This window comes from Xanthomonas euroxanthea, from assembly GCF_900476395.1.
GTDB lineage: Bacteria > Pseudomonadota > Gammaproteobacteria > Xanthomonadales > Xanthomonadaceae > Xanthomonas > Xanthomonas euroxanthea.
In genome coordinates this window covers 1148029-1260764 of record NZ_UIHB01000001.1, presented here as the reverse complement: position 1 = coordinate 1260764, position 112736 = coordinate 1148029, and the positions used below count along the sequence as shown (strand labels likewise).

The window sequence follows — 112736 nt, the reverse complement described above, 5'->3', positions numbered from 1 at the left end:
GCGTTGCCGGTTTCGATGACGATGCGCGGCGTGTTTCCCAACTCGGGCGCGAGTGCCTGCGCAAGGTTGGCGATGGAACGCTCGGAATTGAGGTATTCGAAGCCCGGCGCCAGCGCCAGACGCAGTACGCCGTCGCGATGGCCGAGGAAGGCGGCATTGGCAGCGAGCTGTCGCGAGGGACCGTTCAGGCCACTGCGGGTAACCAGCTCCAGCCACTGCTCGGCGTCGGCGATGCGGCCGTCGTCGAGCAGGACCGACGGCTCGGTTGCCGGCGCCGGCACGGAGGGCGCAGCTGCCGGTGGCATCTGCAGCACCGGCGCTGCAGATGCAGGAGCCACGGCGGCGGCAGGAACTGCCACGGCAGCGTCGGGCGCGACCGCAGCGGGCAATGCCGTATCGGCTGGCACGGGTGGCGCCATTGCCGCTTCCGGCGCGGGCGCACGCGGCGCTGCGGGGACGGGGGCAGCGTTGGCGCGCACCGGCGCATCGTCCATCGCCCAAGGCGGCGTGTCGTCGCTGCGCGCCGAGGCCGCTGACGCAGATGCATCCGAAGACGCCGCCGGTGCAGGAAGCACGACAACCGGTGCAGGCGCTGCAGCAACCACGGCGGCTGCGGGCGATGGCGTTGCCGGGCGAACCGCTTCTGCCGCGACGGGGGCGGGAGTGACGTCACCCGGCTCGACCTGCCTGGTCACCGCAGCGGACGCAACCGCCGCAGATGGGGCCTGCGTTGCGGCAACCTGCCCACCAGCCGGCACCGGACGTACACCGCCACCGGCATTCGTACCGCGCCCGTCGTCAGCGCCGCCAGCCGGCACCGCGGAAGCGGGACGGAAGGCCAGCATGCGCAGCACCGCCATCTCGAACCCGGCGCGCGGACTCGGCGCCAGATACAGATCGCGGCGGCCGTTGAGCGCCATCTGGTACCACAGCTGCACCACTTCCGGACGCAGCTGCGCGGCATAGGCGGTCGGGTCGATGCCATCGCCGACAAAGGCCACCGACGGCACCAACTGTTGCACCTGGATGCGGTGCAAGGCCTCGGCCAACGCCTCCAGCACGCCGCTCCAGTCGGGCGAGAACTCGGCCAGCGCCGCAACCACCTGCATCAGGCGCGCGCCATCGCCATCGGCCAGCGACTGCAGCATCGCCCCGACCTGGGTGCGATCGACCGTGCCGAGCATGGTGCGCACCACCTCCTCGCGCAGTGCGCCGCCGGCATAGGCGATGGCCTGGTCGAGCAGCGACAGGCCATCGCGCAGCGAGCCGTCGGCGGCCTTGGACAGCTGCACGATCGCCGACGGATCCGACTCGATCTGCTCGGCGGCCAGGATCCGCGTCATCTGGCCCTGGATCTGGTCCTCGTCCAGCCGCTTGAGGTTGAACTGCAGGCAGCGCGACAGCACGGTCACCGGCAGCTTCTGCGGATCGGTGGTGGCCAGCAGGAACTTCACGTGCTCCGGCGGCTCTTCCAGCGTCTTCAGCAGCGCATTGAACGCCGCCTTGGAGAGCATGTGCACTTCGTCGATCAGATAGACCTTGAACTTGCCGCGCGAGGGCATGTACTGCGCGTTCTCGATCACCTCGCGCACATCGTCCACGCCGGTGTTGGACGCGGCGTCGATTTCCAGCAGGTCGATATAGCGGCCGGCGTCGATATCCAGGCAGGCCGGGCACTGGCCGCACGGATCGGCACTGGTGCCGGTCTCGCAGTTCAACGATTTGGCGAAAATGCGCGCAATCGTGGTCTTGCCCACGCCGCGGGTGCCGGTGAACAAGAACGCGTGATGCACCCGCCCACTGTCGAGCGCGTTACTGAGCGCGCGGACCACGTGTTCCTGGCCTACGAGTTCGGCAAAACGCTTCGGGCGCCACTTGCGGGCGAGAACGAGATAAGACATCGGGCAACCAGCTTCCTCTGAACCGATATTGTGCCACGGCGCGTCAAGTGGGTCGTTCAGCGGCCGTCGTGCCCGCCGCCTCCCGGACCGGCGGACCTCCGCAGCAGGGTCGGTGACCGGCCAGACAGCCGCGCTGGCAGCGTCGTGCCGGCCCGGCGGATCACTTACCTTGTTAATGGCGCCCGCGGCGGCTAGAATCCCGCTCCTGCCGACGACCCGGTCGCACGGCAGGTACGGAGAGGTGTCCGAGTGGTTGAAGGAGCACGCCTGGAAAGTGTGTAAGCGTCTAAACCGCGCTTCGGGGGTTCGAATCCCCCTCTCTCCGCCAGTTTCATGATCCTGCAACGCGGTTGCATGGATCCAGGGCCGCGCCAGTGGCCCACGTCTTATGGTGGCCCCGTCGGTCCCTCGCGACGCTAGATCGAAAATCCCGCCAGGGCCGGAAGGCAGCAACGGTATCGATTGATGCGGGCGCCGAGGTCAACCGGCGGGGACACCACCCTAACTCCCTGGGTCCCCGCAGCGCTTGAGTTGCGAGCGTCTACTGCGCCTGCGATTCCGGATGCAGCCAGCCCGCGTCGCCTTCAAGATAATGCTCGTGCTTCCAGATCGGCACGCGCGCCTTGACCTCGTCGATGATGAAGCGGCAGGCATCGAATGCGGCGCCGCGATGCGCCGCGCTGACCCCGACCCACACCGCCATGTCGCCGATGCGCAGCTCGCCCACGCGGTGCACGCAGTAGGCGTTGACGATGGCAAACCGGTGCATCGCCTCGTCGAGCACGCGCTGGCCTTCGGCCTGGGCAAGTGCGGCATAGGCTTCGTAGCGCAGCCCGGCCACGCTGCGGCCTTCATTGTGATTGCGTACCCAGCCTTCGAAACTGGTGAACGCGCCGGCGTGCGGGTGCTCCAGCGCGGCGCGCAAGCTGTCGACCGGCAATGGCACATCGGACAGCGCGAAGAGGGCGGTTGCCTGCTCGCTCATGCTCAACCTCCCGACACTGGCGGAATAAATACGATTTCACTGCCATCGCGCACGCCATCCTCCCAGCGCGCGAATGCGCCATCCACCGCCACGCGCAGCTGCGCCGGCGTCCAGCGCAGGCCGTGACGCGTCTCGAGTTCGGCATACAGCGCGCGCAGGTCCTGCGCTGCCGATTGCACCTGCTCGCTGGCAATGCCCGCCGCCTCACGCAGGCTGGCGAAATACAGCACCGTCACCGTGGCGCTCATTGTCTTGCTCCGATATCGCGCTTGCCGCCGCGTTTGGACACCAACTTGGTCGGGCCGATGCTCATGCTGTGCGACAACGCCTTGCACATGTCATAGACCGTCAAGGCTGCCACGCTGGCACCGGTGAGCGCTTCCATTTCCACGCCGGTGCGATGCACGCAACGCACCGTGCAATGGATGTCCAGCACCTGCTCGCCCTCCCAGTCGATCTCGAAGCGGCACGCGTCGATCGGCAATGGATGGCAGAACGGAATCAACTCGTGGGTGCGCTTGACCGCCATGGTGCCGGCGATCACCGCCGTTTCGACGATGCCGCCCTTGGCGCTGCGCAAGCCATTGGCGCGCAGCTGCGCGGCGACAGCGGCCGGAAAACGCACCCGGCTCTGGGCGGTGGCGCTGCGCGCGGTGACCGCCTTGTCCGAGACATCCACCATCGTGGGCAGTCCGGAAGCGTCCAGGTGGGTCAGGCGTGCGGAACGGGAGTTTGCGGGCATGGGAAACGACACGATGACAGGCGCTCAGGATGCGGCATTCTCGGTGAACGCGGCGCCTCGATGGAACCGCATTCCCTACCCGCCGATCAAAAACATTTCGACCGGCTTGCCGCGCCGTGGGGTCGATGCACGCACTTCGCTGTAGCGATCGCCACGCACGCTCCAGCGCGCGCGCAGATGCTCGGACAGTCCATGCTCGCCCTCGGCCAAGGCCGGCTTGAGGTCATGTCCCTGGCTGGCGAACAGGCAGGTATACAACTGCCCGTCGGCCGACACGCGTGCACGCTGGCAATCGCCGCAGAACGGCACGCTGACCGAACTGACAAAACCCACCTCGCCCGCGCCATCGGCAAATGCATGCCGCTGCGCCACTTCGCCGGTGTAATTGGCATCCAGCGGCACCAGCGGCCAGCGCGCGTGGATACGCGCGTGCAGTTGCGCGGAGGTCACCACCGCATCGGCCGTCCAGCCATTGCAGCTGCCCACATCCATGAACTCGATGAAGCGCAGCACATGGCCGCTGCCACGGAAGTGCTCCACCAGGGGCAGCACCTGATCTTCGTTGACGCCGCGCTGCACCACGCAGTTGATCTTCAGGCGCTGGAAGCCGGCCTGCTCGGCGGCGGCGATGCCGGCCAGCACCTGCGCAATCTCGCCGCGGTTGCCACTCATGCGTCTGAACAGCTCCGGCTCCAGGGCGTCCATGCTCACGGTGATGCGGCGCAACCCGGCCTGGCGCAGCGCCACCGCCTGCCGCGCGAGCAAGGTGCCATTGGTGGTGAGCGCCAGATCCTCGATGCCCTCGATGGTGGTCAGGCGCGCAATCAGGCTGGGCAGATCGCGGCGCAACAGCGGCTCGCCGCCGGTCAGGCGCACCTTTGTGACCCCGACCGCGACGAAGGCACGCACCAGCGTTTCCAGCTGGTCGAAACTCAGGCGCTGCTGCGCATCGAAGCCGTAATCGTCGGGCACGCGATCGGCCGGCATGCAGTAGCCGCAACGGAAGTTGCAGGCCTCGATGACCGACAGGCGCAGATCGCGCAGTGGCCTGCCGTAGCGGTCCTGCATCGGCGCGGCGGTCAGGTTCGGCAACAGCAAGGCCGCCATCAGGGCACCATGGCGGCAGTCGGCTCCGCCAGCGGCAGATGTTGGCCGGGCACGGCCACGCGATGGCCGCGTGCGCGCAGCACGTCGCCGTCGGCGTCGCTGGCGTAGTGGTACAGCAGCATGCGGCTCAACAGGTCCTGCGGGTATTCCCGCTCCAAATCGTCCACCCCAGTATGCGACGGGTTGCCGTGAACGCCGCAGTCATGCGCGATGAGCTCGCTGTCATCGGCGTAGCGGGCCAGGATCTCCGGGATCGGCCGGGTGTCGCCGCTCCAGACCAGGGCCCCTTTCAGTCGCAGCCCGTAGGCGGTCTCCGGCCAATGGTGGCGCGCCGGGAACACCTCCAGCCGCACCCCGTCGTGCCAGAACGCCTCGCCGACCGGTACCAGCTGGAACGCGTCCCAGAAGTTCGCACCGCCCTCGGCCAGCACGTTCGGGTAGTCGGCGATCCGCCGCTGCAGCAACGGCACCACCGGCGCCGGCACGTACAGGCGTGTGCGCCCGCGGCGTCCGGAGAAATAGCTGTCCACGAACAGCCGTTCCAGCCCGCCCACGTGGTCCAGATGCACGTGGGTGATGAACACCGCCTGCGGCAGCTGACCGTAATGGGCCTGATAAGCGGTGAGCCCTTCGCTGCCGCAGTCGATGGTCAGCCACGGCGCGCCGGCGCGCTCGATGGTGGCCATCGGCGAACCAAGCGCGACCGCCGACGCATTGCCGACCCCCTGCACACGCAACGCCCAGTTCATCAGTAGCCCCGGCCCCAGGCCAGTTCGTAAGCGCGATGCAGGCGCTCGTAATCCTTGTCGACCTCTTCGCGGCTGCGGTTGCCGCGCAACTTCAGCAGCGAGCGGTGCAGGCGCTTGAGATTGCGTTCGCGCCAGCGCGTGGCCGGAATCCGCAACACACCACGGTCGAAATCGATCAGCCAGCCATGCCCGCCGGCATCGAACAGGATGTTGTGCGCGTTGAGGTCGGCATGATCCAGGCCGGCGCGATGAAAGCGCGCAATCAGCCGCCCGGTCTCTTCCCATGGCGCACCGCGCCCGGCCACCTGCGCGTGATCGGCAAGCGAACGCACGTTCTCCAGGCGTTCCATCAACAAGGCAGCGCGATAGCTCAGCCCTTCGCGCAGGTAGCAGGCCGCCAACGGACGCGGCACCGGCAACTTGCGCTGGACCAGTTCGCGCATCAGCCGGAACTCGGCAAAGCTGCGCGTGCGTCCCGCTCCCTTCCACAGATAGTGATCGCGACTCACGCGCGCGGCCATGCCGCCGCGCAGGTACTGCCGCAACACGCTACGACCGAACGGCGCATCCACGAACCAGGCCCCACCCCGCCCGCCTTCGTCGACCGGCCGTGCCCTGTCACCCCAGCGTTGCGGCGAAAACAGCCCGGCATCGGCTTGCCGCAGCCGTTCGCGGTCGAACAGAATGGCGCCATAGCCGCGGCCTTCGCGGTACGGCGTCAGCGCTTCAGTGGCGTCGAAAGCAACCATCCATCGAGTCTAACAACACCATGGCTTCTACGCCCGCTTCGTTATGCCTGCTGCGCCTGTCCGCCCTGGGTGACGTCACCCATGTGGTGCCGCTGGTGCGCACCTTGCAGGCGGGATTTCCGGCAAGCCAGCTGCATTGGATCATCGACAAGGCCGGGTTGAAATTGCTCGACGGCCTGCCCGGCGTGCAGTTCCACGCCTACGACAAGCGCACCGGCGTGGCCGGCATGCGCGCGCTACGCCAGTCGCTGGCGCCATTGGGCCGCTTCGATGCGCTGCTGCAGATGCAGGTGGCCTTCCGCGCCAACGTGCTGTCGGCCTTCGTGCCGGCGCAACGACGGATCGGCTATGACCGCAGCCGTTCCAAGGACCTGCACGGCCTGTTCGTCAACGAGCGCATCGCCGACCGCCCCGGCATCCACGTGCTCGACGCCATCGGCAGCTTCGCCCAGCCGCTCGGCCTGACCCAGCGCCAGGTGCGCTGGGATCTGCCGGTTCCCGACGAGGCCCATCACTGGGCACGCGCACAATGGGACGACGACGGCCGCCCGGTACTGATGATTTCGCCGTGCTCCAGCCACGCACGCCGCAACTGGTATCCCGACCGCCATGCCGCGCTGGCCGACCATGCAGCAGCCCAGGGCTGGCGGGTCGTGCTGTGCGGTGGCCGCAGTGAGCTGGAACGCAGCACCGCCGATGCCATCGTCGCGGCCACGCGCGCGCCGGTGCTGGACCTGGTCGGCAAGGACACGCTCAAGCAACTCCCCGCCCTGCTCGCCCGCGCCGATCTGGTAGTCACCCCCGATTCCGGGCCGATGCACATCGCAAACGCGATGGGCACCAAGGTGCTGGGCCTGCATGCGGCCAGCAATCCACTGCGCAGCGGCCCGTATTCGGACGTGCGCTATTGCGTGGACCGGTACGACGCGGCCGCCCGCAAGTACCTGGGCAAGCCGGCCGACCAGCTGAAATGGGGCACCAAGATCGAGTTCGACGAGGTGATGGCACTGATCACCGTGGACGATGCGATCGCCGCATTCGAGCGTTATCGTGGTGATCATCCGCGCTGAAGACCGGCGGCGGATCGTCGCCGGAACGGGGAGTCAATCGCTGCCGGACGGTCCGCGCTGCGGCCCGTTTGCCCGGAACAGCCGGGAAACAACGGCGAAGTCCCGACCCGGCACGCGCGGCAACCAATCATTGCGGTACCCGATGACGTACACCCTGGCGACACGCCAGGGCGCGCGGCTCACGGACCGGCCGCCGTCATGCCTCCGGTCACGCAGGCCTGCGATCAGCGGCCATCAGGCACCGGTGGCGCGATAGTCCTGGTACGACTTCTCTTCCACGTACGACGAACCCAGCGCCAGGTTGATCTCTTTCTTGATGCGCGCGCGCTCGTCGTTTTCGATATAGACGCTGCGCGCCAGCTGCACGAAGCCGTCGTCGAAGCTCTGCGCCTGCTCCTTGAGCCGGATGTCGTCCTCGATCACCCATAGCCGCTCGTTGACGGCCTTGAGCGCGGCGCGCAGACGCACGATGTCGTGGCCGGCGGCCGGATGCGCCATCCAGCTGGTCTCCAGCGCGGACAGCTCGCTGCGCACATTGGCCAGCTTGGCGGGGTCGCGCATGCGCTCGGACTTGATCTGCAGGATCGCGATCTTGTCGAGCAGCTCGCCAAAGGACACGGGTACCAGGATCTCGGACATGACAGGCCTCCAACGGATATCGGGCGATTGTAGCCAGCGCAGCAGCGCGCGGCGGCGACACATAAACAAAAGCCCCCTTGCGGGGGCTGATGCGAATCTGGCGGAGAGGGGGGGATTCGAACCCCCGAGGCGCTATAAACGCCTGCCTGATTTCGAGTCAGGTACATTCAACCGCTCTGCCACCTCTCCAGATGGTCCCCAGTGTCCCGGGGCCGTGCATCATACGGGCACGGGCGCCCGGCCACAAGCGGCCCGGGCCGGCATCGCCGGCACGATCGAGGCTCCGGGCGTGAACCCGCCCTGCGGCATCGGCGATCGGCGTGTTGCTGCTGGCCGGCCGCCCCGCGATGATGGTCACGCACCTCCTCTCTTTGGCGACCCGCCCCCATGCTCGAATTCGGACACCTTACCCATGTCGGCCTGCGCCGTGACCTCAATGAGGACACGTACTACGGCGACAGCGAATTGGGGCTGTGGCTGGTAGCCGACGGCATGGGCGGGCACGCCTGCGGCGAAGTGGCCAGCGCGCTGGCGCGCGAAACCATCGTGCGCGAGGTGCGCGCCGGCACCCCGCTGGCGCAGGCGGTACGCATCGCCGACGAAGAGATCATCAAGACCTCGCGCCGCTGCAACGACACCTTGCCGATGGGCACCACGGTCGTCGCTGCGCGCGTACTCGGCCAGCGCTTCGAAGTGGCCTGGGTCGGCGACAGCCGTGCGTACCTGTGGCGCGACGGGCGGCTGGCGCAACTGAGCCAGGACCATAGCTATGTGCAGGAACTCATCGCCCAGGGCACCCTGACCAGCGAGCAGGCGCGTGCGCATCCGCATCGCAACGTGGTGACCCAGGCCTTGGGCGTCACCGATCCGGTCCACCTCAATGTCGCCACCATGCAGGGCGAACTCAAATCCGGCATGCAGCTGCTGCTGTGCAGCGACGGCCTCACCGAAGAAGTCGACGACGCCGCGATCGCCGCAACCCTGTCGCAGGCCGATTGCAGCGCCCAGGAGTGTGTCGAGTGCCTGGTCGCCGCCGCGCTCGATGGCGGCGGCTCGGACAACATCACCGCGATATTGGTGCGCAGCTACTGAAAACGGCCAACGAAGCGTAGCGAGCGCTGGCAGGCGGTTAGCACGGGAGTTTCGTCGGCCGCACCTTGTGGGATGCAGACAAATGCCTGGTCGGTCGAGGGCTCGACGTCCTCACCGCCTGCGGGCCACGCCGTGAATCTAATCCTAAAAACTCCCCGGCGGCATCCATGCCGCCAAGGGTCCCGGAACCGCCGGGAGCACTACACCAGAGCATGAGTGGGCTGCCTGGTCGAATACCCTGCACACCGACCATCTCGACCGGTCCTTGCCCGCCCACCGTCGCGGGACCTTACGCGGCATGATGCCGCGTAAGAGCCTCCATGGATGGATTCACGGCGTGTCCCGCGATGGTGGGCGGGCAAGGGCCCCTCGGCAAAGCCGCAGATCACCGGCCTGCAGCGAAGAGCAACATCATCCCGCTCCGCACTAGACCAGAGAGACATCAGCTTCGTTGGCAGAGCCAGGCACGGGCATCGAACCCGCGCGGCAGCCATTCCGGGCGCGTACTTCGCGGCCTCGCCGGGCACCAACTGCGCACTGCACTCCCACCACATCGCCCGCCGCGCGACAGCTGGACACCAGTTGCCGAAAGCCGCACTACCCGGCAGCAGCCACCTCTTCGACCGGCGCATCCCACAACGCTCGCCCGGCCTTCTTGCGCAGATACGCCAGGCGCGCCTCGTGCGCCTGCGACTCGGAGGCGGTCACCACCACCCGTGCGCGCGGCAACAGCAGCGCCGGATCGAAGGTGATCATGCCCTCGCCATGCTCGCTGCGCTGGCCGGTATCGGCGCTGGCAAAGCCGATTTCTTCCTGGCCCGAGGTCAGCGCGATATACACATCGGCCAGGATCTGCGCATCGAGCAAGGCGCCATGCAACTGGCGATGCGAGTTGTCCACGCCCAGGCGCTTGCACAAGGCATCCAGCGAATTGCGCTGCCCCGGATAGCGCTCGCGCGCCATCATCAAGGTATCCACCACGGTGGTGCGATCGACGATACGGCCGTAGTTGTCGCCCAGCAGCGACAGCTCGTTGTCCAGAAATCCCAGATCGAACGCGGCGTTGTGGATGATCAGCTCCGCGCCGTCGATGTAGGCCAGGAACTCCTCGACCACATCGGCAAACAGCGGCTTGTCGGCCAGGAACTCCAGGGTCAACCCGGTCACTTCCTGCGCACCGGGTTCGAAGTCGCAATCGGGCTTCAGGTAGCGATGGAAGTTGTTGCCGCTCGGGCGCCGCTCCAGCAGCTCCACCGCACCGATTTCGACGACGCGGTTGCCCTTACGCCATTCCAGGCCGGTGGTTTCGGTATCGAGAATGATCTGACGCATGAATCCTCTTGCTTACTCGGTTGCGCTGCCACCGCGCTGGGCGATGGCCTGATTGCGGGCGAGCACGTCGACGCGCTCGTTGTCCGGGTCGCCATTGTGGCCTTTCACCCAACGCCAATCGATGCGGTGACGTTGCGTGGCCGCATGCAGCCGCTCCCACAGTTCACGGTTCTTGACCGGGTCGCCGCCGGCCGTCTTCCAGCCGCGGCGCACCCAGCCGGCCATCCACTCGGTAATGCCCTGGCGCACGTATTGCGAGTCGGTATGCAGCACGATCTGGCACGGCTCGGTGAGCGTTTCCAGCGCCATGATCGCCGCCATCAATTCCATGCGGTTGTTGGTGGAGGTGGCTTCGCCGCCGGACAGTTCCTTCTCGCGGCCGTTGTAACGCAACAAGGCCGCCCAACCGCCCGGCCCGGGATTGCCGAGGCAGGAGCCGTCGGTATGCACTTCAATGGATTTCATCAGGTTCTGGTGTTTGGAAAGTGGTCGGTAGTCAGATCGTGGCCACGGGCTGCGGCCAGCGCGAGGGCATCGCGATCGGGGTCGGCCCGATCGACGCTGCGGCACGCTTTTCCACTTCGAGCAGATACACCGCGCGCCAGGGTGCGCCATCGATGTCGGCCGCGCCACGCCCGGTGCGCCAGATCGGTCCCAGATAGCGCTCGGTCTGCACGCATTGCAAGCCCGCACGCTGCGCCAGCAACCGCCAGCGATCCGGCCGCAACGCCACCGGACCACGCCGCGCCCAGCGAAAGCGGTACGGGCTCAGCGGATTGAGCGCGAACAGCCATAGCCGCCCGCCCGGCATCAGCAACCGCTCGCATTCGGCCAGGAAGTCCGCCGCGCCGCCCACCACCGCATGCTGCACCACGATGGCCTGCAGGCTTTCGGTCGGCAACGGAAACGGCATGGCGCAACATGCGTCGCCGACAAAGCGGCCAGCGCTGCGAGACAGCCGCAGCCCGCGTCCCTGCAGGACCTCGCGCGGCGGCAACTCGGTAGTCGGCGTCAGCCACAGCCAGGGCTGCGACGGGCGCGTCTGCAGCGCTGCAAGCGCCAATCGGCGCTCCAGCTGGAGCAGGCTGCGCCCTGCACCTGTTTCAAACCAGGATGAGACGCCAGCTTGACGGGAGAATGGCGTGACAGGCATGGTCCCAATTCTATGCGACTGACCGCCCTGCCCGCATTCGACGACAACTACATCTGGGCGCTGGTCGCCACCGATGGCCGCGCGGTCATCGTCGATCCCGGCCAGGCCGAGCCGGTGTTCGCCGCCGCAGAGCGCGAAGGCTTCCGTCCCAGCGCGGTCCTGTTGACCCACCATCATGCCGACCATATCGGCGGCGTGGCAGCGCTGCAGCAGCGTTGGCCGGACCTTGCGCTGTACGGCCCGGCCGACGAACGCATTCCCGCAGACGCCCACCGCGTGGGCCAGGGCGAGCGCTTGAGCCTGCTTGGCACCCATTTCGATGTGCTGGACGTGCCGGGCCATACCCGCAGCCACATCGCCTTCGTCACCGACCGCCATCTGTTCAGCGGTGATACCCTGTTCAGCCTAGGCTGTGGGCGGATGTTCGAAGGTACCGCTCCTCAGATGTTCGACGCGTTACAGCGCCTGGCCTCCCTGCCCGGCGAAACGCTTGTGTGTTGCGGCCACGAATACACGTTGGCCAACGCGACCTTTGCGCTGCACGTCGATCCCACCAACGCTGCCTTGCAGCGCCGTCAACAGGAAGCCCAGGCCATGCGTCAAGCAGCCCGTCCTACCCTGCCGATTTCGCTCAAGAGTGAACTGGCCACCAATCCTTTCCTACGCACCAGCAGTCCTGAAATCCGTGCCGCAGTAGCATCGCGTGCAGCCGGCGCACTTTCCTCTGAAGTTGACGTTTTCGCCGAACTTCGGCGCTGGAAAGACGAATTTCGCGCATGAGGCGCCTGCTTCTGGCAGTGCTGGCCGCATCGGCGGTCATAGCACCTGCAGCCGCATCGTCCAACGACGCAAGCCGCCTCACCACCGCACAGAGCTCGATCACCCAGACCGTCGCACCCGAGGTGCGCAATGGCAGGGAGATCTTTTCCTCGTTTCTGGACGGCCGCGCCGACCCTGGCTGCGACAGCGCGCATAGCGATACGCGCTGGGAACAACACTTCTCGCGTGCACCGGCCCGTCTGGCCGACGACGCGCAGGACGTGTTGCCGCTGTTCGGCTACGTGGTCGATGAACTGCGCGAAGCAGACATGCCGACCGAATTTGCGCTGATTCCATTCGTCGAAAGCGGTTATCGCCCGGGAGCGCGCAACGGCAGCGGCCCCGCCGGCCTCTGGCAGTTCATCGCCACCACTGCCCGCAACCACCATGTCCCGGTCGGCGCGCAGTACGACGGTCGCCTCTCGGCAGTGGATTCCACCACGGCGGCGGTGCGCTATCTCAAGACGCTGTATGGCATGTTCGGTGGCGATTGGCGCCTGGCCCTGATGGCCTACAACGCCGGCGAGTATCGCGTGCTGCAGGCCATGCGCAGTGCCGGCATGAACGCGCAGAATGCCCGCCCGTCCGAGTTGCCCGGCATGTCCAAGGTCACCTACGAGTATGTGGAAAAGCTGCACGCACTCGCCTGTGTGCTCGACCATGCACAGCAGCAAGGCAATCTGCTGAGCTCGCTCGACCGTCCGGTGCCGGTACTCACCGAACACGCGTTGCCGGCCGGCACCAGCCTCAACGCCTTTGCGGGACAACGTGCCATCGAGCCGCAACTGCTGGCCCGCCTGAATCCGGCGCTGGCCAGCGCGCGCGCCGCACCGCGCGGCGTGCACGTGCTCGCCCCGATCGCACCCGCACAGCCGGGCGCGACAGGCACTGTGGTCGCATCCGCCGAAACGGACAGCCTTGCGGACCACAGCGCTGACGCTCCCACGGTCGTTGCCACCGCAGCGACGAAGGCATCCAGGCCGCAAGCGCGCACCACGCATACGGTGCGCAATGGCGAATCCGCCTGGGCCATCGCGCGTCGCTACGGCGTCACCGTCACCACCCTGCTCACCAGCAATGGCCTGGACAAGCGCGCCGTGCTGAAGCCCGGCATGGTGTTGTCGTTCGACGACGCACGCTGACGCGGCCGGCCTGCCTCCCGCGCCGCTGACGGCTACCGCCCCAGCGATGCCCGCTTGATTCGACATTGCGCACGCGGAAGACCCATGCCGCGCTGCCCGGACGGAGGCCGGATGCGAACCGAGCCTCTGACACTTGCCCGTCGCTTGCATGGCTGCAGCGACGCCTGGCGGATAGAAAACCCGGACGGGATCGAGAGCGGGCATGCTCGCGGTCGACCGCTCCGTCATCGCCGCAAGCCCAGATAGCCGTTGATTGCGCGCCTGCAGTGCCAGTTACCAACCCCACGCAGGTAGTCTTCCGCCACGGCGCCAACTGCGCAAACCGACCCCCGGCACTTCCTGGTCTGGCAGATCAGCACACTGAATCACGCACGTCGTCGCGGCTGCCACCCGCAGCCAGCGCGCACGTCTGGCAGACATGCAGCCAACCGGTAACGCTGCGCAGAACCTGCGCTCGGTTGCAGCCATGCGCCCGCCACCCCGCTCCATGCGCCCCCGGGCTCGCAGTCACGCCGGCAGCCGGATGACGCAGCACCCCGCATGGAAAGCGGGCGGCGGCACGCGGCACCGGCCAAAGAAAAAGCCCGGTCACCCGGGCTCTTTCTCCTCCAGTCCAAGAGCAGCTGTTACAGCTGCGCCTCTTCGATCTGAATCTTGTAGCGCTTGCGCATTTCCTTGACGTAGGCCTGCGCCGCGTTGTTGCCGTCGATCTGGCTCAGCTGCTCGCGCAGCATGGTCTGCTGCTCGGCCGGCATCTGCTTCAGATCGCCCGGAGTCGCCTTGCTGATGACGAAGACCGCAAAGCGCCCGCCATCCAGTTCCACCTTGCCCACCGACGGCTTGCCTTCGCTCGGACGCGGCGCGCTGAAGATTGCGCGGTTTGCCGCCGGCGTCGGAATCGGCGCAGTGCGCGGCAAGCCCGGGATCGGCTGCACCTGCAACTTTTCGCTCGCGGCCAGCGCCTGCAGGGTCTCGCCTTTCTGCACCCGTGCCAGCAAGGCATCGGCAGCCGCCGCGGCCGCCTTTTCGGTGCGGTCCGCATGGACCGCCGCGATCACCTTGTCGCGCACCTTGTCCAGCGGCAAGGCCGCCTCGGCGGTGTGGTTGGTCACGCGCAACACCACGCTGTGGTTCGGCGCGATGGTGATCGGATCACTCACCGTGCCGTCCTGTACCAGTGTCTCGGAAAATGCCGCGCGCAGCACCGCCGGGTTGGCCGCGATACCACTGGCATCGGCGCGCGAGAACGGGCCCAGCGTCTGCACCGGCAGACCGACCTGCTTGGCTGCAGGCTCCAGCGCGGTGGGATTCTTGTAGACCTGATCCACCAGCTTGCCGCTCACATCCGCAAACGCCTTGTCGGCATCGGCCTTGAGCTGCTCGGCGGCGAGCTGGTCGCGCACCTGCTCGAACGACTTGCCCTGGCCGCCCTTGACCTCGCGCAGCTGGATCACGTGGTAGCCGAACTCGCTCTTGATCGGGCCGACCACCTCGCCAGCCTTCATCGCGAACAAGGCATCTTCGAACGGCTTGACCATCGTGCCCTTCTCGACCCATCCCAGGTCGCCACCGGCACCCTTGGAACCGGGGTCCTGCGAATTGGCCTTGGCCAACGCGGCGAAATCGGCACCCGGCTGCTTGGCTTGTGCGGCCAACTTGGCCGCCTTGTCCTCAGCGGCCTTCTGCGCGGCGGGATCGCTACCGGCGCTGATCAGGATGTGCGATGCCAGACGCTGATCCGGCTCCACAAAGCGTGCCTTCTCTTCGTCGTAGCGCTTGCGCAGCGTCGCCTCGTCGGCGGCGGTTGCCGGCGGCAACTTGGCGGCATCGAGCTCGACATACTCGATCGTCACCGTCTCCGGCTGACGGAAATCCTGGGTATGCCCGTCGTACCACTGCTTGATCTGCGCATCGCTGACCGGGGCGGTATCGGCGGCCGGCGGCGGCAGCATCGCCAGTTGCACGTCACGCGTTTCGCCCATGAGCCTGAGCAGGCGCTCGAACTCGGCCTTGGTCGCAAAGCCCGACTCGGCAATCGCCTGCGGAATCACCGACTGCTGCAAGCTGTCGCGCACCAGTGCGTCGAACTGCGCCGGCGTGCGCGGCGGCGTGCCTTGCGCAAGGGCCGCGCGGTACTGGTCGGGGCTGAACTTGCCATCGACCTGGAACGCCTGAATGCCGGCGATGTAATCGCGTACCGTCGCATCGCCGATCACGATGCCGGCATCTTCGGCGCCCAGACGCACGACTTGCTCGTCGACCAGCTGGTCGAGCACCTGCAACTTGTTCTCGCGGGATTCGAACGTGCGCGGATCGAATTTCTCGCCCTGGCGCTGCCGCTCCTGCATGCGCGTCTGCTCGAAGCGTGCGCGGAAATCCTGCGTACTGATTTCATGGTGCTGCCACAGCAGCGACACCGGCCACCAGGACGGTGCCGATTTCCACCATGTCGGTGGTGCCTGTACCTTGGCCACGTTATTGGCGCCAATGCCGCCGAGGTAGCTGTTGTCGATGACGAACAGGAACGGAATCATCAGCAACCCCAGGATGGCGGTAGCGATCCAGCCTGACGTCTTGTCGCGAAGTTTCTGCAGCATTGGCAAATCACGGCCTGTGGGCGAGCCGCGCAGTGTAACGCGCCTGACGCCGGGCACCCAGCCCAACCCCGCACTGCACCGGGTTCGGCATGGCTTTCGATGCGTAATGACCGCCATGGCCGCAAAAAAAAGCCCCCGGCATGACGCCGGGGGCCTTGTATAACTGGCGGAGCGGACGGGACTCGAACCCGCGACCTCCGGCGTGACAGGCCAGCATTCTAACCAGCTGAACTACCGCTCCGCTTTAAACTTGGACTTCTGCTTCTTCACCGCAACCGCATTGCGAATGCGGTGAAGAAGACGAAGCCCCCAATCGCTCAGGGGCTTCGGTATAACTGGCGGAGCGGACGGGACTCGAACCCGCGACCTCCGGCGTGACAGGCCAGCATTCTAACCAGCTGAACTACCGCTCCGCGCTTGAAACAATTGCCTGGTGCTTAATGGTGGGTGCTGAGGGTTTCGAACCCCCGACCCTCTCCGTGTAAGGGAGACGCTCTACCGCTGAGCTAAGCACCCTAGCGAGTCGATTAGTTTACTGCATCCTTCAGGGCTTTGCCAGCCTTGAACGCAGGATTCTTCGAAGCAGCGATCTTGATGCTGTCGCCGGTCTTCGGATTGCGGCCGGTACGCTCAGCGCGCGCGCGGACCTGGAAGGTGCCAAAGCCAACGAGGGTGACGGCATCGCCCTTCTTCAGCGCCTTGGTGATTTCGCTCACAACCGCGTCAACAGCACGGCCGGCCTCAGCCTTGGAGATGTCAGCGGCAGCGGCAACGCCATCGATCAATTCGGTTTTATTCATTCTTGAAACTCCCTTTGCGGCAGATGCCGCGGAATCGACAATCGGCGCTCTTGCCGTTAGCGAAGAACCCGACACAAGTGGTATCGCGTGACGCATCACAATTTGCCGCGCCCACGAGTCGTGCATTTATACCAGCGCCCCCAACCGCACGCAAGCCAAAACCCAATAACGACGCGGGTTTTGGCTTGTTTCGCCTGGGTTTAGACAAGCGGTTTTAGTGCTTGACGCGGGCACCCGGAGTAGTGCGTGACTTGCCGCGAACCGCAACCCGCGAGGCGGTCTTGCGGACCTTTTCCTTGCTCGCCTTCTTCGGTGCCAACGGACGCTCCAATGCAAGGTCCAGCACTTCGTCGATCCACTTGACCGGCACGATCTCCAGGTCACGCGTGACGTTGGCCGGGATGTCGGCAAGATCCTTGCGGTTCTCGTCGGGGATCAGCACGGTGCGGATGCCGCCGCGCAACGCGGCCAGCAACTTTTCCTTCAAGCCACCGATGGCCGACACGCGACCGCGCAAGGTGATCTCGCCGGTCATCGCCACATCGGCGCGGATCGGCACCTTGGTCAACACCGACACCAGCGAGGTCACCATCGCGATACCGGCGCTCGGGCCGTCCTTCGGTGTCGCGCCATCGGGCACGTGCACGTGCACGTCCTGCTTCTGCAGGAAATCCACATCGATGCCCAGGCGCTCGGCGCGCGAACGCACCACCGACAGCGCAGCCGATGCCGATTCCTTCATGACGTTGCCAAGCTGACCGGTCAGGATCAGGTTGCCCTTGCCCGGCACCAGTGTGGACTCGACCTGCAGCAGTTCACCGCCGACCTCGGTCCAGGCCAGGCCGGTCACCAGGCCGATTTCGTTCTCCTCTTCGGCACGGCCGAAATCGAAGCGACGCACACCCAGGTACTTGTCGAGGTTCTTCGCATTGACCGTGACCAGCGCCTTGGGCGCGCCCTTCTTGGCAGGCACCTTCTTGGCAACGAGCTGCGGACCGGCAAGGGCGATTTCCTTGACCACCTTGCGGCAGATCTTGGCCACTTCGCGCTCGAGGTTACGCACACCGGATTCGCGCGTGTAGTAACGCACGATGTCCTGGATCGCATCGCTGCCGATCTCGATCTCTTCCGGCTTCAGGCCGTTGGCCTTGATCTGCTTGGGCACCAGGTAGCGCATGGCAATGTTGAGCTTCTCATCCTCGGTGTAACCGGGGATGCGGATGACTTCCATGCGGTCCAGCAACGGCCCCGGAATATTGAGCGAGTTGGAGGTGGCGACGAACATCACCTCCGACAGGTCCAGGTCCACTTCCAGGTAGTGGTCGTTGAAGGAGTTGTTCTGTTCCGGATCAAGCACCTCCAGCAGCGCCGAGGACGGATCGCCACGGAAATCCATCGACATCTTGTCGATCTCGTCGAGCAGGAACAGCGGGTTCTTGCTGCCGACCTTGTTGAGGTTCTGCACCAGGCGGCCGGGCATCGAACCGACGTAGGTCCGGCGATGGCCACGGATCTCGGCCTCGTCGCGGATACCGCCCAAGCTCATGCGTACGAACTTGCGGTTGGTCGCCTTGGCGATCGACTGGCCCAGCGAGGTCTTGCCCACGCCCGGCGGCCCGACCAGGCACAGGATCGGCCCCTTCATCTGCTTCACGCGCGACTGCACCGCCAGGTACTCGAGAATGCGCTCCTTGACCTTGTCCAGGCCATAGTGGTCGGCATCCAGCGTGTCCTCGGCGACCTTCAGGTCCTTGCGGACCTTGGTGCGCTTCTTCCACGGCACACCCAGCAGCCAGTCCAGATAGTTGCGCACCACGGCCGCTTCCGCGGACATCGGCGACATCTGCTTGAGCTTGTTGAGCTCGGCCTTGGCCTTGGTCTCGACCGGCTTGGGCATGCCCGCCTCGGCGATCTTGCGCGCCAGTTCTTCCAGCTCGCCCGGCGCATCGTCCAGATCGCCCAGCTCCTTCTGGATCGCCTTCATCTGCTCGTTGAGGTAGTACTCGCGCTGGCTCTTTTCCATCTGCGACTTGACGCGGCCGCGAATGCGCTTTTCCAGCTGCTGCACATCGATCTCGCCGTCCACCAGCCCGATCAGCAACTCCAGCCGCTCGCCGATCTCGGTGATTTCCAGCAGGCGCTGCTTGTCGGCCAGGCGCACGCCGATGTGCGCGGCGATGGTGTCGGCCAGACGGCCCGGCTCGTCGATACCGGCCAGGGTCTGCAGCAACTCCGGCGGCAGCTTGCGATTGGTCTTGACGTACTGCTCGAACAGCGACATCAGCGAACGCGCAATGGCCTCCACTTCGCGCGGCTCACGCGCGTCGCTGGCTTCGATTTCGATGCCCTGACCCTGCAGCGCGCCATCCAGCTCGACGACCTTGTCGACAGTGACCCGCGACAGGCCTTCGACCAGCACCTTGATGGTGCCGTCGGGCAGCTTGAGCAACTGCAGCACCTGCGCGAGCGTGCCGACGGTATACAGGTCGCTGGCGGCCGGGTCGTCGGTTTCGGCCGACTTCTGCGCGACCAGCAGGATGCGCTTGTCCGCTTCCATGGCTTTTTCCAGCGCGCGCATCGACTTGTCACGGCCGACGAACAGCGGAATCACCATGTGCGGAAACACCACCACGTCGCGTAGCGGCAACACCGGCAGATCGAGAACTTCTGATTGGGACTGGGCCATGGGGCGCTCCGCAGGAATGGGGGTTTTGGGGCGTAAAAAAAGCCGATGGCCCCGTTATGGGGCCATCGGCGAGGTGTTGCAAGTAGCGTTCGGAAACCCTTTATCCGCGAGCGAGGCCGAGGCCCGGCGAAGCGGCCTCAGGGACTCAATCGCCGGACGCTGCCTTGGCCGGAGCCGGCTGCGCCTGGTAGATCAGGTACGGCTCGGATTTGTGCTCGATCACCGACTCGTCCACCACCACCTTGCTGACATTTTCCTGCGAGGGAAGCTCGTACATCGTGTCCAGCAGCACCGATTCGACGATGGTGCGCAGACCACGCGCGCCGGTCTTGCGCTTGAGCGCCTTCTTGGCGATCGCAGACAGGGCGTCCGGGCGGAACTCCAGTTCCACGCCTTCCATGTCGAACAACTTCTTGAACTGCTTGGTGATGGCGTTCTTCGGCTCGGTCAGGATCTTGATCAGCGCCGGCTCGTCCAGTTCCTCGAGCGTGGCGACCACCGGCAGGCGACCGACGAACTCGGGAATCAGGCCGAACTTGATCAGATCTTCCGGCTCGACCTCGGCCAGGATCTTGCCGACTTCCTGCTTGCGCTCGCTGCTCTTGACCTTGGCACCGAAGCCAATGCCGCCGGCATCGTTGGAACGCTGCTGAATCACCTTGTCCAGTCCGGCGAATGCACCGCCGCAGATGAACAGGATGTTCTTGGTGTCGACCTGCAGGAATTCCTGCTGCGGATGCTTGCGGCCGCCCTGCGGCGGTACCGAGGCCACCGTGCCTTCGATCAGCTTCAACAGCGCCTGCTGCACGCCTTCGCCAGACACGTCGCGGGTAATCGACGGGTTTTCGCTCTTGCGCGAGATCTTGTCGATTTCATCGATGTAGACAATGCCCTGCTGGGCCTTTTCGACATCGTAATCGCACTTCTGCAGCAGCTTCTGGATGATGTTTTCCACGTCCTCGCCGACATAGCCGGCTTCGGTCAGCGTGGTGGCATCGGCGATCGTGAACGGCACATTGAGCAGCCGCGCCAGCGTTTCGGCCAGCAGCGTCTTGCCCGAACCGGTCGGGCCGACCAGCAGGATGTTGGATTTCGCCAGCTCGACGTCATCGTTGCGGCTGCGGCTCTCGATACGCTTGTAGTGGTTGTACACCGCCACGGCGAGCGTGCGCTTGGCGCGCAACTGCCCGATCACGTATTGATCCAGCACCTCGAGGATCTCGCGCGGCTTGGGCAGGCTGGAACGTGCCGACTGCGCCTTCTCTTCGAGTTCCTCGCGGATGATGTCGTTGCACAGCTCCACGCACTCATCGCAGATGAATACGCTGGGACCGGCAATCAGCTTGCGGACTTCATGCTGACTCTTACCGCAGAACGAGCAGTAGAGAATCTTGTTGCTGTCGCCGGAACGACCTTGGCGGTCTTCGCTCATGCTTCTGTTACCCAGTTACCCCACCCGATGCACGGGGGTTCGATTTCGAGAATAGCACAGGGTCGGGAGGACATCCGCCCACCCCGACCCTGCCGGTTTTTCCTGCAATTTCAGCAATCTGGCGATCAAGACGGCTGGATCGACTCTTCCGGACGGCGTTCCAGCACCTGGTCGACCAGGCCATAGGCCTGCGCATCGACCGCGCTCTTGAAGTTGTCGCGCTCGGTGTCGCGCGCAATGGTCTCCAGGGACTGGCCGGTGTGCTTGGCCAGGATCTCGTTCAGGCGCGAACGCAAGGTCAGGATCTCGCGCGCGTGGATGTCGATATCGGTGGCCTGGCCCTGGAAGCCACCCAGCGGCTGGTGGATCATCACGCGCGAATTCGGCAGCGCATAGCGCTTGCCGGCCGCACCCGATGCCAGCAGCAGCGCGCCCATCGAGGCGGCCTGGCCGACGCAGATGGTGCTCACGTCCGGCTTGATGTACTGCATGGTGTCGTAGATCGCCATGCCGGCAGTGACCACGCCACCTGGCGAGTTGATGTAGATGCTGATGTCCTTTTCCGGGTTGTCGGCTTCCAGGAACAGCAACTGGGCCACGATCACGTTGGCCATGTGGTCGTCGATCGGACCGACCAGGAAGATCAGACGCTCCTTCAGCAGACGCGAGTAGATGTCATACGCACGCTCGCCGCGGCTGGTCTGTTCGACCACCATCGGCACCAGGTTCAGGGCTTTGGTCACAATGCTCATCAGTCTTCCTGTAGTGGCAGCGGCGTGCGCCGATGCCCGGGTTTGACATCCGCATCCCAGCCATCGGGATGCGGGTTGGTGTCACGCGGTCGCTTACCTTAGACCCGAATGGCGTCCTGGAACGACAGCGACTGCTCGGTGTGCTGGGCGCGCTCGGCGATCCAGTCGATCACCTGCTCTTCCATGACACGGCTCTGCAGTCCACTCATCAGTTGGGGGTCGTTGCGGTACATCTCAATGACCTGTTCCGGCTCTTCGTAGGTCGAGGCGATCAGACGCAGCGTTTCGCTGACGCGCTTGGATTCCAGGCGCAGCTCGTTGCGACGGGCCACCTCGCCCACCAGCAGACCGACCAGCACGCGCTTGGCCGCCGCATCCATGAACCCCTGATGGGCATCGGCGGGGATCTCTCCCGGGTTGCGGCCGCTGCGACGGACCTGCTCGACCTGCTGTGCCAGCATCGAACGGGCTTCGTTCTCGACCAGTCGCGGCGGCATCTCCACGTGCGCATAGGCGGCGATCAGCTGCTCGCCCACTTCGCGACGCAGGCGGTTCATCAGCGCGCCCTTGAGCTCGCGCTCCAGGTTGGTGCGGATGTCGGCGCGGAACTGCTCGGCATCGCCACTCTTCACGCCGAAGCTCTTGATGAACTCCTTGTCCACCACCGGCAGCACCGGCTCGGAGACCTCGACCGCCTTGACGTGCACCTGCACGGTCTTGCCGGCCAGCTGGGGCACGCGCCACTCGGCCGGGAAGTCGATGGTCAGGGTCTTGTCTTCGCCCTTGGCCAGACCTTCCAGGCCCTTTTCGATCTGGTCGAACATCACGCCCGAGCCCAGCACGCTGCTGCCGCTCTCCACGCCTTCGGCGGGCAGACGCTCGTCGCCGGCCTGCGACCAGGTCTCCAGCGCCACCAGATCACCGACCTGCGCGCCGCGCTCGACCGGGTTCCAGGTGCGGCGCTGCAGGCGCAGGTTCTCGATCATCTGGTCGATGTCGGCATCGGTCACCTCGGCGGTATGACGCACCACCGACAGCTTGGCCACGTCGATGTCGCCGAAATCCGGCACCACTTCGAAGGTGGCGACGAAGTCGAAATCGCTCTCGCCCTGGTCGATGCGCGGATTGCCGGCCAGGCGCAGCGAATGCTCGCGGACTGCCGAGTCGAAGGTCTCACGCAGCAGGCCTTCCATCGCCTCGGCACGCACCTGCTGACCGAAGCGCTGCTCGATGACCTTGGTGGGCACCTTGCCCGGGCGGAAACCCTTGATGCGCGTGGTGCGCGCGAGTTCGCGCAGGCGGCCACCGACATGCGTCTCCAGGCGCTCCTGCGGCAGGGTGAAGGTCAGGCGGCGTTCCAGATTGCCGGTGGATTCGATCGATGCTTGCATGTTGACTCCTGCCACCGACTGCACAAGCGTCGGCACGAGATGGAAGATGCGGGTTGACGGATGGCGAGAAAGCCGCCGAGCCTTGTAGTTTCGCCGATAATGGCGGCCGCTGCCAGCGGAATACGCGTCACCGCAACGCGCAAGGCAGAGGCGCCAGGCCTATGGCTGAAAGCGGCCGGACGACGCACGGCCGCACTGCATGGTGCGAAAGGGGGGACTCGAACCCCCACGCCTTGCGGCGTCAGAACCTAAATCTGGTGCGTCTACCAATTCCGCCACTTTCGCGATGCTGCAGTTGCCCGGCCATTGTTGCAGGGATGCCGGCAAAGAAAAAGCATCGCGGGCGTAATGATGCCGCCCATTGGCCGCGAATGGATGCCGTGTGCCGGTGCGGGCAAACTGACCCCAGCCGACGCCCTACCTGGCGCGCCGACGGTAAACGCATTCATCATGCGAGGCATCACTTGCGCGCGCCCTGGTTTGCTCCGCTAGCGCTGGGTAAAGCTGAGATTAGCTAAAATTCCGTTAACACCTGAGAGGCAGTCATCGCGATGAGAGATCGGTATCGGCAAATCGTGGCGCTGTCCCGCGATTGCATCAAGGAGATCGACCTCGACGGGCGGATTACCGCGATCAACGTCAATGGCCTGACCGAATTGGGTGCCAGCCACCAGGATCAGCTGATCGCGCGGCCATGGCGCGAGCTGTGGCCACCGGAGGCGGCCGAGCTGGTGGACGCGGCGATCGCCGGCTCCCGCGCCGGTTCGATCCAGGAATTCGAAGCTGCCAGCGTGAACTTCGCCGGCGTGCGCCAGATCTGGCAGGTCGTCACCAGCCCGCTGTTCGATGCGCTTGGCAAGGTCGAAGCGATCCTGGCCGTGAGCAAGAACATCTCCGACCGCCGAGCGCTGGAGATCGCCTTCCGCACGCTGGATTCGACCCTGGCGGCAGAGCGCGCGTTCTCCAACGGCGCGCTGCGGCTGGCGCGCGCGCGCGAACATTCGCTGTCGACCGAGCTGCACAGCCTGCGCGACCTGCAAGAGCGCATCGAAGGCGATCTGGACATCGCGCGCGCCGCGCAAGGCGCTGCCGAAAAGATTTCCGAGCAGGCGCAAAAAGGCGAAGCGGTGGGACAGCTGCTGGCCGGCGTCGTGCACGATTTGAACAACGTCCTGCAGGCGGCCACCTCGGCCATCGACCTGGTGGTACAGCGCGCCAGGATCGACGCGCACGACGCCAAGCTGTTGGGCGTGGCCGATGCGGCGCTTCAACATGGCTCGGTCATGGCCCAGCGTCTGGTCGGCTTTTCCCGGCAGTACCCGTATAGCCCGGAATCGGTGGATCTGGCCGCCCTGACCGAACAGCTCGGCCCCCTGCTCGAACAGGTGATCGGCGCAGACCTGCAACTGCAGCTGCGCACCGCCGAAGGCGGATGCTGCGCCATGGTCGATCGCCACACGGTGGAACGCGCCATCTTGAACCTGGTGATCAACTCCCGCGATGCCTGCCGACGGGGCGACGTCATCCGCGTGGAGACCGGCGACACCGTGGTCGCCGAGGAACAGGCCAACCTGGCCAGGCCGGCCGGGCACTACGTCACCATTGCCGTGGCCGACAACGGGCATGGCATGGATGCACACGTGCAGGCGCATTTGTTCGAAGCGTATTTCACCACCAAGGATTCCGACAAAGGCGCGGGCCTGGGGCTGGCGCAGGTGTACAGCGCGGTCTGCCAGGCGGGCGGCTTTGTCGAAGTGACCTCGGCGCCCGGCCAGGGCGCGTGTTTTACGCTGGCATTTCCGCGCATGCAGCAAAGCCAGCCGCCCGCGCCCGCTGCATTGCCGTAAGGCGACCACGGCTGCCGTTGCCCGCAGCTGCCTTGCGCATCGCAGCGCATCACCAGCAGGCGTATCGAAAGCGCCGTCCGACGCAACAGGGAACGTCTTCCTGCGCATCCTGGGGAGCGCTGGCGGCCTATCCCCCGGCCCGGGGAGAGCCTGTCAGGCGCGACCACATCAGCCAGACGATCGCGGCGCAGGCACTGCCTGCCGCCAGCCCACACTGCAGCAGCGTCAGCATCACCGCGCGATCGGACAGCCACGACCAGCCGCCGATGATCGCCAGCAGCAGCACCATCACCCCGGCCGAGAGCAGACCGCTCGAGGCACCGATGCCGATGTGGACCACGGGGTTGGGCCGGCGCCCGCGGTACAGCCAGGCGCATGTGCGCGCGCATAGCCATCCCGCGGCAGCACAGGCAATCACCGGCAGCACCAGCGCATACGACCAGGCGACGATCGTCAACACGGTCTGCAGATCGAGCCGGCTCCACCGCACCAGGCCCAGCAGCCCACCCAGCGGGGGACCGACGATCGCGAAGACGCCGATCTGGCCCAGGATGGAATGCCGCATTACTCCAGACACATCAGTCCTCATTCGCGTGCGTTCATCCGGGCGGGGACGGCCGTCGGTGGCGATTGCGCACCTGACGCAGGCAATCCATCGCACCGGGCCGGGAGGGTCACTGCGGTTGCGCGGCCACCGACTGAGACGGCGACAACGCTGCAGCCAATCCCTGCACCATCGCTTTTCGCAGCACAAAAAGAAAAGCACCTAGGCTGCTGCCTAAGTGCTTTTGTTTGGTGGGCCGTCAAGGATTCGAACCTTGGACCTATTGATTAAGAGTCAACTGCTCTACCAACTGAGCTAACGGCCCTGAAACTGGTCGCACATTGTATGCGCGTTTTTGCCTCGTTGCAACACCCGCGATGCATCGGGTCCAACTTTTCCTGCAATCAGTGGGGTGGCTGAGGGGACTCGAACCCCCGACATCTGGAATCACAATCCAGTACTCTAACCAGCTGAGCTACAGCCACCACTGAAACCTACTTCCTACCGCACCGCCGATGGCGCGCCCGACAGGACTCGAACCTGTAACCGCCGGCTTAGAAGGCCGGTGCTCTATCCGGTTGAGCTACGGGCGCCCGGACCGAACTTCGCATTCCCACGCCGTCAAGAGCTCGGAATGGTCGGGGTAGAGGGATTCGAACCCCCGACATCCTGCTCCCAAAGCAGGCGCGCTACCAGACTGCGCTATACCCCGGCGGGACCTTTCAATCCCGAAGGCTGGAAAGGTCGGCTATTTTGGGAATGATTGGCCTTGCTGTCAATCACTCTGTGTAAATTGGACGATCCGGTATCCTCACACTCATTGCTCGCCAAGTCGGCAGGCACCTACATTCATGGAGAATACGCATGCGTAGCGGCAATCCCGCCCTTCGGGAATCCACCTTCCTCGACCTGGGCTCCGGCGCGGTGGTCACGCGCGACGGTCAGGCGATGACCCTCAACGGCACCGTCAACAAGACCGGCCTGCTATTGCTGATGGCGGTACTCACTGCCGCCTTTGCCTGGTCGCAATCGATCGGCGCCGATGGCATGCCGCTACCGGCAGCACGCCTGTACATGATCGCCGGCGCGATCGGCGGACTGGTATTCGCACTGGCGACCAGCTTCAAGCCGACCTGGGCCCCGGTCACCGCGCCGCTGTATGCGCTGGTGGAAGGCTTCTTCCTGGGTTCGATCTCGGCGGTGTACGAGGCGCGTTTCAACGGCATCGTGTTCCAGGCGGTGTTGCTGACCTTCGGCACCATGTTCGCGCTGCTGTTCGCCTACCGCAGCGGCATGATCAAGGCCACCGAGAACTTCAAGCTGGGCGTGGTGGCGGCCACCGGCGGCATTGCACTGGTGTATCTGGCGACCATCGTGCTGGGCTTTTTCGGCGTGCGCATTCCCTTCATCCACGACTCTGGCCTGATCGGGATCGGCTTCAGCCTGTTCGTGGTCGTGGTGGCCGCGCTGAACCTGGTGCTGGACTTCGACTTCATCGAAAGCGGCGTCGAACACGGCGCGCCAAAGCACATGGAGTGGTACGGCGCGTTCGGCCTGATGGTCACGCTGGTGTGGCTGTACATCGAGTTCCTGCGCTTGCTGTCGAAGCTGCAGTCGCGTAACTGATTGGAGAATCGGGAATCGGGAGTGGCGAATCGCAACAGCGCCCCCTTCGCCTGATGGCGTGACACTGGCTTCAAGCAACCCGCTTCCAGCAAAAAAGAAAGGGCGCCGTCGGCGCCCTTTCTCTTGTGCGACCTACCGGCGCGCTCAGAGGCGGCTGGCGATGGCCTTGGCGAAGCCCATGGTGTTGCCGGTGCCGCCCAGGTCGGGGGTCAGCGCATCCTTGGCTTCCAGGGTGGCCACGATCGCTTCGCGCAGGCGCTCGGCGTTCTGCGGCTGACCGATGTGGTCCAGCATCTGCGCGGCACCCAGCAGCAATGCGCACGGGTTGGCCTTGCCCTGCCCTGCGATGTCCGGCGCCGAGCCGTGCACGGCTTCGAAGATCGCCGCGTCCACACCGATGTTGGCGCCCGGGGCCAGGCCCAGGCCGCCGACCAGGCCGGCACACAGGTCGGAGATGATGTCGCCAAACAGGTTGGTGGTCACGATGATGTCGAACTGTTCCGGACGCATCACCAGCTGCATGCAGGTGTTGTCGACGATCATTTCCTGGAACTCGATTTCCGGGTACTGCGCGGCCACGTCGCGTGCCACCTTCAGGAATAGGCCCGAGGTCGACTTGATGATGTTGGCCTTGTGCACCGCGGTGACCTTCTTGCGGCCGGTGGCGCGCGCCAGGTCGAAGGCGTAGCGCACGATGCGCTCGGAGCCCTTGCGGGTGACGCGGGCGCCGGAGAACGCGGTCTCGCCATCCTCGGACACGGTCTGGCCTTCGCTCAGGTAGGCGCCTTCGGTATTCTCGCGCACCGTGATCAGGTCCACGCCATCGGCGAAACGCGACTTGGTGTTGGGGAACGACTTGGCCGGACGCACGTTGGCATACAGGTCGAACTTGCGACGCATGGCCACGTTGATCGAGCTGAAGCCTTCGCCGACCGGCGTGGTCAGCGGGCTCTTCAGGGCCACCTTGTTCTTGGTGATCGAGGCCAGGGTGGACTCGGGCAGCAGATCGCCGTGCTTTTCCAGCGCGACCAGGCCAGCGTCGGCGTACTCGTAGGTCAGGCCAGCCTGCAGCGCGTCGAGCACGAACAGCGTGGCATCCATGATCTCCGGGCCAATACCGTCGCCGCGGATGACCGTGATTGTCTGCGTCATAACGTTGGGTTTCCGAACTTGAAGGGGGGAGCGCCAGCCGCAATACCCGGCAGAGCGGCGCAAGGAGGTTTCACAGGCAATTATGCCCGATGCCGGTGAAGGCGCCCAAACCGACCTTGGTCTAAGAGCGGCCCGGATGACTGCTGCAGAAACCCGGTGCAGTCAGTGGCATCAGACAACCGCAGTGCGCGCCCGCAGCCTCCAGGCGCACCAGGACCCAGCGTGTGGAGGCGCTCTGGACGCACTGCCCTAGCCTACGGCCGGCACCGGACAACCAGAGCGCACAAAGTCAGTGCCGCCGACTAGGGCAGCAGGCGCGCGCCCGCTTTTACGAATCCCGAATCACCACTCCCGACTCCCGCTCGACACATCAATCGTGCGCGTGCTGCGCCGGTGCCTGGGCGCCGCCCTCGAGCTGGTCGAGGAAATCCACCGCGCGACGCAGATGCGGGATGACGATGGAGCCGCCAACCACCAGGCCGACCGAGAAGGTCTCGAAGAACTCTTCGCGGGTCACGCCGGCTTCCTTGCACTGGGCGACGTGGTAGCTGATGCAGTCGTCGCAGCGCAGCACCATCGAGGCGACCAGACCGAGCAGCTCCTTGGTCTTCACGTTCAATGCGCCGGCCTGGTAGGTCTGGGTGTCCAGCGCAAAGAACCGGCGCACCACCTGGTTGGGCTCGGCCAGGATGCGCTGGTTCATGCGCTGGCGAAATTCGGTGAACTCGCGCAGACGGTCGTCGCTGCTGCCGTCATGCTCACTCATGCCTGGCCGCCTGCAGTGCCGGCCAGCAACGGTTCGAGCTTGCCGGCCCGGTGCATGGCCATCATGTCGTCGTAGCCGCCCACATGGACGTCGCCGACGAAGATCTGCGGCACGCTGGTGCGCTTGGCCAGCGCGACCATCTTGTTGCGCTCGGCCGGGTCCAGGTCGATGCGCACCTCGGTCCAGGTCCGGCCCTTGCTCTTGAGGAAGTTCTTGGCCGCCACGCAGTACGGGCAGATCGCAGAGGAATACAGGGTGATCTGCGGGCCGGCGGCCGCATCCTGCACATTGGGGTCTTGGCTCACGGGAAACTCCGCGGTTGGTCTGAGGTCTGACAATGGTACCGGGCGACTGGAATTTCCATGTCGTCACCGCAACACTGTGGATTAACCGATGATTCACGCCATCGCGCCGTGCTGCCCGCATGCTCCGCGCATTACCTGGGAGTTCCACTTGCGCCTGCTACCGCTCGCCACTGCCCTCACGCTGGCCGTTGCCATGGGCGTGGCACCCGCGCAGGAAAACCGCCTGCCCGACATCGGCTCGTCCGCCGGCGAGCTGCTGACCCCGGCGCGCCAGGCCGAGTACGGCAAGATGATGCTGGCCGAGCTGCGCAACTACGACTACGTGCTGGACGACCCGCTGATCACCGACTGGCTGCAGACCATGGGGACCCGGCTCGGCGCCAACAGCGACCAGCCGCAGCAGCCGTTTACGTTCTTCATGCTGCGCGACCGCCAGATCAACGCCTTCGCCACGCTGGGCGGCTATATCGCGGTCAATGCGGGGCTGGTGTTGACCGCCGAGCGCGAGGACGAAGTGGCCGCGGTGCTGTCGCACGAAATCGCCCACGTCACCCAGCAGCACGTGCTGCGTGGGGTGGAGCGGGCCCAGCGCGACCAGATCCCGATCCTGCTGGGCATGCTGGCAGCGGTGGTCGCCGCGCAACAGGCCGGCGGCAATTCCAAGGGCGATGCCACCATGGCCGGCATCACCAGCGCGATGGGCCTGATGCAGCAACGCCAGATCGACTACACCCGCTCCAACGAATCGGAGGCCGACCGGCTGGGTATCCGCACGCTGGTGCGCAGCGGCTACGACGTGGATGCAATGGCCGGCTTCTTCGAACGCATGTCGGTGGCAATGCGCGCCAACGAGGGCGGCTACAGCGCGCCCGACTTCCTGCAGACCCACCCGGTCACGGTCACGCGCATCAGCGAGGCCAAGGCGCGCGCCGAACAGATGAAGAAGAACACCGTGGTGCTGACCACCTCGGTACCGGGCGGAACGCGCCAGGAACGGGTGGACCCGGCCGACCCGTCGCTGTCCGAACCGCTGAGCCGCAACGGCAACGCAATCCTTCCCTATGCGCTGCGGCTGCCGGTGGATGCACTGAGCCGCGGCGACGACCAGCAGAACTTCGACTGGGCCAAGGAGCGCCTGCGCGTGCTCAGCGCGACCACGCCGGATGCGGCCATCCGCGAATACGAGACCCTGCGTCGCAGCAACAAGCACGGCCTGACCGATGCCCAGCGCTACGGCCTGGCGCTGGCGCGCCTGCGCAATAGCGGCGGCCGGCCAAGCGAGCCAGTGGCGGAACTGACCAGCCTGCTGGAGGCGCATCCGGATAATTTATGGCTGACGCTGGGCCTGAGCGAGGCGCAGGCGCGGGTGGGCCAGCGCGAGGTGGCCAATGCCCGCTTCGACGCGCTGCTCAAGCAACTGCCGAACAACCGCGCGGTGGCGCTGACCTACGCCGGCGCGCTCAACGAGCAGGCCAGCAAGGAGTCCGGCCAGCGCGCGCGTCAGGTGCTGGAGCCGCTGCTGCATCGCAGTAGCGAGGATGCCTTGTTGCAACAGACCTACGCACGCGCCTGCGAGCTGTCCGGCGACCATCTGCGCGCCAGCGAGGCCTATGCCGAATCTGCGTATCTGAACGGACGCCCGGAACAGGCGCTGATCCAGCTGGAAGCGCTGAAGAAGAAAGATCTCGACTATGTGACACGGGCTCGGGTGGATGCGCGCATCGCGGCGATCACCCCGAGCGTGCTGGAACTGCGCCGACAAGGGATTCGCGACCCGGATCTGTCGACCCGCTAGCGCTTGTGACGGTTGGCGCAATGGTCCATCCCGGCGTGTGCCTAGGCGTCCCGCACTGCGCCGGCCCCCGGTGCAGGCCGCTGTTGCCGAGGGCATGGTCACCGCGCATGTCACATTAGAGTCACAAAACCGTAGTCTACTGGCGATCACCAAAGCCAGACGGTAAGCCCCGCGTGCAAAAACGCATTCTGATCGTCGATGACGAACCCGCGATTCGCGACATGGTGGCGTTCGCGCTGCGCAAAGGCGAGTTTGAACCCATCCATGCCGGCGATGCCCGCGAGGCGCAGACCGCCATTGCCGACCGTGTGCCGGACCTGATCCTGCTGGACTGGATGCTGCCGGGCACCAGCGGGCTGGATCTGGCGCGGCGCTGGCGCAAGGAACAGCTGACCCGCGAGATTCCGATCATCATGCTGACCGCGCGCGGCGAAGAGAACGACCGCGTCGGCGGCTTGGAAGCCGGGGTCGACGATTACGTGGTCAAGCCGTTCTCGGCGCGCGAGTTGCTGGCGCGCATCCGTGCGGTGATGCGGCGCACCCGCGAGGACGACGAAGACGGCAGCGTGTCGGTGGGCCGCCTGCGCATCGACGGCGCCGCGCACCGGGTGTTTGCCGGCGACGCGCCGGTGCCGATCGGCCCGACCGAATACCGCCTGCTGCACTTTTTCATGACACATCCCGAGCGCGTGTACACGCGCACCCAGCTGCTGGATCATGTCTGGGGCGGCAGCGTGTACGTGGAAGAGCGCACCATCGACGTGCATATCCGCCGCCTGCGCAAGACGCTGGAACCGTTCGGCCTGGAAAACATGGTGCAGACCGTGCGTGGCTCGGGCTACCGTTTCTCTTCGGCAACCTAGTGGTTGCCGCACAGCCGGCCGGCCACGCAGGCCGGCCGGCTCGCACGCCCATCTGACGCCCGGTGGTAACGCCTTCCATGCCTCGACATATCCGTTCCGCCTGGCTCAAGACGCTCGGCACCCTCGCGCTGTTGCTGGGCGCTGCCGTGCTGGTCGGCGTGCTGATCGAGCATGTGTGGATGGCGCTGACGCTGACCGCCCTGGGCGTGCTGGCCTGGCATTACTGGCGGCTGCGCCAGGTGCTGCGTCGCCTGACCGCCCGGCAGCGCGCCGAACCCGCCGCAGGGATCGGGGCCTGGAACGAACTGGACCGCCTGCTCTATCGCAGCCAGGCCGAGATGCGCGGGCGCAAGCGTCGCCTGATCGAAATGCTGCGAACTTATCGCGCCGCCGCACAGGCGCTGCCGGATGCGGTGGTGGTGGTGGATCGCAACAGCCAGCGCGTGCAGTGGTTCAACCGGGCCGCAGGCGGACTGCTCGGCCTGCATCATCCGGGCGACATGGGCGTGTCGGTGGTGGAGCGGCTGCAGCCGTTGCCGCTGGCGCACTGGCTGGCGGCCGGCCGCAATGCCGAACCCATGCTCGACGCCGCCTCGCCGGTGGATCCGGACCTGCGCCTGAACCTGCGCCTGATTCCCTACTCCGACGATTACTGGCTGCTGGTGGCGCGCGATGTCAGCAAGCTGCTGCGGCTGGAGCAGGTACGCCGCGACTTCGTGGCCAACGTCTCGCACGAACTGCGTACGCCATTGACGGTGGTGCATGGCTACCTGGACATGCTCGACCCGGAAGACTTTCCCGATGCCGGCCCGATGCTGGCCGAGATGCGCAAGCAGTCGCAGCGCATGGCGCAGCTGGTCGAGGACCTGCTGACGCTGTCGCGGCTGGAATCGCAGGAAGAACTCGGCGAGGAGCACGTGGCGATGGCGCCGATGCTGTCGACCCTGCGTCGCGAGGCCGAAGCGCACAGCCAGGGTCGCCACACGGTGCATGTGCTGGACGAGGCCGGCGTGGACCTGCTCGGCTCCAACAAGGAACTGCATAGCGCCTTCTCCAACCTGGTCACCAATGCGGTGCGCTACACGCCCGGCGGTGGCACGGTGACGATCCGCTTCGTGCGCGAGGGCGATGGCGCAGCCCTGGCGGTACGCGACACCGGCTACGGCATTCCCGCCTCGCACCTGCCACGCATCACCGAGCGCTTCTATCGCGTGTCCAGCAGCCGCTCGCGCGAGAGTGGCGGCACCGGGCTGGGGCTGTCGATCGTCAAGCACATCCTGGGACTGCACCAGGCGCGCCTGGAAATCGAAAGCGAAGTCGGACGCGGCAGCGAATTCTCATGTCATTTTGTCGCTGCGCGCGTCGTACAGCGCGATCAGTCCCTGCCACTGTCACGTTCGGCGTGATATGTAGGGGGTGCGCGCCGCAACGCGGTGCGATGCCCGCGCGCCGGACGCGCTGCATTGCCTGCGCTGCGACCGGCGCGCTGTCACGCCGCACACCATCTCCGTCTTGATGACCGATTCCATGGGCCACGCCAAACACTTGCACGACATCACCCCTTCCGAAGACGTCGCCACCGATCCGCTGCGCGATCCGTCGCTGTACATCAACCGGGAACTGTCGCAGCTGGACTTCAACTTCCGGGTCCTGGCACAGGCGATGGACGACCAGGTGCCGTTGCTGGAACGGCTGCGCTTCCTGTGCATTTCCTGCACCAATCTGGATGAGTTCTTCGAAATCCGCGCGGCCACCGTGCGGCATGCGCAGGAATTCGGCCTGCCGCCGGCACCGGACGGGTTAAGCCCGACGGCCATCCTCAACGCGGTGCACGACCGCGCGGCCAAATTGGTCGAGCAGCAGTACCACGTGTGGAACGAGGTGCTGCGCCCGGCGATGGAGACGGCAGGCGTGGCGGTACTTGGGCGCTCGACCTGGAATTCGCGTCAGAAACGCTGGCTACGGGCCTATTTCCGCAACGAGATCATGCCGGTGCTGTCGCCGCTGGGCCTGGACCCGGCGCATCCGTTTCCCAAGATCCTCAACAAGACCTTGAACATCGTGGTGGTGCTGGAGGGCCAGGACGCATTCGGGCGCGCCGGTCATCTGGCCATCGTGCGTGCGCCGCGGTCGTTGCCGCGCATCATCCAGCTGCCGGCGAGCCTGTCGCCGGAGGGCGCGCAGAGCTTCGTGTTCCTGTCCTCGGTGCTGTCCGAGTTCGTCGACGAGCTGTTCCCGGGCATGCAGGTCAAGGGCTCGTATCAGTTCCGCGTCACCCGCAACTCCGAACTGGTGGTGGACGAGGAAGAAGTCGAGAACCTGGCGCTGGCCTTGCGCGACGAACTGGTCACGCGCGGCTACCGCCCGGCGGTGCGCCTGGAGATCGCGCACGACTGCCCGGCACCGATCATGCGCACCTTGCTGCAGAACTTCGGCCTGAACGAAAACGCGGTGTATCGCATTGTCGGGCCGGTCAATCTGAGCCGCGTCATCCAGGTCTACGACCTGGTGCAGCGCCCCGAACTGAAATATCCGTTGTTCAATCCGCGCACCTTGCGCGACACCGACGGCATCTTCCAGATCGTCAGCAAGGGCGATGTGCTGTTGCACCACCCCTTCGATGCGTTCACCGCGGTACTGGACGTGATCCGTCAGGCCGCGGTCGACCCGAACGTGCTGGCGATCAAGCAGACGCTGTACCGCACCGGCAAGGACTCGTTGATCGTCGATGCGCTGATCCTGGCCGCGCGCAACGGCAAGGACGTCACGGTGGTGGTGGAGCTGCGCGCGCGCTTCGACGAAGAGGCCAACCTGGGCCTGGCCGACAAGCTGCAGGAAGCCGGCGTGCAGGTGGTGTACGGCGTGGTCGGCTTCAAGACGCACGCCAAGATGCTGCTGATCGTGCGCCGCGAGGGACGCAAGCTCAAACGCTATGTGCACCTGGGCACCGGCAACTACCACAGCGGCACCGCACGCCTGTACACCGACATCAGCCTGATCACGGCGGATGTGGAAATCGGCAACGATGTGCACATGCTGTTCCAGCAATTGTCCGGGCTCGCGCCGCGCATGAAACTGGAGCAATTGCTGCAGTCGCCCTTTACCCTGCATGCCGGCGTGTTGAAGCGGATCGAGCGCGAAACGCGGCTGGCCCGTAACGGCCGCCCGGGCCGCATCATCGCCAAGATGAATGCCCTCAACGAGCCGCAGGTGGTGCGCGCGCTGTATACCGCCTCGCAGGCCGGTGTGCAGATCGACCTGATCGTGCGCGGCGCGTGCACGCTGCGGCCGGGCGTGCCCGGCGTCTCCGACAATATCCGCGTGCGCTCGATCGTGGGGCGCTTCCTGGAACATAGCCGCGTGTACTGGTTCGGCAACGATGGCGCGGCAGAGCTGTACTGCGCCAGCGCCGACTGGCTGGAACGCAACCTGCTGCGCCGCGTGGAGACCTGCTTCCCGATCCTGGATCCGGATCTGGCCAAGCGCGTCTACCGCGAAGTGCTGCAGAACTACCTGGACGACAACGTCAATGCCTGGGAACTGGATGCCGAAGGCGTCTATCACAAGCGCGTCCCCGGCCCTGGCGAGCCGGCACATTCGGCGCAGATGACCTTGCTCGAGCGGATCTGACGGGGCGCGGGCGCGGCCCCTCACGGGGCCAACGGCCCATCGGCTACCATGCGCCCATGCCAATGCCCTCCCCCACGATCCCGCCCCTGCGCGATGGCGATTTCCTTGCCGCCATCGACTTAGGGTCCAACAGCTTCCACATGGTCATTGCGCGCTACCTGATGGGTCAGCTGCGTGTGGTCGATCGCCTGCGCGAAACCGTGCGCATGGCCGACGGCCTGGATGGCAAAGGTGGCATCTCCAACGAAGCGCGCCAGCGCGCGCTCGAATGTCTGGCGCGTTTCGGCCAGCGCATCCGCGAAGTACCATCGTTGCGCGTGCGCGCGCTGGCCACCAACACGGTGCGCCAGCTGCGCTCGCCGCAGGCGTTTCTGATGCCGGCCGAAACCGCGCTCGGGCATGCGATCGAAGTGGTCAGCGGACGCGAGGAAGCGCGCCTGATCTATCTCGGCGTTGCGCATGCGCAACCGCCCAAGCCCGATCAACGCCGGCTGGTGATCGATATCGGCGGCGGCTCGACCGAGTTCATCATCGGCCGCGGGTTCCAGACCCTGGAACGCGAGTCCCTGCAGGCCGGCTGCATCGCCAGCACGCGGCGCTTCTTTCCCGGCGGCAAGCTGTCGAAGAAGAAATGGAAGGATGCGCTGACCGAGATCGGCGCCGAGTTCCAGCAGTTCGCCAATCAGTACAAGGCGCTGGGCTGGCACGAGGCGATCGGCTCGTCGGGCACGCACAAGGCCATCGGCGAGATCTGTGCGGCGATGAAGCTCACCAAGGGCGCGATCACTGCCGAGGCGCTGCCGGCGCTGCGCGACGAACTGCTCAAGGCCAAGCGCATCGAGGACATCCAGTTGCCCGGCCTGGCTGCCGAACGCCGGCCGATCATCGCCGGCGGCATTCTGGTGCTGGAAGCGGCGTTCCAGGCCCTGGGGCTGGAAAAGCTGATGGTCAGCAAGGCCGCGATGCGCGAAGGCATCCTCTACGACATGCTCGGCCGCGGCGGCGAAAACGACCCGCGCGACAGCTCGGTGGCCTCGCTGGTGCAGCGTTACGGCATCGACGAAGTGCAGGCGCAGCGCGTGGAGGCCACGGCCTGCCGCCTGTTCGACCAGGTCTGCGAATCCTGGCAGCTGGATGGCGACGACGCGCAGGTGTTGCGCCGCGCCGCCCGCCTGCACGAGCTGGGGCTGATCATCGCGCACAGCCAGTATCACGTGCACGGCAGCTACATCCTGGAGCACTCGGATATCGCCGGTTTCTCGCGGCAGGAGCAGCAGGTACTGGCATCGCTGGTGCGCACGCATCGGCGCAATGTGCCCAAGACCGCGTTCGATGCGCTGCCGGATCGGTTGCTGCTGCCAACCCGACGCAAGGCCGCACTGCTGCGGCTGGCGGTGCTGCTGCATCGCGCGCACGAATCCGACCCGATTCCGACCCTGGAACTCACCGCCGATGACACCCGCCTGTCATTGATCCTGTCGCAAAGCTGGATCGACTCGCGCCCGCTGCTGCGCGCCGATCTGATCGGCGAAGTCGAAAGCATGGCCGGGCTGGGGATTGCGTTCAAACCGTTTGTGACCTGAGGCCTGCGGCCTCAGGCGGGAATCGGGAATGGGGATTCGGGAATAGTCGACCACGGAGCTCTGAGAAGTTCTGACTGGTGGCGATTGCGCTAAACGAGTGCAGCACGCTGCCTTTGCGATTCCCCATTCCCCATTCCCCATTCCCGGCTCCACTGTCACCACCGCGACTTGTGGGCGCAACATCCATGCCATCGCCCTCCCGGAAGCTAGCGAAAACCGGAGAACGGGCATGCGCTACGCGATCGTTACCGAAACCTATCCCCCTGAAGTCAACGGTGTTGCGCTGACCGTGCACGGGCTGGAGAACGGCCTGCGCGCACGCGGACACCAGGTGGACGTGGTGCGTCCACGGCAGAGCGGCGATACGGATGCGGCCACGGCCCTGCTGGTGCGCGGTGCATCGCTGCCGCGCTATCCGGGACTGAAATTCGGGCTACCGGCAACACAACGCCTAGTGCGTCATTGGCAGATCACGCAACCGGATGCGGTCTATGTGGCCACGGAAGGCCCCTTGGGCTGGTCGGCGATGCGTGCGGCACGCCGACTGGGCATCCCGGTCGCCACCGGCTTCCACACGCGTTTCGACGAGTACCTGCCCGACTACGGTGCCGCCTGGCTGCAGGGCACCGCGTTGCGCTGGATGCGCCGCTTCCATAATCAGGCCGAGGCCACGCTGGTGCCCACGCGCGAGCTGCAGCAGTTCCTGCGCGACGGCGGCTTCGAGCGGGTGCAACTGCTGGCGCGCGCGGTGGACAGCCAGCAGTTCGATCCGGCCCGGCGCGATCCGGCCCTGCGTGCCGAATGGGGCATCGAAGGCGAAGGCTTCGCCGCGATCTACGTCGGACGCATCGCCAATGAAAAGAATCTGCCGTTGGCGATCCGCGCCTTCCGCAAGTTGCAGCAGATCCGCCCGAAGGCGCGCTTCGTCTGGGTCGGCGATGGCCCGGCACGCGAAAAGATCGCGCATGAAAATCCGGACTTCATCTTCTGCGGCGTCCAGCGCGGCGCGGCGTTGGCACGCCACTTCGCCAGCGGCGATCTGTTCCTGTTCCCCAGCCGCAGCGAGACCTTCGGCAACGTGACCCTGGAGGCAATGGCCAGCGGTGTGGCCACGGTCGCCTTCGACTACGGCGCCGCGCGCGAGTATCTGCGCAACGGCCACAGCGGTGCAGCTGTGGAGAACGACGAGGCGTTCATCCAGGCCGCCGTCGCACTCACCGAGGACGATGCGCTGCGCCGGCGCCTGGGGGCTGCGGCCGCACAGGCGATGAAGAAACTGCATCCGGACACGGTGGTGTCCGACTTCGAGGCCTTGCTGATGGGCATCACCGCGACACGGGGGCGTTATGTCGGCAACGCGGCTTGAGCTCCTGCGCGGTCACGAAGCGCGCTGGTGCCGGCGCGCCAATCACTGGTGCCGGCGCCACCCGGTGCGGCGTGCATTCGCCACCATCAGCCGGCTCGGCGATGGCGTGTTCTGGTACAGCCTGATGGGCTTGCTGGTGCTGGCCGACGGCATGGACGGCGTGCGTGCCTCTGCGCACATGGCAGCCACCGGCGTGCTCGCGCTGAGCTTGTACAAGTCGCTCAAACGCTGGACGCGTCGGCCGCGCCCGTATGCGGCCGACGTGCGCATCCGCGCCTGGGTGGCACCGCTGGACGAGTTCAGCTTTCCGTCCGGCCACACCTTGCACGCGGTGTCCTTCAGCATCGTGGCGGTGGCCTACTACCCGTGGCTGGCACCGGTGCTGGTGCCGTTTTCGGCCGGCGTGGCGCTGTCGCGCGTGGTGCTGGGCCTGCACTATCCCAGCGATGTGCTGGCTGCCACGGCGATCGGCGTGGTGCTGGCCAGTCTGTCGCTGTGGGGAGTGCCGGTGCTGCTCGGCTAAAGCGTGAGATCTGCCATCGCCGCGCTTGCCTGACCAAGCCGATGCCCCTCGTCGCCCAGCCGGCCGTTCACCTGGCACTCGCGCCGCGATGCAACGCTCCACCGATTCCCGATTCCCGATTCCCGATTCCCGATTCCCGATTCCCGTCCCGCGCTGCCGCCGTACAATGGCGCAATGACGACCCTGTTCATTTCCGACCTGCACCTGGATCCGGCCCGGCCGGCGATCACCGAGCTGTTTCTGGACTTCCTGCGCACGCAGGTGCCCGGCAGCGACGCGCTCTACATCCTCGGCGATCTGTTCGAAGCCTGGATCGGCGATGACACGCCATCGACCGCTGCCGATGCGGTGGCCGTGGCGCTGCATGCGGTGGCCGATAGCGGCGTGCCGGTGTTCTTCATGCCGGGCAATCGCGACTTCCTGGTGGGCGAGGCATACGCGCAACGCGCCGGCTTCCGCATCCTGCCCGATCCCACGGTGGTCGACTTGTACGGACACCCGACCCTGCTGATGCATGGCGACCTGCTGTGTACCGACGACACCGCATACCAGGCGTTCCGTGCACAGACGCGCGATCCGGTCTTCCAGGCGCAGTTCCTGGCGCAGCCGCTGGCCGCGCGGGTCGCCTTCGCGCAGCAGGCACGCGCTGCCAGCCAGGCGCGTCATGCAGAACTCAAGCAAGGCGACCAGTCGCGCTTCGAGACCGTCACCGATGTCACCCCGGCCGAGGTGGAAACCACCTTCGTGCGGTATGGCCTGGACCGTCTGATCCATGGCCATACCCATCGCCCTGCGATCCATACCCTGCAGGCCGGCGGCCAGACCTGCACCCGCATCGTGCTGGGCGACTGGTACGAACAAGGCTCGGTGCTGCATGTGGATGCCGACGGCGTTTCACTGGAGCAGCTGACACTTTGACGTAGCTGACCGCAGCTAGCGAGCAGCCGCAGCGGGCGCAGGCCACTCGCCCGGAAGCACGGTGCGGGCGAGATACGATGGGCATCGGCCGCTCCGTCTGCAGGTGCGCGCTGTGGTTTCGACATCTGGCCTGCGCACGCTCGACGTGCTGCTAGCCGCGCAGGAACCGCAGCTGGACGCGCTGCCGGTAAGCCCGATCGCGCCAGCTGCTGTTACGCAGCCGCACAGTCCATGCAGCATCCCAAGGCATCACTGCATGCTGCGCGCATGTTCGGCGTAGTCGACGAAGTCGGCGTTGACCACGTCGTACCAGAGCACCGTGCCATCGGCCTGCACGCGGAAACGATCGCGCACCGGGTTGGTCTGCGGGTCGCCGGGGCACTCGTTGCCATGCCGCTCGCGCACTGCGAAGTCGAACGCATCCGCTGCGGCCTCAGCGTCGTCTTCCTCGACGATGCTGATGCAGTTGTCCGGATAGAAATGGTCAGCCTGCAGCCGGGTCTCCAGCACATGCAGCGCACGGGCGCGGGCATCGTTGCCGGTCGGCGCGGCCTGCGCGGACACGGCCGGTGTGGGTGGCGCAGGGGCTGGGTCGGCAGGTTGCTGTTTGCAGCCGGCAACTGCCAGCGCGGCCAGGCACAGCGCCGCGTAACGCAGGGACTTGGACATGGGTGCTCCGCTCCGCAGGACACGCCGGCGACAACCGGCAGTGCCTCTAGTCTGCGCGATCACTGCGCCTGCGTGTAGCGGCAAAGGCCCGGCACCTGCGGTGCCGGGCCGACAGCGGAACGCGACGCGTGGTCCTCAGCGGAAGCCGGCGATGGTGGCCTTGGTATTGACCAGCACGCGCTGATTGTCGGCGGTGCTGGCATTGCCCATCGGCACGCCGTTGTAGCTGATGTTGGGGTTGGACCAGTAGTTCAGGCGCGGGCAGCCGCTGCTGCAGTCGTAGGCCATGATGGTGCGCCAGCTGTTGCCGTAGCGATAACCATGCCCGTAGGCGTACGGCGAGGTGCTCGGGTCGTTGGTGGCGTCATGACGGGCGCTCTGCAGATGGCCGATTTCATGCGCGAAGCTGTAATAGCCGGTGGCGCAATCCCAGTACACCGAGGCGAACGCGGTCGCGGCGGTAGAGCCGATCCCCGATGCCAGGCCGCAGTAGCTGCTGTTGTTCAACACGATCACGCCCACATCGGCGGTGTAGGTGTTGCGGCTGGTGTGGATGCTGTCCATGTAACCATCGTTGGTCACGCGGAAGCGCTGCAGGTCAGTGGTGAAATTGCCGGTTTCGCTGTAGTTGGTAGTCTCGTAACGCGCCAGTTGCAGGGTGATGCCGACATTGCTGTTGATGTAGCCCTGGTTGGCCTCGGCCACTGCCAGTTGCACCAGCGACTGCATGTTGCCGCCGTAGGCGGTCACCGCCTGATTGGTCGCCACCACTAGCACGCGGATGGTCGCCGGGCTGCCCGACGATGCGGCGGAAGCGGTGACGCGCCCGTCGCTGGGCATGTCGATCTTCGGCAACAGGCTGTATTCGGCCGGGTGCTCCTGCGGCAAGCGGCTTTCCTCCACCTGCACCAGGACGTGGCGGCCATCGGCGAGCGGGCGCAGCCGATACAGCTTGCCGGCGTAGCGGATGGTGCCGGTGACGGTATCGCCGCTGCGCACCAGGATGGCCGAGTTCAGCGGATCCACCCCCGACAGCGTGCGTGCGCGGGTCCCGGCGCGCGGGCCGAGGTTGCCGTACCACACGCTATCGCCGCCTTCCAGGGCATCGACCTTGGCCTGGGTGGCGGTGATGGTCTGGCCGTCCAACTGCAGTTCCAGCAGCTTTTCCGAGGCGGTGACCGCACCGGCGTCGAGCTGGACCACCTGCGCGTTGGCAGTGGACGGTGCGCTGAGCAGGCGCTGCAACGAAGGTTCGGCAGTGGCGGTGGCGGCCGCGCTGCGGCTCAACGCCGGGCCCGATTGATACAGCGGCTTGCCGGCAGCGGCGGCCGAACCGGCCAGGCACATGGCGATCAGACCCACCGTGGTGCACATCGACTTCGACTTCATCGTCTCTCTCTCCTTAGACATGGAAGTAACGGATGTGAAACACCGGGCCCCTGCCCCCGGGACGCCATTAAGGCGCGCCGTGCCGTCCGGATTGCAAGTTGTTACAAAAGAAAATTACGTTTTTGTGATGTCTACCGTTGAATGGATGCGATTCCGGCGGCTGCATGGAAGGACCCAGCGCACAGTCCGGCGGTCGAAGGCGCATTGCAGCGCACGTCGTCTGCGGCGTCCGGCGACATCGAGTTCGCGTGACTGTCGGGGCGACCGGTGGCGGTGCGCATCGATGCGGCACGTTGCGCGCGTTCCGCACGCAGTGCGCCCGGTGCTGCATGCACGACACGGCGGGCACGTTTCAGGCAGCGCGGCAACGGTACTGGCCGATTCGATCTGCCCGCCTACGGCGCTCGAGCAAGCGTGCAACTACGGCCCACGCCTCCCACCACCGGCTGCTCAGCCGGCCTGCTCCACCAGATCGGCCAGTTCGTCCTCGTCGAAGCCGGCAAGCAGCCGCGCCTGCAGATTGAACGGCCCGTGCAGGTAACCGCCGGCGTACTCGTGCAGCAGCGCCTTGAAGCGCGCGCGCGGCTCGATGCCGGCCTGCGCGCAATACCAGCGGTACCAGCGCGAGCCGGCCGCCACGTGCGCCACTTCCTCGCGCAGGATGGTGTCCAGCACCTCGGCAGTGGCGGTATCGCCGAGCGAACGCAGTTTGACGATCATCGCCGGCGTCACATCCAGCCCGCGCGCTTCCAGCACGCGCGGCACCAGCGCCATGCGCGCCAGGCCGTCGTGGGCGGTTTTCTCGCACATTTCCCACAGGCCGTTGTGCGCGGCGAAGTCGCCGTAGTCGTGGTGGTGTGCGTGCAACCGCGCGCGCAGCAGCATGAAGTGGCGCGATTCGTCATCGGCCACGCCAACCCAGTCGGCATAGAACGCCTCCGGCAGCCCACGGAAGCGATACACCGCATCCCAGGCCAGATCGATGGCGTTGAGCTCGATATGCGCGATGGCGTGGATAAAGGCGGCGCGCCCTTCCAGGCTGCCCAGCCCACGCCGCGGCACCTGCCGCGGATGCACCAGCACCGGCCTGGCAGGCCGGCCCGGCATGCGGATCGGCTGCGGTGGCGCCGCCTGCGGCGATGGCAGCGGCAAGCTGCCGGCGCGGAACGCGGCCGCATGCCGCTGCGTCAATGCGACCTTCTCCAGCGGATCGGCCGCCTGCAGGCAGGCATGTGCGGCTTGCAGAAGATCCATCGTGTCCATCACTCCGTCTTTGCGATAAACCGCAGGGCCGACAACACCGGCAGTTGGCGCTTCACGCTGCAGCGGCGATCGCCATCCCGACGCCGCCATCGCATGTTCGGTCTGCGCACATCCACAGCGGCCGGCGACACTGCCGCACCACCGCAGCGCACGCCATGTCGCGCCCGGCTGCAGCCAGCTGACGCGATCACCGCGCAGCCGGTCCGCATGGCACAGGGACGCCATGCCATGCCTGGGAGCGCCGGCCTGCAGCGCTAGCGCAGACCCTTACGCGCGGCGACGCTTCTTGGCATCGTCCGAGCGCAGCTGCTGGATGCGTTCGAAATAGCCCGGCTCGATGCCGGTGATGTATTCGCCGTTGAAGCACGAGGAATCGAACTGCTGGATGTCCGGGTTGCCTTCGCGCACCGCCACTTCCAGGTCTTCCAGATCCTGGTAGATCAGCCAGTCGCAGCCGAGGAATTCCTGGATTTCCAGCTCGCTGCGGCCATGCGCGATCAGCTCTTCGGCCGCCGGCATGTCGATGCCGTAGATATTGGGGTAACGCACCGGCGGCGCGGCCGAGGCCAGATACACCTTGCGTGCACCGGCGTCGCGCGCCATCTGCACGATCTGCCGGCTGGTGGTGCCGCGCACGATCGAATCGTCGACCAGCAGCACCACGCGGTTGCGGAATTCCAGGTGGATCGGATTGAGCTTGCGCCGCACCGATTTCTGCCGCTCGCCCTGCCCCGGCATGATGAAGGTCCGGCCCACGTAGCGATTCTTGACGAAGCCCTCGCGGTACTTCACCCCGAGCACGTTGGACATCTCCAGCGCCACATCGCGCGAGGTGTCCGGGATCGGAATGATGGTGTCGATATCGTGATCCGGGCGCAGGCGCAGGATCTTCTCGCCCAGCTTCAGGCCCATGCGCATGCGCGCCTTGTGCACCGAGATGTTGTCGATCATCGAATCCGGGCGCGCGAAGTACACATACTCGAAGATGCACGGCGCGTTGACGGTCGGCGCGGCGCAGACTTCCGAAAACAGCTCGCCGCGCGCGGTGATCACCATCGCCTCGCCGGGGCGCAGGTCGCGCACGCGCTGGTAGCCGAGGATGTCCAGGGCAGCCGATTCGGAGGAGACGATGTATTCGGTGCCTTCGGCGTGCTCGCGCTTGCCCAGCACCAGCGGACGGATGCCGTGCGGGTCGCGGAAGGCCACCAGTCCCAGGCCCAGCACCACGCTGACCACCGCATAGCCGCCCTTGCAGCGGCGGTGCACGCCGGCCACCGCGCGGATCGCCGCCTCGGGGGTGAGCATGCGCTGCGCGTCCAGCTCGTAGGCGAACACGTTCAGCAGCACTTCGCTGTCCGAATCGGTGTTGATGTTGCGGCGGTCGGCCTCGAACACCTGCTGGCGCAAGGCCTCGGTGTTGATCAGGTTGCCGTTGTGCGCCAGCGCGATGCCGTAGGGCGAGTTGACGTAGAACGGCTGCGCCTCGTCCATGCCTTCCGAGCCTGCGGTCGGATAGCGGCAATGCGCGATGCCGACACGGCCTTCCAGCACCGCCATCTTCTTTTCGTCGAAGACATCGCGCACCAGCCCGTTGGCCTTTTGCACGCGCAGGCGCGTGCCGTCTGCGGTGGCGATCCCCGCGGCGTCCTGCCCACGATGCTGCAGGACGGTCAGGCCGTCATACAGCTGCCCGGCGACGTTCTGGTTGCCGACAATACCGACGATGCCACACATGGTGCGCGTTCTCCGCTACGGCTTGCGCCGTTACTGTGAAGGGGGCCGTGCCTGGCCTTGGGACTCGACCCGAGCCGGGTCGCTTTCTCCGCCGCGAACCTGCGCCGGATCGATATTGGCCGGCATCGCCTGCGCCGGATTGCGTCCGTCGCTGGCAGCTTTGCCGGGTTGTCCAAGCGCACGCGTGATGGTGTCGCTCAGACCGGACCCGGACAGCGCCTTGCCCAGGTCCGCATTATCGCCTGCCGAGGGCAACTTCCCCAACTCCGTTGGCAGGTTGCCGAGTTCCATCGATGGCATGTCCATCGACGGCATCCGCCAGGCCGGCAGTTGCGCCCGCATCCAGCTCGCGCCCGGCGACAGCATCGGCATCAGCATCGACTGGCGCCAGGCCGGCTCGCGCGGCAGCGGCGTGAAGCTCATCAGCAGTACCAGCACGCTGGCCAGAAAGCCGCCGCGCACCAGGCCCAGGCCGAAGCCGAGCATGCGGTCCATCCCGCCCAGGCGCACCGCATCCACGCCGGCGCGGATCACCATGCCGATCACCGCCACGGTGATCAGCACGCCGACGAACACCATCGCGTAGCCGCCGAACGACTCGGTGGCCGACGGATGCTTGCCATCGGCAATCCAGCGCGCGGCCGGGCCGCCGAACTGGAACGTCGCCCAGCCGGCCAGCAACCACGACAGCGTGCCGACCACGATGGCGACAAACCCGCGCAGCAGGCCCAACAGCGCCGACACCAGGATGATGACGCCCAGCACCATGTCGATCATTGCCCACTTCTCCGCGCGGCGCGCACGCCGCTGGTCCAACCTGGCTCGGTGTTCATTGCGCTCCCCTCCATGGGTGTGAGGCGATCAGGAATCCGCTCGCCGCCGGCGATACCACGCGAAACGGTGACCCGGCGTGCTGCGGGCGAGCCGCACCACGCAGCGAACCACCCGACTGCCGATCCTCGGCACTGACCGCGTCCGCCCGACGGCGGCGCAGTGGCTTACGGATGCGGACGCACCATGCCGGAAATGCCGACCTTGGCCGCCACCTGCGCGCGCAGCTGTTCGGCATCGCCGCGATTGGCGACCGGGCCGACGCGCACGCGGTTGAGCGCGCCCTTGTCGGTGCGCACCTGTTCGACGAAGGCGCTGAAGCCGGCGGCGCGCACGCGGTCGCGCAAGGCGTCGGCGTCTTCGGCGCGACCGAAGGCGCCCAGCTGCACCGCAAAGCCGACCGAGCTGGCTGCAGGCGCTGCCGGCGCGGCGGGCGCCGCGACGACCGGCTTGGCCGGCTCGGGCTTGGCCTGTTCCGTTTTCGCCACCTCCGGCTTGGCCGGGGCGGGCTTGGGCGCTTCGGCCGGCTTGGGCGCGGTGGCCACCGGCTTGGCCGGCTCCGGCGGCAGGCTTTCGGTCTTGGTCGGGGCGGTCGTGCCGGCGGTGGCCACGCTGCTGGTCGGCTTGGCGGCCGTCGCGGTCGCTGGCGTGCTGGCTGCCGGCGCCGGCGCGGCGGCGTTGGCATCCAGCGTCACCACCTGGGCGTTGACGTCGCTGCGCACCTTCACCGCCTGCAGGCGCGCCGCTTCGGCCTGGGCCTGATCGACATACGGCCCCACGCGCACGCGCCAGGCCGGGCGGCCGTTGATCTGGGTCTTTTCGCTGAAGCCGGGCAGCTGCGCCTGCTTGAGCCGCGCCAGTACCGCGTCGGCATCGGCGCTGGTGGCGTAGGCACCGAAGTTGACCGCGTAGTTGCCGGCCGCCACCTCGGGTGCCGATGGCGTACTGGCCGGGTTGGCCAGATCGGCCGCGTCCGGGTTGTCCTGCACCGCGGCCGGCGCAGTGGCGGCACCGCGCATGCCCAGCGCGCCACCGGCCGGCGCATCGCCCGGGGTGACCAGCGGCAATTCGCGGGTCTCGAACTCGCCATTGGCCGGTGCGGCAGGTGCCTCCAGCGGCACGTCGGCCACGCCGCTCGATGGCGCAGGGCCCTTGACCAGCATCGGCAGGAAGATCACGGCGAGCGCCACCAGGACGATGGCGCCAATCAGTCGCTGTTTCAGAGCAGTATCCACGTAGAGAGACGAAAGGCGGCGTGGCGGGGTGCCGCGGCGATTATAAGGCCGCAGCCGGGCTACCGCCCCGGGTGGACTGAACGAAGTGCGTTTAGCGCATCGGCAACGGTATGAAACGAGCCGAACACCAGCACCCGATCACCGGGGGCGGCCTGCGCCAGCACTGCGGCCAATGCGCCCGCCACGTCGCCGTGACATACCGCCTGCGCTGCCGCACTGCCCTGCAGACGGGCCTGCAAGGCCTGCGCCGACTGCCCACGCGCGCCGTCCAGCCCGGCCAGGGTCCAGTGGTCGACCTGCGGGGCCACCGCCTCCACCACGCCCAGCACATCCTTGTCCGCCAGTGCGGCGTAGATGGCATGCGTGCTGCCCGTGTGCGCCTGCGCGCCCAGTGCATCGGCCAGCGCGCGCGCGGCCTGCGGGTTGTGGCCGACGTCCAGCAGCACCTGCACGCCATCGACGTCACAGCGCTGCAATCGCCCGACCACCTGCGCGCTGGAAATTCCCTGCGCCCACGCGGCATCGGGCAGCGCTTCCGGCAAGGCCTGCAGCGCGGCAATTGCCGCGGCCGCATTGGCCAGCTGCACCGGCGCGTGCAGGGCCGGCATCGGTAGTTCCAGCGTCACCGCGACATCGCGCCAGCGCCACTGCGGCGCTTCCGGATGCTGCGCCTCGATCGGCTCGAAGAAGTAATCGCTGCCGGCGCGGATCGCGTTGGCGCCCAGCTGGTAGGCACGCCGCAATACGCTCGATGGCGGGTCGATTTCGCCCAGCACCACCGGCTTCCAGGCGCGGATGATGCCGGCCTTCTCGGCGCCGATCGCTTCGCGGTCTTCGCCCAGCCAATCGGTATGGTCGATATCCACGGTGGTGATCACCGCCACATCCGAATCGACGATATTGACTGCATCCAGGCGCCCGCCCAGGCCGATTTCCAGCACCGCCAGGTCCAGCGCGGAGCGCTGCAGCAGCCACAGCGCCGCCAGCGTGCCGTATTCGAAATAGGTCAGCGTGGTGTCGCCGCGCACTGCCTCGACCGTCGCAAATGCCTCGACCAGCGCGGCATCGCTCGCATCAACGCCATCGATGCCCACACGCTCGTTGTAGCGCAGCAGATGCGGCGAGGTGTAGCTGCCCACCTTCCAGCCGGCGGCACGCCCGATCGCCTCGATGAAGGCCACGGTGGACCCCTTGCCATTGGTGCCGCCGACCACGATGACGTGCCTGGCAGGCGCGGCAAGCTGCAGACGTGCCGCCACCTCGCGCACGCGCTCCAGGCCCATGGCAATGGTGCTTGGATGCTGCTGCTCGATATAGACGAGCCAGTCGGAGAGGGAGTCGGTTGCGTTCACGGCGGGGACTGCGCAGGAAGAACCGCATTATCGCGAATTTTCAGGCCCTCACGTCGTCGGACAAACGACGCCATCTTGCCCAGGCGCATGCGCCTGTCGTTGCCGACTCCAAATTGTCTGTGTCGGACGTCCCGATCACCGGGCGTCTTCGATCGCTGCAACCCGCATTCCCAACAGCGAGCGCTGGCCGGTCAACACCACGGTCACCTGCTGATTGAGATGCCGACGATAGAGCGCCTCGCTGACGCACAGATGGCCGGGAAACCGATTTTTCAGTGGTCCACCACGCAATCGGTATTTGCACGAACGCCCGCTTTGAAAGTACTCGACCTGCATCACATGCGTTTCCTTGAAATCGACACCGGCCATCCGCGTGTACACCCACGGCGCCCCTAGAGCCAGTACGAGCCAGCACAGAAATCCCAACAGCGGCGGCGCCAGGCAGAACGCCAGAACCGTGTTCAGCGGCTGCGTACCGAAGACCGCCTTCCATCCGCCGATGCGATAGGCCGGCGCAAAGATCAGCACCGTCAATGCGCCTCCCAGCAGCACCATCGGCGCTACCCAGTTCCGACCAGAAAGAAACGGTGCGGGAATGAAGTCGGAAAACACCGCTAGCGCCAACAGGCCGCACACACTGCCCAAGACAGCGCACCGAAGCACCTTGGGCCAGTTGGCGATGGTCCGGCGATGACGCACCACAGCGCGATCCTGCATCCTTGCCGGGCGTTGCCTTACAGCGCCCGATGCTTGGCTTCACCAAAGAACGGCGTGTGGTGCGCGCAGTCGTTCAGGCGCACCACTTCCAGGTGATCCACGTCCTCGCCTTCGAGCAGGTTGAGCGTGGTCGGCGCCTGGCGGAAGGTCCATAGCCGGGACAGCGGCAGGCCCAGGATCTTGCACAGGATCACGCGGTTGACCGCATCGTGCGCGACCACCAGCAAGGTGTCGGCCGCGCCCAGGCCATCGGCCGCGCGCGCCAGGCCGCGCCAGCTGCGGTCCAGCACCTGACGCAGGGATTCGCCGCCGGGCATCAGCACGGTATCGGGCTCGTCGCGCCAGGCGCGCAGACGTGCCGGATCCTTGTCGTTGATCTCGCTGGCCAGCAGGCCCTCCCATTCGCCGTGGGCGATTTCCTGCAGGTCTGCATCGGTCTGCAGCAGGTTTTCGCGCGCGCTGCCCAGCGCCAGCCTGGCGGTGGCCTGCGCGCGTGACAGCGGCGAGGCCACCGCGCGGGTGATCTCCAACGACTGCAGACGCGCGCCGAGCGCGGCGGCCTGGCCTTCGCCGACCGGCGACAGCGGGATATCGATCTGGCCCTGGTAGCGGCCTTCGGCGTTCCACGGCGTCTCGCCGTGACGGGCAAGCAGGATGCGCATGCGCGAGAGATTCCTTGGGGGAAGGGGCCGGCTCGCCGCAGCGAAACGGGAGCGCATGATAACCCCTCCCGCTGCGGTGCCGGCCGCCCGCGTCAGCGCAGGTCGGGTTGCTGCAGCGGTGGCGGTGCCGGGGGCCACTTCCGTCATGACCCAGCGCAACCACCGCGATCCACGGCGACGATGCGAGTCATCGCCGGATCGAAGATCCTGCTGCCGCTCACCGACTTCCGGTTGCCATCAAAAGGCCGGCACAACCAGCCTGCCCTGCGCGGCCATCGCCGGCGAAACCACGACACCGGCTCAGGCGCGTCCGAATGCCGGATCACTGCGGCTGGGCCTGCCGGTTTCCAGATGCCCGGCCAGCCGGCGGCGGAACGCGGCTCCGGGCTGTTCCAGCACGACGTCGTACCAGTGATCACTGGCTGCAAGCGCCAGCCGCACGGTCTGGCGCTGACCTGCGGCCAGGTGCATCGACCGCACGGCCGGGTCTGCATAGTCCAGCGCGCGCAGCTGCAGCGTGCACGGTTGCCGCCCGGCGTTGCCGATGTCCAGCACCAACATCTCGCCGTCCTGCCGCGCCTGCAGCCACGGCGCTGCCGATTGCGTCCCGGCTGCAGCGAGGTCGCCGGCGAGTTCGCGCAGGAACCCATTGGGGCCATGCACGCTCAGCGCATAGGCGCCGTTGTGCGCAGCGCCGACCGGCACATCGTCCAGCTGGGTGCCCGGCAACACGGTGTAGTACCACGGGCCGCCGCTTGCAGCGCTGGTGTAGACATTGAACGCGGCCGCCGCAGCGCCGCTGTTGACGAACTGCAGTTGCACGCCACCTTCGCCCTGCACGCGCGCATGCACCTGCAAGGCGTACGGCAATGCACGTGCCGGACGTTGTCCCGGCTCCTGTCGCGGCATGCTGGCTCTGGTCGGCGGCACCGGTAGCGGCTTGTCGCGCACCGCGGCGGTGCGCGCGCGGTAGTCGTCGACCGACGGCAGTGCGCTCACTGCCGAATCGTCCGGCTTGCGGAAATCGAACACGCTGGTCAGATCGCCACTGACCGCCCGGCGCCACGGGCTGATGTTGGGTTCGGCCACGCCGAAGCGGCGTTCCAGCAACCGCAGTACCGAGGTGTGATCGAACACCTGCGAATTGACCCAGCCGCCGCGCGTCCAGGGCGAGATCACCAGCATCGGCACGCGGATGCCCAAGCCCATCGGCACGCCGGCGTAGACCTCCCCGCGCGTGTCGACGTTGCTGCGTCCCATGCGCGCATCCAGCGCCGGCAACGCTGCGGGCACGTGATCGAAGAAGCCGTCGTTCTCGTCGTAGTTGATGATCAACGCGGTCTTGGCCCACACCTGTGGGTTGGCGGTGAGCGCATCGATCAGGCGCGCCACCAGCGACTCGCCATAGGCCGGCGGCGCTTCCGGATGTTCGCAGTACGCGGTGGGCGGCACGATCCAGGACACCTGCGGCAAGCGGTCGGCCTGCACGTCGGCGGCGATCGCGGCGATGAGATGCTCGGCCTGCGTGGTGGCGGCGTTGTCGGCGGTGGAACCGGGCACGCAGGCACGCGCACGCCGATAGCGTTCGTCGTCGGGGTGCAGATCACGATAGTGCGAAAAATACGCCAGCGAGTTGCAGCCGAAGTTGTCGTACTCCTGGTACACGCGCCAATCCACGCCTGCGGCCTGCAGGCGCTGCGCGTAGGTGGTCCAGTCCATCGCCGCATACCCGGGCTTGTCGCGTGCCATGTCGGCGGTCCAGTTGCCGTCGTCGGCGTTGGTCACCACCTGCGCGCCGAGATTGCCCACGCTGGTGCCGCTGGTGCCGGTGAACAGATACATGCGATTGGGATTGGTCGGCCCGTGCAACGAACAGAAATACCCGTCGCAGATGGTGAAGGCATCGGCCAGTGCGTGGTAGTACGGGATGTCGTGACGCTGGAAATACCCCATCGTCAATTCGCCCTTGTACGGCACCCAGGCGTCGTACTCGGCCCAGCGCGCCGGGTCCTGCCCGTGGCCGGCTTTCCAGGAGTGATCCAGGCTCTTGATCAACGGCGCGGACGTGTTTTGCGAATCGAAGGCGAACGGCAACAGGCGGCGCCCGTCCGCGGCCGGCTGGCTCCAGACCGGGTGGCCGTCGCGCAGCTGCAACGGACGCGGATCGCCGAACCCACGCACGCCACGCAGCGCGCCGAAGTAATGGTCGAACGAGCGATTCTCCTGCATCAGGATCACCACGTGCTCGATGTCGCGCAGTGTGCCGGTGCGCGAGTTGGCCGGCAGCGCGAGTGCGCGGCCGATCGAGGACGGCAGGGCGCCGGCGGCGGTCAGCGCGGCGACGCGCTTGAGGAAATCGCGGCGCGAGGGGGAAGACGTCATGGCTACGGGACCTGCGAGAAATACGTGTGCATGCCGCGCACTGCGGCCGGGTAGGACACGTATAGCGGTCAAGCACGACAGTTTTGCGACAGCCACCGTCATCAATGTTTCATACGTCGTTGACACCCTGCGTCGCGAAACGCCGGTCTTGCACCGTGCGTCGCCCTCAGCCGTGCTTGAACAGGATTCCCCCATGACTTCCGCTCGTCGCTTTCATGTCACTCCGCTGGCGCTTGCCCTGGCCGCGCTGCTTCCGGTCATCGCATCTGCGGCCACACCGGTTGCCGTTGCAGAGGCGCCGGTAGCCGATGCCCCGGCCACCGTGGCCGATGCCGCCGCCAATGCCACCCAGCTGGACGCGATCAATGTGGTGTCGCAAGGCAGCACCCGCCAGGTCCAGCGCATCAGCCGGCAGGACATCGAGCAGCTGACACCGGGCAGCAGCGCCTTCAAGGCGGTGGAAAAATTGCCGGGCGTGCAGTTCCAGTCGGCCGATCCGTTCGGCACCTACGAGTGGTCCACGCAGGTCACCCTGCATGGCTTCGACCAGAGCCGGCTGGGCTACACGCTCGATGGCATTCCGCTCGGCAACATGAGCTACGGCGTCACCAACGGCCTGCACATCACCCGCGCCATTATTTCGGAGAACCTCGGCTCGGTGGAGATCGCGCAAGGCGCCGGTGCGCTCGGGACTGCGTCCAACACCAACCTCGGCGGCACCATGCAGTTCTACTCGGCCGATCCACAGACCACGCCCGGCCTGCGCTTGGTGCAGACGGTCGGCAGCGATGCCACGCGGCGCACCTTCGTGCGTGGCGACACCGGCGACCGCAATGGCCTGTCGGCGTATCTGTCCTACGCCAATGCCAGCACCGACAAGTGGAAAGGCTTCGGCGACCAGCAGTCCGAGCAGGCCAACCTCAAGACCGTCTACCAGTGGGGCGATGGCAACCGTCTGAGCCTGTTCGTGGATACCTCGCGGCGCAAGGAATACGACTACATGGACCTGTCGTTGACCAGCCAGCGCGCGCTGGGCTGGGACCACGACTATCTGCAGCCGGATTGGGCCACCGCGGTGCAGATGGCACGTGCATATCAAACCACCGGTGCCACCAGCGGCGTGGCCAACGGCTATCCGCAATCGCTGGCCGGGCTGCCCGACGATTACAGCTGGCTCGACGCCAGCTACTACGCCGGCGGCGGTCTGCGTCGCGACAACCTGGCCGGTTTGTCGGGCACGTTCGTGTTCGGCGGCGCCACGCTGGATGCCACCGGCTACTACCACGGCAATCGAGGCGAAGGTCAGTGGGTGACGCCGTATGTACCGACCTCTGCGCAGGTTCCGCTGTCGATGCGCACCACCGACTACGGCCTGGATCGTTACGGCGGCACCAGCGCATTGAAATGGGCGTGGGGCAACCACGATCTGGAAGTGGGCCTGTGGGCGGAAAACGCACGTACCACGCAGCAGCGCAACTACTTCGCGCTCGGCAACGAGGGCTATACCTCGCTGTACAACGTGTACGAAGTGCAGACGCCGTTCCGCCGCGATTTCCTGCAGCGCTACACCACCCAGACCCGCATGCTGTACCTGCAGGACAGCGTGCGCCTGCTCGACGACCGCCTGACCATCAACTACGGTGCAAAGGCGCTCAGCACCACCACGCGTGCGCAGTCCCTGGTGCCGACCACCGCGCTGGCACAGGGCCGCATCCGCGCCGAGGACAACTTCCTGCCGCAGGTTGGCATCAACTACAAGCTGGACGAACGCCAGGACATCTACGCCTCCTACAGCAAGAACATCGCCGCATTCGGCTTCACCCCGTTCGGCACCTCGCAGGCGGCGTTCGACCGCAGCCGCTCCACGCTGGAGCCGGAAGAATCGCAGACCGTGCAGGTGGGTTACCGCGTGCAGGATGCGCAGTTCCAGCTGTCGGCCGATGCCTACTTCACCAAGTTCTCCAACCGCTTGTTGACCACCTCGCCGTGTAGCGCGGTGCAGACCTGCGCGGCGATCCTGAGCAATGTGGGTGCCGTGCATAGCGCAGGTGCGGATCTTGCCTTGATGTGGCGTCCGATGGAAGGCCTGAGCTGGTTGAATTCGCTGTCGTGGAATCGCTCGCGCTACCAGGACGACTACCTCAACAACGGCGTGGTCGCCACCTCCGGCAAGGACGTGGTCGGCATCCCCGCGTTGATGTTCTCCTCCAGCGCCAGCTACCAACTCGGCAACCTGCGCCTGGATCTGGACGGCAAGTATGTCGACAAGCGCTACATCACCTTCCTCAACGATTCGCAGGTGCCCTCGTACTGGCTGTTCAATGCGGGCGCGCGTTACGACTTCGGTCGCGTAGGCGGGGTGGCCGATGTGGCGTTGGCGCTCAACATCACCAACCTCACCGACAAGCGCTATTTCGCCAGCACGGGCACCAACGGCTACGTGGCCTCCGATCCGCAGGGCTACAACCAGACCATGGTGGTCGGCGCGCCGCGCCAGTACTTCATGAGCCTGGATGTGAAGTTCTAAGCAGCTTTGCACCACCTAAGGCGCCCTCATCCGGCGCTGTGCGCCACCTTCTCCCGCACGCGGGAGAAGGCATGCCGACACTCCCGATACCTCGAGCAGGTCGGCAAGTTACTTTTCCGGGGCTTCACGCGTTCACGCCTGCTCGGCCGCTCCGTATCTCGGCCTCATCTGCTTGTTGTCTCCCCAGCTTTTCCTTGTTTTTCCTGATTCTCTTCTGTCTTCCCCGCTTTTCCTTTCTGCCTTCCCTGCGTGTCTGCCCTCCCTGCATGGACACCGACGCATTCACGCAAGGCGTCGATCGCATCGGCCCGCTGCGGTGGCCCTTCCTGCACTGCAACTTGCCTGCTTGTTGACTTACGTGCTTGTTGGCTTCCCTCGCCTCGAATTCCTTACTTGTTGCCTCCCTGCTTCTCGAATTCCCCGCTTCTCGAATTCCCTGTTTGTTGCGTTGCCTGTTTCTCGACTTCCCCGCCCTTCCCCCGCTTGCGGGGGAAGGTGCCCGAAGGGCGGATGGGGGCAACCGCCCCGCAACACACGCATGCTGTCCGCCGACCAACCCAGCGCCACCGCGGCCCCCGACCGCACGGGGACCATTGCTGTTGCACCGCCACATGCACTCACCGCGCGCCGCATATAATCGCCGCCTTACTTTCACTCAGCAGGTCCCGCCAGATGGCGCAGACGATGAAGGCGCTGGTCAAGCGCGAAGCAAACAAGGGCATCTGGCTGGAACAGGTCGCCGTTCCCAGCCCTGGCCCCAACGAGGTGCTGATCAAGCTGGAAAAGACCGCGATCTGCGGCACCGACCTGCATATCTACCTGTGGGACGAGTGGAGCCAGCGCACCATCACCCCCGGCCTGACCATCGGCCATGAGTTCGTCGGCCGCGTGGCCGAGCTCGGTTCGGCGGTAACCGGCTACCAGGTTGGCCAGCGCGTGTCGGCCGAAGGCCACATCGTCTGCGGACATTGCCGCAACTGCCGCGGCGGCCGCCCGCACCTGTGCCCCAACACGGTCGGCATCGGCGTCAACGTCAACGGTGCCTTCGCCGAGTACATGGTGATGCCGGCCAGCAACCTGTGGCCCATCCCCGACCAGATTCCTTCCGAGCTGGCCGCGTTCTTCGACCCTTACGGCAACGCCGCGCACTGCGCGCTGGAGTTCGATGTCATCGGCGAGGACGTGCTGATCACCGGCGCCGGTCCGATCGGCATCATCGCCGCCGGCATCTGCAAGCACATCGGTGCGCGCAATGTGGTGGTCACCGATGTCAACGACTTCCGCCTCAAGCTGGCCGCCGACATGGGCGCCACGCGTGTGGTCAACGTGTCCAAGACCTCGCTCAAGGACGTCATGGCCGACCTGCATATGGAAGGCTTCGACGTGGGCCTGGAAATGAGCGGCAACCCGCGCGCCTTCAACGACATGCTCGACTGCATGTACCACGGCGGCAAGATCGCCATGCTCGGCATCATGCCGCGCGGCGCCGGTTGCGACTGGGACAAGATCATCTTCAAGGGCCTCACCGTGCAGGGCATCTACGGCCGCAAGATGTACGAGACCTGGTACAAGATGACGCAACTGGTGCTGTCGGGCTTCCCGCTGCACAAGGTGCTGACCCATCAGTTGCCGATCGACGACTTCCAGAAGGGCTTCGACCTGATGGAAGAAGGCAAGGCCGGCAAGGTCGTGTTGAGCTGGAACTGACCGGCCAATACGTTTCAACGCAAAAGGCGCCGCGAGGCGCCTTTTGCATGTCCGTTTTCAGAGCGCAGGCAACGCACGCAAAGCTTAGTGGGTCGAGGGCGCGGCGGCCTCACTGCACCAATAAGTTAGTCGGTGGTCAGGTAAAAAAACAGGCTTATTGCTAGGCGGTGAGACGCCCAGAGTTCCATAGATTGCTTGTTGGCAGTCCGCCCGTTGCTCAGCGCGCGACGGGAAAATCGTCGGACGCAAGGTGATCCGGACGATGCACGCCATGGTCTGCTTGCAACCACGCACCGACCATCTCGACTGGTCCTTGCCCGCTCACCGTCGCGGGACCTTACGCGGCATGGATGCCGCGTAAGAGCCTACACGGACGTACTTGCGGCGTGTCCTGCGAGGGTGGGCGGGCAAGGGCCCTGCAGCCAGGCAGCAGATCAGCGGCTCTGCATCTGCAAGTGATCCATCCGCACGTTGCAATCACTTAAAGACAAGACAAACGCAATTTGAGTCTTGGGGTCTTTCAACTTCAGGGCACCTAGGAGTCCGAGCATCGACTCTTCCCGCCTCATCACCCCATAGCCAGATCGTCAAAACCGCTGTTCAGGCGATTGCCCTCACGGCCAGGTGACTGTCGCAGTCGCCACCAGATGGTTCTGCGAATTCTGCCGCCCGAAGCCGAATTCCGCCGCTTCGCTGGTGTCGTAATAGCCCACACTCAAGCCAAGCGGACCGAACACCTTGCCGACATTCACGCCAAAGTCGTTGTAGTCGTGGTCCACCTGGCTCAGCGAGGAGGTATAGACGCTGTGCCCCGCATGCGCGCCGAAGGTGAAGTCGTGTGGCAGCGACCAGTTGGCATCCAGCGCGTAGTAGTAGCCATCGGTCTTGGTGCCATAGAGATCGTTGGTATAGGCAACGGTGAGGCTATAGGTCTTCAGGAACGTGGTCTTGGTGATCAGCTCGGCGTAATTGGACGCGCCCGCTCCCAGATACTGGTAGCGATTGACCATCACATCGAAATTGAAGTTGGTGCCCAGATCGGTGTTGTAGCCGACAAAACCATCCACTTCCCAATCCGGGTCGCCGGCACCGTAGTCGACGTTGGAGGTCCAGGTGCCGATGTACAGGCCGAACGGCGTCTTGTAGGTGAGTCCGGCCTGGAAGGCGGGCTCCTCATTGGTCTGCGAAATACCGCGGAACAGGTAGTCGCTGGTCACCGCGAAGGTACCGGTGAACGGCGAGGCGGGCGCCTCCTCATCCTGGGCCTGGGCCAACGGCGCGACACCAAGCAGCAGCAACGACAGACAACACGCGAGCGAGGACGGCTTCATGGACATCTCCTGGAGCGATGGGCGGTCGGATTGCGCGAGGCGGGACTGCCATGCCTTATTAGTCCAACCGTCATTGCAGCGCAACAGACAAGTCGCGCTCGCTTGACCTGGCGCACAAGCTTGAGAGTAGATGACGCCGGTCAGGGTTCTGTCTCATCGACCGCCCGCGCGGAATCTTGATGGGCCGGGAGTGGAGATTGGAGATTGGGGATAGCAGGGATTCGCTTCGCTTTTGCGAATTCCCAATTCCCAATTCCCAATTCCAATCCCGAATCCCGAATCCCGGCCCAAATCAGACCGGAAACACACCGTAATGCCGTGCTGCCAGCCGCAGCTGCTGCCCAGGCTGGAAGCTGCCCGCCGATGCCGGCAGCTCCACTTCCACCTCGTTGCCTGCCGGCTCCAGCGTGGCGCGCAGCCGCAGACGCGCCCCGCTGCGCTGCGACCAGGCCACCGTGGCCGGCCAGCCGGCATCGTCCGGCACCAGATCTTCCGGCCGCACGTAGACTTCTACCGGGCCGGCCGCCAACGCGGCATTGGCTGCCGGCAGTGCATGCCCGGCGACCTGGATCTGGCCTTGCGCCAGCATGCCGGGAATGCGGTTCACTGCGCCCACGAACGAATACACGAACGGCGAGGCCGGCTTGTCGTAGATCATCGCCGGCGTGTCGAGCTGCTCGATGCGGCCGCGATTGAGGATCGCCACCCGGTCGGCCAGCTCCAGCGCTTCTTCCTGGTCGTGGGTAACGAATACCGTGGTCAGGCCGGTGCGCTCGTGCAGCTCGCGCAGCCAGCGGCGCAGATCGCGGCGCACCTGCGCATCCAGCGCACCGAAGGGCTCGTCCAGCAGCAACACGCGCGGCTCGATCGCCAGTGCACGCGCCAGCGCCACGCGCTGCCGCTGGCCGCCGGACAGCTGGGTGGGATAGCGTCGCTCGAGGCCCTGCAACTGCACCAGCGCCAGCAACTCTTCCACGCGTGCGCGGATGCGTGCTTCGGCCCAGCGCTCGGCGCCGCGCCGCACCCGCAGGCCGAAGGCGATGTTCTCGAACACGTCCATATGCTTGAACAGTGCATAGTGCTGGAACACGAAACCGACCCGGCGCGACTGCACGCTCATGCGGGTGGCATCTTCGTCGCCGAACAGCACCTGGCCGCCATCGGCATGCTCCAGCCCGGCCATGATCCGCAGCAAGGTGGTCTTGCCGGAGCCGGACGGCCCCAGCAAGGCCAGCAACTCACCCTGACGCACGTCCAGGGTGATGTCGTCCAGCGCGGTGAACGTGTCGAACTGCTTGCGCAGGCGGTGGATGCGGATGCCCATGTTCACCTCAATGTCGGTGGTTGGCGGCGAGCGAATCGCCGTGCCGCCATTCCAGGTACGTCTTCAGCGCCAGCGTCAGCAGCGCAGTCAATGCCAGCAACGAGGCACACGCAAACGCGGCGCTGTAGGCGTATTCGTTGTAGAGGATTTCCACGTGCAGGGGCAGCGTGTTGGTGCGCCCGCGGATATGCCCGGACACCACCGACACCGCACCGAACTCGCCCATCGCACGCGCCGCGCACAGCAACACGCCATACATCAGGCCCCAGCGGATGTTGGGCAGGGTCACCCGCCAGAACATCTGCCAACCATTCGCGCCCAGGCTCAGTGCGGCCAGCTCCTCGTCGCTGCCCTGCTGCTCCATCAGCGGCATCAGCTCGCGCGCGATGAACGGGAAAGTGACGAACGTGGTTGCCAGCACGATGCCGGGCAACGCAAACACGATGCGCGGCAACTGGATCATCAGCTCGCCAAAAAACGGCAGCTGCAGCCGCCAGCCTTCGTCGATCAACGGCCATGCCCAGCCGCTGCGGCCGAAGATCAGCACGAAGATCAGGCCGGCCACCACCGGCGATACCGAGAACGGCAGGTCGATCAGGCTGATCAGCAAGCGCTTGCCGGGGAACTGGTGCTTGCTGACAGCCCACGCTGCCGCCACGCCGAACACCAGGTTCAGCGGCAGCACGATGGCAGTGACGATCAGGGTCAGCTTGATCGCCGACAGCGCATCCGGGTCGACGATCGCACGCAGGAAGGTCTCCCAGCCGCCGCGCAGCGCCTCGGCGAACACCAGCACCAGCGGCAGCAGCAGAAACGCCAGCAGGAACAGCAGCGCACCCACAATCATCAGCCACTGCACCCAGCGCGGCTCGTTGGTGGCCGAGTCGGTGATCCGGCGCGCCTGTTCGGTCATCTGGCGGGTCTGCACCATGGCGGGCAGCGGCGAGACAGCATCGTTCATGCAGTCCTCCGTTGATAGCGCAGCAGGCGAGCCTGCAGCGTATTGACCACCAGCAGGATCACGAACGACAGCAGCAGCATCGCCGCGGCAATGGCGGTGGCGCCGGCATAATCGAATTCCTCCAGCCGGATGGTGATCAGCAGCGGCGCGATCTCGGTGGAATTTGGCAGGTTGCCGGCGATGAAGATCACCGAACCGTACTCACCCACGCCGCGCGCGAATGCCAGCGCGAACCCGGTCAGGACCGCCGGCCAGAGCCCTGGCAGCACTACCCGCCACACGCTCTGCCAGCGCGATGCACCCAACGTGGCGGCGGCCGCTTCCAGTTCGCGCTCGCTCTCGGCCAGCACCGGCTGCACCACCCGCACCACGAACGGCAACCCGACGAACACCAGTGCCAGCACGATGCCTAGCTGAGTGTAGGCCACCTTGATGCCGACCGCCTCCAGCCAGCGCCCGACCCAGCCGTTGCCGCCGTACAAGGCGGTCAGCGCGATGCCGGCCACCGCGGTCGGCAACGCGAACGGCAGGTCGATCACCGCATCGAACAGGCGCTTGCCCGGGAAGTTGTAGCGCACGAACACCCAGGCCACCCAGGTGCCCATCACCGCATTGAAGGCGCCGGCCGCAAACGCGGTGCCGAAGCTCACCCGCAGCGCCGACAGCACGCGCGGCTCGCTCCACACCCGCCACAGGCCGTCCCAGCCCAATCCGCTGGTCTTGATGAAGATGCCCAGCAGCGGGATCAGCACGATCACTCCCAGCCAGGTCAGCGTGATTCCAAGACTCAAGCCCAGCCCGGGCATTACGCGTCGGCGCGGTGCCGGCGCTGGGTGGGGTGCAACCGACATCTGCATCGCCTACTTTTTTGCCTGGATCTGGTCGAACACGCCACCGTCGGCGAAGTGTTCCTGCTGCGCCTTGTCCCACGACCCGAACGCGTCCTGGATGGTCACCAGCTTGATGTCCGGGAACCGTGCCAGATCGGCAGGGTCGGCAAATTCCGGGTGGCGTGGACGATAGAAATGCTTGGCCGCCAGCTTCTGCCCTTCCGGCGCATACAGGTAGCGCAGATACGCCTCGGCCACATCGCGGGTGCCGTGCTTGTCGACGTTCTTGTCGACCAGCGCCACCGACGGCTCGGCCAGGATCGACAGCTTCGGCACCACGATCTCGAACTTGTCCTTGCCCAGCTCCTCGCGCGCCAGCAGCGCCTCGTTTTCCCAGGCCAGCAGCACATCGCCGATGCCACGCTGCACGAACGTGGTGGTGGCGCCGCGCGCGCCGGTATCGAGCACCGGCACGTTGCGGAACAACGCCTGCATGTAGCGCATGATGCGCTCGCGGTCGCCCTTGAAGATGTGGTCGGCGTAGGCCCAGGCAGCCAGGTAGTTCCAGCGCGCGCCGCCGGAGGTCTTGGGGTTGGGCGTCACCACCGCCACGCCGGAGCGCAGCAGGTCCGGCCAATCGTGGATGTTCTTCGGGTTGCCCTTGCGCACCAGGAACACGATCGTCGAGGTGTACGGCGCGCTGTTGTCGGGCAGGCGCTTTTCCCAGTCGCTGTCGATCAGCTTGGCCTTTTCGGCGATCGCATCGACGTCGTAAGCCAGTGCCAGCGTCACCACGTCGGCTTCGATGCCATCGATCACCGCGCGCGCCTGTTTACCGGAGCCGCCGTGCGAGGTCTCCACCGTGACGGTGTCCTGCGGATGCTGCTGCTTCCACTGCGCGGCAAAGGCGCTGTTGTAGTCGCGGTAGAACTCGCGGGTGGGGTCGTAACTGACATTGAGCAAGCCGATGTCGCGCGCGCCCGCCTGGCCGGCCAGGACCAGCAGGCTGCACAACACGGTCGATACAAGACGGAAGCGGGGGTGGGTCACAGCAATCTCCAAACCGTTGGGGCGCAGCTGAACAGCAAGCATGCCATGCTGCGCAGCGGCACGCAGGCGGTGAAATGACATCAAGGCCGCGCCTTATGCCGATTTTGCATGACGTAGTGGTATGCCACCGTGATCGTTAAAATCATGCGTCTCTTGCCACTGCGATCGCCATGACCCACGCTCCCGCCGCGCTGACCGCCCATTACGCCGCCGAACTGGACACCATCCAGGCCCAGGGCTTGTTCAAGTCCGAGCGCATCATCACCGGCCCGCAGTCGGCCCGGATCACCCTGGCCGATGGCCGCAGCGTACTCAACTTCTGCGCCAACAACTATCTGGGTCTGGCCGACCACCCGGACATCATCCAGGCCGCCAAGGACGCGCTGGACACGCACGGTTTCGGCATGGCCTCGGTGCGCTTCATCTGCGGCACCCAGGATCTGCACAAGCAGCTCGAGCGCACCATCGCCGACTTCTTCGGTACCGAGGACACCATCCTCTACGCGGCCTGTTTCGATGCCAACGGTGGCCTGTTCGAACCGCTGCTCGGCGAAGCGGACGCGATCATCTCCGATGCGCTCAATCACGCCTCCATCATCGACGGCGTGCGCCTGTGCAAGGCCAAGCGCTTCCGCTACGCCAATTGCGACATGGCCGATCTGGAAGCGCAGCTGCAGGCCGCCGATGCGGCTGGCTGCAGGACCAAGCTGATCACCAGCGACGGCGTGTTCTCGATGGACGGCTTCATCGCCCCGCTCGACGAGATCACCGCCCTCGCCCGCAAATACAACGCGCTGGTGCATATCGACGAATGCCATGCCACCGGCTTTCTTGGCGCCACCGGCCGCGGCTCGGCCGAGGTCAAAGGCGTGCTGGACCGGATCGACATCATCACCGGCACGCTGGGCAAGGCGATGGGTGGTGCGTTGGGCGGCTTCACCACCGCCAGGCGCGAAGTCATCGAACTGCTGCGCCAGCGCTCGCGCCCGTATCTGTTCTCCAACTCGCTGCCGCCGCACGTGGTGGCCGCCGGCATCAAGGCCTTCGAGATGCTGGAAGCCGCCGGCGAGCTGCGCACGCAACTGGTCGACAACACCCGCTATTTCCGCGAGCGCATGACCGCCGCCGGCTTCGACCTCAAGCCCGGCGTGCATCCGATCAGCCCGGTGATGCTCTACGACGCACCGCTGGCGCAGAAGTTCGCCGAGCGCCTGCTGGAAGAAGGCATCTACGCAATCGGCTTCTTCTTCCCGGTGGTGCCCAAGGGGCAAGCGCGCATCCGCACCCAGATCAGTGCCGCGCATACCCGCGCGCAGCTGGATCAGGCGATCGACGCGTTCATCAAGATCGGCCGCGAACTCGACGTCATCAAGGACTGATGCGCACGGTACTGCGCCAACGGCTGCTGCTGGCGGCGCAGACCGATACCCAGGCGCACCTGCTGGACGGCAACTGGGAAACCCGTTGCCTGCATTGCCGTCGGCGCCTGCAGCTGCGCGCCGATGGCGAACCGCTCGGGCACACCACGCTGGAACACGTGGTCCCGCAGGCCTGGTTTGGCCGTCGCGCGGCGGCAGCACTATGCGCGCTGGTCGACGACGATGCCAATGCAGCGCGTAATCTCGCCCTGGCCTGTGCCAGCTGCAACCACGCCAAGGGCCGTCGCCACGATGCCAACGGTGCCGGCGACGCCCGCGCCGTGGAGGTGGTCAGCGCCTTGCTCAGCGCGCGCCTGGTGCGTTGGCGGGAGCCGCCGTCAGCGCGCTGACTTCCGCTGGGCTGAGCATCCGCCACGCCCCCTTGCCCAGCTCGCCCATCGCCAGCGAGCCGATCGCCACCCGCACCAACCGCAGTACGCCGATCTCCACCGCCGCCAGCAAGCGGCGTATCTGCCGATTGCGGCCTTCGTCCAGCACGATCTCCAGCCACGCATTGCGCTCGCCTTCGCGCAGCACACCGACCCGCCTGGCGCGCAGCAGCACACCCTCGCCGTTCGGGTCGGGATCAACCACGCCGGCCTGCAGCTGCGCCAGTTGCGCAGCGCTCGGGCGGCAATCGATCTGCACGTGATAGGTCTTGTCCGGCCCGGTCATCGGATCGGTTACTGCCGCTGCCCATTGCGGGTCGTTACTGAAGAGCAGCAGGCCTTCGCTGGCCTTGTCCAACCGCCCGACCGGGGCGATCCACGGCAGGCCGGCGCCATCGAAGCAGCGATACACCGTGTCCCTGCCCTGCTCGTCGCGCACAGTGGTGACCACGCCGCGCGGCTTGTTGAGCATCAGGTAGCAGCGCGCCGGCCCGGCCAACGGGTGTCCGTCGATGCGGATGGCGGAGTGCTGGTCGGCACGGACCGGATATTCGGGATCGTGCACCACGCGTGCCGCCACGCTGACCCGCCCTGCAGCGATCCAGCGCGCCGCTTCGGTACGCGAACACACGCCCAGTTTGGACAGCACGCGCGCCAGCCCGTGGCGTGGCGCGCTGCTCGCCGTGGTCATGCCGGAGGCGCGTGACGCGCCCGCCGGACCACGCGTGCGCTGCCGGGACGTCGCCGGCGCAGGCCGCCGGGTCATGCCGTCCCGACCGCGACTTATTTGTTTTCGACCGACTTGGCGTCGGCCGCGGGCGTTGCGGTTGCCGCAGCAGCCGGCGCCGGCGCAGCCACCGGACGCGCCTTGACCACGCGCACGCCGCGCGCCTTCATCCAGGCGTCGAATTCTTCGGCGGTCATGCGCTTGCCGTTCTGGCTCATGTCAAAGCGCCACGGCGTGTTGTCGAATGCGGTGGTGGCCTTGTAGGCGGCCGGATCGTTCGGATTGACGGTGCCGCCGGGCGGAATGACCTTGGCCAGGTCCTGGCAGCCTTCCACGCGCAGACGCAGCAACACGCGGTCCACCGACTGCTCGGTGGTGTACGGCTGTGCCAGCACGCCAGTGGGCATGCCCAGCTGCACGCTACGGGTGTAGAACTCGGCGGCCGCCGGCGCAATGACGGTGGCGGGCAACGGCAACGGCTGGGACACCGTGCTGCCGGCACAGTTCGGAGCGGCGTAGGCGGCGGGAATCAGGGCGAGACAGAGCAATCCAGCCGTAGCGGTACGCAGCATCGGGTTCTTCCAGTATGAGTGTGGTGTTGACGCGGCGAGTGTAGGCAGCGATGAACGCCGTTTCAACCGGAAGCGTGCCTGGATGGCAACGCAGACAGGATTTGCACTGTCCGGGTACAGATTTCCGGTTCCCACAAAGACAAAACCCGGCGCAAGGCCGGGTTTTGTATGCAACAGCTAACTGTCCAATTAGTTCTGGACGTTCAGCTCGGTACGACGGTTCTTCGCACGGCCTTCCGGATTGTCGGAACCATCCGGGTTGGCGTTCGGAGCAATCGGACGGCTCTCGCCGTAGCCGATCGGACCAACCAGACGCGACGCATCGACGCCGTTCTTGGTCAGGTAGTCGTACACGGTGGTCGCACGACGCTCGGACAGCTTCTGGTTGTACGCGTCGGTACCCTTCGAGTCGGTGTGACCGGCAACCTCGACCTTCAGGTCGGGGTAACGCTTCAGGATCTCGGTCGCTTCGCTCAGGATCGAGACGGCGTCCGGACGCAGGGTCGACTTGTTGAAGTCGAAGTTCACGCCCTTCAGGTCGATCGACACAGGCACCGGGCAACCGTCCGGACCGATGGTCTGGCCAGGCTGCGAAGCAGGGCACTTGTCGTCGCAGTTGTTGACGCCGTCACCGTCGTCATCCAGGTCTGCGCAGCTCGGGGCAACCGGAGCCGGAGCCGGCGGCGGAGCGGTCGACGGAGCCGGTCCCAGCGGGATCACGACGCCGACCGAAGCCAGCACGTCGCCGAACCAGTCTTCCTGCGGAGCAGCAACGCTCTGGTCGTTGAAGTCAGCGCGGTAGGCCAACTCGGCACGCACGGCGACGCGCTTGTCGAAGGTGGTCTGCAGACCGACACCAGCCTTGGCGGCAAAGTTGCCGTCCTTCTGCTGGCCCGGCGAAACCGGGTTCGGGGTGGCGTCGAACTCTTCTTCCGAACGCTGGTAGCCCAGACCGAACAGCAGGTAGGGGTTCCAGCCGCGGCCTTCCTGGATGAAGTGGCGACGCAGGTCGAACGAGATGCCGTACTGGCTCCAGTTCTGGTCCTGGTTGGCATCGAAGTTCGGGTTCTGATAGTTCAGCTCGCCGTCGATCGACCAGTTCGGGCTAACGAACTTGCCCAGACCCAGGGTGACGAACGGGGCGTCATTGGTCAGACGATCGCTGTCCTGGAAGTTGAAGCCAGCGCTACCGGTCAGGTACCAACGGTCATCGAACTCCTGCGCGGAAGCAGCCTGGGCAACCGCCAGACCGCCGAGCAACGCGGCAGTGAGAATTTTCTTGTTCATGTGTATACAGCTCCTTCTTTGGGAGATAAAACCGATAGAGGCGTTGTTCTTGGTAAAGATGCTCGTCACATCCAGAGCCATCGGGGCGCAGATTAAGCCGGCTTCAGTGAAGATCGCGTTAACGGTCATATAACATGTGAAAGCAATCACCAGGGCCGGCGATCCCTTTCAATACTACGTATACAGTTTCATGAAGGGAAGGACCGCGCACGCAGTTTGCACATCCCGGCTGCATGAACCGCAGCCCAATTAAGCCAGTTGAATACGCTGGCGGATCCAGCCTTCCAGCCCGCTGCGCACTGATGCGTCAACCACATTGGTGAACGCCAGGCCCTGTCCGAGCTGAATTGTGGGGTCGGTGGTTGCGGCGCGACGGTGACACAACGCACCCTGAACTCCCCACCTGGAGCGACCCGATGAAAGCTGTCGTCATCACCCGTCACCTGCCGGTCGACGATCCCGCCGCATTGCTTGACATGGAACTTCCAGCCCCGTCAGCCCCGTCGGGGTATGACTTATTGGTGCGTGTCGAGGCGGTCTCGGTCAATCCGGTCGACACCAAGGTGCGCGCGCCCAAGCCGCAGACGCTGGATGCGCCGAAGATCCTGGGCTACGACGCGGCCGGCGTCGTCGAAGCGGTGGGCCCCGATGTCACCGCGTTCGCAGTCGGCGACGAGGTGTATTACGCAGGCGACATCGGGCGACCGGGCAGCAATGCGCAATATCAGCTGGTCGATGCGCGTATTGCCGGCTGCAAGCCCACCTCGCTCAGCTTCGCCCAGGCCGCGGCGCTGCCGCTGACCACCTTGACCGCATGGGAGCTGCTGTTCCAGCGCATGCCGTTCTCTTTCGACGGCGCCCGCAATCGCGGCAAGCACCTGCTGATCATCGGTGGCGCGGGCGGCGTGGGCTCGATCGCGATCCAGCTGGCGCGGCATGCCGGCTTCAGCGTGATCGCCACGGCCTCGCGGCCGGAGACCATCGAATGGACGCGGCAGATGGGCGCCCAGCATGTGATCGACCATCACCAGCCGCTGCTACCGCAGTTGCAGGCGCTGGGAATGCAGAGCGTGGACGCCGCCCTCAACCTGGCCGACACCGATCGCTACTGGCAGCAGCTGGGCGAGATCCTGGCGCCGCAGGGGCATGTGGGCCTGATCGTGGAGCCGCGCGGCCCGCTGTCGATCGGCGATCCCTACAAGGCCAAGTGCATCGGCATCCACTGGGAACTGATGTTCACCCGCGCCCGCTACGCAACCGAGGACATGGTCGAGCAACACCGCATCCTCAACCGCGCCGCCAGCCTGATCGATGCGGGCGAGTTGCGTACCACCCACACCGAAACGCTGTCTCCGATCAATGCGCAGCACTTGCGCGAGGCGCATCGGCGCCTGGAAAGCGGCAGCACGATCGGCAAGCTGGTGCTGGCGGGTTGGTAATCGGCCTGCCCGCTTGAGTTCGGCTGTTGCGTGGTGCACGGGCCGGTTGGCTTGCACCTTAAAAGGCGGCAGGACCACAGCGCGCGCAGGTGAATTAGCAGCAATGCGGGACCGGCATCCGGATCGCAGGCAGCGTTGCAGCTGTGGCATCTGCGCACTCGCAGCCATGTGAGTCGCAGTGCGCGCAAGGCAATCTGTTCCGCAGCAACGCGCAGATGGATCGGCCTTGCTCTATAGAGAGTCGCCATTGCGGCCATGGCGACCCGCGTGACGCGTCGGATGCGACTGCCGATCAGGGGCCGTTGATCGGGAAGCCGGCAAGCCGGATCGAACGCCAGGTCTCCCAGACGGTCTCATCCAGCAAGCGGGATCGCACCGGGACGTGCCGTGCTGCCAACGGGTACGCGGCCTGCTGCGGACGCCACCCGCCCTGTCCTGCCCCTGCCCCAGGCGGCCGACTGCACCCGCTGTGCGCGTCGGGACTTGCCGCCACGCCGGTTTGCCGGCATCGTGCGCACTCCGTACGCCAGCGTATCCACACCATGTCGCCCGCCACCGGCCCGTCCGTCTCGCCCTATCCGCACCTGTTCACACCGCTCGACCTGGGTTTCACGCAACTGCGCAACCGCGTCCTGATGGGCTCGATGCACACCGGCCTGGAAGACCGTGCGCGCGATTTCCCCAAGTTGGCCGCGTATTTCGCCGAGCGTGCTGCCGGCGGTGTCGGGTTGATCGTCACCGGCGGGTTTTCGCCGAATGTGGTGGGCTGGCTCAAGCCGTTCGGCGGCAAGCTGTCGTGGCCGTGGGAGGTGCGCCCGCATCGTCAGGTCACCCAGGCGGTGCATGCGCACGACGCCAAGATCTGCCTGCAGCTGCTGCATGCCGGGCGCTACGCCTATCACCCGCTGTCGGTGGCCCCGTCCCGGCTCAAGGCGCCGATCAACCCGTTCACTCCACGCGCGCTCTCGGCACGTGCGGTGGATCGGCAGATCGCAGCCTACGCGCGTGCGGCGCGGCTGGCGCGCGACGCCGGCTACGACGGCGTGGAGGTGATGGGATCGGAAGGCTACCTGATCAACGAATTCACCGCCGCGCGCACCAACCAGCGCAGCGATGCCTGGGGTGGCGATGCGGTGAAACGCATGCGCTTTGCGGTGGAGATCGTGCAACGCATCCGCGACGCCTGCGGACCGGACTTCATCATCATCTACCGGCTGTCGCTGGTGGACCTGGTCGACGGCGGCAACCAGTGGCAGGACATCCTGACCCAGGCGCAGGCGATCGAAGCAGCAGGCGCGACCATCATCAATTCCGGCATCGGCTGGCACGAGGCACGCATTCCGACCATTGCCACGTCGGTCCCGCGTGCGGCGTTTGCCGGTGTGACCGCCAAGCTCAGGCCGCACTTGCACATCCCGGTGGTGGCGACCAACCGCATCAACATGCCGGAGGTGGCCGAACGCATCCTCGCCGACGGCGCGGCCGACATGGTGTCGCTGGCGCGCCCGCTGCTGGCCGATCCGCAGTGGGCCAACAAGGCCCGCGCCGGCCAGTCGCAGGCCATCAATACCTGCATCGCCTGCAACCAGGCCTGCCTGGATCATGTGTTCGACAACAAGCTGGCGAGTTGCCTGGTCAACCCACGCGCAGCGCACGAAACCGAACTGATCTACGCACCGACCCCTGACCCCAAGCGCATTGCGGTGGTCGGTGCCGGCCCGGCCGGTCTGGCCTGCGCCACGGTGGCGGCCGAGCGCGGCCACCGCGTCACCCTGTTCGATGCAGGCGATGCAATCGGTGGGCAATTCAACGTCGCCAGGCGCATCCCGGGCAAGGAAGAATTCACCGAGACGCTGCGTTACTTCGGTCACCGCATCGACGCAACCGGGGTGCAGTTGCATCTGAATACCCGCGTGCAAGCGGCCGATCTGAAGGACTTCGACGAGATCGTGCTGGCCACCGGCATCGAGCCGCGCAAGGTGGATTTCCCCGGCGCCGATCACCCGATGGTCGTGAGCTATCTGGACGTGGTGCTGGGCCGTCATGTGGCTGCCGACAAGGTCGCGATCATCGGGGCCGGCGGGATCGGCTTCGATGTGGGCGAATTTCTCGTGCACACAGGGCAATCACCGTCGCTGGACCCCGCACGCTGGATGACCGAATGGGGCGTGGACCCCAGCTTCGAGACCCCTGGCGCATTGGCCAGGCCGCAGCCCGAGCCCCCCGCCCGCCAGGTCTGGCTGCTGCAGCGCAGCCCCGGCAAACCCGGGGCGCGCCTGGGCAAGACCACTGGCTGGATCCACCGTGCCACGCTCAAGGCCAAGGGCGTCAAGATGCTCGGCGGTGTAGAGTATCTGGGTGTGGACGACGCCGGCCTGCGGATCCGCGTGGAAGGTAACGAGCAACTGCTCGATGTCGGCACGGTGGTGGTCTGCGCCGGGCAGGAACCGCGCCGCGACCTGCTTGCCGCGCTGCAGGCGGATGGCCGGCAACCGCATCTGATCGGCGGCGCGGATGTTGCCGCCGAACTGGATGCCAAGCGTGCGATCAATCAGGCCTGCCGCTTGGCGGCGACCTTGTAACGCGCGCTTGGCAGCGCGCTGAAAGCCACGGCGGCCTGCTCACGGCGCCACTCGAACACGTGTACGAGCGCGGATGTGCGCCGGATGGGCGCACCGTCACCGCTGCGGGTGGCAGCGGCAGGGCGATGACCGGTCTGCGCGTCAGATGCCGCCGCAGGGTTCTCTAGCGAGGTCGGATGCGCGGATCGGTGTGGACTCCGGCGCCGTTGGCGATCGCGCCAGACGGTACAGGCGCCACTGATTGGCGCAGCACCGGTAGATTCTTTTTCCTGTCGTGCAGCTCGGCTATAAACCGGCGATGCGCTCCACCCTGACTGCACCGCCCCACATGCTGCCGCCGGCAGCATTGCGGGCCTATGTTGCGGCGCATTTCGGCAAAAGCCTGCTGTGGTACACCGGCGAGTTGCTGCTGATTTTTGCGTTGACCGAATACGTTGGATTGAGCGCGGTGGCGGCTGGCGCGTCGGTCGCCGGCGGATTGGTGATCAGTGCAGTGATGGGCATGGTCGCCGCGCGACGCTGGAGTGCCTACGCCAGCCTGGCCTGGGCCGGGCGTTCGCAATGGCGTGGCATTGCGTTGGCAGCCCTCGCCCTGGCACTGGTGTTCGTGACGCCAGCGCTTCCTGCCGGTGCCAGGCTGATCAGCGTGTTGCTGCTCAGCCTGCCCTTCCGCGCGGCCTATGCGATCGGCGACGTGGCACAGAACACCTTGTTGGGGTTGGGCCACTGGCCCTGGCGCGGTGCGCGCGGCGTCAGTGCGCTGCGCCTGATCGGCAGCGGTCTGGCCGCGCTATCGGTCAGCGCAGCGATCGGCCTGGTGCTGAAGGCTGGGGCATATGCCGGCGCATCGACAGCGTTGATGGTCGTCGCGCTGGTCAGCAGCATCGCACTGCTGTCGGCATGGTGGTTAAGCAACACGCTGCAGCCTTACGCGCACGCAGTTGCCGCCGCTCCGTTACCGCCAGCCACGTCGGAGTGGCAGCGCAATCAGTTGCTGCCCGTGGCGGTCATCGCAGCACTGGCGTTGGCGTTGCCGACGTTCACCAAATTGGCGCCTTATCTGGCGCAATCGCGCATCGGCTCGGCCGGATGGGGCAGCGCGGTGTTGATTGCGTACGCGTTGGGCAGCGTCTGCATACAGCCCTTGGCAGCGCGTTGGCCGACCGTGGCGCTGCGTCGATTGGGCCTGAGTGGAGTTGCACTGTCCGGGCTGGGATTGATCTTTGCCATCGCCATGGCTCGACACTGCGTGCTGGATGCCGGCCTGGCCTTCGGCATGGGTGTGGCGGCGGGAAGCGCCGGGCAATGGGTCTGGGCGCGCCACGCAGAACTCGCCTCGCGCCATGGCCCCGCACGGCAGGCCCGCGCCTGTGCCGCACTCACTGCGACAGCCCAACTCGCACTGGCGGCCGGCAGTGGCGTGATCGGACTGCTGCTGAACGTCTCCGGCTATCCGCATGGGCACGCTGCGCAGCTGGCGTGGGCGATGGCCCTGGGGCCGATACTCTGCGGCGTGTCATGCATGCTGATCGCCTGGATCGGCAGCGCGTTGGCGAGGTCTGAAAAACGCAGACCTGTTGCAACAGCGCTGCCAACAAGTCAGGCATGAAATCCCGATCAGGCCACAATAACGTAACGCTTACGCGCAAGATGCTGTGCCGACCGCAATCACGTGCTTCGGCAATCGCCATTCACGTCTGCACGCTTGCAGGTTCTTTTTTTTGCATCAAGTCGAACTTGATGCGCGCGGTTCAACGTGCCTAGTTCTTCTGGAAATAAACAGTGCGCGTACGCAAGGCGGCAGCAAGCGCACGGCAGTCGCAATGTCGTCAACGACGATGCGCCGCTGCCACCGTCAAGAAATCGTGCGACGGGGTCTGGCGATTTCGGCGGCATATCTGAGTGCTGCCACTACGGCGCATCCTTGCGTGATGCAGGTGCGGGCGTGGCGAGCGACCTGGGGATGCGATGCGACAGCAATAGCTGTCATGACGCGTCGTGGATACCCCCCCCCATCAATTCGCATCGAACACGCCACCGTCTTCTCTGGCCCTAGCGACTGCAACACAAGCGACTGCAACACAGGGTTGTACGCTGCATGAGCAGGCGCACGATGCGTGATCCCGGCAGCACGACATCCCGCACTGACAGTTCTTTCCTGCACCCTGCGTTCGCATGTGGATGTCCAACCGCTGCTGCGGCAAGACGCCGGCGTACAAGCACATTCATCAGTGACGATGATGTGTAGCGCACCATGCCGACGGCACTGCATGCGTAGCCTGCGCATGCGGCGTTGCGTGTCGCAAACAACACGCAGACCCGCAACACGGCATGCGCATTGCGCCGATGTTGATTGCCACATCCGCTGTCGCCACCACGATGCGACGCACACGACGGATGCAGCGCGCTGTCGTGCTCGAGCCAAGCGGTAGATGTAGCAAGCACTCACACGCGTCAACCCCGCCTATTCAGCCGCGATTCTGTGATCGACGCCTACCTTGCGCCAACTTTTTGACCCGCCGCATTTGGTGGGCACCTCCGGTAGATCCTTCTCTCGCCGGAGACCGGGCGACCCGTGGCAGGCCGCCTCCCCATGACGCCAAGCCCTCTGTACTGGTGCATCCACCTTGGATGCTCTGCGGATCGGCCCATACGGAGCAAGGAGTTCTATGAAACTGGTTTGGATACTTTGGCTGTCGCAGTTGTTGCCGCAGCCAGCTGCAGATTCGTTGTGCTTGAGCACCACCGTGTACCTGGAAGCGCGTGATCAGACCTTGCGCGGCCAGCAAGCCGTCGCGGAAGTTGCGTTGCGTCGTCTGGACAGCGGTTTGTGGGGCGATTCGATGTGTCAGGTGGTCACCGCGCGCAAGCAGTTCGCGCCCACCATCGTGGCCCCGGGAACGCAGCTGAAAAATGACGATGCCTGGAACAAGGCGCTGCATGTGGCGCTGGCTGCAGAGCGCAACTGGGCGCTACCGGTGGGTCAGCGCAAGGAAATCGTGCCGGGCGCCAGCCACTTTGCCGCAAGCGCGATCGCCAGCCCGAGCTGGCGCAATGCATACCAGGTGGCCACCATCGGCGACCACACGTTCTATCGCGTGCAGAAGCTGCGTCCGCGCACCGCATCCTGACGTCACCCACGCACTCACGCGTTGCCGCTAAGCTTGCGTCTTCGTCTTTGTGCGGGAATTCTCATGAAGCTGTACACCAAGCCGGGCGCGTGTTCGCTGGCAGATCACATCGTGCTGCGCTGGTCGGGGCTGCCCTTCGAGCTGGAAGTGGTCGACGCTGCCACGATGAAGTCGCCCGGGTATCTGCGCCTCAATCCAGCCGGTGCGGTGCCGTTGCTGGTCGTCGACGACTGGGCGCTGACCCAGAATGCGGCCATCCTGAACTACATCGCCGACGTTGCACCGCTCACCGGGCTGTCCGGCGATGGCAGCGCGCGCAGCCGTGCGGAAATCAATCGCTGGATCGCCTTCGCCAATGCCGATGTGCATCCGACCTTCAAGCCGATTTTCGGTAGTACCGCCTATCTGCAGGACGAGGCGCTGATTGCGCGCAGCCATGACGACGCACGCAACAAGCTGCGCGCCCTGTACGAACGTGTCGACGCGCATCTGCAGGGGCGCAACTGGCTGGCCGGCGACACCCACACCGGCGCCGATGCGTATCTGTTCGTGACGCTGCGATGGGCGCAGAAGGCGAGCGTGGACCTGAGCGGGCTGAGCGCCGTGGCTGCTTTCGTGCAGCGCATGCTCGACGATGCCGATGTGCAGGCCGCGCTAAAGGCCGAAGGCCTGGCCTGAGCCGAGCGCGCCGCGTGATGTGATCGATGCGGCGGCAACGCGAATCGCATCGGCCTTGCAGGATCGATGGGCGTGATGGCGCGCTTCCCGCGCCACCGACCGGCGCATGTAACGCAACGCATCACGGAAGCGACGCATAAAAAAACGCCGGGCAGTGCCCGGCGTTTTTTTTGTACTGCCAAGCCGGGAAACTCAGCCCAGCAGATGCGACACGCCGCTGCGCTCTTCTTCCAGCTCGGCCAGGGTCTTGTCGATGTACTTCTGGCTGAAGTCGTCGATCGGCAGATCCTTGACCAGGGTGTACTCGCCGTTTTCGGTGGTGACCGGGAAGCCGAAGATCACGCCTTCCGGAATGCCGTAGGAGCCGTCGGACGGCACGCCCATCGTCACCCACTTGCCATTGCTGCCCAGCACCCAGTCACGCACGTGATCGATGGCGGCATTGGCGGCCGACGCTGCCGAGGACAGGCCGCGCGCTTCGATGATCGCCGCGCCGCGCTTGCCCACGGTCGGAATGAAGTTGGACGCATTCCATTCCTGGTCGTTGATCGCATCACCGATGGACGCACCATCGGCGGTGGCGAAACGGTAGTCCGGATACATGGTCGGGCTGTGGTTGCCCCACACCACCAGCTTCTCGATGCCGCCGACCGGCTTGCCGAGCTTCTGCGACAGCTGGCTGAGCGCACGGTTGTGGTCCAGACGCAGCATGGCGGTGAAGTTCTTCGGGTTCAGATCCGGCGCCGACTTCATTGCGATGTAGGCATTGGTGTTGGCCGGGTTGCCGACCACCAGCACCTTGACGTCACGCTTGGCCACCTTGTTCAACGCCGCGCCCTGCGCGGTGAAGATCTTGGCGTTCTCCAGCAGCAGGTCCTTGCGCTCCATGCCCGGGCCGCGCGGGCGCGCACCGACCAGCAGGGCGACATCGATGTCCTTGAACGCCACTTCGGCGTCGTCGGTGCCGACCACGCCGGCCAGCAACGGGAATGCGCAGTCTTCCAGCTCCATGATCACGCCCTTGAGCGCGGCCTGGGCCTTTTCATTGGACAGTTCCAGCAATTGCAGGATCACCGGCTGATCCTTGCCCAGCATTTCGCCGGAGGCGATGCGGAACAGCAGGGCATAGCCGATCTGGCCGGCAGCGCCGGTCACGGCAACACGAACAGGTGCTTTCATGGGGAGTTTCCTCTGCTAAAAAACATGGGTGGAGGTGCACGCTGGCGTGGCGCGAGGCCTGGCGGCGCGCAGTGACAGACGAACGGCCGCACACGGCGGCCGTTCGGGAAAAGCCATCAGGCGGCGAGGATCTTGTTCCACTCCGCGACGCGGTCGGCCTTGGCGGCCAGCACGGCGTCGGTATCGCCTTCGATCGTCACCTTGTTGATCACATCGCCCTGGGCGACGGCATCGACCACGTCCAGGCCCTGGGTGACCTTGCCGAACACGGTGTGCTTGCCGTCCAGCCACGGGGTGGCGGTGTGGGTGATGAAGAACTGGCTGCCGTTGGTGTTGGGGCCGGCATTGGCCATGGACAGCACGCCACGCTCGTGGCCGACGCCGTTGTTGGCTTCATCCTCGAAACGGTAGCCCGGGCCGCCGCGGCCGGAACCTTCCGGGCAGCCGCCCTGGATCATGAAGTCGGCGATGACGCGGTGGAAGCTCAGGCCGTCGTAAAAGCCGCGCTGGACCAGGTTGACGAAGTTGGCGACGGTCAGCGGGGCCTTGTCGGCGAACAGCTCGACCACGATCGGGCCGCGGGTGGTATCGAAATGGGCGATCAGGGACATGGAAATCCTTGCAGGTTTCAGGGTGTATGACAGCCCATTAGAATACACCCGGCCGTGCAGGCGACCGTGCAGGTTGGACCATGGTCGGGGGTCTCACGGCAAGCTGAATGGGCGTTTTGGACCGCTCGACGGCCGAACGCAACGGCACGGCAACGAAACCGCTATAATGTCGGGCTTACCTCATCTCAAGACTGGCGCCAGACAGGGGCCCTTTCCGCATGTCTATCGAAAAACTCCGCAATATCGCCATCGTCGCGCACGTCGACCATGGCAAGACCACCCTCGTCGACTGCCTGCTGAAGCAGTCCGGCACCCTGTCCGAGCGCACCGTGCTGGCTGAGCGCGTGATGGACAGCAACGACCAGGAAAAGGAGCGTGGCATCACGATCCTGGCCAAGAACACGGCCATCACCTGGAACGGCAACCGCATCAACATCGTCGACACCCCGGGACACGCCGACTTCGGTGGCGAGGTCGAGCGCGTGCTGTCGATGGTGGACTCGGTGCTGATCCTGGTCGACGCGATGGACGGCCCGATGCCGCAGACCCGCTTCGTGACCCAGAAGGCGTTTGCGATGGGCTTCAAGCCGATCGTGGTGGTCAACAAGATCGACCGTCCCGGCGCACGCCCGGACTGGGTGATCGACCAGGTGTTCGACCTGTTCGACAAGCTCGGCGCCACCGATGAGCAGCTGGACTTTCCGATCGTCTACACCTCCGCCCTGAACGGCTACGCCAGCCTGGATTCGAGCGTGCGCGACGGCGATATGACCCCGCTGTACGAAGCGATCATGCAGCACGTGTCGGCACCGGACGTGGATCCGGACGGCCCGTTCCAGATGCGCATCAGCCAGCTGGACTACAACAACTTCGTTGGCGTGATCGGCATCGGCCGCATCCAGCGCGGCGTGCTGAAGAAGAACATGCCGGTCAGCGTGATCGACCGTGAAGGCAAGAAGCGCCAGGGCAAGGTGCTGCAGGTGCTGGGCTTTTTGGGCCTGGAGCGCATCGAGCAGGACACCGCCGAGGCCGGTGACATCGTCGCCATCTCCGGCGTGGCCGAGCTGACCATTTCCGACACCGTGTGCGCGCTCGACGCGCCGGAAGCGCTGCCGGCGCTGACCGTGGACGAGCCCACCATCTCGATGACCTTCCAGGTCAACAACTCGCCGTTCGCCGGCAACAAGGACCTGTCCGGCGGCAAGTTCCTGACCAGCCGCCAGCTGCGCGACCGCCTGGACCGCGAGAAGGTGCACAACGTGGCACTGAAGGTCGAGGAAGGCTCCGACGCCGACAAGTTCCTGGTCTCCGGCCGTGGCGAGCTGCATCTGTCGGTGCTGATCGAGAACATGCGTCGTGAAGGCTACGAGCTGGCCGTGTCGCGTCCGGAAGTGATCATCAAGGAGATCGACGGCAAGCAGATGGAGCCGATCGAACAGCTCGTGGTGGACATCGAAGAACAGCACCAGGGCGGCGTGATGGAAAAGCTGGGCACCCGCAAGGGCCAGCTGAAGAACATGGAGCCGGACGGCAAGGGCCGCGTGCGCCTGGATTACATGATCCCGGCGCGTGGCCTGATCGGCTTCCAGAACGAGTTCCGCACCCTGACCCAGGGCTCGGGCCTGCTGTTCCACGTGTTTGACCATTACGGCCCGAAGGAACAGGGCGCCATCGCCAAGCGCCAGAACGGTGTGATGATCGCCAATGCCGCCGGCGCCACCCCCGCCTATGCGCTGGGGCCGTTGGAAGAGCGTGGCCGCCTGTTCGCTGCAGAAGGCGACAACGTGTACGAAGGTCAGCTGATCGGTATCCACTCCAAGGACAACGATCTGACCGTCAACGCGATCAAGACCAAGCCGCTGACCAACATGCGCGCCTCGGGCAAGGACGATGCGATCAAGCTGACCCCGGCGATCAAGTACACGCTGGAACAGGCGCTGGACTTCATCGAGGACGACGAGCTGGTCGAAGTCACCCCGAAGGAAATCCGCCTGCGCAAGAAGTTCCTCACCGAAAGCGACCGCAAGCGCGCTGGCCGTTCCGGCTAAGCACGACCGGTCCATCATCGTGCGCAACACGCCCTACAGCCCGGATCCGCGCGCGCATCCGGGACTGCATGTGATCGCCTTGCTGGAGACGGTCAAGGGGGCGCTTGCGCTGTTGGCGGCGACGGGCCTGGAAATTCTGGGCCCGCTCCCGCTGCAGAACGCGGTCAGCACGCTGATCCGCCGCTTCAATCTGGATCCCGACCACGGCGCACTGCCGTCGTTGCTCAAGACCATCAGCCCCGACGCCGTCCATCTGGCCGCAGCCGCAATGCTGGCCTACGGCCTGCTGCACGTCGTGGAAGCCTGGGGTCTGTGGCGTGCCAAGGCCTGGGCGTCGCTGCTGGGCTGCCTGTCGGCGGCCATCTATCTGCCTTTCGATATCTACGCCATCGTCCGCCATCCCGGCTGGACCGCCTGGGGCGTGCTGGCAATCAATCTGATCGTGGTCGGCGTGCTGGCACGCGACCTGATCAGGCGCCGGCGGCGCTGACGCACCCTGCCCGTCTGCGGGCACCTCATACACGTTGTCACCCCGACGCAGCGCCGTTAGCCTGCAAACAGTCCTCCGGGGAAGACCACCCATGCGATCCACCACCTTGTCCTTCGCGCTACTGCTGGCGCTGTGCGGCTGTGCGCATGCCGATGACGGCCTGGCGCCTGCCGATGCCCATGCAGCCGCTGCCAGGCAAGACGCTCTGAGCGATGCCGACGTCGTTGGCCTGCAGGCACGCATGGCGTCCGGCGAGACCAGCAGCCTGGATCTGACCCGCGCGTACCTGCGCCGCGTGGCGACCATCGATCGCGCCGGCCCCACCCTCAATTCGGTGATCGAACTCAACCCGCAAGCCGAAGCCGACGCACGCGCACTGGACGCCGAACGCCGCGCCGGCCATTTGCGCGGGCCCTTGCACGGCATTCCGGTGTTGCTCAAGGACAACATCGATGCGCTGCCGATGGTCAACAGCGCCGGTTCGCTGGCGCTTGCCGATTTCAGGCCAGGCCGCAACGCCTTTGTGGTGCAACGCCTGCGCACGGCCGGCGCAGTGATCCTGGGCAAGACCAATCTGAGCGAATGGGCCAATTTCCGCTCCACCAAGTCGAGTTCCGGCTGGAGTGCACGCGGTGGCCTGACCCGCAACCCTTACGCGCTGGATCGCAACCCCTGCGGCTCCAGCGCCGGCACCGGCGCGGCGATCGCCGCCAGCCTGGCCACCGTCGGTATCGGCACCGAGACCGACGGCAGCATCACCTGCCCGGCCTCGGTGAACGGTCTTGTCGGGCTCAAGCCGACCGTGGGCCTGGTCAGCCGCGATGGCATCATTCCGATCTCGGCCAGCCAGGACACCGCCGGCCCGATGACGCGCAGCGTCGCCGATGCTGCCGCCGTGCTGCAGGCGATCGCCGCGCCCGACCCGCAGGATCCGGCCACGCGCACTGCGCCTGCGCCCACCCCGAACTACCTGGCACACCTCAAGCCCGATGGCCTGCGCGGCGCGCGCCTGGGCCTGCTGCGCAATCCTCTGCGCGAGGATCCCGCGATCGCCGCCGCCTTGGACCGCGCCGTGCAGACCCTGCGCGCGGCCGGTGCCACCGTGATCGAAACCCGCCTGGCGACCGATGGCCAGTGGGATGCTGCCGAACAGACGGTCTTGCTGGTCGAGTTCAAGGCCGGCCTGAACGCGTATCTGCGCAGCCGCCCCGCCCCGGTGTCGAGCCTGGAACAGGTGATCGCCTTCAACCGCAGCCACGCGCAGCGCGAGATGCCCTACTTCGGGCAGGAACTGTTCGAGCAGGCACAGGCCGCGCCCGGGCTCGACGATGCCGCGTATCTCACTGCCCGTGCCACGGCCAAACGGCTGGCCGGGCCGGAAGGCATCGATGCCGCATTGCAGGCCGACCGCCTGGATGCGCTGATCGTGCCCACCACCGGTGCCGCCTGGGTCACCGACCTGGTCAAGGGCGACACCTTTCCCGGTGCTGGCTACGGTGCGGCCGCGGTGGCCGGTTATCCCAGCCTGAGCGTGCCGATGGGCCAGACCCAGGGCCTGCCGCTGGGCCTGTTGTTCATGGGCAGCGCCTGGAGCGAGCCACGCCTGATCGAACTGGCCTACGCGTACGAGCAGCGCAGCAAGGCGCGGTTTGCGCCCAGCTACGCGCCGGCGGCACCAGGCGCGTCACCGGCAGCACCGCCTGCAGCTACACCGTAGTCGCAGGCTCGCCGTCTTCGGCACCGGGCGAGCGCACGCTCTCCGGGGCGATCGGCGCGGCAGCGCGCAGGGGCGGCTTTTCCTGCGCGGCGATTTCGGCACGGATTCTCGGCAAGGCGTACGGGTGCTCGCGGGTCAGGAAGTCGATCATGCGCTCGCGGCTGATGCAGCGCAGGTCGAACGCATCACCGGAATTGCGCGCACTCACCAGCAGACGCACCTGGATCGTGCTCTCGCTGGTTTCGGTCACCTGGGTCACGCAGACCCGCCCATCCCAGAGCGGCTCGCTCTTGCAGATGCGCTCCAGCTCGGCACGCACCGCCGCGATCGGGGTGCGGTAGTCCAGCCACAGGAATGCGGTGCCGAGCAGGTCGGCGCTGCTGCGTGTCCAGTTCTGGAACGGGTTTTCGATGAACCAGGTGAGCGGCACCACCATCCGTCGCTCGTCCCAGATCCGCACCACCACGTACGAGCTACCGATCTCCTCGATGCGGCCCCATTCGCCTTCCACGATCACCACATCGTCCAGCCGGATCGGCTGGGTCAGAGCGATCTGCAGGCCGGCGATCAGGTTGCCGAACACCGGCTTGGCCGCGATACCGGCCACCAGCCCGATGATGCCGGCCGAGGCCAGCAGCGTCTTGCCGATCTGGCGCACCTGTTCGAAGCCAAGCAGCACCACCGAGATGCCGAGCAGGATCACCGCGCCCATCACCACCCGGCTCAGCACGCGTGTCTGGGTCTGGATGCGCCGGGCGGTGAGGTTGTCGGACACCTCGATCGGATTGCTGCGCAGGATCGCCATCTCGCCAGCGGCGACCGCACGCACGAACAACCAGGTCACGCAACCGACAATGCCGACGTGCAGCAGGTGCTGTACCGCTGCCAGCGCCTTGCCGGCCAGTGGAGTCGCTTCGGTGGCGATGCCCAGAAACAGCAGCGGCAGGATGAAGGCAGCCGGCAGCGTGACCACGCGGATGATGCGTGCGCGGCGGTAGTCGCGGCCCTGCATGCGGCGAAACAGCCACAGCATCAGCGACCAGGTGACGATGCCCGCCAGCAGCGAGGCACCAAGCGGGATTGCGTATTCGCGGATGACGTTCCAATCGGCAGTCAAACCGTTCCTCCTGTGAGGGGAAAGAGGGATGGCTGCAACAGCATGCCGCACGCGGCATGAGTATCACGTCATGCGCACGGGGACCTCACCCGCCCAGCGGCTGCGCCGCCACCTGCTGTTGCTTGCGCACGATTGCCATTGCGATTTCCAGCGACTGCTCGTAGTTCAGGCGTGGATCCACGCTGGAACGGTAGGCGCGTTCCAGATCGCGCTCGGTCAACTCGCGCGCGCCACCGGTACATTCGGTGACATCTTCGCCGGTGAGTTCCAGATGCACCCCGCCCAGCCGCGTCCCGGTTGCCGCGTGCAGATCGAACGACAACTCGACCTCGCTGCGGATATTGTCGAAACGGCGTGTCTTGTAGCCATTGCCGGTGCTTTCGGTATTGCCGTGCATCGCATCGCACACCCACAACACCCGACGCCCGTCGCGCCGGACCGCCTCCAGCAGCGGCGGCAACTTTTCGGCGATCTGCGCCGCCCCCATGCGGTGGATGAAGCTCAGGCGGCCAGGTTCGTCTTCCGGATTGAGCACATCGATCAGACGCAGCAGCTGATCCGGCTGCACCGACGGCCCCACCTTGATTGCAATCGGGTTGCGTACCCCACGCAGATATTCCACATGCGCGCCATCCAGCGCGGCGGTGCGCATGCCGATCCACGGGTAATGCGTGCTCAGGTTGAACCAGCCCCACTGACGCGGCACCTGGCGAGTCAGGCCCTCCTCGTACGGCAGCAACAATGCCTCGTGCGAGGTGTAGAAGTCGATGCGATTGAGGTTGTAGACCTCCGCGCCGGACAGGGTTTCCATGAAGCGCACCGCATCGCCGATCGACGCCACCATCTTCTGGTAGTCCGCAGCCAGCGGCGAATAGCCCACCCAGTCCAGATTCCAGTATTCGGGATGGTGCAGGTCGGCAAAGCCGCCGTCGATCAGGGCCCGCACGAAATTCATCGTCATCGCCGAGCGCGAATGCGCGGTGATCATGCGCTGCGGATCCGGCACGCGTGCCGCTTCGGTGAAGGCGGGTGCGTTGATCACATCGCCGCGGTAGCTCGGCAAGGTCACCCCATCGCGGGTCTCGGTATCGGCCGAACGCGGCTTGGCGTACTGCCCGGCAAAGCGCCCGACCCGCACCACCGGCAGGTGCAGGCCGTGCACCAGCACCAGGCTCATTTGCAGCAGCACCTTCAGGCGATTGGAGATCGTGCCCGATTCGCAATCGCTGAAATTTTCGGCGCAATCTCCGCCCTGCAGCAGGAAGCGCTTGCCCTCCTGCGCCTCGGCCAGCTGGCGCTTGAGCGCGAAGATTTCCCAGGAGGTCACCAGCGGCGGCAACTGCCGCAACTCACCCAGGGTGTGCTCCAACGCAACGGCATCCGGGTACACCGGCATCTGCAGCGCCGGCCGCTGCCGCCAACTCTGCGGCGACCACTGGCCTGCCTGGTTGACGGACGAATGAGGGGAAGCGGACATCATGAACTCCAGAAAGCGTGGGCGCCGGCCAGTGCCGGAACGGAACGATCAGAACAGTTTGCGCGGACCACGCTGCCTGAACCCGGCATACAGCGCCCACAGTGCCAGGCCCACGAACCAGAGCATGCTCCACATCGGCATGCTCAGGCCCAGGAAGCGCCAATCGATGTTGCCGCAGTCGCCGGTGCCGGTCAGTACCGTGCGGAACACTTCGAACGGCCCCATCGTCTCGCTCAGGAAGCTCAACGGCGGCCCGCACGACGACATCATGTCCTTGGGCCGGATCTGCACCCAGACATGCCGCGCCGCGATGCCCATGCCCACACCGGCAGCCAGGAAACTCAGCACGCCATAGACCTTGCGCGTGCCCGCGGCGCGCGGCCCATGCAACGCGCCCAGCAGAAACAACACCGCCAGCGCCGCAAAGGCGATCCGCTGGAAGATGCAGAGCGGGCATGGCTCCAGACCAAGATGCAGCTGCACATAGATCGCATAGGCAAGCAATCCTGCGCATCCAAGAAAGCCCAGCAAAAACTGCGCCCGGAAACCCCAACGAAATGGATTCATCGCTACCGCTTGCCTAGGACCGAATGTCCGATTATCAGCCATCGCCGCCGCGGTGACCACGGATGCCTGCATCGGGCAGGTTGCAGCGCGAAGTCCCGTCCAGCCATGCCTATCGCCCGCCACGCGCCACCCTGCATGCTGGCGATGCAACCCTGACGCAGCCACCGTCGCAGCAGGCTGCTTGGCGATGGTTGAACCCTGCAGGTCGCTGCACTGCATTGCGGCTGTGACATCGACGCCAAGGCGACAGACCCGGCTCGGGGCCTGCAATGAAAAAGCCCGGCGCTAGCCGGGCTTTTCAAGATCCTTGCGAAGGGCGAACCGATTACTCGGCCACTTCCTCGGCGACGACCGGACGGTCGACCAGCTCGACATACGCCATCGGCGCATTGTCACCGGCACGGAAGCCGGCCTTCAGGATGCGCAGGTAGCCGCCGGGACGGGTCGCGTAGCGCGGGCCCAGTTCGACGAACAGCTTGCCCACTGCTTCCTTGTCGCGCAGGCGGGCAAACGCCAGACGACGATTGGCAACGCCATCGACCTTGCCGATGGTGATCAGCGGCTCGGCGACGCGACGCAGTTCCTTGGCCTTCGGCAAGGTGGTCTTGATCAGCTCGTGCTTGAACAGCGAGGCGGCCATATTGCGGAACATGGCTTCGCGGTGCGCGCTGGTGCGGTTGAACTTACGGCCAGATTTCTGGTGACGCATGAGTGTGATTTCCTAAGGAATGTTGAGACTGCTTTGAGAGACGTTGTCGCCATCCTGGCGCTGTTGAATGGACTGCGGTTGGTCCGAGCCGGCCGTCCTTCGACCGGATGTCACCGCGGGCTTTGGCCCGTCGATGTAAAAACAGCATGGGCGCCCGAAGACGCCCATGCGGGTGATGCATTAACCAAGCATGCCGTGCTGGGCGACACCGGCCGGCGGCCAGTTCTCCAGTTTCATGCCCAGTGCAAGGCCGCGCTGTGCCAGCACTTCCTTGATTTCGGTCAGCGACTTCTTGCCAAGATTCGGGGTCTTGAGCAGTTCCACTTCGGTCTTCTGGATCAGATCGCCGATGTAGTAGATGCTCTCGGCCTTCAGGCAGTTGGCCGAACGCACGGTCAGCTCGAGGTCGTCGATCGGGCGCAGCAGCACCGGATCCACGCCGCTGGCAGCCGGCTTGGCCGCACCGCGATCGCGGTGGGTGAAATCGCCGAACACCGACAGCTGATCGCTGAGGATGTCGGCGGCGGTGCGCACGGCTTCCTCAGCATCGATCGTGCCGTTGGTCTCGATATCGATCACCAGCTTGTCGAGGTCGGTGCGCTGTTCAACGCGCGCAGCTTCCACGGCATAGGCAACGCGACGCACCGGCGAGAACGACGCATCCAGCATCAGACGACCGATGGTGCGGGTCTCTTCGTCCGGACGACGACGCGCAGCAGCCGGCTGATAGCCGAAACCACGCTCGATCTTCAGGCGCATGTTCAGCGCCGTGTCCTTGGTCAGGTGGCAGATCACGTGGTCGCCGTTGATGATCTCGACGTTGTGATCGGTCCTGATGTCGGCCGCAGTGACCGTACCCGGACCCTGCTTGGACAACGACAGCGTCGCGCTGTCGCCACTATGCATACGAATCGCCACGTCTTTCAGGTTGAGCAGGACGTCAAGCACGTCTTCCTGCAGCCCTTCGACCGTGGTGTACTCGTGCAGCACGCCGTCGATCTCGACCTCGGTGATCGCAAAACCCGGGATCGACGACAACAGCACACGACGCAGGGCATTGCCCAGCGTGTGCCCGTAACCGCGCTCCAAGGGCTCGATCACGACCTTTGCGCGATTGTCGGTAAGACGTTCGATCTGCGGACCACGGGGGCGCAGAACCTGGTTGGCGGTAACCGTCATGTTGCGGGGTCTCCTGCGAACCTCCGGCGGTGCCGGAGGCTCTCCAATGTGAATTACTTCGAATACAACTCGACGATCAGCGCTTCGTTGATATCCGAAGGCAGGTCAGCGCGATCCGGAACGGCCTTGAACACGCCGCTGAACTTCTTCGAATCGACTTCGACCCACGACGGCGTCATGTCGTGCTGCTCAGCCACGGTCAGGGCTTCCTGCACGCGGAGCTGCTTCTGTGCCTTTTCCGACAACGTGATCGCATCGCCAGCCTTGATCTGGTACGACGCCAGATTCACCGACTTGCCATTGACCAGCACGCCACGGTGCGACACCAGCTGGCGCGCGGCCGGACGGGTGACGGCAAAGCCCATGCGGTAGCAGACGTTGTCCAGACGGGTTTCCAGCAACTGCAGCAGGTTCTCGCCGGTGTTGCCCTTCTTGGTCGAGGCCTTCTTGTAGTAGTTGCGGAACTGACGCTCCAGCAACCCGTAGATGCGCTTGACCTTCTGCTTTTCACGCAGCTGGGTAGCGTAGTCGGAGAGCTTGCCTTTGCGAGCCGCGCCGTGTTGGCCGGGCTTCTGCTCAAGCTTGCACTTGGAGTCCAGCGCACGCGCCGGGCTCTTGAGGGAAAGATCGGCGCCTTCGCGGCGGGCGAGCTTACAGGTAGGACCGATATAACGAGCCATTTCTTATCGCTCCCTTTAGACGCGACGCTTCTTCGGCGGACGGCACCCGTTGTGCGGGATTGGCGTCACGTCGATGATGTTGGTGATCTTGTAGCCCACGTTGTTCAACGAACGCACGGCCGACTCACGGCCCGGACCCGGACCCTTGATACGTACTTCCAGCGACTTCACGCCGTAGTCGAGCGCAGCGCGGCCAGCCTTTTCGGCGGCAACCTGAGCAGCGAACGGGGTCGACTTGCGCGAACCACGGAAGCCGGCGCCGCCGGACGTAGCCCACGACAGCGCATTGCCCTGGCGATCGGTGATGGTGACGATGGTGTTGTTGAACGAAGCGTGGACGTGGGCGACGCCGTCAGTGATGACGCGCTTGATCTTCTTCTTCGTTTTCTTTTCTGCTGGCTTTGCCATGATCTATCCCTTACTTCCTGATCGCCTTGCGCGGACCCTTGCGGGTGCGGGCGTTGGTACGGGTGCGCTGACCACGCAGCGGGAGACCACGGCGATGACGCAGACCGCGATAGCAGCCCAGGTCCATCAGTCGCTTGATCGCGATACCGATTTCGCGGCGCAGGTCGCCTTCGACGACATACTTGCCGACTTCGGCGCGCAGGCGCTCGATTTCGGGTTCGGACAGATCACGAATCTTCGTGGTCGAGGTAACGCCTGCGGATTCGCAGAGCTTCTTCGAACGGGTACGGCCGATGCCGTAGATGCTTTGCAACCCGACCCAGACGTGCTTCTGGGCTGGCAGGTTGACGCCTGCAATACGCGCCATGACGCGATTCTCCAACTGAGTGATGGCCCGACAGCGCCCAGGCGCCATCCGGCAGGATGGATCAAAAGTGAACTCGGAATTGTAGCAAGGCCTCGGATTGCTTTGAAGCCCGTGGAACCAAAAGTTCCATGGACCCGGCGTGGGGAGTGTGCCCTCGCTCCGGCGCCGGACGATGTTGATCCAGAAAACTTCTCCGAATCGCCTGTACTACTCCCGCACAGGACCACCTCGTCACACCCGCGCGCGAGACGTCGCGCGAGCCGCCCTTCTGATCGGAAGATCGTGGCCCGGGAACCAGGCCGTCTTCACGCAATGAAGATCTAGTGTACCACCTAACCGCCCGCGAGACTTAACTGCGCGCCAGACCGCCGCGCGAGCCACCCTTGAGGTTGGCCTTCTTCAGCAGGCTCTCGTACTGATGCGACATCAGATGCGCCTGGATCTGCGCAATGAAGTCCATCACCACCACCACGGCGATCAGCAACGACGTACCACCGAAGTGGAACGAGGTGCCCAGCTGCGTGCGCATGATTTCCGGCAGCAGGCAGACGATCACCAGGTACAACGAACCCGCTGCGGTCAGACGTGTCAGCACGCCGTCCACATAATCCGCCGTCGCCTTGCCAGGGCGGATGCCCGGAATCAGCGCGCCCGACTTCTTGAGGTTGTCGGCGGTTTCCTGCGAGTTGAACACCAGCGCGGTGTAGAAGAACGCAAAGCCGATGATCAGTGCCGCAAACACCAGCATGTGCACCGGCTCGCCCGGCCCGAGCGCATTGGCGATCTTCTGCAGCCAGGAGCCCACGCCACTGCCGGACGCCGCCTGACCGGACCACATCGACAGCGTCGCCGGGAAGGCGAGGATGCTGGAGGCGAAGATCGGCGGAATCACGCCTGCCATATTGAGCTTCAGCGGCAGGAACGAGGTCTGGTTCATGTACGCATTGCGACCGCCCTGGCGGCGCGCGTAGTTGACCGTGATACGTCGCTGCCCGCGTTCGACGAACACCACAAACAGCGTGAAGGCCAGAATGGTGATGACGATCAGCAGCAGTGAAATGAAGCTCAGATTGCCTTCGCGGAAGGCCTCGACGGTCTGGATCGCCGCCGACGGAAGACCCGCCACGATGCCGGCGAAGATGATCAGCGACACGCCGTTGCCGATGCCACGCTCGGTGACCTGCTCGCCCACCCACATCAGGAAGATGGTGCCGGCGGTCAGCGCGATCACTGCGGTGAGCACGAAGCCCATGCCCGGCGCATACACCACCGGAGCGCCACCGGGCGCGGTCTGATTCTGCAGTGCCAGCGCGATACTACCGCCCTGCACCACTGCCAGAAGCACCGCACCGATGCGCGAATACTGGGTGATCTTGCGTCGGCCGGATTCGCCTTCCTTCTGCATCGCCTTGAGGGCGGGAAAGATGTGCGTGGCCAACTGGATCACGATCGATGCCGAGATGTACGGCATCACGTTCAACGCAAAAATACTGAAACGGTGCAGGGCGCCGCCCGAGAACATGTTGAACATGTCCACGATGCCGCCGCCCTGCGCCTGCATCAACGAAAGCATGGCATCGGGATTCACGCCCGGCACCGGCACATAGCAGCCGATGCGATAGACGATCAATGCCCCGAGGACGAACAGCAGCCGCTGGCGAAGTTCCGTGAACTTGCCGAGCCCGCCACCGAGGTTACCAATGCCAGCCTGCGCCATCTGCCGATTACTCCTCTACGCTGCCGCCGGCAGCTTCGATTGCTGCCTTGGCGCCTGCACTTGCGGCCACGCCCTTCAGCACGAACTTCTTGCTCAGCTCGCCCTTCAGCACGATCTTCGCTTTCTTGGCGCGGCTCGGGACCAGATTGGCCGCACGCAGCGCTGCAAAGTCGATCTCACCGGCTTCCAGCTTGTCCAGCTGGTAGGACAACACTTCGGCACTGTCACGCGCCATCTTCGAACGGAAACCGATCTTCGGCAGACGACGCTGCATCGGGGTCTGGCCGCCTTCGAAGCCGGCCTTGATCTTGCCGCCGCCCTTGCGCGCGAACGAACCCTTGTGGCCGCGGCCACAGGTCTTGCCAAGGCCGGAGCCGATGCCACGGCCGACGCGGGTGCGCTCGGTGCGGGCGCCGGCGGCGGGCTTGAGGTCATTGAGATGCAAAGTCATGGGATTAGTCCTCAACCTTGACGAGGTAGTGAACGGTGTTGATCAGGCCGCGAACCTGCGGGCTGTCCTTCAGTTCACGCACATCGTTGAGCTTATTCAGGCCCAACGCACGCACCGACAGGCGGTGACGCGACTGGGTTCCACGCAGGCCACGCACCAGGCGCACCGTCACGGTCTTGTTGGTGTCCTTAGCCATGGTTGAGCTCCTCCACCTTCTTGCCGCGCTTGGCCGCAACACGCGCCGGCGACTGCACTTCCGACAGACCCTTCAGGGTTGCACGGACCAGGTTGATCGGGTTACGCGAACCAACCGCCTTGGCCAGCACGTTCTTGACGCCAACCGCTTCCAGCACAGCGCGCATGGCGCCGCCGGCGATGACGCCCGTACCTTCCGAGGCCGGCTGCATGTAGACGCGTGCTGCGCCATGGCCGGACTTGACGGCATGCCACAAGGTACCGTTGTTCAGATCGACGGTGGCCAGGTTCTTGCGCGCCTGTTCCATCGACTTCTGAATGGCGACCGGCACTTCGCGCGCCTTGCCATACCCGAAACCGACCTTGCCCAGACCATCGCCGACCACGGTCAGCGCGGTGAAGGTGAACTGGCGACCGCCCTTGACTGTCTTGCTGACGCGATTGACCGCGACCAGCTTTTCGATCATGCCATCGTCGACTTTCTCTTCGCGGTTACGGTCGCGATCACGACCCCGCGGTGCACGTTCTTCTGCCATCTTGATTCCTTGATTGATTGAGTATGTACGGCTCGAAGCCGCTTATGGTTGTGAAGTCACGCGGTGTTCCCGGCTCCGTTGCAAAAGTACGGGACGGTCCGGCATCTCCCTGCCGGCGGTATCGCGGACGTGACCGGTGGCCACGTCCGCAGCAGTGCTTAGAACTGCAGGCCGCCTTCGCGAGCTGCATCGGCCAGCGCCTTGATACGGCCATGGTAGCGGTAGCCCGAGCGGTCGAACGCGACCTTCTCGATGCCCGCAGCCTTGGCACGCTCGGCGATCAGCTTGCCGACCTTGACGGCCGCATCGCTGTTCTTGCCGTTCTTCAGGCCTTCCTTGACGTCGGCCTGCAGGGTGTTCGCCGCGGCGATCACCTTGGAACCGTCGGCGGTGAAGACCTGCGCATACAGATGCTGGCCGGTGCGCAGCACCGACAGGCGAGCGACGCCCAGCTCACGGATGTGCGAACGGGTGGACTTGGCGCGACGCAGACGGGCGATGTTCTTGTTGATGCTCATGATATTTATCCTACGGAAGCTGAAGGAAGCAGGCTTTTGCATCGAAAAGTCCGGCCATGGATGGCCGGGCTCCTAGCAGAGGGACCTGCGTTACGCCTTCTTGGCTTCCTTGCGAATGATGACTTCACCGGCGTACTTCACACCCTTGCCCTTGTAGGGCTCCGGCGGACGGAAACCGCGAATCTTGGCGGCGACTTCGCCGACGCGCTGCTTGTCGGCGCCCTGGACCACGATCTCGGTCTGGGTCGGGGTCGACAGCGTGATGCCTTCCGGCGCCACGAACACCAGCGGATGCGAGAAACCGAGCGCCAGGCTCAGATCCTTGCCCTGCATGGCGGCGCGGTAACCGACGCCGACCAGCTCGAGCTTGCGCTCGAAGCCTTCGGACACACCCTTGACCATGTTGGCCAGGATGGCGCGCACGGTACCGGTGATGGCGATCTGCGACGGGTCATTGGCCGACAGCGTGGCAACGTCGCCGTCGATGGCGATTTCGACGCCAGTCGGCTTCGGCAGGGTCAGGGTGCCCTTCGGGCCCTTGACGCTGACCAGCTCGGGCTGGACGTTGAGTTCAACACCCTTCGGAAGGGAAACAGGCTTCTTGGCTACACGGGACATGATCGATTCCTTCCCTTAGGCCACGAAGCACAGGACTTCACCACCAACGCCGGCTTCGCGAGCCTGCGCATCGGTCATGATGCCCTTCGACGTGGAGATGATAGCGATACCCAGGCCACCCAGGACCTTGGGCAGCTCGGTCTTGCCGCGGTACTGGCGCAGACCCGAGCGCGAGAAACGCTTCAGGGTCTCGATGACCGGACGGCCTTCGAAATACTTCAGCACGATTTCCAGCTCCGACTTGTTGTTCTCGGTCGCTGTCACGCGCAGGTCGGTGATGTAACCCTCGTCCTTCAGGACCTGGGCGATCGCAACCTTGATCTTGGACGACGGCAATTTCACCGTCTGCTTACCAACCGCGGCCGCATTCTTGATGCGTACCAGCAGGTCGGCGATGGGATCAGTCATGCTCATATGAGTACCTTTGAGTGCACCGATATCCGCTTTCGCGAAAATCTTGTGTTTTCCTGGGGATGGGCCAGGACCCTTTACGCCATGCCGCGCCCATGCGGGCAAGACAGAAGCGGAAGTATACGACAAAAGAGCCCGACTTGCGTCGGACTCCCCTGTTGAACAGAACGATCCTGTTCAAGCCGGCCGCAAACGGCCGGCAATGCTGTTACCAGCTTGCCTTGCGCAGGCCCGGAACGTCACCGTTCATCGTGGCCTTACGCAGCATGTTGCGACCCAAACCGAACTTGCGGTAGACACCGCGCGGACGGCCGGACAGCTCGCAACGGTTGCGGTGGCGGCTCGGCGACGAATCGCGCGGCAGCTTCTGCAGCTTGGTCGACGCATCGATCTTCTCTTCGTAGGACGCATCCTGACTGGAGAGGATCTTCTTCAGCGCATCACGCTTGCCGGCGAATTTCTTCGCCAGCTTTGCACGCTTGATGTCGCGGTGGATCATGGAGGTCTTTGCCATTTCGGATGTCCTCGACGGTCAGTTACGGAACGGGAACTTGAACGCTGCCAGCAGCGCCTTCGCTTCCGCATCCGTCTTGGCGGTGGTGGTGATGGCGATATCCATACCGCGAATCGCGTCGACGGCGTCGAAGTCGATTTCCGGGAAGATGATCTGTTCCTTCACACCCATGTTGAAGTTGCCACGACCGTCAAAGGAGCGACCGGAAACACCACGGAAGTCGCGCACGCGCGGCAGCGAGATGTTGATCAGACGATCCAGAAACTCGTACATCTTGGCGCGACGCAAGGTGGTCTTGCAGCCGATCGGCCAACCGTCACGAATCTTGAACGATGCGACCGAGACGCGCGACTTGGTGACCACCGGCTTCTGGCCGGAGATCTTGGACATGTCGGCGACCGCATTTTCCAGAATCTTCTTGTTGGTAGCCGCCTCGCCCACGCCCATGTTGAGCGTGACCTTGACCAGCTTCGGCACTTCCATCGGATTGGTGTAGCCGAATTCCTTCATCAGGGCCGGCACCACGTTTTCCTTGTAAAACTTTTCGAGACGAGTGTTCATGATCGCATTCCTCAGGCGTCGAGCGCCTCACCGCTGGAGCGGAACACACGCAATTTGCGTCCATCCTCCAGCACCTTGAAGCCAACGCGCTCGCCCTTGCCCGTTGCCGGGTTGACGATATTGACGTTGGAGATATGGATCGACGCTTCACGCTCGACCACGCCGCCGGCGACACCCGCCTGCGGGTTCGGCTTGGTGTGGCGCTTGATGACGTTGGCATTGGAGACGATCACGCGATCGCCGTCCACACGCACAACTTCACCCTGCTTACCCTTGTCCTTGCCGGTGTTGATGACGACCTGGTCGCCCTTCTTGATACGGTTAGCCATGTATATGTCCTCCGCTCACAGCACTTCGGGAGCGAGCGAGACGATCTTCATGAACTTCTCGGAACGCAGCTCGCGCGTCACCGGCCCGAAGATGCGGGTCCCGATCGGCTCCTGCTTATTGTTCAACAGCACAGCGGCGTTGCCATCGAAGCGGATCAGCGAACCGTCGGGACGGCGCACACCCTTGCGGGTACGCACCACGACGGCGTCGTAGACTTCGCCCTTCTTGACCTTGCCACGCGGAATGGCGTCCTTGACGGTCACCTTGATGATGTCGCCAATGTGTGCGTAGCGGCGCTTGGAGCCGCCCAGCACCTTGATGCACATCACTTCCTTGGCACCCGAATTGTCGGCGACATCGAGGTAGCTCTGCATCTGGATCATGATTCAGATCTCCCTTATTCGGCCGAACGGGTGACGATTTCGACCACCCGCCAGTTCTTGGTCTTGGACATTGGAGCAATCTCGGTCACACGCACGACGTCGCCTTCGTTGCAGGCATTGTCGGCGTCGTGTGCGTGGAGCTTGGACGAGCGCTTGATGTACTTACCGTACAACGGGTGCTTGACCTGGCGCTCCACCAACACGGTGACCGTCTTGTCCATCTTGTTGCTGACGACACGGCCTTCGACCGTGCGCAGCGTTTGCTTTTCGTTGTTGTCGCTCATCGCGGCCGTCCTTACTTGGTGCTGCCGAGCAGGTACTTGACGCGAGCAATCTCGCGGCGCACCCGGCGGGTATCGTGGGTCTTCGGCAGCTGGCCGGTGACCTGCTGCATACGGAGCGAGAACTGCTCCTTACGCAGATCGGTCAGGTGGGCCTTCAGTTCGTCAGCCGACTTCTCGCGGAGTTGTTTGATATCCATCAGCGCACCGTCCGGGTCACGAAAGTGGTGGTCACCGACAATTTCGCGGCGGCAAGGCGGAACGCCTCACGTGCGATATCTTCGGGAATCCCCTCGATTTCATAGATCATGCGGCCCGGCTGAATCTGCGCGACCCAGTACTCCACGTTGCCCTTACCGGAGCCCATGCGGACTTCGATCGGCTTCTTGGTGATCGGCTTGTCGGGGAACACACGGATCCACATCTTGCCGCCCTTTTTGACGTGGCGGCTGATCGTACGACGTGCTGCTTCAATCTGACGCGCGGTCAGCTGACCGTGCGCGGTTGCCTTAAGGCCGTACTCGCCGAAGCTGACGGCGTTTCCGCTCCATGCCAGGCCGTCGTTACGGCCCTTGTGCATCTTGCGGTATTTGGTTCGCTTGGGTTGCAACATTGCCGTTACCTCGCTTCACGAGCCGGGCGCGAAGGACGGTCACCACGGTCGCCGCGATCGTTACGATCGTTGCGCGGGCTGTCGTCCTGCTTCTCCTGGCCAACCTGGGAGAAGTCGAAGACCTCACCCTTATAGATCCAGACCTTGATGCCGATGATGCCGTACGTCGTGGACGCCTCGGCAAAACCATAATCAATGTCGGCACGTAGCGTGTGCAGCGGCACGCGGCCTTCGCGGTACCACTCCGAACGGGCGATTTCTGCACCGTTGAGGCGGCCAGCCACGTTGACCTTGATGCCCAGGGCACCCAGGCGCATCGCGTTGCCGACCGAGCGCTTCATTGCACGGCGGAACATGATGCGACGCTCAAGCTGCTGCGCGATCGACTCGGCGACCAGCTGCGCATCCAGCTCCGGCTTGCGCACTTCGGTGACGTTGATGTGGGCAGGAACACCCATCATCGCGCTCACTTCCTTGCGCAGCTTTTCGATGTCCTCGCCACGCTTGCCGATCACCACGCCCGGACGGGCGGTGTGAATGGTCACGCGGGCGGTTTTGGCAGGGCGCTCGATCAAGATCTTGCTGATACCTGCCTGCGCGAGCTTCTTGCGCAGCATTTCACGCACTTTCAGGTCGGCTGCCAGATAGGCAGCGAAGTCGGCCTTGTTTGCGTACCACTTGGAATTCCAGTCCTTGGCGATGCCAAGGCGAATTCCAGTCGGATGAACTTTATGACCCATGGTCTTTTCCTTTCCGCTTACTTGGCGGCGCCGACAATCACAGTGATGTGACTGGTGCGCTTGAGGATGCGGGTACCGCGGCCTTTCGCCCGCGCCATGAAACGCTTCAGGGACGGACCTTCATCAACCATGATGGTCTTGACCTTCAGCTCGTCGACATCCGCGCCCTGATTGTTCTCGGCATTGGCAATCGCCGACTCCACAACCTTCTTGATCAGGTGCGCAGCCTTTTTATCCGAGAACTTCAGCAGATTGACCGCACGTTCGGCGGACAAACCACGCACCTGGTCAGCGACCAGGCGGGCCTTCTGCGGGGAGATGCGCGCGGTGCGCAGGATTGCTTTCGCTTCCATCGTCATCTCTCCCTTACCTGCTCGACTTCTTGTCGCCACCGTGACCCTTGAAGGTCCGGGTGACGGCAAATTCGCCGAGCTTGTGGCCGACCATATTCTCGTTGACGAGCACCGGAATGTGGTTCTTGCCGTTATGCACGGCGATGGTGATGCCTACCATTTCCGGCAGGATCATCGAACGGCGCGACCAGGTCTTGATCGGCTTCTTGCTACCCGCAGCGGACTCCACCTTCTTTGCAAGGTGGTGATCGACGAACGGGCCCTTCTTGAGTGAACGTGCCATGGTCGATTAGCCCCTACGATCGCGGACGATGAATTGCTGGGTGCGCTTGTTCTTGCGCGTCTTGTAACCCTTGGTCGGAACACCCCACGGGGTGACCGGATGCGGATTACCCTGGCCAGCCTTGGCCTCACCACCACCGTGCGGGTGATCGACCGGGTTCATGGCCGCACCGCGAACGGTCGGGCGAACACCGCGCCAGCGCTTGGCGCCAGCCTTGCCCAGCTTCTCGAGGTTGTGCTCGTCGTTGCCGACTTCGCCGATGGTGGCGCGGCACTCGACCGGCACCTTGCGCATTTCGCCCGAGCGCAGACGCAGCGTGGCATAGATGCCTTCGCGAGCGACCAGCTGGACGGCTGCACCGGCAGCACGTGCGATCTGAGCGCCCTTACCCGGCTTCAGCTCGATACCGTGGACCGTCGTACCGACCGGGATGTTGCGCAGCGGCAGCGTGTTGCCGGTCTTGATCGGTGCGTTGGCACCGGCAATGACCTGATCGCCAGCCTTCAAGCCCTTGGGGGCGATGATGTAGCGACGCTCGCCATCGACATAGCACAGCAGGGCGATATGAGCGGTACGGTTCGGATCGTATTCGATCCGCTCCACACGCGCCGGAATACCTTCCTTGTTGCGCTTGAAGTCGATGATGCGGTAGTGCTGCTTATGACCACCACCGACGTGACGCACGGTGATGCGGCCATGGTGGTTACGACCACCGGACTTGCTCTGCGAATCGAGCAGCGCCGCGTGCGGTGCGCCCTTGTGCAGATCGGGAGTAACCACGCGCACGGCGGAACGACGGCCGGGAGAGGTGGGTTTGAACTTCATCAATGGCATGGGATGGACCTCAGGCCTTGGCCGTTACGTCGATGGACTGACCATCAACCAGGCGGACGTACGCCTTGCGCCAATTGCCACGGCTGCCAGCACGGTTACGGAAGGACTTGCTCTTGCCCTTGACGTTGACCACGTTGACCGCTTTGACCTTGACGTCGAACAGCTGCTCAACCGCGGCCTTTACATCGGCCTTGGTGGCTTCGTTCGAAACTTCGAAGACATACTGGTTGGAGATTTCCTGCAGGCGCGCGGTCTTTTCGGAGACTCGCGGAGCACGCAGCACGCTGAAGATTTTTTCGTTGCTGCTCATGCCAGCCACTCCTCGACCTTCTTGACCGCATCGGCGGTGATCACGACCGTATCGGCCCCGACCAGAGCGACCGGATCCAGACCCTGCACATCACGCACCTGCACATACGGCAGATTGCGGGCGGACAGATACAGGTGCTCGGAGGCTTCCTCGGTGACGATCAGCGGGCGCTTGCCCACATCCAGTCCCTTCAGCTTCTCGATCAGACCCTGGGTCTTGGTGGTTTCGACGTCGAACGCATCGACGATCATCAGGCGACCCTGGCGATTAAGCTCAGAGAAGATCGCGCAGATGGCCGCACGGTACATCTTGCGGTTGACTTTCTGTTCGAAGCTGCGCGGCTTGGCCGCGAAGGTCACGCCGCCGCCGACGAAGATCGGAGCCGTCAGCGCGCCATGACGCGCACCGCCGCCCTTCTGCTTCTTCGACTTCTTGGTCGTGCCCGCAACTTCCGAACGCGTCTTCTGTGCCTTGGTACCAGCGCGACCGGCATTGCGATAAGCGACGACGACCTGGTGAACCAGATCTTCGCTGAATTCGCGACCGAACACGGCATCGGAGACCGAGACCTTGTTGTTGCTACCCGTGATAACGAGTTCCATCGTCATCTCTCCTTATGCCTTGCTCGCCGGACGGACGATCACGTCGCCACCAGCTGCGCCAGGCACGGCGCCGCGGATAGCAATCAGACCACGCTCGACGTCGACCTTGACCACTTCCAGGTTCTGCGTGCTTTGCTGCACGGCGCCCATGTGGCCCGACATCTTCTTGCCCGGGAAAACGCGACCCGGGGTCTGGCGCTGACCCAACGAACCCGGCGCGCGATGCGACAGCGAGTTACCGTGAGTTGCATCGCCCATACGGAAGTTGTAGCGCTTGATGGTGCCCTGGAAACCCTTACCCTTGGTGACGCCCTGGACGTCGACCTTCTGGCCGACCTCGAAGATGTCCGCCTTGATTTCGCCGCCGACGGCGAAATCGCCGAGCTGGGCATCTTCAACGCGGAATTCCCACAGGCCGCGACCCGCTTCCACCTTCGCCTTGGCGAAGTGGCCAGCAGCCGGCTTGTTGACCAGCGCGGCACGACGCGCACCAACGGTAATCTGCACGGCGCTGTAGCCGTCAGCTTCGACGGTCTTGATCTGCGCGATGCGGTTTGGAGTTGCTTCGATCAGCGTGACCGGTACCGAGCGGCCGTCTTCGGTGAAGACGCGGCTCATACCAGCCTTGCGGCCTACGAAGCCCAACGAATATTTCTTCGTCATGGTCGTAGTCCTCAGGTCAACTTGATCTGAACGTCGACGCCAGCCGCGAGTTCGAGCTTCATCAGCGCGTCCACGGTCTTGTCGTTCGGGTCGACGATATCGAGCACACGCTTGTGCGTGCGGGTTTCGTACTGGTCACGCGCATCCTTGTCGGCATGCGGGGATACGAGGATGGTGTAACGTTCGATCTTGGTCGGCAACGGGATCGGGCCACGCACTTGCGCGCCGGTCCGCTTAGCCGTTTCGACGATCTCGCTGGCCGAACGGTCGATCAAACGATGATCGAACGCCTTCAACCGAATCCGGATCTTTTGTTCCGACATGACGGAAGCTTCCTTCGTTAAAAGAGCGACGGGCAAGGCCTCTGGGATACCTGCCCCGATATTCCTGACGTAGATGAAATCGCCATGCATCCTGCTGACGAGGGCATTTCCTCCGCCCAAAAACTGAGGCAGACCGGTAAACCGGCCTGCCCAGACGGAAAAGTATAATGCGCAACAAGAGCACGGTCAACAACAGGTGAGTTGTTGAGTGCTCCATGCAACGCGACCTTCCCGGTCTGGCGAACACGAGCGGCATCCTGCCGTTCTTTTCGCTGTAACTCAGCGCCCTACCCAGGGACACCGAGCCGCGCATTATAGCGAGGCACTTTTACATGCGCAAGCGCCCTACCCGATAAAGACGCCGGCCGCGCACGCACCTCCGACGCGGCCCACGAAAAAGGGCCGGCTTGCGCCGACCCTTGTTCGTGCGGATCCAGCGACCGAAGCCGCCGGATTGCAGGACTTACTTGACGATCTTGGCAACCACGCCGGCGCCGACGGTACGACCGCCTTCACGGATGGCGAAGCGCAGACCTTCGTCCATCGCGACCGGGTTGATCAGGGTCACGACCATCTTCACGTTGTCGCCCGGCATCACCATCTCCACGCCTTCCGGCAGCTGGCAGGCGCCAGTGATGTCGGTGGTGCGGAAGTAGAACTGCGGACGGTAGCCCTTGAAGAACGGGGTATGACGGCCACCCTCGTCCTTCGACAGCACGTAGACTTCGGCTTCGAACTCGGTATGCGGCTTGATCGAACCCGGCTTGCACAGCACCTGGCCACGCTCGACGTCGTCACGCTTGGTGCCGCGCAGCAGCAGACCGGCGTTGTCGCCTGCCTGACCCTGGTCCAGCAGCTTGCGGAACATTTCCACGCCGGTGACGGTGGTCTTCTGGGTATCACGGATACCGACGATTTCGATTTCGTCGCCAACCTTGATGATGCCGCGCTCGATACGACCGGTCACCACGGTACCGCGGCCGGAGATCGAGAACACGTCTTCGACCGGCATCAGGAACGGGCGGTCGACGTCGCGGGTCGGCTCCGGAATGAACGAATCCAGCGCCTCGACCAGCTTCAGGATCGCCGGCACGCCGATGTCGCTCTGGTCACCGTCCAGCGCCAGACGCGCCGAACCGTGGATGATCGGCGTGTCATCGCCCGGGAAGTCGTACTTGCTGAGCAGCTCGCGCACTTCCATCTCGACCAGCTCGAGCAGCTCGGCGTCGTCGACCATGTCAGCCTTGTTCAGGAACACGACGATGTGCGGCACACCGACCTGACGCGAGAGCAGGATGTGCTCGCGGGTCTGCGGCATCGGGCCGTCGGCGGCCGAACACACCAGGATCGCGCCGTCCATCTGCGCCGCACCGGTGATCATGTTCTTGACGTAGTCGGCGTGGCCGGGGCAATCGACATGCGCGTAGTGACGGGTCGGGGATTCGTATTCGACGTGTGCGGTCGAAATCGTGATGCCGCGCGCCTTCTCTTCCGGCGCCGCGTCGATCGCGTCATACGCCTTGAACTCGCCACCGAAACGCTCAGCACCGATCTTGGTCAGCGCGGCTGTCAACGTGGTCTTGCCATGGTCGACGTGACCGATGGTGCCGACGTTCACGTGCGGCTTGGTGCGCTCAAATTTAGCTTTTGCCATGACTAACTACCTCTAATTGAAAAATTTGTGAGAAGCGGCTGAGCGAACTCAGCCCTTCTTGGTGACGGCGTCGGCGATGTTGGCCGGTGCCTCTTCGTAGTGGTCGAATTCCATCGAGAACGTCGCACGGCCCTGGCTCATCGAGCGCAGCGAGGTCGCATAACCGAACATCTCGCCCAGCGGAATCATCGCGTTGATGATCTTGCCCGACGGGCTGTCGTCCTGACCCTGCAGCACGCCACGACGGCGGCTCACGTCGCCCATCACGTCACCCAGGTAATCCTCCGGGCTGACGATCTCGACCTTCATGATCGGCTCCAGCAACACCGGGCTGGCTTTCGCAAAGCCCTGCTTGAACGCCATCGACGCGGCCAGCTTGAACGCCATTTCCGAGGAGTCGACGTCGTGGTACGAGCCGAACACCAGCTTGACCTTCACACCCACCACCGGGAAGCCGGCGATCGGACCACTGGTGATCGTCTCGCGCAGACCCTTTTCAACCGAGGGGATGAATTCCTTCGGGATGATGCCGCCGGTGATGTCGTTGATGAAGAGGAAATCGTCCTTGACGTTGTCGCTCTTGCGATCTTCCTCGGTCATCGGCGACAGCTCGATCACCACGTGACCGTACTGACCCTTACCACCGGACTGCTTGGCGTGCTTGTAGTCGGACTTGACGTCGGACTTGCGGATCGTTTCGCGATAGGCCACCTGCGGCTTGCCGACGTTGGCCTCGACATTGAACTCGCGACGCATACGGTCGACGATGATGTCCAGGTGCAACTCGCCCATGCCCGAGATGATGGTCTGGCCGGATTCTTCGTCGGTCTTGACGCGGAACGAGGGATCTTCCTGCGCCAGACGGCCCAGGGCCATGCCCATCTTTTCCTGGTCCGACTTGGTCTTGGGTTCCACCGCCATCGAGATCACCGGCTCCGGGAACACCATGCGCTCCAGGGTGATGACCTTGTCCTGCGCACACAGCGTGTCGCCGGTGGTGACGTCCTTCAGACCCACGGCAGCGGCGATGTCACCAGCGCGCACTTCCTTGATCTCTTCGCGATTGTTGGAGTGCATCTGCAGGATGCGGCCCACGCGCTCTTTCTTCGACTTGACCGGGTTGTAGACCTGGTCGCCGGAGTTCAACGTGCCCGAGTAGACACGGAAGAACGTCAGCGAGCCCACGAACGGGTCGGTCATGATCTTGAACGCCAACGCCGAGAACGGCGCGGTATCGGTGGCAGGACGGGTGTCTTCCTTCTCGTCCTCGTCGATACCCTGGACCGGCGGACGGTCGGCCGGCGACGGCAGCAGGTGCACGACGCCGTCGAGCATGGCCTGCACGCCCTTGTTCTTGAACGCCGAGCCGCAGAACACCGGCACGATTTCGACCTTCAGGGTGCGCTCGCGCAGACCCACCAGGATCTCCTCTTCGCTCAGGTCGCCCTCGTTGAGGTACTTGTCCATCAGGTCTTCGCTGGCTTCGGCAGCCGCCTCGACCATGAACGAACGCGCCTCGGTCGCGATCTCGACCAGGTCAGCCGGGATGTCGCGGTATTCGAAGGTGGTGCCCTGCGATGCGGTATCCCAATGGATCGCCTTCATCTTGAGCAGGTCGACCACGCCCTCGAAGCCGTCTTCGGCGCCGATCGGCACCTGCATCGGCACGGCGTAGGCACCCAGACGGGCCTTCAGCTGCTCGACGACCTTGTCGAAGTTGGCACCGGTACGGTCCATCTTGTTGACGAAGGCCATGCGCGGCACGGAATACTTGTTGGCCTGGCGCCACACGGTCTCGGACTGCGGCTGCACGCCACCAACGGCGCACAGCACGAACACCGCACCGTCGAGCACGCGCAAGGAGCGCTCCACTTCGATGGTGAAGTCGACGTGCCCGGGGGTATCGATGATGTTGAAGCGGTGCTGCGGCATGGACTTGTCCATGCCCGACCAGAATGCAGTGGTCGCAGCGGAGGTGATGGTGATACCACGCTCCTGCTCCTGCTCCATCCAGTCCATCACTGCAGCGCCGTCATGGACTTCGCCGATCTTGTGACTGACACCGGTGTAGAACAGGATGCGCTCGGAGGTGGTGGTCTTGCCGGCATCGATGTGGGCCATGATGCCGAAGTTGCGGTAACGCTCGATAGGGGTGGTGCGGGCCACGGGGAGCCTCTCAATTTCTTGGATTTCGGATGGCCGAACGCCGCCTTTCGGCGGCCTTCGGATTGGATGCGACGCCAAAGGCGTCGCAAACAGCACTCAGATGGTGCTGAAGGGCCCCGTTACCAAGGCCCACGAGGTCACCAGCGGTAATGTGCGAACGCCTTGTTCGCCTCCGCCATACGGTGCGTCTCTTCGCGCTTCTTGATCGCGCCGCCACGGCTTTCCGAGGCGTCCAACAGTTCTGCAGCCAGCTTGCGCGGCATGGTGTTCTCGCCACGCTTGCGCGCGGAATCGATCAACCAGCGCATTGCCAGCGCCATGCGACGGGAGGAGCGCACTTCGACGGGCACCTGATAGGTAGCACCACCGACGCGACGCGATTTAACTTCGACAGCCGGGGCCACGTTGTCCAGTGCTTTCTGCACCAGCTCGACGGCATTCGGATTCTTTTCGCCAATGACGTCCATCGCGCCATAGACAATTTTCTCAGCAACCGACTTCTTGCCACTTTGCATCACCATATTGATGAAGCGGGCAATGGTTTCGCTGCCATGCTTTGGATCAGGCAGGACGGTGCGCTGCGGAGTAGAACCTTTACGGGACATTGGAGTGTTTCCTTAGCTCTTCGGGCGCTTGGCGCCGTACTTGGAACGACCTTGACGGCGCTTTGCGACGCCGGCGGCGTCCAGCGAACCACGGACGGTGTGATAACGCACACCGGGAAGATCCTTGACGCGGCCACCGCGAATTAGGACCACGGAGTGCTCCTGCAGGTTGTGGCCTTCACCACCGATGTAGCTGATGACCTCTTCCTGGTTCGTCAGGCGCACCTTGGCAACCTTACGCAGGGCCGAGTTCGGCTTCTTCGGGGTAGTGGTATAGACGCGTGTGCAGACGCCACGGCGCTGCGGACACTTGTCCAGTGCCGGAGAGGCACTCTTGTAGGTGGTCGCTTGCCGAGGCTTGCGGACCAGCTGATTGATCGTCGTCATCAGTTGATTCTTCTGATTGAGAGGCCGAGACGGCCTTGCACGAAAACAAAGGCAGGCCGAAAAACGGCCCGCCGAGACAGGGAAGTATAGCTGGCAGGACGAAACTCCGTCAACTTCACGGAAATCTAACCCTGCTGGCCCATCCAAAGGCCGGAAAACGGAGGGCCTCCTGCCCTCCTTTTCGCTTGGCTTACGGCGATCTTGCGACCGCCGTCGGAGCGCTTACTCCTCGTCCGCGCCAGCGTCGGCCACGGCTGCGACCGGTTCAGCAACCGTCGGCTTGCCCGACAGCGTTTCCATTTCCGAGTCGGTCAGACCCGACGACTTGCGGCGTCCGGCGTGATACGCCAGACCCGTACCGGCCGGGATCAGACGACCCACGATCACGTTTTCCTTCAGACCGCGCAGGTTGTCGCGGGTGCCGCGCACGGCAGCCTCGGTCAACACGCGGGTGGTCTCCTGGAACGAGGCCGCCGAGATGAACGACTCGGTGGCCAACGAGGCCTTGGTGATACCCAGCAGCACCGGATCGTACTTGGCCGGCAGCTCGTTGCGCTTGACCAGGCGGGCATTTTCCTCGATGACGCGCTGGCGCTCGACCTGCTCGCCGTTGAGGAACTTGCTGGTGCCCTGGTCGGTGATCTCGACCTTGCGCAGCATCTGGCGGGTGATCACCTCGATGTGCTTGTCGTTGATCTTCACGCCCTGCAGGCGATACACGTCCTGGATTTCCTTGACCAGATACGCGGCCAGCGGCTCGACACCCAGCAGACGCAGGATGTCCTGCGGGCTCGGCTCGCCGTCCACCACGGTCTCGCCCTTGGTCACATGCTCGCCTTCGAACACGATGATCTGGCGGTACTTGGGAATCAGCTCTTCGTGTTCCGACCCATCGGTGTCCTTGATGATCAGGCGCTGCTTGCCCTTGGTGTCCTTACCGAAGCTGATGATGCCCGAGCGCTCGGCCAGGATCGCCGGATCCTTCGGCTTGCGCGCTTCGAACAGGTCGGCAACGCGCGGCAGACCACCGGTGATGTCGCGGGTCTTGGACGCTTCCTGCGGGATCTTGGCGACCACGTCGCCCACGCCGACAGCGGCGCCGTCCTGCAGGTTGACGATGGAGCGCGGCGGCAACAGGTACTGCGCCGGCAGATCCGTATTCGGGATCGTCAGGTCATTGCCCTTGCCGTCGACGATGCGCACGATCGGGCGCAGCTCCTTGGCATGTGCACCGCGACGCTTCGGGTCGGTGATTTCGCGCGAGGCCAGACCGGTCAGTTCGTCGGTCTTCTCGATGACGGTGACGCCGTCGACGAAGTCGATGAAGCGGATGAAACCGGCCACTTCCGACACGATCGGGTGGTTATGCGGATCCCAGTTCGCCACGCCCTGCCCGGCCTTGACCGCATCACCATCCTTGGCGGTGATGGTGGCGCCGTACGGCAGCTTGTAACGCTCGCGCTCGCGGCCATGGCCGTCGAGCACGGACAGTTCGCCCGAACGCGAGACAGCGACCAGCGCGCCGCTGGCGTGCGCCACCGACTTCAGGTTGTTGAACTTCACCGAACCGGTGGTCTTGACGGTGATGTTGTCCACCGCCGCCGCACGCGATGCCGCACCACCGATGTGGAACGTACGCATGGTCAGCTGGGTACCCGGCTCACCGATCGACTGCGCCGCAATGACGCCGACCGCCTCACCGATGTTGACCTGGTGACCGCGGGCGAGATCGCGACCGTAGCAGCGTGCGCACACGCCGAACGAGGATTCGCAGCTGATGGTCGAACGCACCTTCACCGACTGCACGCTGGCGTCTTCCAGCTTGGCAACCCAGGCTTCGTCCAGCAGCGTGTTGCGGGTGACGATCGGCTCTTCGTCGTTGCCCGGCAGGTACACGTCCTCGGCCACCACACGGCCCAGCACGCGCTCGCGCAACGGTTCCACCACGTCGCCGCCTTCCACGATCGGGGTCATGATCAACCCTTCGGTGGTGCCGCAATCGACCTCGGTGATCACCACGTCCTGTGCCACGTCGACCAGACGACGGGTCAGATACCCCGAGTTCGCGGTCTTGAGCGCGGTATCGGCCAGACCCTTACGGGCACCGTGGGTGGAGTTGAAGTACTCCTGCACGTTCAGGCCTTCGCGGAAGTTCGCCTTGATCGGCGTCTCGATGATCGAGCCGTCCGGACGCGCCATCAGGCCACGCATGCCGGCCAGCTGACGGATCTGCGCCTGGCTACCACGCGCACCGGAGTCGGCCATGATGTACAGCGAGTTCATCGACTTCTGGTCGATGGTCTCGCCCTTGGCATTTTCGACCTTCTCGGTACCGATGGTGTCCATCATCGCCTTGGCGATGCGCTCGCTGGTGCGCGACCAGATGTCCACGACCTTGTTGTAGCGCTCGCCGGCGGTGACCAGACCGGACTGGTACTGTTCCTGGATCTCCAGCACTTCGGCTTCGGCCTCGGTGAGGATGCCCTTCTTCTCGTCCGGGATCAGCATGTCGTCGATGCCGATCGACACGCCTGCGCGGGTCGCATAGGCATAGCCGGTGTACATCAGCTTGTCGGCGAACACGACGGTGTCCTTCAAGCCCAGCAGACGGTAGCTGGAGTTGATCAGACGCGAGATGTTCTTCTTGGTCATCTCGGTGTTGGCCAGCTGGAACGGCAGGCCTTCGGGCAGGATTTCGCTCAGCAGCGCACGACCGACCGTGGTGTCCACGATCGAGGTGCCGCTGCTGCGCTTGCCGTCGGCTTCCACGTCCACCTGGGTGATGCGGACCTTGACCTTGGCGTGCAGTTCCACCACGCGGTTGTCGTAGGCGCGCTTCACTTCGCTGGTGTTGGCGAACACCATGCCTTCGCCCTTCTTGTTCTCCAGGGCGCGGCTCATGTAGTACAGGCCCAACACCACGTCCTGCGACGGCACGATGATCGGCTCGCCGTTGGCCGGCGACAGGATGTTGTTGGTGGACATCATCAGCGCACGCGCTTCCAGCTGGGCTTCCAGCGAGAGCGGCACGTGGACGGCCATCTGGTCACCGTCGAAGTCGGCGTTGAACGCAGTACACACCAGCGGATGCAGCTGGATGGCCTTGCCTTCGATCAACACCGGCTCGAACGCCTGGATGCCCAGGCGGTGCAGGGTCGGCGCACGGTTCAGCAGCACCGGATGCTCGCGGATCACTTCTTCCAGGATGTCCCAGACTTCAGCTTCTTCGCGCTCGACCAGCTTCTTGGCGGCCTTGATGGTGGTGGCCAGGCCGCGACGCTGCAGCTTGGCGAACACGAACGGCTTGAACAGCTCCAGCGCCATCTTCTTCGGCAGGCCGCACTGGTGCAGCTTGAGGTACGGACCGACGGTGATGACCGAACGACCGGAGTAGTCCACGCGCTTGCCGAGCAGGTTCTGACGGAACCGGCCCTGCTTGCCCTTGATCATGTCGGCCAGCGACTTCAGCGGACGCTTGTTGGTGCCGGTGATGGCACGGCCGCGACGGCCGTTGTCCAGCAGCGCATCGACCGATTCCTGCAGCATGCGCTTCTCGTTGCGCACGATGATGTCCGGCGCATTGAGCTCGAGCAGACGACGCAGACGGTTGTTGCGGTTGATCACGCGGCGGTAGAGATCGTTCAGATCCGAGGTCGCGAAGCGGCCGCCATCCAGCGGCACCAGCGGACGCAGGTCCGGCGGCAGCACCGGCAGCACGGTCATGACCATCCACTCCGGACGGTTGCCCGATTCCAGGAAGGCTTCGATCAGCTTGATGCGCTTGGTGAGGCGCTTGAGCTTGGTTTCCGAACCGGTGCTGGCGATTTCCTCGCGCAGGCGGGTCATTTCCGACTGCAGGTCGATCGTGCGCAGCAGCTCGTACACGGCCTCGGCGCCCATGGCTGCGTCGAAGTCGTCGTTGTACTCCTGGCGTGCGGTCAGGTACTGCTCTTCGGTCAGCAGCTGGCGGCGCTCGAGCGGGGTCAGGCCCGGCTCGGTGACCACGTAGGCTTCGAAGTACAGCACGCGCTCGATGTCACGCAGGGTCATGTCCAGCATCAGGCCGATGCGCGAGGGCAGCGACTTGAGGAACCAGATGTGCGCGACCGGCGAGGCCAGGTCGATGTGACCCATGCGCTCACGACGCACCTTGGCCAGGGTGACTTCGGTGCCGCACTTTTCGCAGACCACGCCGCGGTGCTTCATGCGCTTGTACTTGCCGCACAGGCACTCATAGTCCTTGATCGGTCCGAAGATGGCGGCGCAGAACAGGCCGTCACGCTCGGGCTTGAAGGTCCGGTAGTTGATGGTTTCGGGCTTCTTCACTTCGCCGTAGGACCACGAACGGATCAGGTCCGGCGATGCCAGCGCGATCTTGATCGCGTCGAAATCCAGCGTCTGGCGCTGTTGATTGAAGAGGTTGAGCAGGTCTTTCATTTGATATCTCCGGGTCGGAGGAATTTCGTATCTGAGATGAAACCGAGGGACTTACGTTCCAGATCCCGGCACCGCGTTGCGGCACCGGGATCCGGCGCGATCACTCTTCCAGTTCCATGTTGATCGCCAGCGAGCGGATTTCCTTCACCAACACGTTGAAGGATTCCGGCATGCCCGCGACCATCTCGTGCTCACCATCGACGATGTTCTTGTACATCTGGTTGCGGCCCTGCACGTCGTCGGACTTCACCGTCAGCATTTCCTGCAGGGTGTAGGCCGCGCCGTAGGCTTCCAGCGCCCAGACTTCCATCTCACCGAAGCGCTGACCACCGAACTGCGCCTTGCCGCCCAGCGGCTGCTGGGTGACGAGCGAGTACGGACCGGTCGAGCGCGCATGCATCTTGTCGTCGACCAGGTGGTTCAACTTCAGGTAGTGCATGTAGCCGACCGTGGTCTTGCGATCGAACGCTTCGCCGGTACGACCGTCGTACAGCTGGGTCTGACCGCTCTGCGGCAGCTCGGCCAGTTCCAGCATGCGCTTGATTTCCGCTTCGCTGGCGCCGTCGAACACCGGGGTGGCCATCGGCACGCCATCGATCAGGTTCTTGCCCAGGTTGAGCAATTCCTCATCGCTGAACTGCGACAGGTCCACGCGCTGTGCATTGATCGCGCTGTCGTGGTTGTAGATGTCGTCCAGGAACTTGCGCAGCTCGCTGACCGCCGCCTGGGCTTCCAGCATGCGCTGGATCTTGCGACCCAGGCCCTTGGCGGCCCAGCCCAGATGCACTTCCAGAATCTGGCCGATGTTCATACGCGACGGCACGCCGAGCGGATTCAGCACGATGTCGACCGGCTCGCCGGTGGCCATGTACGGCATGTCCTCGACCGGCACGACATTGGAGACCACACCCTTGTTGCCGTGGCGGCCTGCCATCTTGTCGCCCGGCTGGATGCGACGCTTCACTGCCAGGAACACCTTGACCATCTTCAGCACGCCCGGTGCGAGGTCATCGCCCTGGGTGATCTTGCCGCGCTTGTCGGCAAAGCGTGCTTCAAATTCCTTCTCGTGCGCCTGGATCTGCTTCTGTGCGCGTTCGATGGCGTCGGCGGCGTCTTCGTCCTTCATGCGCAGCTGGAACCAGTCGGACTTCTTCAGCCCGTCCAGATACGCGTCGGTGACGTTGTCGCCCTTCTTCAGGTTCGGACCGCCGTTGGCAACCTTGCCCACGATCTGCGAACGCAGACGTGCGTAGATGGCCGCTTCCAGGATGCGGAACTGGTCGTCGAAGTCCTTCTTGACGCGCTTGATCTCGGACTCTTCGATCTGACGCGCACGCTTGTCCTTCTCGATGCCGTCGCGGGTGAAGACCTGCACGTCGATGACGGTGCCGTCCATGCCCGGGGGCACGCGCAGCGAGCTGTCCTTCACGTCGGACGCCTTCTCACCGAAGATCGCACGCAGCAGCTTTTCTTCCGGGGTCAGCTGGCTCTCGCCCTTCGGCGTGACCTTGCCGACCATGATGTCGCCGGCGCGCACTTCCGCACCGATGTACACCACGCCGCTCTCGTCCAGACGGTTCAGCGCCTGCTCGGACACGTTCGGGATGTCGGCGGAAATTTCCTCCGGCCCCAGCTTGGTGTCGCGTGCAACGCAGGTCAGTTCCTCGATGTGGATCGTGGTGTAACGATCCTCTTCCACCACGCGCTCGGAGAGCAGGATGGAGTCTTCGAAGTTGTAGCCGTTCCACGGCATGAACGCGATCAGCATGTTCTGGCCCAGCGCCAGTTCACCGATGTCGGTGGACGGGCCGTCGGCCAGCACGTCGCCGCGCGCGATCACATCACCCACGTTCACCAGCGGACGCTGGTTGATGCAGGTGTTCTGGTTGGAGCGGGTGTACTTGATCAGGTTGTAGATATCCACGCCGGCATCGGTGCCGCCGCCGATTTCCGCCTCGTTGACCTTGACCACGATGCGGGCCGCGTCGATCTGCTCGATCACGCCACCACGCAAGGCATTGACGGTCACGCCCGAGTCGCGCGCAACCGCACGCTCGATGCCGGTACCGACCAGCGGCTTCTGCGAACGCAGCGTCGGCACGGCCTGGCGCTGCATGTTGGCGCCCATCAGTGCGCGGTTGGCGTCGTCGTGCTCCAGGAACGGCACCAGCGCCGCGGCGACCGACACGGTCTGCATCGGCGAGACGTCCATGAAGTGCACTTCGGCCGGCGGCTTCAGCAGCGACTCGCCCTGGAACCGGCACGGCACGAACTGCTCGGTGAGCATGTTCTTGGCATCGGTCAGCGCGTTCGCCTGGGCGATCACGTACTCGTTCTCTTCGATCGCCGACAAGTATTCGACGTCGTCGGAGACCTTGCCGTCCAGCACCTTGCGGTACGGCGTCTCGAGGAAGCCGTACTGGTTAGTGCGGGCAAACACGGCCAGCGAGTTGATCAGGCCGATGTTCGGGCCTTCCGGGGTTTCGATGGTGCAGACGCGGCCGTAATGGGTCGGATGCACGTCGCGCACTTCGAAGCCGGCGCGCTCGCGGGTCAGGCCGCCCGGGCCCAGTGCGGAGACGCGACGCTTGTGCGTCACTTCCGACAGCGGGTTGTTCTGGTCCATGAACTGCGACAGCTGCGAGGAGCCGAAGAACTCTTTGATCGCCGCAGCCACCGGCTTGGCGTTGATCAGTTCCTGCGGGGTCAGACCCTCGGACTCGGCCATCGACAGGCGTTCCTTGACCGCGCGCTCGACGCGGACCAGGCCCACGCGGAACACGTTCTCGGCCATTTCGCCGACCGAACGCACGCGACGGTTGCCCAGGTGATCGATGTCATCGACCACGCCGCGACCGTTACGGATCTCGGTGAGCACCTTGATCACTTCCAGGATGTCGGAGGTATCGGTGTGTTCGGCGACCAGGCGCTTGGATTCTTCGTCGTTGCGCTCGGCAAAGTACTTCTTGTCGTACAGCACCGACTCGCCCAGCACGTCCTTGCGACCGACGCGACGGTTGAACTTCATGCGGCCGACCGTGGACAGGTCGTAACGCTCGAAGGTGAAGAACAGGTTGTGGAACAGGTTCTGAGCGGCTTCCTTGGTCGGCGGCTCGCCCGGACGCATCATGCGGTAGATCTCGACCAGCGCTTCGAGCTGGGTCTTGGTCGGATCGATGCGCAGGGTGTTGGACAGGTACGGACCGCGATCCAGATCGTTCACCCACAGGGTGCCGACCGCATCGACGCCGGCCTTGCGGAAGGCCGCCAGCTGGTCTTCGGTGATCTCGTCGTTGGCGTTGGCCAGCAGTTCGCCGGTCGAGCCATCGACCACGTCGTGCGACAGGATGCGGGTGAGCAGATAGTCGTCCGGCACGGCCAGCGCGGCAACGCCGGCGGCTTCGAGCTGCTTGACGTGACGGGCGGTGATGCGCTTGCCCGCTTCCACGATGACCTTGTCGCCATCGGCCAGGTCGAAGTTCAGCGTTTCACCACGCAGACGCTCCGGCACCAGCTCCAGCTGCACGCCTTCGTCCGGATTGATGTGGAAGGTGTTGATCTCGAAGAACTCGGCCAGCATCTCTTCGTTGCTGTAGCCGAGCGCACGCAGCAGGATCGACACCGGCAGCTTGCGGCGACGGTCGATACGGGTGAACAGCGCATCCTTCGGGTCGAACTCGAAGTCCAGCCAGGAACCGCGGTACGGAATGATGCGGGCGCTGTACAGCAGCTTGCCCGAGCTGTGGGTCTTGCCACGGTCGTGGTCGAAGAACACACCCGGCGAGCGGTGCAGCTGCGAGACGATGACGCGCTCGGTGCCGTTGACGATGAAGGTGCCGTTGTCGGTCATCAGCGGGATTTCGCCAAGATAGACCTCCTGCTCCTTCACGTACTTGATGGCCTTGGTCGACGACTCGCGGTCGTAGATCACCAGACGCACGGTCACGCGCAGCGGCGCGCCATAGCTCATGCCGCGCTGACGGCATTCACGCTCGTCAAACACCGGCTGACCCAACTTGTAGCCGACGTATTCCAGCGCGGCGTTGCCGCTGTAGCTGGAAATCGGGAACACCGACTTCAGTGCCGCGTGCAGACCGAGGTCCTTACGCTTGGTCGGCTCCACGTCTTCCTGCAGGAATTCGCGGTAGGAATCCACCTGGATCGCAAGCAGGAACGGCACTTCGAGAATCGAGCGCTGCTTGCCGAAGTCCTTGCGGATACGCTTTTTTTCGGTGAACGAATAAGACGTCATGAGTCTTCACCCTAGGCTGCGGGGGCCGCGTCGCGGCGGCCCTGAAATAACAAAATTGTCAGTTGGAAGTCGCTGGTATTGCCGGCACCAGCACGCCTTCTCCCGCTACTTCCAACTACCAACTCGGTGAAGCAGGGATTGGGGATGACGAGATTGGGGATACGCGAAGATTGCCTTCGAATCCCGAATGCCGACTCTCAAATCCCGGCCTTCCATCAACGGCCAAAGGCCGGGAGCTTTACGCTCCCAGCCTTCAGTGCATCACCATGAAACGCTGGCGATGCAAGGTACTGCTTACTTGATTTCGACAGTCGCGCCAGCTTCGGTCAGTTCCTTCTTGATCTTCTCGGCTTCGTCCTTCGAAGCGCCTTCCTTCAGCATGCCACCGGCTTCGGTCAGGTCCTTGGCTTCCTTCAGACCCAGGCCGGTCACGGCGCGGACGGCCTTGATGACGCCGACCTTGTTGGCGCCGCAGTTGGTCAGCACCACGTTGAACTCGGTCTGCTCTTCGACCACGGCGGCCGGGCCAGCTGCAGCAGCAGCGACCGGAGCGGCGGCGGAGACGCCGAACTTCTCTTCGATGGCCTTGACCAGCTCCATCACTTCCATCAGGGACTTCTCGGCGATGGCGTCGACGATCTGTTCGTTGGTAAGGGACATTGTGATTACCTTTAAATGATTTTCTGGATTGGGGTTCTAGCGAACGCTAGGACATCAAGCTTCGGCAGTCTCGGCGACCGGCGCGGCGGCTTCGTCGCCACCGCCCTGCTTGTCGCCCACGGCCTTGACGGCACGGGCAAACATGGCAGCCGGTTCGGACAGCACGCGGGCCAGCATGGCCAGGGCCTGGTCGCGGGTCGGCAGCGAAGCCAACACGTCGACGTGGCCAGCCGGGAACAGTTCCCCGCCGATGGACACGACCTTGGCCTGCAACTTGTCGTTGCCCTTGGCGAATTCCTTGATCAGGCGACCGGCAGCGCCGGGCTCCTCCATCGAAAACGCGTACAGCAAAGGACCGACCAGCTTGTCAGCGACGACAGCGAACTCGGTACCTTCAACGGCGCGCGCAGCCAGGGTGTTCTTGACAACTTTCAAGAACACACCGGTTTCGCGGGCCTGCTTGCGCATCGCGGTCATCTGGGAGACCGTGATGCCAGCGTATTCGGCGGCGATCAAGGAGTGAGCCTTGGCGGCGATGTCTGCCAGC

The 112736-nt window shown here is 64.9% G+C and carries 105 protein-coding genes, 10 tRNA genes and 1 other RNA gene (2 of these 116 only partly in view); 28 read left to right on the top strand and 88 right to left on the bottom strand.

Annotated features, from left to right (window positions below):
* Positions 1-1901: the 5' portion of a DNA polymerase III subunit gamma/tau gene (dnaX, locus tag CPBF1521_RS05600; protein ID WP_115676285.1), read on the bottom strand. Its footprint begins 157 nt before the window's first position; 1901 of the gene's 2058 nt are visible here — the first part of the coding sequence; it begins with the start codon at positions 1899-1901; its stop codon lies beyond the left edge, outside the window.
* 235 nt (positions 1902-2136) lie between these two features.
* Between dnaX and CPBF1521_RS05595 the strand changes: the two genes are divergently transcribed.
* Positions 2137-2229 (top strand) — tRNA-Ser (locus tag CPBF1521_RS05595).
* Between the two features lie 69 nt (positions 2230-2298).
* An RNA gene (gene ffs, locus CPBF1521_RS05590) (signal recognition particle sRNA small type) lies at positions 2299-2395 on the top strand.
* A gap of 47 nt (positions 2396-2442) precedes the next feature.
* On the opposite strand, the gene CPBF1521_RS05585 is transcribed toward ffs, so the two are convergent.
* The 6 genes from CPBF1521_RS05585 to CPBF1521_RS05560 all read right to left on the bottom strand — a co-directional run bounded on the left by CPBF1521_RS05585 (position 2443) and on the right by CPBF1521_RS05560 (position 6233).
* Positions 2443-2892: a molybdenum cofactor biosynthesis protein MoaE gene (locus tag CPBF1521_RS05585; protein ID WP_104649533.1), complete on the bottom strand. Its 450-nt coding sequence runs from the start codon at positions 2890-2892 to the stop codon at positions 2443-2445.
* Positions 2889-3134 carry a MoaD/ThiS family protein gene (locus tag CPBF1521_RS05580; protein WP_104582320.1) on the bottom strand — a complete coding sequence of 82 codons (246 nt, stop codon included), beginning with the start codon at positions 3132-3134 and terminating at the stop codon, positions 2889-2891. Before CPBF1521_RS05580 ends, CPBF1521_RS05585 begins: the two co-directional genes overlap by 4 nt.
* Complete coding sequence (gene moaC / locus CPBF1521_RS05575) at positions 3131-3628, bottom strand: cyclic pyranopterin monophosphate synthase MoaC (protein ID WP_104582319.1); 498 nt, start codon at positions 3626-3628, stop codon at positions 3131-3133. Before moaC ends, CPBF1521_RS05580 begins: the two co-directional genes overlap by 4 nt.
* Positions 3629-3703: 75 nt before the next feature.
* The gene (gene moaA / locus CPBF1521_RS05570) at positions 3704-4735 is read right to left on the bottom strand and encodes a GTP 3',8-cyclase MoaA (RefSeq protein WP_115676283.1); all 1032 of its coding nucleotides are present in this window, start codon (positions 4733-4735) and stop codon (positions 3704-3706) included.
* Complete coding sequence (locus tag CPBF1521_RS05565) at positions 4735-5484, bottom strand: MBL fold metallo-hydrolase (protein WP_115676282.1); 750 nt, start codon at positions 5482-5484, stop codon at positions 4735-4737. The genes moaA and CPBF1521_RS05565 overlap by 1 nt, the downstream gene beginning before the upstream one ends.
* Positions 5484-6233: a 3-deoxy-D-manno-octulosonic acid kinase gene (locus CPBF1521_RS05560; protein ID WP_115676281.1), complete on the bottom strand. Its 750-nt coding sequence runs from the start codon at positions 6231-6233 to the stop codon at positions 5484-5486. The genes CPBF1521_RS05565 and CPBF1521_RS05560 overlap by 1 nt, the downstream gene beginning before the upstream one ends.
* Positions 6234-6253: 20 nt before the next feature.
* On the opposite strand from CPBF1521_RS05560, the gene CPBF1521_RS05555 reads away from it, so the two are divergent.
* A complete protein-coding gene (locus tag CPBF1521_RS05555) occupies positions 6254-7303 on the top strand; it encodes a glycosyltransferase family 9 protein (protein ID WP_104649529.1) in 1050 nt (349 codons plus the stop codon).
* 234 nt (positions 7304-7537) lie between these two features.
* On the opposite strand, the gene CPBF1521_RS05550 is transcribed toward CPBF1521_RS05555, so the two are convergent.
* Positions 7538-7942 carry a DUF6165 family protein gene (locus CPBF1521_RS05550; protein ID WP_104582314.1) on the bottom strand — a complete coding sequence of 135 codons (405 nt, stop codon included), beginning with the start codon at positions 7940-7942 and terminating at the stop codon, positions 7538-7540.
* 98 nt (positions 7943-8040) lie between these two features.
* Positions 8041-8131: transfer RNA gene (locus CPBF1521_RS05545), tRNA-Ser, on the bottom strand.
* Between the two features lie 198 nt (positions 8132-8329).
* Here CPBF1521_RS05545 and CPBF1521_RS05540 point away from each other — a divergent pair.
* The gene (locus CPBF1521_RS05540; RefSeq protein ID WP_024938430.1) at positions 8330-9034 is read left to right on the top strand and encodes a PP2C family protein-serine/threonine phosphatase; all 705 of its coding nucleotides are present in this window, start codon (positions 8330-8332) and stop codon (positions 9032-9034) included.
* 597 nt (positions 9035-9631) lie between these two features.
* Here the strand turns inward: CPBF1521_RS05540 and dnaQ are convergent.
* From dnaQ to CPBF1521_RS05525, 3 genes are read right to left on the bottom strand one after another with little or no spacing between them, the layout of a single operon-like run.
* Positions 9632-10366 carry a DNA polymerase III subunit epsilon gene (gene dnaQ, locus CPBF1521_RS05535; protein WP_104649526.1) on the bottom strand — a complete coding sequence of 245 codons (735 nt, stop codon included), beginning with the start codon at positions 10364-10366 and terminating at the stop codon, positions 9632-9634.
* Positions 10367-10378: 12 nt separating this feature from the next.
* On the bottom strand, positions 10379-10831 hold the full coding sequence (gene rnhA, locus CPBF1521_RS05530; RefSeq protein ID WP_115676280.1) for a ribonuclease HI: 453 nt from the start codon (positions 10829-10831) through the stop codon (positions 10379-10381).
* 31 nt (positions 10832-10862) lie between these two features.
* Positions 10863-11519, bottom strand: coding sequence for a hypothetical protein (locus tag CPBF1521_RS05525; RefSeq protein WP_104582311.1), 657 nt, complete (start codon positions 11517-11519; stop codon positions 10863-10865).
* Positions 11520-11531: 12 nt separating this feature from the next.
* Here CPBF1521_RS05525 and gloB point away from each other — a divergent pair, with 12 nt between their 5' ends.
* Both gloB and CPBF1521_RS05515 read left to right on the top strand, forming a co-directional pair.
* A complete protein-coding gene (gene gloB, locus CPBF1521_RS05520) occupies positions 11532-12299 on the top strand; it encodes a hydroxyacylglutathione hydrolase (protein WP_115676279.1) in 768 nt (255 codons plus the stop codon).
* Positions 12296-13480, top strand: coding sequence for a lytic transglycosylase domain-containing protein (locus CPBF1521_RS05515; RefSeq protein WP_115676278.1), 1185 nt, complete (start codon positions 12296-12298; stop codon positions 13478-13480). Before gloB ends, CPBF1521_RS05515 begins: the two co-directional genes overlap by 4 nt.
* Before the next feature lie 626 nt (positions 13481-14106).
* Here the strand turns inward: CPBF1521_RS05515 and CPBF1521_RS05510 are convergent.
* The 10 genes from CPBF1521_RS05510 to CPBF1521_RS05465 all read right to left on the bottom strand — a co-directional run bounded on the left by CPBF1521_RS05510 (position 14107) and on the right by CPBF1521_RS05465 (position 23423).
* Entirely contained in the window at positions 14107-16077 is a 1971-nt protein-coding gene (locus CPBF1521_RS05510; protein WP_115676277.1) for a peptidyl-prolyl cis-trans isomerase, read from the bottom strand.
* A 164-nt stretch (positions 16078-16241) separates the two neighbouring features.
* Positions 16242-16318 (bottom strand) — tRNA-Asp (locus CPBF1521_RS05505).
* Between the two features lie 95 nt (positions 16319-16413).
* Positions 16414-16490 (bottom strand) — tRNA-Asp (locus CPBF1521_RS05500).
* 28 nt (positions 16491-16518) lie between these two features.
* Positions 16519-16593, bottom strand: a tRNA-Val gene (locus CPBF1521_RS05495).
* Between the two features lie 11 nt (positions 16594-16604).
* A complete protein-coding gene (locus CPBF1521_RS05490) occupies positions 16605-16877 on the bottom strand; it encodes an HU family DNA-binding protein (protein ID WP_024938423.1) in 273 nt (90 codons plus the stop codon).
* Positions 16878-17091: 214 nt separating this feature from the next.
* Positions 17092-19563 carry an endopeptidase La gene (lon, locus tag CPBF1521_RS05485; RefSeq protein WP_115676276.1) on the bottom strand — a complete coding sequence of 824 codons (2472 nt, stop codon included), beginning with the start codon at positions 19561-19563 and terminating at the stop codon, positions 17092-17094.
* A 145-nt stretch (positions 19564-19708) separates the two neighbouring features.
* Entirely contained in the window at positions 19709-20995 is a 1287-nt protein-coding gene (gene clpX, locus CPBF1521_RS05480; RefSeq protein ID WP_104582306.1) for an ATP-dependent Clp protease ATP-binding subunit ClpX, read from the bottom strand.
* 125 nt (positions 20996-21120) lie between these two features.
* The gene (clpP, locus tag CPBF1521_RS05475) at positions 21121-21747 is read right to left on the bottom strand and encodes an ATP-dependent Clp endopeptidase proteolytic subunit ClpP (RefSeq protein ID WP_002806026.1); all 627 of its coding nucleotides are present in this window, start codon (positions 21745-21747) and stop codon (positions 21121-21123) included.
* 98 nt (positions 21748-21845) lie between these two features.
* Positions 21846-23138, bottom strand: a complete 1293-nt coding sequence (tig, locus tag CPBF1521_RS05470; RefSeq protein WP_115676534.1) for a trigger factor — start codon at positions 23136-23138, stop codon at positions 21846-21848.
* A gap of 200 nt (positions 23139-23338) precedes the next feature.
* Positions 23339-23423 (bottom strand) — tRNA-Leu (locus CPBF1521_RS05465).
* 266 nt (positions 23424-23689) lie between these two features.
* Here CPBF1521_RS05465 and CPBF1521_RS05460 point away from each other — a divergent pair.
* Complete coding sequence (locus tag CPBF1521_RS05460; RefSeq protein ID WP_115676275.1) at positions 23690-24985, top strand: PAS domain-containing sensor histidine kinase; 1296 nt, start codon at positions 23690-23692, stop codon at positions 24983-24985.
* A 127-nt stretch (positions 24986-25112) separates the two neighbouring features.
* On the opposite strand, the gene CPBF1521_RS05455 is transcribed toward CPBF1521_RS05460, so the two are convergent.
* From CPBF1521_RS05455 to CPBF1521_RS05435, 5 genes are all read right to left on the bottom strand, one after another.
* Positions 25113-25550 (bottom strand): hypothetical protein, encoded by a 438-nt coding sequence (locus tag CPBF1521_RS05455; RefSeq protein ID WP_115676274.1) that lies wholly within the window; start codon positions 25548-25550, stop codon positions 25113-25115.
* Between the two features lie 228 nt (positions 25551-25778).
* Positions 25779-25854 (bottom strand) — tRNA-Lys (locus tag CPBF1521_RS05450).
* 83 nt (positions 25855-25937) lie between these two features.
* A tRNA-His gene (locus CPBF1521_RS05445) sits at positions 25938-26014 on the bottom strand.
* Positions 26015-26045: 31 nt separating this feature from the next.
* Positions 26046-26122, bottom strand: a tRNA-Arg gene (locus tag CPBF1521_RS05440).
* Positions 26123-26164: 42 nt separating this feature from the next.
* Positions 26165-26241 (bottom strand) — tRNA-Pro (locus CPBF1521_RS05435).
* A 152-nt stretch (positions 26242-26393) separates the two neighbouring features.
* Between CPBF1521_RS05435 and CPBF1521_RS05430 the strand changes: the two genes are divergently transcribed.
* Positions 26394-27155 carry a Bax inhibitor-1/YccA family protein gene (locus tag CPBF1521_RS05430; RefSeq protein WP_104582303.1) on the top strand — a complete coding sequence of 254 codons (762 nt, stop codon included), beginning with the start codon at positions 26394-26396 and terminating at the stop codon, positions 27153-27155.
* Positions 27156-27299: 144 nt separating this feature from the next.
* On the opposite strand, the gene CPBF1521_RS05425 is transcribed toward CPBF1521_RS05430, so the two are convergent.
* The 3 genes from CPBF1521_RS05425 to grxC all read right to left on the bottom strand — a co-directional run bounded on the left by CPBF1521_RS05425 (position 27300) and on the right by grxC (position 29378).
* Positions 27300-28307 carry an isocitrate dehydrogenase gene (locus CPBF1521_RS05425; protein ID WP_104532882.1) on the bottom strand — a complete coding sequence of 336 codons (1008 nt, stop codon included), beginning with the start codon at positions 28305-28307 and terminating at the stop codon, positions 27300-27302.
* A gap of 370 nt (positions 28308-28677) precedes the next feature.
* Positions 28678-29073, bottom strand: a complete 396-nt coding sequence (locus CPBF1521_RS05420; RefSeq protein WP_115676273.1) for a carboxymuconolactone decarboxylase family protein — start codon at positions 29071-29073, stop codon at positions 28678-28680.
* On the bottom strand, positions 29070-29378 hold the full coding sequence (grxC, locus tag CPBF1521_RS05415; protein ID WP_104582301.1) for a glutaredoxin 3: 309 nt from the start codon (positions 29376-29378) through the stop codon (positions 29070-29072). Before grxC ends, CPBF1521_RS05420 begins: the two co-directional genes overlap by 4 nt.
* Before the next feature lie 148 nt (positions 29379-29526).
* On the opposite strand from grxC, the gene CPBF1521_RS05410 reads away from it, so the two are divergent.
* The 8 genes from CPBF1521_RS05410 (at position 29527) to lpxH (ending at position 40056) form a co-directional block, all read left to right on the top strand.
* A complete protein-coding gene (locus CPBF1521_RS05410; protein ID WP_104582479.1) occupies positions 29527-31173 on the top strand; it encodes a M48 family metalloprotease in 1647 nt (548 codons plus the stop codon).
* 173 nt (positions 31174-31346) lie between these two features.
* Positions 31347-32036: a phosphate regulon transcriptional regulator PhoB gene (phoB, locus tag CPBF1521_RS05405; protein ID WP_104582300.1), complete on the top strand. Its 690-nt coding sequence runs from the start codon at positions 31347-31349 to the stop codon at positions 32034-32036.
* Between the two features lie 77 nt (positions 32037-32113).
* Positions 32114-33442 carry a phosphate regulon sensor histidine kinase PhoR gene (gene phoR / locus CPBF1521_RS05400; protein WP_164739231.1) on the top strand — a complete coding sequence of 443 codons (1329 nt, stop codon included), beginning with the start codon at positions 32114-32116 and terminating at the stop codon, positions 33440-33442.
* A 121-nt stretch (positions 33443-33563) separates the two neighbouring features.
* A complete protein-coding gene (ppk1, locus tag CPBF1521_RS05395; RefSeq protein WP_104582478.1) occupies positions 33564-35666 on the top strand; it encodes a polyphosphate kinase 1 in 2103 nt (700 codons plus the stop codon).
* 62 nt (positions 35667-35728) lie between these two features.
* Entirely contained in the window at positions 35729-37249 is a 1521-nt protein-coding gene (gene ppx, locus CPBF1521_RS05390; RefSeq protein WP_026064255.1) for an exopolyphosphatase, read from the top strand.
* 229 nt (positions 37250-37478) lie between these two features.
* Positions 37479-38615 carry a glycosyltransferase family 4 protein gene (locus tag CPBF1521_RS05385; RefSeq protein WP_115676272.1) on the top strand — a complete coding sequence of 379 codons (1137 nt, stop codon included), beginning with the start codon at positions 37479-37481 and terminating at the stop codon, positions 38613-38615.
* Entirely contained in the window at positions 38596-39138 is a 543-nt protein-coding gene (locus tag CPBF1521_RS05380) for a phosphatase PAP2 family protein (RefSeq protein ID WP_115676271.1), read from the top strand. The genes CPBF1521_RS05385 and CPBF1521_RS05380 overlap by 20 nt, the downstream gene beginning before the upstream one ends.
* Positions 39139-39312: 174 nt before the next feature.
* The gene (gene lpxH / locus CPBF1521_RS05370) at positions 39313-40056 is read left to right on the top strand and encodes a UDP-2,3-diacylglucosamine diphosphatase (RefSeq protein WP_102583853.1); all 744 of its coding nucleotides are present in this window, start codon (positions 39313-39315) and stop codon (positions 40054-40056) included.
* Positions 40057-40305: 249 nt separating this feature from the next.
* On the opposite strand, the gene CPBF1521_RS05365 is transcribed toward lpxH, so the two are convergent.
* The 10 genes from CPBF1521_RS05365 to CPBF1521_RS05320 form a co-directional block, all read right to left on the bottom strand.
* On the bottom strand, positions 40306-40725 hold the full coding sequence (locus tag CPBF1521_RS05365) for a hypothetical protein (protein ID WP_115676269.1): 420 nt from the start codon (positions 40723-40725) through the stop codon (positions 40306-40308).
* 135 nt (positions 40726-40860) lie between these two features.
* Entirely contained in the window at positions 40861-42114 is a 1254-nt protein-coding gene (locus tag CPBF1521_RS05360; RefSeq protein ID WP_115676268.1) for a zinc-dependent metalloprotease, read from the bottom strand.
* A 450-nt stretch (positions 42115-42564) separates the two neighbouring features.
* A complete protein-coding gene (locus tag CPBF1521_RS05355; protein WP_115676533.1) occupies positions 42565-43368 on the bottom strand; it encodes a ferritin-like domain-containing protein in 804 nt (267 codons plus the stop codon).
* 276 nt (positions 43369-43644) lie between these two features.
* Complete coding sequence (purF, locus tag CPBF1521_RS05350) at positions 43645-45111, bottom strand: amidophosphoribosyltransferase (RefSeq protein ID WP_104582292.1); 1467 nt, start codon at positions 45109-45111, stop codon at positions 43645-43647.
* Positions 45112-45141: 30 nt separating this feature from the next.
* The gene (locus tag CPBF1521_RS05345; RefSeq protein WP_115676267.1) at positions 45142-45888 is read right to left on the bottom strand and encodes a CvpA family protein; all 747 of its coding nucleotides are present in this window, start codon (positions 45886-45888) and stop codon (positions 45142-45144) included.
* 221 nt (positions 45889-46109) lie between these two features.
* Positions 46110-47177, bottom strand: coding sequence for an SPOR domain-containing protein (locus tag CPBF1521_RS05340; RefSeq protein ID WP_115676266.1), 1068 nt, complete (start codon positions 47175-47177; stop codon positions 46110-46112).
* Positions 47178-47236: 59 nt separating this feature from the next.
* Positions 47237-48529 (bottom strand): bifunctional tetrahydrofolate synthase/dihydrofolate synthase, encoded by a 1293-nt coding sequence (gene folC / locus CPBF1521_RS05335; RefSeq protein ID WP_115676265.1) that lies wholly within the window; start codon positions 48527-48529, stop codon positions 47237-47239.
* A gap of 135 nt (positions 48530-48664) precedes the next feature.
* Positions 48665-49174 carry a hypothetical protein gene (locus tag CPBF1521_RS05330; RefSeq protein ID WP_115676532.1) on the bottom strand — a complete coding sequence of 170 codons (510 nt, stop codon included), beginning with the start codon at positions 49172-49174 and terminating at the stop codon, positions 48665-48667.
* Between the two features lie 89 nt (positions 49175-49263).
* Positions 49264-49908: a histidine phosphatase family protein gene (locus CPBF1521_RS05325; protein ID WP_104582476.1), complete on the bottom strand. Its 645-nt coding sequence runs from the start codon at positions 49906-49908 to the stop codon at positions 49264-49266.
* 300 nt (positions 49909-50208) lie between these two features.
* A complete protein-coding gene (locus CPBF1521_RS05320) occupies positions 50209-52290 on the bottom strand; it encodes a phosphocholine-specific phospholipase C (RefSeq protein WP_115676264.1) in 2082 nt (693 codons plus the stop codon).
* Between the two features lie 193 nt (positions 52291-52483).
* Here CPBF1521_RS05320 and CPBF1521_RS05315 point away from each other — a divergent pair, with 193 nt between their 5' ends.
* Positions 52484-54817 (top strand): TonB-dependent receptor, encoded by a 2334-nt coding sequence (locus CPBF1521_RS05315; RefSeq protein WP_115676263.1) that lies wholly within the window; start codon positions 52484-52486, stop codon positions 54815-54817.
* A gap of 672 nt (positions 54818-55489) precedes the next feature.
* Complete coding sequence (gene tdh, locus CPBF1521_RS05310) at positions 55490-56524, top strand: L-threonine 3-dehydrogenase (RefSeq protein ID WP_180496889.1); 1035 nt, start codon at positions 55490-55492, stop codon at positions 56522-56524.
* A 614-nt stretch (positions 56525-57138) separates the two neighbouring features.
* On the opposite strand, the gene CPBF1521_RS05305 is transcribed toward tdh, so the two are convergent.
* From CPBF1521_RS05305 to CPBF1521_RS05285, 5 genes are all read right to left on the bottom strand, one after another.
* Positions 57139-57855 (bottom strand): TorF family putative porin, encoded by a 717-nt coding sequence (locus tag CPBF1521_RS05305; RefSeq protein ID WP_115676262.1) that lies wholly within the window; start codon positions 57853-57855, stop codon positions 57139-57141.
* A gap of 292 nt (positions 57856-58147) precedes the next feature.
* A complete protein-coding gene (locus tag CPBF1521_RS05300) occupies positions 58148-59179 on the bottom strand; it encodes a sulfate/molybdate ABC transporter ATP-binding protein (RefSeq protein WP_115676531.1) in 1032 nt (343 codons plus the stop codon).
* Positions 59180-59186: 7 nt separating this feature from the next.
* The gene (cysW, locus tag CPBF1521_RS05295; protein WP_115676261.1) at positions 59187-60140 is read right to left on the bottom strand and encodes a sulfate ABC transporter permease subunit CysW; all 954 of its coding nucleotides are present in this window, start codon (positions 60138-60140) and stop codon (positions 59187-59189) included.
* Positions 60137-60997, bottom strand: coding sequence for a sulfate ABC transporter permease subunit CysT (gene cysT, locus CPBF1521_RS05290; RefSeq protein WP_115676260.1), 861 nt, complete (start codon positions 60995-60997; stop codon positions 60137-60139). Before cysT ends, cysW begins: the two co-directional genes overlap by 4 nt.
* Before the next feature lie 3 nt (positions 60998-61000).
* Positions 61001-62101: a sulfate ABC transporter substrate-binding protein gene (locus tag CPBF1521_RS05285; RefSeq protein ID WP_104649506.1), complete on the bottom strand. Its 1101-nt coding sequence runs from the start codon at positions 62099-62101 to the stop codon at positions 61001-61003.
* A gap of 89 nt (positions 62102-62190) precedes the next feature.
* Here CPBF1521_RS05285 and kbl point away from each other — a divergent pair, with 89 nt between their 5' ends.
* The gene (kbl, locus tag CPBF1521_RS05280; RefSeq protein WP_115676259.1) at positions 62191-63399 is read left to right on the top strand and encodes a glycine C-acetyltransferase; all 1209 of its coding nucleotides are present in this window, start codon (positions 62191-62193) and stop codon (positions 63397-63399) included.
* Positions 63399-63788, top strand: a complete 390-nt coding sequence (locus tag CPBF1521_RS05275; protein ID WP_115676258.1) for an HNH endonuclease — start codon at positions 63399-63401, stop codon at positions 63786-63788. The genes kbl and CPBF1521_RS05275 overlap by 1 nt, the downstream gene beginning before the upstream one ends.
* On the opposite strand, the gene CPBF1521_RS05270 is transcribed toward CPBF1521_RS05275, so the two are convergent.
* The 3 genes from CPBF1521_RS05270 to CPBF1521_RS05260 form a co-directional block, all read right to left on the bottom strand.
* Positions 63742-64593 (bottom strand): pseudouridine synthase, encoded by an 852-nt coding sequence (locus CPBF1521_RS05270; protein WP_115676257.1) that lies wholly within the window; start codon positions 64591-64593, stop codon positions 63742-63744. The two genes, CPBF1521_RS05275 and CPBF1521_RS05270, sit on opposite strands and share 47 nt — an antisense overlap.
* Positions 64594-64610: 17 nt before the next feature.
* Positions 64611-65126: a hypothetical protein gene (locus CPBF1521_RS05265; RefSeq protein ID WP_024938551.1), complete on the bottom strand. Its 516-nt coding sequence runs from the start codon at positions 65124-65126 to the stop codon at positions 64611-64613.
* A gap of 189 nt (positions 65127-65315) precedes the next feature.
* Entirely contained in the window at positions 65316-66413 is a 1098-nt protein-coding gene (locus CPBF1521_RS05260) for an OmpA family protein (protein ID WP_104532906.1), read from the bottom strand.
* 416 nt (positions 66414-66829) lie between these two features.
* Here CPBF1521_RS05260 and CPBF1521_RS05250 point away from each other — a divergent pair, with 416 nt between their 5' ends.
* The 5 genes from CPBF1521_RS05250 (at position 66830) to CPBF1521_RS05230 (ending at position 74243) form a co-directional block, all read left to right on the top strand.
* Complete coding sequence (locus CPBF1521_RS05250) at positions 66830-67852, top strand: zinc-binding alcohol dehydrogenase family protein (RefSeq protein ID WP_115676256.1); 1023 nt, start codon at positions 66830-66832, stop codon at positions 67850-67852.
* A 542-nt stretch (positions 67853-68394) separates the two neighbouring features.
* Positions 68395-70434: an NADPH-dependent 2,4-dienoyl-CoA reductase gene (locus CPBF1521_RS05245; protein ID WP_115676255.1), complete on the top strand. Its 2040-nt coding sequence runs from the start codon at positions 68395-68397 to the stop codon at positions 70432-70434.
* A 310-nt stretch (positions 70435-70744) separates the two neighbouring features.
* Positions 70745-72043 (top strand): MFS transporter, encoded by a 1299-nt coding sequence (locus CPBF1521_RS05240; RefSeq protein WP_235858411.1) that lies wholly within the window; start codon positions 70745-70747, stop codon positions 72041-72043.
* Positions 72044-73103: 1060 nt separating this feature from the next.
* A complete protein-coding gene (locus CPBF1521_RS05235; protein WP_104582275.1) occupies positions 73104-73565 on the top strand; it encodes a cell wall hydrolase in 462 nt (153 codons plus the stop codon).
* A 63-nt stretch (positions 73566-73628) separates the two neighbouring features.
* A complete protein-coding gene (locus tag CPBF1521_RS05230) occupies positions 73629-74243 on the top strand; it encodes a glutathione S-transferase family protein (protein ID WP_115676253.1) in 615 nt (204 codons plus the stop codon).
* A 192-nt stretch (positions 74244-74435) separates the two neighbouring features.
* On the opposite strand, the gene CPBF1521_RS05225 is transcribed toward CPBF1521_RS05230, so the two are convergent.
* Together CPBF1521_RS05225 and CPBF1521_RS05220 are read right to left on the bottom strand one after the other, a co-directional pair.
* Positions 74436-75422: a malate dehydrogenase gene (locus tag CPBF1521_RS05225; RefSeq protein ID WP_115676252.1), complete on the bottom strand. Its 987-nt coding sequence runs from the start codon at positions 75420-75422 to the stop codon at positions 74436-74438.
* A 116-nt stretch (positions 75423-75538) separates the two neighbouring features.
* Entirely contained in the window at positions 75539-76033 is a 495-nt protein-coding gene (locus CPBF1521_RS05220) for a peptidylprolyl isomerase (protein WP_016904578.1), read from the bottom strand.
* A 218-nt stretch (positions 76034-76251) separates the two neighbouring features.
* Here CPBF1521_RS05220 and typA point away from each other — a divergent pair, with 218 nt between their 5' ends.
* The 3 genes from typA (at position 76252) to CPBF1521_RS05205 (ending at position 80288) form a co-directional block, all read left to right on the top strand.
* Positions 76252-78081 carry a translational GTPase TypA gene (gene typA, locus CPBF1521_RS05215; protein ID WP_104560414.1) on the top strand — a complete coding sequence of 610 codons (1830 nt, stop codon included), beginning with the start codon at positions 76252-76254 and terminating at the stop codon, positions 78079-78081.
* A gap of 70 nt (positions 78082-78151) precedes the next feature.
* Positions 78152-78571 (top strand): DUF2127 domain-containing protein, encoded by a 420-nt coding sequence (locus CPBF1521_RS05210; RefSeq protein WP_181901138.1) that lies wholly within the window; start codon positions 78152-78154, stop codon positions 78569-78571.
* Positions 78572-78677: 106 nt separating this feature from the next.
* Positions 78678-80288, top strand: a complete 1611-nt coding sequence (locus CPBF1521_RS05205; RefSeq protein ID WP_181901137.1) for an amidase — start codon at positions 78678-78680, stop codon at positions 80286-80288.
* On the opposite strand, the gene CPBF1521_RS05200 is transcribed toward CPBF1521_RS05205, so the two are convergent.
* The 38 genes from CPBF1521_RS05200 to rplJ all read right to left on the bottom strand — a co-directional run.
* Positions 80278-81405, bottom strand: coding sequence for a mechanosensitive ion channel family protein (locus CPBF1521_RS05200; protein WP_115676250.1), 1128 nt, complete (start codon positions 81403-81405; stop codon positions 80278-80280). The two genes, CPBF1521_RS05205 and CPBF1521_RS05200, sit on opposite strands and share 11 nt — an antisense overlap.
* An 85-nt stretch (positions 81406-81490) precedes the next feature.
* On the bottom strand, positions 81491-82882 hold the full coding sequence (locus tag CPBF1521_RS05195) for a class II 3-deoxy-7-phosphoheptulonate synthase (RefSeq protein ID WP_115676528.1): 1392 nt from the start codon (positions 82880-82882) through the stop codon (positions 81491-81493).
* 48 nt (positions 82883-82930) lie between these two features.
* The gene (locus CPBF1521_RS05190; protein WP_115676249.1) at positions 82931-83449 is read right to left on the bottom strand and encodes a disulfide bond formation protein B; all 519 of its coding nucleotides are present in this window, start codon (positions 83447-83449) and stop codon (positions 82931-82933) included.
* Between the two features lie 325 nt (positions 83450-83774).
* Entirely contained in the window at positions 83775-84158 is a 384-nt protein-coding gene (rplQ, locus tag CPBF1521_RS05185) for a 50S ribosomal protein L17 (protein ID WP_003486665.1), read from the bottom strand.
* 180 nt (positions 84159-84338) lie between these two features.
* Positions 84339-85337, bottom strand: a complete 999-nt coding sequence (locus CPBF1521_RS05180; RefSeq protein ID WP_002811635.1) for a DNA-directed RNA polymerase subunit alpha — start codon at positions 85335-85337, stop codon at positions 84339-84341.
* Positions 85338-85390: 53 nt separating this feature from the next.
* Positions 85391-86017 (bottom strand): 30S ribosomal protein S4, encoded by a 627-nt coding sequence (gene rpsD / locus CPBF1521_RS05175; RefSeq protein ID WP_002811641.1) that lies wholly within the window; start codon positions 86015-86017, stop codon positions 85391-85393.
* A 15-nt stretch (positions 86018-86032) separates the two neighbouring features.
* Positions 86033-86425, bottom strand: coding sequence for a 30S ribosomal protein S11 (rpsK, locus tag CPBF1521_RS05170; RefSeq protein ID WP_003486671.1), 393 nt, complete (start codon positions 86423-86425; stop codon positions 86033-86035).
* A gap of 10 nt (positions 86426-86435) precedes the next feature.
* Positions 86436-86792: a 30S ribosomal protein S13 gene (gene rpsM / locus CPBF1521_RS05165; protein ID WP_003486672.1), complete on the bottom strand. Its 357-nt coding sequence runs from the start codon at positions 86790-86792 to the stop codon at positions 86436-86438.
* Between the two features lie 349 nt (positions 86793-87141).
* Positions 87142-88509: a preprotein translocase subunit SecY gene (gene secY, locus CPBF1521_RS05160; protein WP_016900648.1), complete on the bottom strand. Its 1368-nt coding sequence runs from the start codon at positions 88507-88509 to the stop codon at positions 87142-87144.
* A 7-nt stretch (positions 88510-88516) separates the two neighbouring features.
* On the bottom strand, positions 88517-88960 hold the full coding sequence (rplO, locus tag CPBF1521_RS05155) for a 50S ribosomal protein L15 (RefSeq protein WP_115676248.1): 444 nt from the start codon (positions 88958-88960) through the stop codon (positions 88517-88519).
* Positions 88961-88964: 4 nt separating this feature from the next.
* Complete coding sequence (gene rpmD / locus CPBF1521_RS05150) at positions 88965-89156, bottom strand: 50S ribosomal protein L30 (RefSeq protein WP_104582267.1); 192 nt, start codon at positions 89154-89156, stop codon at positions 88965-88967.
* Positions 89149-89691, bottom strand: a complete 543-nt coding sequence (gene rpsE, locus CPBF1521_RS05145; RefSeq protein ID WP_003486682.1) for a 30S ribosomal protein S5 — start codon at positions 89689-89691, stop codon at positions 89149-89151. Before rpsE ends, rpmD begins: the two co-directional genes overlap by 8 nt.
* Positions 89692-89849: 158 nt before the next feature.
* Positions 89850-90209: a 50S ribosomal protein L18 gene (gene rplR, locus CPBF1521_RS05140; RefSeq protein ID WP_016900655.1), complete on the bottom strand. Its 360-nt coding sequence runs from the start codon at positions 90207-90209 to the stop codon at positions 89850-89852.
* Positions 90210-90299: 90 nt separating this feature from the next.
* Complete coding sequence (gene rplF / locus CPBF1521_RS05135; protein WP_104608441.1) at positions 90300-90827, bottom strand: 50S ribosomal protein L6; 528 nt, start codon at positions 90825-90827, stop codon at positions 90300-90302.
* 15 nt (positions 90828-90842) lie between these two features.
* On the bottom strand, positions 90843-91241 hold the full coding sequence (gene rpsH / locus CPBF1521_RS05130; RefSeq protein WP_010371096.1) for a 30S ribosomal protein S8: 399 nt from the start codon (positions 91239-91241) through the stop codon (positions 90843-90845).
* A gap of 205 nt (positions 91242-91446) precedes the next feature.
* Positions 91447-91752 carry a 30S ribosomal protein S14 gene (gene rpsN, locus CPBF1521_RS05125; protein WP_005917137.1) on the bottom strand — a complete coding sequence of 102 codons (306 nt, stop codon included), beginning with the start codon at positions 91750-91752 and terminating at the stop codon, positions 91447-91449.
* 18 nt (positions 91753-91770) lie between these two features.
* Positions 91771-92313: a 50S ribosomal protein L5 gene (gene rplE, locus CPBF1521_RS05120; RefSeq protein WP_010371090.1), complete on the bottom strand. Its 543-nt coding sequence runs from the start codon at positions 92311-92313 to the stop codon at positions 91771-91773.
* Between the two features lie 11 nt (positions 92314-92324).
* Positions 92325-92642, bottom strand: coding sequence for a 50S ribosomal protein L24 (gene rplX / locus CPBF1521_RS05115; RefSeq protein ID WP_003486696.1), 318 nt, complete (start codon positions 92640-92642; stop codon positions 92325-92327).
* Between the two features lie 15 nt (positions 92643-92657).
* Positions 92658-93026 carry a 50S ribosomal protein L14 gene (rplN, locus tag CPBF1521_RS05110; protein WP_003486699.1) on the bottom strand — a complete coding sequence of 123 codons (369 nt, stop codon included), beginning with the start codon at positions 93024-93026 and terminating at the stop codon, positions 92658-92660.
* A gap of 14 nt (positions 93027-93040) precedes the next feature.
* Positions 93041-93310, bottom strand: a complete 270-nt coding sequence (rpsQ, locus tag CPBF1521_RS05105; protein ID WP_102252624.1) for a 30S ribosomal protein S17 — start codon at positions 93308-93310, stop codon at positions 93041-93043.
* A gap of 11 nt (positions 93311-93321) precedes the next feature.
* Complete coding sequence (gene rpmC, locus CPBF1521_RS05100) at positions 93322-93507, bottom strand: 50S ribosomal protein L29 (protein WP_006450638.1); 186 nt, start codon at positions 93505-93507, stop codon at positions 93322-93324.
* Positions 93507-93920, bottom strand: a complete 414-nt coding sequence (rplP, locus tag CPBF1521_RS05095) for a 50S ribosomal protein L16 (protein WP_011036127.1) — start codon at positions 93918-93920, stop codon at positions 93507-93509. The genes rpmC and rplP overlap by 1 nt, the downstream gene beginning before the upstream one ends.
* A 5-nt stretch (positions 93921-93925) precedes the next feature.
* Positions 93926-94660, bottom strand: coding sequence for a 30S ribosomal protein S3 (rpsC, locus tag CPBF1521_RS05090; RefSeq protein WP_102252623.1), 735 nt, complete (start codon positions 94658-94660; stop codon positions 93926-93928).
* A 17-nt stretch (positions 94661-94677) separates the two neighbouring features.
* A complete protein-coding gene (rplV, locus tag CPBF1521_RS05085) occupies positions 94678-95013 on the bottom strand; it encodes a 50S ribosomal protein L22 (RefSeq protein WP_002811686.1) in 336 nt (111 codons plus the stop codon).
* A 13-nt stretch (positions 95014-95026) separates the two neighbouring features.
* On the bottom strand, positions 95027-95296 hold the full coding sequence (gene rpsS, locus CPBF1521_RS05080; protein ID WP_005993369.1) for a 30S ribosomal protein S19: 270 nt from the start codon (positions 95294-95296) through the stop codon (positions 95027-95029).
* Between the two features lie 6 nt (positions 95297-95302).
* Positions 95303-96130 carry a 50S ribosomal protein L2 gene (gene rplB / locus CPBF1521_RS05075; protein WP_003486715.1) on the bottom strand — a complete coding sequence of 276 codons (828 nt, stop codon included), beginning with the start codon at positions 96128-96130 and terminating at the stop codon, positions 95303-95305.
* Positions 96131-96140: 10 nt separating this feature from the next.
* Complete coding sequence (gene rplW / locus CPBF1521_RS05070) at positions 96141-96440, bottom strand: 50S ribosomal protein L23 (RefSeq protein ID WP_002811694.1); 300 nt, start codon at positions 96438-96440, stop codon at positions 96141-96143.
* Positions 96437-97042: a 50S ribosomal protein L4 gene (gene rplD, locus CPBF1521_RS05065; RefSeq protein WP_016900669.1), complete on the bottom strand. Its 606-nt coding sequence runs from the start codon at positions 97040-97042 to the stop codon at positions 96437-96439. The genes rplW and rplD overlap by 4 nt, the downstream gene beginning before the upstream one ends.
* 12 nt (positions 97043-97054) lie before the next feature.
* Positions 97055-97705, bottom strand: a complete 651-nt coding sequence (gene rplC, locus CPBF1521_RS05060) for a 50S ribosomal protein L3 (RefSeq protein WP_006450633.1) — start codon at positions 97703-97705, stop codon at positions 97055-97057.
* An 11-nt stretch (positions 97706-97716) separates the two neighbouring features.
* Complete coding sequence (gene rpsJ, locus CPBF1521_RS05055; protein WP_003486723.1) at positions 97717-98028, bottom strand: 30S ribosomal protein S10; 312 nt, start codon at positions 98026-98028, stop codon at positions 97717-97719.
* 463 nt (positions 98029-98491) lie between these two features.
* A complete protein-coding gene (tuf, locus tag CPBF1521_RS05050; RefSeq protein WP_104582262.1) occupies positions 98492-99682 on the bottom strand; it encodes an elongation factor Tu in 1191 nt (396 codons plus the stop codon).
* Positions 99683-99730: 48 nt separating this feature from the next.
* Positions 99731-101848, bottom strand: a complete 2118-nt coding sequence (gene fusA / locus CPBF1521_RS05045; RefSeq protein ID WP_046345811.1) for an elongation factor G — start codon at positions 101846-101848, stop codon at positions 99731-99733.
* 137 nt (positions 101849-101985) lie between these two features.
* The gene (gene rpsG / locus CPBF1521_RS05040) at positions 101986-102453 is read right to left on the bottom strand and encodes a 30S ribosomal protein S7 (protein ID WP_005993356.1); all 468 of its coding nucleotides are present in this window, start codon (positions 102451-102453) and stop codon (positions 101986-101988) included.
* A gap of 12 nt (positions 102454-102465) precedes the next feature.
* Entirely contained in the window at positions 102466-102840 is a 375-nt protein-coding gene (rpsL, locus tag CPBF1521_RS05035; RefSeq protein WP_002811712.1) for a 30S ribosomal protein S12, read from the bottom strand.
* Positions 102841-103062: 222 nt separating this feature from the next.
* Positions 103063-107277 (bottom strand): DNA-directed RNA polymerase subunit beta', encoded by a 4215-nt coding sequence (gene rpoC, locus CPBF1521_RS05030; RefSeq protein WP_104582265.1) that lies wholly within the window; start codon positions 107275-107277, stop codon positions 103063-103065.
* 100 nt (positions 107278-107377) lie between these two features.
* On the bottom strand, positions 107378-111529 hold the full coding sequence (rpoB, locus tag CPBF1521_RS05025; protein ID WP_104535790.1) for a DNA-directed RNA polymerase subunit beta: 4152 nt from the start codon (positions 111527-111529) through the stop codon (positions 107378-107380).
* Between the two features lie 294 nt (positions 111530-111823).
* Positions 111824-112189, bottom strand: a complete 366-nt coding sequence (rplL, locus tag CPBF1521_RS05020) for a 50S ribosomal protein L7/L12 (protein WP_008574194.1) — start codon at positions 112187-112189, stop codon at positions 111824-111826.
* 54 nt (positions 112190-112243) lie between these two features.
* Positions 112244-112736, bottom strand: partial view of a 50S ribosomal protein L10 gene (gene rplJ, locus CPBF1521_RS05015; RefSeq protein WP_104582264.1) — the 3' portion only. 41 nt of this gene lie beyond the right edge of the window; only the last 493 of its 534 coding nucleotides appear in the window; the start codon falls outside the window, past its right edge; the stop codon is at positions 112244-112246.

Bases quoted from the DNA above. Each gene is read 5' to 3' on its own strand.
- rplV (WP_002811686.1), bottom strand. From the start codon at position 95,013: ATGGAAGCGAAAGCAATCCTGCGCACCGCGCGCATCTCCCCGCAGAAG.
- rpsE (WP_003486682.1), bottom strand. From the start codon at position 89,691: ATGGCAGAAGAACGTGCACCGCGGGGTCGTGATCGCGACCGTAACCGC.
- tdh (WP_180496889.1), top strand. From the start codon at position 55,490: ATGGCGCAGACGATGAAGGCGCTGGTCAAGCGCGAAGCAAACAAGGGC.
- CPBF1521_RS05325 (WP_104582476.1), bottom strand. From the start codon at position 49,908: ATGCGCATCCTGCTTGCCCGTCACGGCGAGACGCCGTGGAACGCCGAA.
- clpP (WP_002806026.1), bottom strand. From the start codon at position 21,747: ATGAGCATTGTGACCAAAGCCCTGAACCTGGTGCCGATGGTGGTCGAA.
- moaC (WP_104582319.1), bottom strand. From the start codon at position 3,628: ATGCCCGCAAACTCCCGTTCCGCACGCCTGACCCACCTGGACGCTTCC.
- rplR (WP_016900655.1), bottom strand. From the start codon at position 90,209: ATGAGCATCAACAAGAACATCGCCCGTCTGCGTCGCGCCAAGTCCACC.
- CPBF1521_RS05490 (WP_024938423.1), bottom strand. From the start codon at position 16,877: ATGAATAAAACCGAATTGATCGATGGCGTTGCCGCTGCCGCTGACATC.
- cysT (WP_115676260.1), bottom strand. From the start codon at position 60,997: ATGCAGATGTCGGTTGCACCCCACCCAGCGCCGGCACCGCGCCGACGC.
- CPBF1521_RS05425 (WP_104532882.1), bottom strand. From the start codon at position 28,307: ATGACGCAGACAATCACGGTCATCCGCGGCGACGGTATTGGCCCGGAG.
- kbl (WP_115676259.1), top strand. From the start codon at position 62,191: ATGACCCACGCTCCCGCCGCGCTGACCGCCCATTACGCCGCCGAACTG.
- tig (WP_115676534.1), bottom strand. From the start codon at position 23,138: ATGCAAGCATCGATCGAATCCACCGGCAATCTGGAACGCCGCCTGACC.
- CPBF1521_RS05265 (WP_024938551.1), bottom strand. From the start codon at position 65,126: ATGCTGCGTACCGCTACGGCTGGATTGCTCTGTCTCGCCCTGATTCCC.
- rpmD (WP_104582267.1), bottom strand. From the start codon at position 89,156: ATGGCTAAGGACACCAACAAGACCGTGACGGTGCGCCTGGTGCGTGGC.
- CPBF1521_RS05285 (WP_104649506.1), bottom strand. From the start codon at position 62,101: ATGTCATTTCACCGCCTGCGTGCCGCTGCGCAGCATGGCATGCTTGCT.
- ppk1 (WP_104582478.1), top strand. From the start codon at position 33,564: ATGGGCCACGCCAAACACTTGCACGACATCACCCCTTCCGAAGACGTC.
- rplB (WP_003486715.1), bottom strand. From the start codon at position 96,130: ATGCCATTGATGAAGTTCAAACCCACCTCTCCCGGCCGTCGTTCCGCC.
- CPBF1521_RS05315 (WP_115676263.1), top strand. From the start codon at position 52,484: ATGACTTCCGCTCGTCGCTTTCATGTCACTCCGCTGGCGCTTGCCCTG.
- CPBF1521_RS05355 (WP_115676533.1), bottom strand. From the start codon at position 43,368: ATGGATCTTCTGCAAGCCGCACATGCCTGCCTGCAGGCGGCCGATCCG.
- CPBF1521_RS05565 (WP_115676282.1), bottom strand. From the start codon at position 5,484: ATGAACTGGGCGTTGCGTGTGCAGGGGGTCGGCAATGCGTCGGCGGTC.
- rpsS (WP_005993369.1), bottom strand. From the start codon at position 95,296: ATGGCACGTTCACTCAAGAAGGGCCCGTTCGTCGATCACCACCTTGCA.
- lpxH (WP_102583853.1), top strand. From the start codon at position 39,313: ATGACGACCCTGTTCATTTCCGACCTGCACCTGGATCCGGCCCGGCCG.
- rpsQ (WP_102252624.1), bottom strand. From the start codon at position 93,310: ATGAGCGACAACAACGAAAAGCAAACGCTGCGCACGGTCGAAGGCCGT.
- CPBF1521_RS05270 (WP_115676257.1), bottom strand. From the start codon at position 64,593: ATGACCCGGCGGCCTGCGCCGGCGACGTCCCGGCAGCGCACGCGTGGT.
- rplE (WP_010371090.1), bottom strand. From the start codon at position 92,313: ATGAACACTCGTCTCGAAAAGTTTTACAAGGAAAACGTGGTGCCGGCC.
- CPBF1521_RS05515 (WP_115676278.1), top strand. From the start codon at position 12,296: ATGAGGCGCCTGCTTCTGGCAGTGCTGGCCGCATCGGCGGTCATAGCA.
- phoR (WP_164739231.1), top strand. From the start codon at position 32,114: ATGCCTCGACATATCCGTTCCGCCTGGCTCAAGACGCTCGGCACCCTC.
- CPBF1521_RS05180 (WP_002811635.1), bottom strand. From the start codon at position 85,337: ATGACGGTTACCGCCAACCAGGTTCTGCGCCCCCGTGGTCCGCAGATC.
- gloB (WP_115676279.1), top strand. From the start codon at position 11,532: ATGCGACTGACCGCCCTGCCCGCATTCGACGACAACTACATCTGGGCG.
- CPBF1521_RS05230 (WP_115676253.1), top strand. From the start codon at position 73,629: ATGAAGCTGTACACCAAGCCGGGCGCGTGTTCGCTGGCAGATCACATC.
- CPBF1521_RS05380 (WP_115676271.1), top strand. From the start codon at position 38,596: ATGTCGGCAACGCGGCTTGAGCTCCTGCGCGGTCACGAAGCGCGCTGG.
- CPBF1521_RS05260 (WP_104532906.1), bottom strand. From the start codon at position 66,413: ATGAACAAGAAAATTCTCACTGCCGCGTTGCTCGGCGGTCTGGCGGTT.
- CPBF1521_RS05460 (WP_115676275.1), top strand. From the start codon at position 23,690: ATGAGAGATCGGTATCGGCAAATCGTGGCGCTGTCCCGCGATTGCATC.
- tuf (WP_104582262.1), bottom strand. From the start codon at position 99,682: ATGGCAAAAGCTAAATTTGAGCGCACCAAGCCGCACGTGAACGTCGGC.
- CPBF1521_RS05550 (WP_104582314.1), bottom strand. From the start codon at position 7,942: ATGTCCGAGATCCTGGTACCCGTGTCCTTTGGCGAGCTGCTCGACAAG.
- CPBF1521_RS05510 (WP_115676277.1), bottom strand. From the start codon at position 16,077: ATGCTGCAGAAACTTCGCGACAAGACGTCAGGCTGGATCGCTACCGCC.
- CPBF1521_RS05235 (WP_104582275.1), top strand. From the start codon at position 73,104: ATGAAACTGGTTTGGATACTTTGGCTGTCGCAGTTGTTGCCGCAGCCA.
- CPBF1521_RS05305 (WP_115676262.1), bottom strand. From the start codon at position 57,855: ATGAAGCCGTCCTCGCTCGCGTGTTGTCTGTCGTTGCTGCTGCTTGGT.
- CPBF1521_RS05385 (WP_115676272.1), top strand. From the start codon at position 37,479: ATGCGCTACGCGATCGTTACCGAAACCTATCCCCCTGAAGTCAACGGT.
- rpsH (WP_010371096.1), bottom strand. From the start codon at position 91,241: ATGAGCATGACTGATCCCATCGCCGACCTGCTGGTACGCATCAAGAAT.
- secY (WP_016900648.1), bottom strand. From the start codon at position 88,509: ATGGCGCAGGCTGGCATTGGTAACCTCGGTGGCGGGCTCGGCAAGTTC.
- rplW (WP_002811694.1), bottom strand. From the start codon at position 96,440: ATGAGCAGCAACGAAAAAATCTTCAGCGTGCTGCGTGCTCCGCGAGTC.
- CPBF1521_RS05455 (WP_115676274.1), bottom strand. From the start codon at position 25,550: ATGCGGCATTCCATCCTGGGCCAGATCGGCGTCTTCGCGATCGTCGGT.
- CPBF1521_RS05430 (WP_104582303.1), top strand. From the start codon at position 26,394: ATGCGTAGCGGCAATCCCGCCCTTCGGGAATCCACCTTCCTCGACCTG.
- clpX (WP_104582306.1), bottom strand. From the start codon at position 20,995: ATGAGCGAAGACCGCCAAGGTCGTTCCGGCGACAGCAACAAGATTCTC.
- rpmC (WP_006450638.1), bottom strand. From the start codon at position 93,507: ATGGATATCAAACAACTCCGCGAGAAGTCGGCTGACGAACTGAAGGCC.
- CPBF1521_RS05540 (WP_024938430.1), top strand. From the start codon at position 8,330: ATGCTCGAATTCGGACACCTTACCCATGTCGGCCTGCGCCGTGACCTC.
- lon (WP_115676276.1), bottom strand. From the start codon at position 19,563: ATGGCCCAGTCCCAATCAGAAGTTCTCGATCTGCCGGTGTTGCCGCTA.
- rpoC (WP_104582265.1), bottom strand. From the start codon at position 107,277: ATGAAAGACCTGCTCAACCTCTTCAATCAACAGCGCCAGACGCTGGAT.
- rpsD (WP_002811641.1), bottom strand. From the start codon at position 86,017: ATGGCTCGTTATATCGGTCCTACCTGTAAGCTCGCCCGCCGCGAAGGC.
- rpsG (WP_005993356.1), bottom strand. From the start codon at position 102,453: ATGTCCCGTAAAGGTTCTACTCCGCAGCGCACCGTCCTGCCTGATCCA.
- moaA (WP_115676283.1), bottom strand. From the start codon at position 4,735: ATGGCGGCCTTGCTGTTGCCGAACCTGACCGCCGCGCCGATGCAGGAC.
- CPBF1521_RS05220 (WP_016904578.1), bottom strand. From the start codon at position 76,033: ATGTCCCTGATCGCCCATTTCGATACCACCCGCGGCCCGATCGTGGTC.
- rplQ (WP_003486665.1), bottom strand. From the start codon at position 84,158: ATGCGTCACCAGAAATCTGGCCGTAAGTTCAACCGCACCAGCGCGCAC.
- rpsN (WP_005917137.1), bottom strand. From the start codon at position 91,752: ATGGCAAAGACCTCCATGATCCACCGCGACATCAAGCGTGCAAAGCTG.
- rpsC (WP_102252623.1), bottom strand. From the start codon at position 94,660: ATGGGTCATAAAGTTCATCCGACTGGAATTCGCCTTGGCATCGCCAAG.
- CPBF1521_RS05225 (WP_115676252.1), bottom strand. From the start codon at position 75,422: ATGAAAGCACCTGTTCGTGTTGCCGTGACCGGCGCTGCCGGCCAGATC.
- rpsK (WP_003486671.1), bottom strand. From the start codon at position 86,425: ATGGCAAAGCCAGCAGAAAAGAAAACGAAGAAGAAGATCAAGCGCGTC.
- rplC (WP_006450633.1), bottom strand. From the start codon at position 97,705: ATGACGAAGAAATATTCGTTGGGCTTCGTAGGCCGCAAGGCTGGTATG.
- cysW (WP_115676261.1), bottom strand. From the start codon at position 60,140: ATGAACGATGCTGTCTCGCCGCTGCCCGCCATGGTGCAGACCCGCCAG.
- dnaQ (WP_104649526.1), bottom strand. From the start codon at position 10,366: ATGCGTCAGATCATTCTCGATACCGAAACCACCGGCCTGGAATGGCGT.
- CPBF1521_RS05560 (WP_115676281.1), bottom strand. From the start codon at position 6,233: ATGGTTGCTTTCGACGCCACTGAAGCGCTGACGCCGTACCGCGAAGGC.
- CPBF1521_RS05320 (WP_115676264.1), bottom strand. From the start codon at position 52,290: ATGACGTCTTCCCCCTCGCGCCGCGATTTCCTCAAGCGCGTCGCCGCG.
- rplD (WP_016900669.1), bottom strand. From the start codon at position 97,042: ATGGAACTCGTTATCACGGGTAGCAACAACAAGGTCTCGGTCTCCGAT.
- CPBF1521_RS05525 (WP_104582311.1), bottom strand. From the start codon at position 11,519: ATGCCTGTCACGCCATTCTCCCGTCAAGCTGGCGTCTCATCCTGGTTT.
- CPBF1521_RS05345 (WP_115676267.1), bottom strand. From the start codon at position 45,888: ATGATCGACATGGTGCTGGGCGTCATCATCCTGGTGTCGGCGCTGTTG.
- purF (WP_104582292.1), bottom strand. From the start codon at position 45,111: ATGTGTGGCATCGTCGGTATTGTCGGCAACCAGAACGTCGCCGGGCAG.
- rpsL (WP_002811712.1), bottom strand. From the start codon at position 102,840: ATGACGACGATCAATCAGCTGGTCCGCAAGCCTCGGCAAGCGACCACC.
- rpsM (WP_003486672.1), bottom strand. From the start codon at position 86,792: ATGGCGCGTATTGCAGGCGTCAACCTGCCAGCCCAGAAGCACGTCTGG.
- CPBF1521_RS05420 (WP_115676273.1), bottom strand. From the start codon at position 29,073: ATGAGTGAGCATGACGGCAGCAGCGACGACCGTCTGCGCGAGTTCACC.
- rplO (WP_115676248.1), bottom strand. From the start codon at position 88,960: ATGACTTTGCATCTCAATGACCTCAAGCCCGCCGCCGGCGCCCGCACC.
- CPBF1521_RS05245 (WP_115676255.1), top strand. From the start codon at position 68,395: ATGTCGCCCGCCACCGGCCCGTCCGTCTCGCCCTATCCGCACCTGTTC.
- typA (WP_104560414.1), top strand. From the start codon at position 76,252: ATGTCTATCGAAAAACTCCGCAATATCGCCATCGTCGCGCACGTCGAC.
- rplL (WP_008574194.1), bottom strand. From the start codon at position 112,189: ATGTCCCTTACCAACGAACAGATCGTCGACGCCATCGCCGAGAAGTCC.
- rnhA (WP_115676280.1), bottom strand. From the start codon at position 10,831: ATGAAATCCATTGAAGTGCATACCGACGGCTCCTGCCTCGGCAATCCC.
- CPBF1521_RS05300 (WP_115676531.1), bottom strand. From the start codon at position 59,179: ATGGGCATCCGCATCCACCGCCTGCGCAAGCAGTTCGACACGTTCACC.
- CPBF1521_RS05190 (WP_115676249.1), bottom strand. From the start codon at position 83,449: ATGAATCCATTTCGTTGGGGTTTCCGGGCGCAGTTTTTGCTGGGCTTT.
- CPBF1521_RS05555 (WP_104649529.1), top strand. From the start codon at position 6,254: ATGGCTTCTACGCCCGCTTCGTTATGCCTGCTGCGCCTGTCCGCCCTG.
- CPBF1521_RS05580 (WP_104582320.1), bottom strand. From the start codon at position 3,134: ATGAGCGCCACGGTGACGGTGCTGTATTTCGCCAGCCTGCGTGAGGCG.
- ppx (WP_026064255.1), top strand. From the start codon at position 35,729: ATGCCCTCCCCCACGATCCCGCCCCTGCGCGATGGCGATTTCCTTGCC.
- CPBF1521_RS05360 (WP_115676268.1), bottom strand. From the start codon at position 42,114: ATGAAGTCGAAGTCGATGTGCACCACGGTGGGTCTGATCGCCATGTGC.
- CPBF1521_RS05365 (WP_115676269.1), bottom strand. From the start codon at position 40,725: ATGTCCAAGTCCCTGCGTTACGCGGCGCTGTGCCTGGCCGCGCTGGCA.
- rplN (WP_003486699.1), bottom strand. From the start codon at position 93,026: ATGATCCAGATGCAGAGCTACCTCGATGTCGCCGACAATTCGGGTGCC.
- rplF (WP_104608441.1), bottom strand. From the start codon at position 90,827: ATGTCCCGTGTAGCCAAGAAGCCTGTTTCCCTTCCGAAGGGTGTTGAA.
- rpsJ (WP_003486723.1), bottom strand. From the start codon at position 98,028: ATGTCGGAACAAAAGATCCGGATTCGGTTGAAGGCGTTCGATCATCGT.
- CPBF1521_RS05275 (WP_115676258.1), top strand. From the start codon at position 63,399: ATGCGCACGGTACTGCGCCAACGGCTGCTGCTGGCGGCGCAGACCGAT.
- CPBF1521_RS05195 (WP_115676528.1), bottom strand. From the start codon at position 82,882: ATGTCCGCTTCCCCTCATTCGTCCGTCAACCAGGCAGGCCAGTGGTCG.
- rplX (WP_003486696.1), bottom strand. From the start codon at position 92,642: ATGGCTAACCGTATCAAGAAGGGCGACCAGGTCGTCATCAACACCGGC.
- rplP (WP_011036127.1), bottom strand. From the start codon at position 93,920: ATGTTGCAACCCAAGCGAACCAAATACCGCAAGATGCACAAGGGCCGT.
- CPBF1521_RS05250 (WP_115676256.1), top strand. From the start codon at position 66,830: ATGAAAGCTGTCGTCATCACCCGTCACCTGCCGGTCGACGATCCCGCC.
- rpoB (WP_104535790.1), bottom strand. From the start codon at position 111,529: ATGACGTCTTATTCGTTCACCGAAAAAAAGCGTATCCGCAAGGACTTC.